The following is a 112905-nucleotide window of genomic DNA, read 5'->3' as shown; positions in this document are numbered from 1 at the left end:
CTCTTCAACGACACGCTGCGCGAGAACCTCCTCATCGCCCGCCCCGACGCCAGCGACGACGAACTTTGGCAAACCCTCGAATCCGCCAACGCCGCCGCTTTCGTCAAGGAACTCCCGGACGGCCTCGACACCCTCGCCGGCGAGCGAGGCATCCGTTTTTCCGGCGGGGAAAAACAACGCCTCTCCATTGCCCGCGCGCTGCTGCGGAATCCTCCCATCCTGCTCCTCGACGAAGCCACCTCCGCCCTCGACAACCGCACCGAGCGCCTGGTGCAGGAGGCTCTCGAAAACCTCCGCGCCGACCGCACCTGCTTCGTCATCGCCCACCGCCTCAGCACCATCGAGTCCGCCGACCGCATCGTGGTGCTGGTCGATGGCCGCATCGCGGAAACCGGCACCCATCCCGAGCTGCTCGCCAGCGAGGGGCCCTACGCCCGGCTCCATCGCGGCGGCAGCTTCCAAGCCCCCTCAGCCGATGAAATCTGAGCAGCCGTGGATCGACGCTGTCCTCGAGACCTTTCCCGCGAACGATCCCCAAAACGAGCAACGCCGTGAGCTGCTGCTTGAGGCCGCCCACGCCGTGCCCTTCGAGGCACCATCCGACGAGCCGCCGGCACCGCCCCGCTTCAAGAATAGCCGTCGCGCCCGGATGCTAAGGTCCGGTCTTTTCCTGCTCGGCCTGTGGCTGCTGTGGGTGCTGCTGCTCTGTCCCACCGCTCGCCGCCGCCTGCAGGGCATCAGCCTGTGCGATCGATACTCCGACAGAGTTTCGCCCGTGACGCTCTCGTTTCCACTCCCCTACTACTACCGCGCCCGGGAGGGCCAGCAGTGGCAGCCGTGGGTGGAGGACTTCCAGCAGAAACGCCATCCTGCCGACAAGCTCCTCCTGCGGTTCGGAAAATCCCATGAACCCGACGAGGCGATCCGCTGGCGGGAACTGTGGAGCAGCCATCCGGAGGATCCGGTCTGCTTCGCCGAACGCTTCAGAGCCACCGCCTTCGTCGACAGCGACCCGGACCCGTCGCTTCTGACCGAAGCGGCCGAGGCCGACCCCGGAAACGGCTACTACGACCTGCTCACCGCCATCCATCTGGCCGGAAGCTGCGTGGACGAAAGCTACTCCCGTAGTAAATCCGGCCATCGCTCCCGGGAATGGAAAATCACCGACCCCGAGCGGGCAGAGCTGGCCTGGCAGCATTTGGAGAGAGCCCTCGATGCCAGCCGCATCGAATCCCATGCCTTCGAAATGATCGAGCTGCGACTCGAGGGCTGGCCCAAGCCCCGGGAATACCCGGACTTCGCGGCGGATGAGGTGACCGCCACGGCATACCTGCGATTCGACCGGCCCTTCCCTCTCGGGACCAGAGAACTGGCCGGCCTCTTCGTCACCCGCGCCAAAAAACTCGCAGCGGCAGGTGACACCACCGAGCTCCGAAAACTCTGCCGCCTTGTCCGCAAGACCGTGCAGCTCATCCACCGGGCCCCGGTTAGCAGTTGGTCCATGAACACCGCCAGCATCTTGCTGGGCAATGCCCAGCCAGGCATGCTGGAAGCCTGTCAAATCGCAGGGCTGACCGAGGAAGCGGCATTCTGGGCGGACTTCGCGACGTACCGATCCAAGCAGGGAACGGCGTTTACGTCCCGCTTCCGGCCAGATCATGCCTCGTCCCTGTGGTGGCATGCCACCGCGGATCTCGACTCCGGCCGGCACGCCGAACAACGGATGTTCGAGGGCCTCTACCTCGGTCACGCCGCACTCGTTTTCCTGGTTTTCTCAGGCATGGCCAGTTTCCTCCACCGCCACTCATTCGGTCGGCTGCTGCAGCTTCCGGGCAGGATTTCCCCGCTTCTGAGGTTCAGCGACTATGCCCGCATCATCCTCATCGGCGTGGGGCTACCTGCCCTGATCGTAGTCGCGACACTCGAGCTGCCCATCCTGAACCCACGGGATCAGCCCATGGACGGCTTTCAGGCCTGCGCGGTGCTGCAGAAACTCCTCAGCCTGATCGTGGCGGCCCTGTTCCTCACCACACGCGAGACCGGTCTGGCACTCACGCGCCGCGCCACCCCGCTTGGTTTCCGGCCCATGGCCAGGACACCGCTGTTGTTGCTCGGCCTGCTGGCACTCGCCGGTGCGCCCTCAGCCAGCGCCCTCAGCCGGATCGAGGACTTCGGGCCCCTGCCGCGCGAGTGGGTCTGGGCCGGTTTTTTCATGCTGCCCGGCTTGCTGCTCGTTGCTTTCCTCGTCGGTATCGGGGTGCTGGTCTTCACCGGACATCGGCGGCTCCAGGCCACCACCCTGCTGCGCTGCCTGACGCCTCCTCTGCTCACCGCAGCCTGGCTGATGGTGGCATGGTCCGGCGTCAACCGCTGCATCGAGCGGCACCACGTCCGCCACGCCACGGCCGAGCGCATCGACTCCCCGCAAGCCATCCTTTTCTATCAGGGAAACGAGCCCGGAACCTACCGCCAGATCATGGAAGACTACCTCGCCACCGCCCCGGAATGATCCGCCTTCTGCTCACCCTCCTCGCCGCCGGGCTCGGCGTGCTCAGCTTTCCGCCGGTTCACTGGCATCCGCTCGCACTCGTCGCGCCGCTGCCCTTCCTTTTCGCCATCCGCGATGCGAAATCCGGAGCCGCCCTCGGTCTGGGCCTCGTCTACGGCCTCGCCCTCTACATCGGCACCTTGAATTGGCTGCTGGCAGTGTTCGGATCCTTCGCACTGCTGCTTCATTTCATCCTGGCCCTGTTTCCCGCCCTCTTTGCCGGCATTTGGTCGGGCCTACGCCCTCATCTTCCCGACCGTTGGTGGGCACCTCTGGCGGCGGCGGTGCTGTGGACCGGCATCGAGCACTTCCGCAGCGAGTGGTTTGCCCTGCGCTTCGCCTGGATCACTCCGGGAACCGGCCTACCGCCGGGATTTTTGACCCCATGGATCGGCGTTTACGGCATCACCCTGCTGATCATCGCGGGCTGCGCGTGCATCGCTTTCGGTCCAAGGTTCCGGCTGGCTGGAACCCTCATTCTGCTCCACACCTGCCTCGCCGCCTACCTGCCCAAGCCGCCGACCCCGCCGGGCACTTTGACCGTGGCGGCGGTGCAGTCGGAGGAAATGTGGGCTCCCAGCCTGCTCTCGCAGTCCGAAGACCTGCCGCACGTCGATGCGATCGTCTGGCCGGAGTACGGGACCGATGCGGATCTACGGCTCGACACGAAATTGAGCGAACGCCTGCAGCAACTGATGACCGCAAAATCCTCGGAGATCATGGTGATCGGAGGCCGCGCCGAACTGGATGGCCAGCGCTGGCAGAACACCGCTTTCACGCTCGGGCGCGAAGGCGTGCTGGGCACGCACGTGAAAAACCGGCCGGTCCATTTTTTCGACGACGGCGAGCCCGGGACCGAAGCTCCCGCGATCCCGACGCCACTTGGCCGGATCGGCACGCCGATTTGCTTCGATAACGACTATGCCGCGGTGGCGCGGCGCGCCGTGGCCAACGGAGCCGAATTCCTCCTGATTCCCAGCATGGACGCCGAGCACTGGACCGCCCGCCAGCACCTCCAGCACGCCGAACTTTTCCGCCACCGCGCGGCGGAAAACGGCCGCTGGCTGGTGGTCGCCGCCTCATCCGGGCTGACCCAAGCCGTTGACCCGCGCGGACGTCGCACCGCGTCGCTGCCCTTGTTCAAGCCCGGCACCCTTGTCACCCGGATCTCGCCCATATCCACGCTGACCCCCTACCAACGCGGCGGCTGGCTGATCGGCCCCATCTGCACGGTGGCAGCGATGGGCATGATGATCGCGGCGGTCGGGTTGCCGCGGCTCCGGGGAAAAACGGGACCGTAGCTGCGGCCCGCTCAGACCTTCATCACCTCCGCCTCCTTGGCGGCGACGATTTCCTCGATCTTCTTGACGTGATCGTCGGTGAGCTTCTGGACTTCGGTTTCGTGGTCCTTCTGGCTGTCCTCGGTCAGCACGTTGTCGGCCTTCATCTTTTTGGCGGCGTCCATGCCTTCCTTGCGGATGGCGCGGATGCGCACCTTGGCTTCCTCACCGAGCTGCTTGACCAGCTTGACCATTTCCTTGCGCCGTTCCTCGGAAAGCTCGGGAATCGGAACCCGGATCGAGCGCTCGGCCGCGGCGGGGTTGAGCCCCAGTTTCGACTCACGGATGGCGCGCTCGATTTCCGGCGTGGTCGCCGGGTCGAAGGGCGAAACGTTGAGCATCCGGGGCTCCGGCGAGCTGATCACGGCCAGCTGCTTAAGCTTCATCTGGCTGCCGTAGCTGTGGACGTAGACATCGAGGTTCTCGATCAGCGCCGGCGAGGCCTTGCCGGTGCGCACCGTGGCGAACTCGTGCGCCAGGTGCTCAAGCGCCTTGTCCATCGCGTCTTCCGTTTCGAGCAAAGATTCCTCCGGGTCCATGGCGTTGAAGATGAGAGCGGGCTCCGGGACGGTCAACCCGCATCCACGACCGTGCCGACATCCTCACCCAGCAGGGCGCGGACGACGTTGCCCTCGGGCGCGAGGTCGAAAATCACAATCGGAATGTGGTTGTCCATGCACAAGCTGAAGGCGGTGGCATCCATCACCTTGAGCTGGCGGCTGAGGCATTCCTTGTAGGTGACCCGGTCGTAGCGCTTGGCGTCCGGGTTCTTCTTCGGATCGGAGTCGTAAACCCCGTCGACCATGGTCGCTTTGAGCACCACGTTCGCCCCCATTTCGCTGGCCCGCAGCGCAGCGGTGGTGTCGGTGGAAAAGAAAGGGCTGCCGGTGCCCGCGGCGAAGATCACCACGCGGCCGTCGGACAGGTGACGGTCGGCCTTCCGGCGGATGAAGGTTTCGGCGACGTTCTTCATTTCGATCGCCGACTGCACCACGCAGGGCACGCCCTTGTCCTCGAGAGCTCCCTGCAGGGCGAGCGCGTTCATGACCGTGGCGAGCATGCCGACGTAATCGGCCGTGGCGCGGTCCATCCCGCGGGCGCTGGCGGCGGCTCCGCGCCAGAAGTTTCCTCCTCCGACGACGATGCCCAACTCGACCTTGCCGGTGGCCACCGACTCCTTCACCTCGGTCGCCATCCGATCGACGATTTCGGGGGAGATATTGTCGGTGCTGCCCCGTTCGCGAAGGGCTTCACCACTAAGTTTCAGAATGACACGGCGGCGGGATTCGGAAGTCTTGGAACTCATGCTGCGCTGCGGCCGATCCAATCAGCCGGCCGCCCCGCATGGGAAGGCAAATCCCCCGCCAATCTTCAGGAGCCTTTCAGGACATACTCGGTGGCCAGGTCCTTGAGGGATTCCGTTTCCAGCGAGGTCCCGGCGACAAGCAGCCTGACCTTGAGGCTTTCCGTCTGGGGCCGCTGGTAGTCCTCCAGCGTCCGCCGCACGGCAAGCATGGCGAGGCGCACCAGCTGGCGGGAGGTCAGGTCGACGTCTTCGGGAATCTCGAGGCCGCCGACGTCCAAGGTCACGTAAAGCCCGTCGTCCTTCATTTCCGCGGCCACCTTGACGTGGCAGAGGATCAGGAGATTCACTTCCTCGACCACGTAATGTGGATCATTGGTGGGAAGCTGGTGGGGGGTGGCGATGGCCTCGACCAGGGTTTCGGGAAAGGCCCCGCTCAGAGCCATCGGTCGCGGCATCACCGTGGCTTGGAGCGCTTCCTCGGATTCGTCGAGCAGGTCATCGACATCGGTGGCGCGCATGCTGATCGGCTCGTGGATCGGCACCACCGAAAGCGTCGTGGCCTGGGCGATGACCGCAGCGGCCAGCCAAGGAAGCAGGATTCTCATCGGGCGGAGCATGGCATGCTGGAATCGGGGGATCAACCGAGACGTTCCGGTGGCTGGCCCCGAAAGCCCCGCCACCAGTCGGCGGCCGCCATTTTCCGCGAACCTTCCGGCTGAACCTCGCCGAGGAGCAGCGTGCCGATCCCGCATTCCACCATCGGGCCCTCGGGGGTTTCGATCAATCTCCCGGCCGATGCACCGCCTTCCTCCCGCGGGCTGGCGCCAAGGATCTTCAAGCGCCTGCCATCCGGCGTTTCCGACCAGCAGCCGGGCCACGGATCATAGGCCCGCAGGCGCCGCTCGATGCGGGCGGCGGGCCATGTCCAGTCGATGCGACCGTCGTCCCGTTCCAGCTTGGGTACTTTGGTGGCCTCGCCGAGGGCCGCCTGGGGGGTGCGCGGTGCCGTGCCGGAAAGCAGCATGGGGAGGCCTTCCTCCATCACCCCGCGGGCGACGCCAGCCAGGCGATCGTGCAGCGAGCCGCCGGTGTCTTGTCCGGTGATGGGAATGGCGTGGCGGAGGATCACATCGCCGGCGTCGAGCTCCCTGACCACATGCATGAGGGTGATGCCGGTCTCGGGATCGCCGGCATCGATGGCAGCCTGGATGCAGGCCGCGCCCCGATACTTCGGCAGCAGGGAGGCATGGAGATTCACGCACCCGAGCGGCGGCAGCTCGATCAGCCGGACGGGCAGGATTTGGCCGTAGGCCATGACGATGATCAGATCCGGCCTCAGGCTCGCGAGGTCGTCGAGAAAGGCGGGATCGCGGGCTTTTTCAGGCTGAAGGACCGGCATTCCGGCGTCCACGGCCATCGTTTTCAAAACCGATGGCTTCAGCTCGCGCCGCCGCCCGGCAGGCCGGTCGGGCTGCGTGACCAGGGCCACCGGCGGCGTTTCCGAAGCGGCCAGCCATCGGAAGGTCGGCAGGGCGATCTCGCCGGTGCCCATGAAGACGATCCGCGCTCCGCTCATCAGATGCCGGACCGGATATGGGATTGGTAGAAAGGCAGTTGGACGATCTTCGAAATGATCGCGGCCACCACCTCGACCGGCTGGCGGGTGGCATCGATCTCGGTGATGCGGGCGGTCCCATAGTGGTCGAGGATGGGCTTGGTTTCCGCCTCATAAGTGGCGATCCGATTCTGGATGATGGATTCCGAGGCATCATCGAGCCGGTTCTCCTTCAGCGCCCGCTTGCGCATCCGCCGGGCCAGCTCGCTCCGGTCGGGGCAGGAAAGATGGAAGACTTGGTGGACCTGAAGGAACTCGTCGATCATGCGGGCCTGCTCGACGTTGCGCGGGATGCCATCGAGCACCAGGAAGTCGATGTCCGGCTTGTAAAGGTGGCTCTCCGCCCAGTGATCGACCTGGGTTTTCCAAAGCCTCACCGTCAGCTCGTCCGGCACCAGCTCGCCGCGGCTGGAGTAGGAAACGAACTGCTGGCCGAGCTCGGTCCGCGTATCGAGGGAGCGGAAGATGTCGCCGCACGCACAGTGGAAGAACCGCGGGATGGAACCGAGGATTTTCCCCTGGGTCCCCTTGCCAGAACCCGGGGCACCGAGGATCAGGAAGGCCGGCCAACGATCGTGGGAGGAGACGCTCATGAAAGGCGCGACGCTAGGAAGCCCGGTGGGCTCCTGCAAGTGCTGATCAACCCCTTGAAAGGACGAGGAACAAGGGCAGCGGAACGATCATCGCCAGGTCCGCCAAGGTCCGCAGGGCATCGAGCGAAAAGCGGCGGCGCTGCTTGTTCAGCACGAGCAGGAGCGCGGCCGAAATGAGGATCGCGTAAAAAAACGGCCGCGTCCGGTAGGCGCTGTCGTCCAGGCCCGAGGAGAACATCGTCGGGTTGTCGAGATAGGCGTAAACCAGGGCGCTGGCTCCGACGACGGTCAACAACACGGTCAGCACCCCCTCCAGCGCCGCCTTTTCGTCGGGATCATCCGAAATCCGCGACCGCTCCCACAGGTGGATGGCGGTGATGTTCACGGCGCACAACACGCTGAAGCCGATCATTTCCCGCGAAACCAGCAGGGAAAACACCTCCTGCGAGGGTGAGTAGATGTGGGCCATCATCGCCGTGCCGTAGCCGAAGGCCGCGCCCGCGATGAAGTTCCGGAAGAACGGGATCTCGGTCGAATGGCGGGACTGCCGCACCAGGAAAAAGAACACCCCGACCAACAGCAGGCCGGGCGTGAGATAGTTCACGCCAAACAGCCCGTTGGAGCTGAAAAGGATGCCCGTGACCTCGTGGGAGACGAGCCACAGCAGGGCAGCGGACGCCACCAGCAACCCGCTGGCGAACCAGCCGCGGTGCCGCTGGTGAAAACGATGCTGGGGACCCAGCAAGGGGTCGTCCGGCGGCCGGAAGCGGGCATCGAGCAAGCGATCCACCACGTAGATGATCCACACCGCGAGGGCGAGCGAGGCGTAGGCCGCCCAAGGCAGATAATAGACCTGCCAGGCGCTGGCGAACATATACAACCATGCGAGCGCCACCATCGGCGCCTCCAGGCTCAACAAGCTCGGCCAAAGCCACCATGGGGTCCTCTCTTGCGCCATCCTTCGCCGCCACCTTCGCGTCTCCGCCCCGGATGGCAAGTCCAGGCTCACATGCGCGGATTCCGGAATTGCACGCCCGCCGGTGCGCCGCTTGCCTACCGGCGTGATCCCCACCACGCCGATCCGCGAGCTGGCCTTTGCCGCGATCGACTTCGAGTCCGCCGGCAGCGCCCGCGGCCGGACCGATACTCCCGTACAGATTGGAATGGCCCGATGGTCGCCGGGCCACGGGCATGGCGGCGCGTTTCACTCCTACCTGCGGTCCAGCCAGCCCATCACCTGGTCCGCGAGGAAGGTCCACGGAATCCGCGATGAGGATCTCATCGGGGCACCCTCGCTGCCGGAACTATGGGGCACCGTGCGGTCCGCGCTTGAGGGTGCGGTGGTGGTGGCCCACGGCATGGGCACGGAAAAGCGGTTCCTGCGGGCCTTTCCCGGGCACCGCTTCGGACCGTGGCTCGACACGCTTCAAGTGGCTCGGGCGGCGTGGCCGGAGTTGCCCTCCCATGCCTTGTCCGACCTCTGCGACGCCCTCGGCCTCAGCGACCGCGTCCGCGAAATGCAGCCCGAACGCCGGTGGCACGACGCGCTTTTCGACGCCACCGCATCGCTGGTGCTGCTGGAGCACCTGGTCCTCCAACAGGAGCTTGCCGACCGTGAGGCCGTCCTCCTTTTGCAACCCGACATTTCCCGCTGGGCGGCGCGCCGGCGAGACTGATTTCCCTCGCCTGCCCCGCTGCTGCGCTGCTGACTTCCGCCATGCCAACCACCCACGTCGATCTTCCCGGCCGCGAATACGACATCGTGGTCGAACCAGGCATCCTGGACGCCGCCGGCGAGCGGATCCACGAACTCGGCCTGCGAGGGGCCTGCGCATTGATTACTGACGACAACGTGGCCCGGCACCACGCCGACAAGGTCGTTTCCTCCTTGGAAATGGCCGGCTTCCACGTCTCGACGCATGTCGTCCCCGCCGGCGAGGCATCCAAATCAGCCGCCCGGTTCGAAGTCCTTTGCGAGGAAATGGCGGCCCGCGGGCATGACCGGTCCTCGTTCGTCGTCGCCCTCGGCGGCGGGGTGGTCGGCGATCTCGCCGGCTATGTGGCGGCCTCCTACTACCGCGGCATTCCGTTCGTCCAGATCCCCACCACCATCGTGGCCCAGGTCGACTCCTCGGTAGGCGGGAAGACCGGCATCAATCTCAAGCAAGGCAAGAACCTGGTGGGAGCCTTCCACCAGCCCGCGCTGGTGCTGATCGATCCCCTCACGCTCCGCACCCTTCCCGGCCGCGAGTTCCGCGAGGGCTTCGCGGAGGTCATCAAGCATGCGGCCATCCGCGATGCCGCCATGCTCGACGAACTGGCAGCGGTCGATCCCGCGTCTCCCGACGTCGCCACCGATCTGATCGCCCGCAACGTGGCGATCAAGGCCGCCATCGTGATCGAGGACGAACGCGAGACCTCGGGCACCCGTGCGCTGCTCAACTTCGGCCACACGATCGGCCACGGCATCGAGGCCTCGGTGCCCTATGGCGAAATGCTGCACGGAGAGGCGATCTCGCTCGGCATCCGGGCGGCGCTCTTCCTCAGTGAGCGTCGCGCCGGCCTGGCCGCTGAGACTTCCTCCCGCGTCCTGGCTTTGCTGGAGCACTTCCAACTGCCGCTCCAGCTGCCGGAAACGGTGACCACGGAGACGGTCATGTCCCGCCTTTCCAAGGACAAGAAATTCGAGGCCGGGCGGATTCGCTTCGTGCTCCTCCGCGCCGCCGGCGAAGCCTTCGTTTCCAGCGAGGTCAACGAGGACGACCTCAGGCAGGCGATCGCCCACCTTCGATCTTGAGCGGGGCCGTCACATGGATGGCACCGTCACCACCCGCGAGTAGTGATAGACGTTGCGGGCGTAGTCGTCGGGATTGAGCCCCTGGCTGCGGCCTGATTTCAGCCGGACCATCGCCGCATCGGACATCACGGAGATGCTGATCTCCACCCCGGTGAGTCGCCCGGAAAGGATCTCGTCCTGCGAGTAACCGCTCGATTGCAGCGTTGTCTGGATGCCCGTGCCGTTCAGCCGGAACTCACCGCTCGGCTGGTCGGAGGAAAGGGTCAGGCGCACGGTGTCATACCCCGCCAGCGCTCCACCGGTCTGGGACTTCGGCACCTCGACCAGGAAGGTCACCGTGAATTGGTGAATGTTTTCGCACACGAAATTCCGCTGCTCGTCCACTTGGGAGTCAAATTGCGAGAAAGCGGTTTTAAGGTCCGGTTGACCCAGCAGATCTTCGAATGTCTGGTCCGGATTCACCAACATGCGGTAGAGCACGTAGGTGGAGGCCTTCGGATCGTTCTCCCCGTTGATCGGATCGTCATATCGAAGACGGTAAGACACGCAGGACACGTCGCCCCCTTTGTCGAAGTTCTCATTGCCGATCTGGCCCGCATAGCGATCGGTGGCGGCGGTCATGAAGGTTAATTCGGCCGCACTGCCCGAGCCGGATGAGCCCTGGGTCACCTTGGGCAGTCCGGAACCGGAGTCGATTCCGGCAAACAGCCACTCCGCGTTGGTGCCGCGGCGCGAAACCATCGATTCGAAGTCCTTGGCCATCGTGTCGAGCATGACCTTGGCCTGACGGGCCGCGCGAACCTCGGAACGGCTGCGGGTCCAGGTGTCGGTGGCCACGCCGGTAATGGTCACCAGCACCGTCACGATCACGGCGGTGATGCCCATGGCCACCATGAGTTCGATCAGGGTAAACCCCCTCGACCGGCGGGATGCAAAGCTTGTTTTCATTGGGTTTTGAAACACGGAATCAGCGGCGCACCGCAAGGTTTCGGACGAAGACCGGGTTGGTCAGGTTGTCGACGTTCAGCTTCGACTGGATGTATTGAAAGGAAGCGTTGGGCACCGAGAAAAACTCGGCCGAAAAGGCGATCACCGCCTCGGGATAGGAATCCACGTTATCGCCCGCCATCGTATCGCCATCGTCCGGAGTCGGGTCCGTGATCTGACCGGCCTCCCCCTTGACCCAGGATTCGCCATTGAAAACCAGCTGCGTCAGCTTGGCGGTAAACACCCGCCCTTGGAGCGCCTTCAACTCCTGTTCGAGTTCGGGGGAGCCCCGGCGGCGAACCACCGGCTGGACGATGAAGTCCTCGCCCGCGGTCCCGACCGACTCGGTATACGGCTCCATGGTGCCATCCTCGCGGATCGACTTGGGGTCGCCCTTGTACTGATAGATCAACAACGGCTCGTCGGCACTCTCCTTGATCCAGTTGTAGGCTTTCTCAAACCCCGTGGTGTAGCTTCCCGTGGAGCCGGAGCGCAGGGTGACCAGCTCTTTTTCCAAGGCGTAGGCCAGGCGGTCGGCGTCCTGCACGCTCACGGCACGGCGGATGCCTTGGGCCGCAGGGCCGAAGACCGCGAGGAACGCCGTCAGCAGGACCGCCAGAACGCCAATGGCGATCACGGTCTCCATCAAGGTGAAACCGTCCCGCCCGGTGGTGGATCGATTGAATCTCATGTCGGTGTGTTAGAACTTGTTGGGATCGCGGTCGCCGAGGATCTGCGAGGAGTCGCGAAACACGGAGGTAGCCCCGTTTCGCCAGACCACGAACCCGCCGAAATCACGCCGTCCCTCGGAGGTGGTGCGCGGGTCGGGCTCGCCCTTCGGCCGCGCACCGTGCCCCACCACGAAGCTCGGGCTGCGATATTCGCCGGAGGTGCTGAGCCCGGTGGTGCAGATCCCCTCCGAATTGAACTCGTAATAGAGATAGCGGCCATTGAAGAGGCCGGACACCCCGCTCAGGGACATCTCGTCCAGCTGACCGCCGCCGGTCTGGAAATCCTTGCGACTGAACTCCTTGCTGAAAAAGACCCCGTCGGGAAACGAGTAGCCGCGGCTGGAAAGTTCCCAGTCACCTTCCATCGGTTCGCCATTTTCATCGAGCTTCAGGTAGGCGACCACGATGCGGCGAAGGTAGGTGTCCGACTTGACGCTGTTCACGTCCACGAGCACCCGCGAGGTCGTGCCTTTGCCAATGGCCACGGAACGGGCTTCTTCGAAAATGGCTTCCGAGGTCGCCACAGCGGTCGTGACACCCTTGCCTCCGGCGCCTTTCAAAGCACCGGCACCCAAGGTGAGCAGGATGCTGATGATCAGGACGACCACCAGCAACTCCACGAGCGTGAACCCGTGGTGAGGTTTGTTTTTTGGTAAAATCATGGGGTTTTTGCTTGAGGAACGATGAAGCTCCAAGAGGTCGAAAGCAAGCTGGAATGTGAATACATCGAGAATACAGACTAGGAACGCGGATATCGTCCCTGATAGGGCCCGCCCATCCACGCCCAAGCCGATTTGACCATGTCCTGGACGTTTTTGTGGCCAGCCTCCCAGCCGAGCTTTTCCCGTGCCAGAGTGGGATCGGCGAGCAATTGAGGAGGGTCACCCTCACGCCGCGGACCGTATTCCACGGGAACTTTTTTCCCGGTCACGCGCTCCGCCGCATCAATGATTTCGCGAACGGAGACACCGACCCCGGTTCCGAGGTTGCAGCGGATCGACTCCCCCCCCTCAGCCAGATAGTCGAGCGCCTTCGCGTGGGCATCGGCCAGGTCGTTGACGTGAATGTAGTCGCGGATGCAGGTGCCGTCGGGAGTGGGGTAATCGGTGCCGAACACATCGACGTGGGAGATCTCCCCGGTGATGGCCATCAGGACACGCGGAATGAGGTGGGTTTCCGGCTCGTGGTCCTCCCCGATGGCCCCGTCCTCGGCGGCACCGCTGGCATTGAAATAACGCAGGCAGGCGCTTTTCAGCCCCCAGGCCTTGTCGCAGTCCCGCAGCACCCATTCGAGCATCAGCTTGCTCCGGCCATAGGGATTGATCGGATCCTGGGGGTTGCTCTCGACGATCGGAATCGAAGCCGGGACGCCGTAGGTCGCACAGGTTGAGGAAAACACGAAACACTTGCAGCCATGCTCCTGCATCACCTCGAGCAGGGTCAGCGGTTCGGCCGTATTGTTGCGGTAATACTTCAGGGGATCGGTGACCGACTCCCCGACGTAGGCAAAAGCTGCGAAGTGGACGACCGCGGAAAACTGGTGTTGCTTGAACAGGCCGCGCAGGAGTTCCCGATCCCCCACGGCCCCTTCGACAAATTCCACCCCTTCGCTCACAATCGCCTCGCGGTGCCCGAAAACCAGATTGTCCAGCACCACCACCCGACGTCCCTGCTCCGCCAGCAACCTCACGGTATGAGATCCGATGTAGCCGGCCCCGCCGGTTACCAAAATCGCTTCGTTTGACTTCATTTCGTACGCCCAGAAAACGAGACCACCGCCGGGGTGTCAACGGCAGGTCGTCGCATGAATAAAATCCCACCGACTCCGTCAGAAACGCCATGATGTCCGCCATCGCCAAACTCGCCCTCGTCGCGCTCGCCGCCGCGGGGTTCTCCTCGTGTGTCTACGATCCCTACGGGATGGACTACTCGTCCTCCTACGGCTACTCGGGAGGCACCACCTTCGTCCAGACCAGCAGCAGCCGCTGGCTCTACGATCCCTCGGTGCGCTGTTACTACGATGTCCAGCGCAGCCTGTATTACGACCCGTTCCTTTACGGTTACTATCCGTCCGGCTACTGCCCCCGTCCCATCTACCATGCCCCCCACCCCTACGGCTGGAACGGCCACGGTGCTTGCCCGACTCCCCGCGACGTCCGCTATCACCAGCTTTCGAACTACCGGCAGCGGGTCGATCTGCTCCGCCAGCGGAACTACGACTGGGCCCAGAAAGTCCGCATCCGCCAGGATGCAGCCGTCGCCAACTGGCAGCGCCAGCAGGCGCAGCGCGCCTCGGCCTATCGCCAGCAGACGAATGCCCGTCGTCCGGGTGTGTGGACGCCCGACACGGTGAATGCCCGTCAGCAATCATGGCAGCAGCCTTCCCGCAACAACCGGTCGACTCCGAATGCGTGGTCCCAGCGCCTCGCGCAGCAGCAGCAGGCCAACCGCGAAGCCGCCGCCCGGCAGCGTTCCCATTGGCAGCAGCAACAGGCGCAGCGGGCACAGCAGATGAACCAGCGCCAAGCTGCCCAGCAGGCCCGCCGCCAGCCGGCTCCCCGACTCCAGCAACAGCCCAGGGTTCAACAGCAACCGCAGCCGCAACAGCGGAAGCAGACCCCATACTACAATAACAGCGGCGACCCCCGCACCCGGCGGGGCTCCGGTCCCTGGTGAGCCGGGGTGATCCAGCCGACGCCACCGCCTTTCACGGGCCGCCTTCGCGACGAGCGCGGGCGGCCCGCAGCTTTTTCAGGTCTGCCCGGGGCCGCAGGATCCACCGGGCCAGCATCCAGCCGAAAACCCCGCCGCCCAGATGGCAGGCGTGCGCGATCTGGAAAACGGACGATCCGCCCCGTTCATCCATCCAACGACCGACCCTCTCAAGCCCCGGAATTCCGGTCTGCGGAGAAATCATCATCAACGCGGCCGAGGCGATCAGGAATCCCCTGCCCAGATTTCCCGCGGAAATCCGCAACCCCCGAACCCGCGCTTCGGGCGCCAGCGTGGTCAAAAGCAGCATCAACGAGGACAGCCCTCCCGAGATCCCGACCAGAACTTCATGGCGGGAAACCATGACATGAGCCACGCCCCCTGCCAGCACGCCGCCCATCAGGCCCGCCGCCACCAGTCTCGAGCCGAGGATCCGCTGGACCTGCGGGACGAGGAAAACGAGGCCCAGGATATTGGTCAGAGTGTGGACCCAGCCGCCGTGCAGCAGCGCATAGCTTTCCAGCTGCCAGATCTTTCCCTCTTCCAATCCGTCGCGACTCAGCCCGAAGCGGCGGTAGATGTCCGGCAGCGCGGTCGCCCCGCCGGACAACCACAAGCCCGCCTGGATCGTCACCACCACCGCCGCCAGGCCGGCAGCGGCAAGCCGGCCGGGATCCCCAACGGTCACCAAAGAGCGGGCACGATTCATCAGTGCTCCTTTCTCCCTGGCTTCAAATTCTCCCGAAGATCAATCGATTTCGCGGGAGCGCGGCTCACGGCGCACCGGGCCCTTGGCTCCGGCACTCGTCACGAACGGCCCGCCCTCCAGCGGAGCCTTGTCGCTGAACGCCACATCGGGCATCTCGCTCGGCCGCCCTGCCAATGGGAAATCTTTCCGCAAGGGATAAAATGGATAGCCCTCCCACATCAGGATCCGGCGCAGGTCCGGGTGGTCCTTGAAGCGGATCCCCATCATGTCGTAGACCTCGCGCTCGTGCCATTCGGCACCCGCCCACAGGGAGACCACGGAGGGAACCTCCTCGTCCTCCGCCACCTTCGCGCGGATCCGCAGGTGCTTGGAGTCGTTGATCGTCGCCAGCTCGTAGACCATTTCGAAACGCGGATGCTCCCCGAAGTGATCGAGGCTCGCCATGTCCAATAGCAGGTCGAACCCGGCCTCCTTACGACAGAACGCCATGATCGCGGCGAGTGAATCCAGCTTCACCTCCACGGTGTGCTCGCCACGGAAATCCACCGTTTCCACCACGCCCTCGGCCCACTTTTCGCGGATCGCTCCGATGTCTTGAATCGCCGTGCTCATGTCCGATCAGGAGGCCATGTCCTCCAGCATTTCCTTCTTTTGCTCCGCCAGCGAGTGCGTCTGGTCGATCTTTTCCTGCACCTTCATCAGGCCGTTGATCAGCGCCTCGGGCCGCGGCGGACAGCCGGAAATGTAGACGTCCACCGGGATCAACCGGTCGATCCCCTGCAGCGTCGCGTAGCTGCGATACATGCCGCCGCTCGAGGCGCAGGCACCCATCGCGATGCACCATTTCGGCTCCGGCATCTGGTCCCAGATCCGCTTCACGGCCAGGGCCATCTTGTAGGTCACCGTGCCGGAAACGATCATCACGTCCGCCTGCCGCGGGGAAAAACGCATCACCTCCATGCCGAAGCGCGACAGGTCGAAGCGCGAGCAGGCCGAGGCCATCATCTCGATCGCGCAGCACGCCAGCCCCATCGGCATGGGCCATAGCGAGTTCTTGCGCATCCAGTTCATCGCGGCGTCAACGCGGGTAACGATGACGTTGCCTTCGATCTTCGAATCGTAGGCCGCGTGGGCGATTTGCGAGTTGTCGGAAACCATGGCGAGCGGCCGGACCATGCCGCGCCCGCCCCCGCCCCTCAAGCGGTTTGTGAAAGTTTTCACAAGCTCCGGTCCGAACACTCCGCACTTTCCATTCCCCGCCACCACGCCTATTTCCCCGTGCCCATGAACCGCATCGACGCCACCTTCGCCCGGCTCCGTTCCGAAAATCGCAAGGCCTTCGTCGCCTACGTCTGCGCCGGCGATCCGTCGTTCGAGACCTCGCTGGAAGTCGTCCGCGCCCTCGCCGATGGCGGGGCCGATGTCATCGAGCTGGGCGTTCCGTTTTCCGACCCGCTGGCCGACGGCATCGTCAACCAGATGGCCGCCGACCGTGCTCTCAAGGCGGGCATGACCACCCCTCGCGTCCTCGACCTGATCCGCGCGTTCCGCGAAACGCACGACACCCCCATTATCCTTTTCACCTACCTCAATCCGGTCTTTACCTACGGCTACGAAAAGTTCCATGCCGATGCCGCCGCGGCTGGCGCCGATGGCATCCTGCTGCTCGACCTCCCGCCCGACGAAGCCCGGCTCAACACCGACCTCGCCCGCGGCGAGGGCCTGCGCCACATCCGCCTCATCGCCCCGACCACGCCCGATTCCCGCGTACCGCTCCTCGCCGAGGGTGCCGAGGGTTTCATCTACGCCCTCTCCCGCACCGGCGTCACCGGCGGCCACGTGGCCCCCTCCGAACAGATCGCCGACCAGGTCGCCCGCATCACCCGGCACACCGAAACGCCTGTCTGCGTCGGCTTCGGCATCACCACCGCCGAGCAGGCCGCCATGGTTGCCAAAGCCGGTTCCGGCGTGATCGTCGGCTCGGCCATCGTGAAGCAGATCGAACTTCACCCCGACCACGCCGCCCAAGCCGTCCGCGACTTCGTCACCCCCCTCATCGAGGCCACCCACGCCGCCTGATTTTTTTCCAAATCGGCAATCTTCCATCTTCAATCGGCAATCCCATGCTCCTCCACTTCTACAAGATGAACGGCGCCGGCAACGACTTCGTCGTCGTCGACAACCGCGACCTTTCCCTCAACCTGACCAAGGACCAGATCGAGCTCCTCTGCGACCGCCACCGCGGCGTCGGAGCCGATGGCTTGCTGGCCGTCGAGCCCGCGGAAAACGGAGCCGACTTCAAGTTCCGCTACTACAATGCCGACGGCGGCGAGGCCGAAATGTGCGGCAACGGCGCGCGCTGCTTCGGGCGCTTCACCTCCGCGCTCATGGAGGAGCTGCCGGAAAAGGTCAGCTTCGAGACCATCGCCGGCACGCTCGCCGCGGAGATTGTCGATGACAACATCCGCATCGCCATGTCCGAGCCGAAGGACCTCGCCATGGACAGCGGTGCCTCCGTGCCCGGCCTCGACACCACCCTGCACTTCATCAACACCGGCGTCCCCCACGTCGTCGCCTTCGTCGACAACGTCGCGGCCATCGACGTCCTCACCCACGGCCGCGCCATCCGCCACCACGAGCGCTTCTCCCCGAAGGGCACCAACGCCAACTTCGTTCAGATCCTCGAGCCCGGCCACATCGGCATCCGCACCTACGAGCGCGGTGTCGAGGACGAGACCCTCGCCTGCGGCACCGGCATGGTCGCCAGCGCCCTGCTCCACCACCTCATTACCGGTGCCCCCTCGCCCATCAAGGTCGATGTCAAAGGCGGCGACACCCTCGAAATCGGCTTCGAGCGCAGCGGCGACGCCGATTTCACCAACGTCACCCTCACCGGCCCCGCCGACTTCGTTTTCGAGGGTGATATCGAGATTTGACGCGCCTCGATATCATCTCTTGACATCACAACGTTATCATTTCATGCTATCACCATGAAACGCACGATTGTCGATCTCGAGCAGGACTCGATCAAGGCCTTGGACGACATCGCCAGTGACAGCGATACCTCGCGGGCTTCGGTCATGCGTGAAGCCGTGGCCGAATACATCGTCCGTCACAAGGACAGCACCCACCGGGCCCCGGTTCCGCTCGAAGGTTTTGGCTCACTCCACGGCCGCCTCGGCGACGGCCTCGCCTACCAGCAGGACCTCCGCTCCGAATGGGACTGAGGCCCTCAAGTCTTGTGTCTTGTGTCTGAATGTCTTGCGTCTCCCCACCATGACCGGCTGCTTCGACACCTGCATCCTCATCGATTTCCTCAACGGCATCCCGCAGGCGCAGGTCGCGATGTCACCCTACCACCGCCGCTGCATCAGCCGGATCACGTGGATGGAAATCATGGTCGGGGTCCGGGATTCAGCCGCCGAAGACGTCGCCCGCAGCTTCCTCTCGCAGTTTGACGTCATCGAGATCACCCCGGAAATCTCCGAGGCCGCCGTGACCTTGCGCCGTCACCACGTCCCCAAGCTCCGCCTGCCGGATGCCATCATCCTCGCCACCGCGCGATTGCTCGGCAGCCGACTGAGCACCCGCAACACGCGGGATTTCCCCGAGGAAAACAGCGACATCCACCTGCCTTACAAGCTCTGAGCGATGCCCGAGCTTCTCCTCATCGGCGGATCCAACGGCGCGGGAAAAACCACCTTCGCCCGCGAACTCCTGACCCACGAGCTGAAGGGCCTGCGTTTCCTCAACAACGACGAGATCGCCCGCGGACTATCGCCCTTCGACCCGTCGAGCGTCACTCGAAAAGCCGGCAGGATCCTTCTTGGCGAATACGCCGAGCTTGTCGGGAAAAGTCGCGACTTCGCGCTGGAGTCCACCCTTTCCGGTCGGGCCCACGCAGGGCTTCTGCGGGAAGCGCGTGAGGCAGGCTACCGCGTGACGCTTCATTTCCTCCATTTGCCGAGCGCCCGGATCTCGCTCGCCCGCGTCCGCCAGCGGGTGAAGATGGGCGGCCACGATGTGCCTGAGGCCGACGTCCTCCGCCGCTACGATCGGATCCTCGCCAATCTCACGGAACTCTACCTGCCGCTTGCTGACCGATGGCGGATCTGGAAGTCCCAGAACCTCCGCTTTGAGGCCTTGGCAACATCGGAAACCCTCATGGCAAGCGCCTTGACACCCGGACTCGCGCCCCGGCAGCCAGTTCCACTGAAACCCATGAAGTCTTCCGACCTTCCGGAAGACGCTCGGGTCGCCTTGAAAGCCCAACACCGCGCCGCCCGAAAACTCCGCGCCGAACACAAGCGCCTCGGCCTGCCGCTGATCGTTTGGAAAAACGGCAAGGTCGTCCGCGAGCCAACCTGAACTGCCAAGACCGCCCGGAGCGCCAAAGCAGGATTGGACAAACCGTCGCGGGGGTACATTCTCCCGCCCCATGAGCTTCCGAGGTACCTACACCGCTCTCATCACCCCCTTCCGTGACGGCCGAATTGACGAGCCCGCTTTCAAGGCGCTGATCGACCGCCAGGTCGAGGCCGGGATCGATGGCATCGTTCCCGTCGGCACCACGGGCGAGTCGCCCACGCTCGACATGGACGAGCACATCGAGGTCGTCCGCCTCGCCGTCGAATACGCCGCCGGCCGCTGCGAGGTCGTCGCCGGCACCGGCGCCAACGCCACCGATGAAGCCATCGAATTGACCGTCGCCGCGGAAAAGGCCGGCGCCACCGGCACGCTCCAGGTTTGCCCCTACTACAACAAGCCGTCCGCCGAGGGCCTCTACCAGCACTACAAGGCGATCGCCTCCGCCACCGCCCTGCCGGTGATGCTTTACAGCGTCCCCGGCCGCTCCGGGATCGAAATCCCGGTCGAGGTCGCCGCGAGGCTCGCCGCCGATTGCCCGACGGTCGTCTCGATCAAGGAAGCCGGTGGCTCGGTCGAGCGCATCAACCAGCTCGTCCAAGCCCTGCCCGACGGCTTTTCGATCCTCTCCGGCGATGACCCGCTCACGCTGCCCTTCATTTCCTGCGGTGCGATCGGCCTCGTCTCGGTCGCCTCGAACCTCGTCCCTGACGTCATGGTCCGGCTGGTCCGTGCCTGCCTGAACGGCGACTTCACCGAGGCCCTCGCCATGCAAAAGCAGTGGTATCCCCTGTTTCGCGGCCTGATGTCGCTCGACACCAACCCGGTCCCGATCAAGGAAGCTGTCGCGATGCAAGGCCACTGTGGCCGGGATTTCCGCCTGCCGCTGGTAGGCTTGGAGGAGGCCAAGCTCACAAAGCTGCGCCAACTTCTTGCATCATTCGACCTCATCGATTGAGGAAAATTGATGCAAACTATTTGACAAATCGCATCACGCCTCCAACCCTCTCGGCATGAGGATTACGGTCAGTTTGGATGACTCCGAGATTTCCGAAGTGCAGGAAATTACCGGAGAAACCCAAAAATCGAAAGCGGTAGCGAAGGCAGTGGGCGCGTTCATCCGCCAGTCACGAGCAGTCCGTTTCACGGAACGCGCAGCCGCGGGTGAGTTCGATGGTTGGTTCGACTGGCAGACATTCGAAGATGCGGAACGGGTGTCTCTGGAGGATGCCAAGCAAATGCAAGAACGCTTCGACGATCGTGGTGATCGTTGATACCAACGCTTGGATCGAGCTGTTCCGACGCTCCGGAGATCCAAGCGTCAAACTCGCCATGGGCCATTTGGTGAAGGCCGGGGAGGCTTATATGAGCGGTCCGGTGCTGATGGAGCTCATCTCGGGGGCTCGGCCTGACGACCTGCCGCGCCTGAAAAACTCGCTTCGCGCCTATCCAATGGCCCAAGATCCCCAACGATTGTGGATCGATGCCGGCTCGAATTACAGTCACCTTCGCGCACACGGAATCACCGTCCCGCGCGAAGACGTCCTGATCGCTACCGTGGCGCTCTTCCACCGTTGCCGTGTCTATTCGAGCGACAGCCACTTCCCCGCCATCGCCCCCATCCTCGGACTCAGGCTTTACACGCCCGGGCCAGGCGGCACGTTCGTCCCAGACAACTCATGAACCGCATCCTCGTCACCGGAAAATCCGGCCGCATGGGCCAGGCCATCATCGCCGCCACCGAAGCGAATCCTGAAACCGAAGTCGCCGTCACCCATGATGCCGGCGAGGACCTCGCCGCGTCCATCGCAGGCGTCGATACGGTCATCGATTTCACCATCCACTCCTTCACCAAGGACGTGCTGGAGGCCGCTGTGAAAAACGGCACCCGCCTCGTCATCGGCACCACCGGCCACTCGGACGAGGAACGCGCCGCGATCGCCGAGGCCGCCAAGACGCTGCCCATCGTCTTCGCCCCGAACTACTCGATCGGCGTCAACACCCTCTTCTGGCTCACCCGCAAGGCCGCGCAGATCCTCACCCAGGACCGCTTCGACATCGAGGTGACCGAAATGCACCACCGCCACAAGATCGACGCCCCCTCCGGCACCGCGCGCCGACTCCTCGAAATCCTCAACGAGGAAACCGGCACGACCTACGAGGACGACATCAAACACGGCCGCTTCGGCATCACCGGTGCCCGCACCCAGCGCGAGATCGGCATGCACACGCTGCGCGGCGGCGACGTCGTCGGCGACCATACCGTGATGTTCGCGGCCGATGGCGAACGCGTCGAGCTCACCCACAAGGCCTCCTCCCGCATGACCTTCGCCGCCGGTGCCGTCCGCGCCGCCGTCTGGCTCGCCGACAAGCCGGCAGGGCTCTACGACATGCAGGATGTGCTTGGGTTGAAGTGAGACGCGAGACGACAAGACCCAAGACGCAAGAGGCCGTCATTTAACTCCAACTCTTGTGTCTTGCGTCTCGAAATCTTGCATCTTCCGCAGGGCGGGGATCGCCCTCGGCTCGAATCTCGGCGACCGGCTCGCCCATCTCCGCGCCGCCCGTGATTTTTTCCGGGAAATGGCGGGCGGCGTTTTGATCCAGGCCTCGATCTATCAGACCACACCGGTCGCGTGTCCCGAGGGCTCGCCGGATTTCCTGAACACGGTCATCGAGTTCGACTTCGCCGGCAGTCCCCAGGACCTGCTGGCCGCGGCGATGGAAATCGAGCGCCGGCTTGGCCGCATTCGCTCGGAGAAGCACGGTCCGCGCACCCTTGATGCCGACCTGCTTTACTTGGGCGACCTCGTCGTTTCCGAGCCCGAGCTCGAGCTTCCCCACCCTCGGCTCACGCAGCGCCGCTTCGTGCTCGAGCCGCTTGCCGAGATCCGTCCGGATCTCCGTCTGCCGGGCGATCCGCTTTCCATCGCAGGGCACCTCCAGCATCTCGACACCACCGCGCCTCCGCTAAAAAAGGTCCACACCGATTGGTAGCGCCTCTTGCCACCCGTCACCCGAACCTCGAAACTCCCCCTGTGACCGGCCCCGAAAAAGCCCAAGCCCTGCGTGAACGGAAAGGCGGACGCCGCGTTTCCATGCTCACCGCCTACGACTACCCGACCGCCCGCCTGTTGGACGAATCGGGCATCGACGTCCTCCTCGTCGGCGACTCGCTCGGCATGGTCGTGCTCGGTTTTCCCGATACCACTCACGTCACGCTCGACCACATGCTGCACCACGTGGCCGCCGTCGCTCGCGCGAAACCGGAAGCCCTCATCATTGGCGATCTTCCCATCGACACCTATCCCGACCCAGACACCACGGTCGCCAATGCGCGCCGCCTCATCGACGCCGGCGCCGAGGCCGTGAAACTCGAAGGCGGCATCCGCCAGGCGGAAAAGGTCGCCGCGCTCACCGCCGCAGGCATCCCCGTCTGCGGCCACCTCGGCATGCTGCCGCAGCGGGTGCTCGAAGAAGGCGGCTACAAGAAGAAAGGCCGCACGCCGGAACAGGTCGAGTGGCTGCGCGACGGCTGCCAGGCCCTCGTCGAGGCCGGCGTGTTCGCCATCGTGCTGGAGAGCGTCATCCCCGAGGTCGCCGCCCAGCTCACCGCCGAGCTGCCGGTTCCGACCATCGGCATCGGCTGCGGGGAAACCACCTGCGATGGCGAAGTCGCGGTCGTCACCGATCTGGTCGGCTCCTACCCATGGTTCGTCCCGCCCTTTGCCAAGCCGGAGGCCGACGTTTCCTCCTCCATCCGCGCGGCGGCCGAGGCCTACCGGCGGCGCGTGCAGGGCCCATGATTTCCCCGGAAAAACAAGCCGCGCTGGAAGAGCGCATGGCCAAGCTCGGCGTCATCGAGGCCGATCTGACAGAAAAATTCATCCTCGGCTCCGGCTCCGGCGGCCAAAAGATCAACAAGACCCACTCCTGCGTTTACCTCAAGCACGAGCCCAGCGGTCTGGAGGTGAAATGCCAGTCCTCCCGCTCGCGCGAGCTCAACCGCTTCCACGCCCGCAAGGAACTCTGCGACACGCTCGACGACATCCGCCTCGGCAAGGCGTCCAAGCGCAAGCAGGAGCAGGAAAAGATCCGCCGCCAGAAGCGTCGTCGCTCGCGCCGGTCCAAGCAGCGCTCGGTCGAGGACAAGCGCATCCTCTCGCGGAAAAAGAACCTCCGTAGATCCCCCGGGCGCGACGATTGAGCCTAACCATCTGGCCCGCCGGACGTTTCCTACCCGACTTCGATGATCTTCCGGTTCTCGCTGTATGGCTTCCTGAAAAACCTCCGCTTTTTCGAGGCCTTCCTGATCCTCGCCCTGCGCGAGCGCGGTTTTGATTTCCTCGCCATCGGCACGCTGATCTCGGTCCGGGAAATCACCACCCACATCCTGGAGATCCCCTCGGGAGCCGCGGCCGACGCCTGGGGCCGAAAGCTCTGCATGGTGGGAAGCATGAGCGCCTACGTCGCCTGTTTCCTGTTGCTCGGCGCGGCGCAGAGCTTTGCTCCGCTGGCGGCGGCCATGGTGCTGTATGGCCTCGGCGACGCCTTCCGCTCCGGCACCCACAAGGCGATGATCTACGCCTGGCTGCGCGAGCAGGGTCGCCAGTCGGAAAAGACCGCCGTCTATGGCTACACCCGTTCGTGGTCGAAGAAAGGCTCCGCCATTTCCGCACTGATCGCCGCGGCGCTGGTGTCGTGGTCGGGCAGTTATGCCTCGGTGTTTTACTGGAGCGCGCTGCCCTCGTTGCTGAATGTCATCAATCTCGCCACCTATCCGAAGTCGCTCGACATCGGCTGCGCCGGCTTTCGAAAAGGCGTGCTCAAGGCCGCCTTCGCGACCCTGGCCGATTCGTTCCGCGAGTTCCGCCAGCACAGGCCGCTGCGGCGATTGGTAGGCGACTCGCTGGCCATGGAAGGCGGCTATGAGGTGGTGAAGGACTACCTTCAGCCCGTGCTGCAGACCGCCGCGCTCACCTTGCCGATCATGGGGGGCGGCGACCCGCTCAGCCGCACCGCATGGATCACCGGCATCACCTACGCGCTGGTCTTCTTCCTCGGCAGCGCGGCCTCGCGCCGGGCGCACCGATGGGAGGAGTGGGCCGGCGGCAGCGAGGCAGCCACCCGCCGCCTGCTGGGAATCAGCGGCCTGATTCTCGGGCTGCTGCCGCTCGCCCTGCTCGCCGGGCTGCCGTGGGTCGCGGCCCTGGCATTCGTCGGGCTCGGCGTGCTCCAGAATCTCTGGCGACCGATCCAGGTCGGTCGTTTCGACGATCATTCGTCGGAAGGCATCGGCGCCACCGTGCTGAGCGTGGAGGCCCAGGCGAAATCGGTGGCGGCCGCGCTTTGGGCTCCGCTTCTGGGTGCTTGCATCGACGTGCATGCGCGCGGCGACGAAGCCGTCGCGATCTCCTCCCTATGGCCGATCTGTCTCCCGGCGCTCCCGCTCGTGCTGGCTTGGGCTTGTCGTTTCCGACGGACCACGGTTGCGTAGATTCACCATCCAAGACAACTCCGTCGTCGCTCGTTGCGGGATCTAACCAATGGACATTGGACCCGTTGGCTGAATCTCCCGCAACCGATGCACCGACCCGCTCTTTCCACCCGCTTCGCTCTTCAGCGCCTCAGTTTTCTCGGGCTCACTGCCTGCAGTTTCCTTCCGCACGCCAGCGCCCGGGAAAAACCGGACAACCGCCTCGACCCGCTGACCGTCGAGGCCGATCGGGTGGAGAAGAAAGTCGACTACGCCGCCACGACCGCGAAGACCGCCACCCGCACCGATGTCCCGCTTCAGGAAACGCCGCTTTCGATCCAGGTGGTGCCCCATGAAATCATCGAGGACCAGAACGCCACGCGGCTGAAGGACGTGTATCGCAACGTCAGCAGCGTGGCCCCGGTGAAGACCGAAGGCCGGGGCATTCAGTTCGAGGACGCCTACGTGCGCGGCTTTTCCCAGCGCCTCGCGCTCGATGGCGTCCAGCTCTACACCATGCCCACGCTGAACCTCGCCGGGATCGACCGCGTCGAGGTCCTCAAGGGCCCGTCTTCCGCCCTCTACGGTGCGATGGAGCCCGGCGGCATGGTCAATGCGCTGGCCAAGACGGCGGGCTTCAACCCCTCCTCCTCGATCTACGGCGAATATGGTAGCTACGATTCCTACCGTGCCGGTGCCGACCTCGGCTGGGCCTTCGGCGATGACGTTGCGATCCGCTTCATCGGCGACTACCACGACAGCGAGACCTTCCGGGATTTCCTCGACTATCGCTCGATCCTCATCGCGCCCAGCGTGACCTGGAACCTCTCGGACGACACCCGCCTGACCTCGTGGATGTGGTATCAGAACCTCGAGCGCCCGGTCGACAACGGCATCGCCTTCTCCCCGACCGGCCAGCCGGTAGGGCCCGTGAACCAGAATCTCATCGGCCCCGGCCACAACACCCAGTTCATCGACGACTACGTTTACAGCCTGCAGCTGGAGCACGATTTCAGCGAAGACTTCACTCTCCGCGCTCGGGCGCTGGTTCATCATTTCGATGGAAAAAACGATGCCTTCCGCTGGTCGCCCGGCACCGGAAATACGGTCAGTGCCTACCTTGACACGTCGAGTTTCGGGAACTGGGAGTATGATCTCGTCACCGACGCCCTGTGGAAATTCGAGTTCGGTCCGACCAAGCACCAGCTCCTCGCCGGGTTCGAGTTCGATCGCACGGACTACACTTATGATCGCCTGGTCGGCTCGCGTTTCGCCGTGCCGATCTTCGGGGTCACCAACCCGACCGGTCCCTTTCCGCTCACTCCGGGTGCCTATCGGCAAAACACGGTCACGGAGGCTTGGTCCGGCTTCCTCCAGGACCAGATCGACGCCCTCGACGACAAGCTCCACGTGCTGCTCGGCGGTCGTTTCGACTACTACGACCAGTACACCCGCTCGTTTTCGACCGGGGCCGAATCCTGGCAGGACGACACCGGCCTGACCGGCCGCGCCGGCGTGGTCTACGACCTCAATCCCTGCGTCTCTCTCTACGGCAACGTTAGTAGTTCCTTCAACCCGAACACCGCCGGGCGCAGCCTCAATGCCACGGGGGAGCCGATCGATCCCACGACCGGCATCCAGTACGAGGCCGGCACGAAGTTCTCCTACTTCGAAGACCGCCTTTCCCTCACCGCCGCGGTCTATCAGGTCACGCAGGAGAACGTCCCCGTCACCGATCCCAACAACCCCGGCTTCGTTCTCAACGGCGGCGAACTGCGCAGCACCGGCTTCGAGTTCGACGTGCTCGGCGAGATCACGCCGAACCTCCATGTCATCGGCAACTACGCCTACACCGACACCGAGGTGCTCAACTCCTCCTCGCTGCCCCTCGGCGCCCGCTTCGCCAACATCCCGCTGCACTCCGGCAGCCTGTGGCTGAAATACGACTTCACCTCCGGTCCGCTCGATGGCTTCGGGCTCGGTGCCGGCGTCTTCGCGGCCAGTTCGAAGTCCGGCGACAACAACGGCAGCTTCGACCTGCCCGGCTACGCCCGCATTGATGCCGCCGCGTGGTATCGCATGAACCTGCCCCACGGCGAGGAGCTGAAGTTCCAGCTCAACGTCATGAACGTGCTCGACCGCACCTACTATGAGTCCTCGACCAGTACCGCCAACGTCCAGCCCGGCACTCCGCTTGCCGCCACCGCCCGATGCACCTTGACGTTCTGAACGGCGTCACCGCCGACTTCGAATCCGCCCGCCGGCTCAAGGTCGTCTTCCAGCAAGGCTGGAACCACCCGGACCGCGTGAAGGGCTGGGTCGGCGGCGCGCTGCACGCCGAGTTCCACGATCCCGGCTGCCGCCAGGCGTGGAAAGATGCGCTGAGCGAGGCCGCCGGCACCACGCCGAGCGACCGCGCTCTCGACCTCGGCACCGGCCCCGGCACGATCTCGTCGATGTGGGCGGAGCTGGGTTTCCGCACCACGGCCATCGATTTCGCGCCGAACATGCTCGAGGCCGGCCAGCGCCTCGCGGCCGAGCGTGGGCTGACGCTGGAGTTCATCGAGGGCGATGCCGAAGACCCCCCGGTCGGCGAGCGGCGTTTCGGCGTCATCTCGACGCGCTTCGTCCTCTACACCCTGCCCCACCCGGGCTACGCGATCCGCCGCTGGGTGCAGCTCCTGGAGCCGGGCGGAAAACTGGTGCTCATCGGGCACGATCGGGATCAAGGGCAGGCGTCCGGCTCGACCGAAGTCCGCGCGCCGAGGAAGCACGGCTGGCAAGTCGGCGAGGACTATCGCGCCGCACTCGACCGGCTTCCCTTCATGGACCACAAGGCGAGCGACCTGCAGGTCGTGATGGAGGCCGCCGGCATGAGCGAGATCCGCAAGCTGGCGGTGACCGGCCTCGACGAAGCGCGCGAAAGGCTGCGCGAGGATCAGCCCGAGGTCCCGGTCGGCAGCACCACGCCCTACATCGTGGTGGGTCGGAAATGATTGCCCCCGCATGAAACGACTCTCCCGTCCCGTGATGCTCGCCGCTGTCGTGGCGGCGTTGGTCGTCGTTGGCATCCTGGTGCTCATCCGCGGCGGAAACGACGCCACCATCATCGGGAACGACTCGGAAACCCCGGTCCAGGCTGGGGGCGGCTACACGGTGAACCTTTCGCCGGCCGGCGACGTGTACTTCGACAGAATTCCGAAGCGCGTGGTGACCATGGACGCCAACTACAACGACATGCTGGTCGCCGTGCATCAGGGTGAAAAGATGGTCGCCACCGGCTACCGCGACAATTTCCACGACGAATACTACGAACGGATCGACGGCCTTCAAACCGGCTACGATCCCGGCTCCGTCGCCTTCCTTTCCGCCCCCGGCGGCGGCATGTTCGACAAGGAGTTGCTCTACGCGCTCGATGCCGACGTCCACCACATCGACCCCCTCCAGTTGGCCCACACGCGCGGCTGGAGCCAGGCCGACGTCGATGAAATCACCCGCAACGTCGCCCCTTTCATCGCCAACCGCTACAGCCGTGAGAACAGCCATCCAGGCAACGCACCCTACACTTACTATTCGCTCTGGCAGCTCTCGGAAAAGATCGCCGAGGTCTATCAGAGGCCCGAGGCCATCCGCCGGCTCCAACAGATCGGCGAGCGCATGGTTTCCGAAATCCAGGCCAAGCTCCCTGCCGAGGACCAACGCCCGCGGGTCGGGCTGGTGTTTTACTCGCGCGGGAAATTCGTGCCCTACAGCCTGACTCACGGCGGCTTCGGCCAAGCTCATTATCGCGATGTCGGCGCACGCGATGCCTTCACCGGCATCGAGGACCGGACCTACGGTGCCTCTAGTGGTGGACCCACCGGCTCGCCGCTCGATGCGGAAGGATTGGTGTCGCTCGATCCCGACGTGCTGATCATGCCCTTCGCCATCTATCCGGGTAATGCGCACGAAAGCTACCTCCAGCTGCTGGCGCTCAAGGAGGATCCGCTGGTCGGCCGGGTGAAGGCTTTTGAAAATGGCCGCGTCTATCCCGGCGGCACTCCGCTTCAGGGGCCGGTGTTCTACCTGTTCCAGCTCGAAATGGCGGCCAAGCAAATCTACCCGGAGATCTTCGGCGAGTTCCGGCAGGACCTGGCTTATCCTCGCGAGGAGTGGCTGTTCGATCGCGACGAGGTCGCCGGCCTCCTACGGGAGGACGACAAGTGACGACCGCGACGCCAACCCGCCTGCCACTCGCCCGGGTGGCGATCATTTCCCTGGTGCTCATCGCGCTCGCGGGCATGGCGCAACTCGTCTTTGGATCCTACTCGATCGACGTGGCAGGCGTGCTGAAGTCTTTGGCCGATGGCGACCTCTGGGGGCACCCGTCGACCCTCGCCCACCTCGTGCTCGGTGACTCGCTCGCCGGTTCGCTCGGTTTCGGCTCGGCCGGAACGATCTCCACGGAAACGCTCATCGTGTGGAACGTGCGCCTGCCCCGCGTGTTGGCGGCGATCCTGGTCGGCATCAATCTCAGCCTCGCCGGCACGATCCTTCAGGCCGTCACCCGCAACGAAATGGCCAGCCCTTATCTTCTCGGCATGAGCTCCGGGGCCGGGCTCGCCATCATGGTGGTGTTGGTACTTTTCCCGGCCCTCACCCCCGCCCTGCCGGCGATCGCCATGATCGGCGGCGGCGTGGCTTTCTTGACCGTCTACGCCATCGCCTGGAATCGCGGCACGAGTCCGGTGCGGCTGGTGTTGGCGGGCGTGGTCGTCGGGGCGATCGCCGGCTCGCTTCAGACCGGGCTGTTCTTTCTCGCGAAGGATCTCAGCGTCATCCAGAACGCGCTCGCCTGGACCACCGGCTCGCTGACCGGAGCCGGCTGGGTGCAGGTCCGGCAGATCGCGCCGTGGACGCTGATCAGCGTTCTGTTAGGGTTTGCCTCGTCACGACAGCTCGATGTGCTCCACCTCGGCGATGCCGCCGCACTGTCGCTCGGCATGCGGGTGGAAAGAACGCGCTTCCTGCTGGCGGCCATCGCCATCGTCGCCACCGGCTCGGCGGTCGCGGTGGCGGGACTGGTCGGCTTCGTCGGACTGATCGTGCCGCACGTCGTCCGCAGCCTGGTCGGCAGCTCGTCGCGACGACTCCTCACCGGCTGCGTCTTCGCCGGCCCCGCTCTGTTGATTTCCGCGGACGCGGTCGCCCGTCTCGCCGCGCGGCCGGTGCAACTCCCGGTTGGCATCGTCACCGGCTGCCTTGGCGGTGTCTTTTTCCTCTACCTGATGCGGCAGCGCCGTCGATTCGGAAAGCCATGACCGATCCACCGTCCACGCCGCCGGCCTTGGCCGGAAACGACCTCCGGCTCCGCTACGACGCGAAGCTGCCGCAAGTGCTGCACGGCGTTTCCCTCGACATCCCGGCGGGAAAAATCACCTCGCTGATCGGTCCCAACGGCTCCGGAAAAAGCACCCTGCTCAAGGCCCTCGCCCGACAGCTCGCGCCGGAGTCGGGCACGGTCCTACTCGATGGCCGCTCGATCCACGACCTGCCCGCGCGCGAGTTCGCGAGAACCCTCGGCATCCTTTTCCAAGAGCATCGCGCGCCGGGCGAGACCACCGTGGAGGAGCTGGCCATGCACGGCCGCTATCCCCACGGACGATTCCTGCACGGCCCCAGCGAGCGGGATTTTGAAGCCGTCGAGGAGGCCCTGCGCCTCACCGACCTCACCGGCCTGCGCGACCGACCCGTCAACGAACTCAGCGGCGGCCAGCGGCAGCTCGCCTGGATCGCGATGGCGCTCGCCCAGGAAACCCGGTTCCTGTTTCTCGACGAACCGACCACCTTCCTCGATCTCGCCCACCAGTTCGACTTGATGGACCTCGTCGTGCGGCTCAACCGCGAGATGAGAAAAACCCTCGTTCTGGTGCTGCACGATCTCAATCTGGCAGCCCGCTACTCGCATCAATTGGTCGCACTCCACGAGGGCAGGATCGCCTGCCAAGGCGCTCCCGATGAAGTCCTCACGCCGGCGATGCTTCGTGAGGTTTTTGAGATCGAAGCCACCATTCTCCGCGACGACTACGACCGTCTCCACTGCGTGCCGGAGGGCCGGTCCCGTCAGTCCTGATCCTGCGGAGCGAGCCGGGGCCCGAGGCGGGAAAGATCGGCGATGCAAGCGTCGACCAAGCCCTCGTCGAGATGATGAACGTCCTGCCCGCGGCCGAGTTCGCGCAGCAGCAGCACGGTCAGCTCGCCGCCGAGGTGCTCGCGGAATTCCTGGAGGCCTTCGTGGACGCGACGCCGGCCGGCCTCGTCGCGGATGTCCAAGGTTTCGTGCCACACCGGCAGCTTCAGCGTTTCCAACACGCCCAACACCCGTTCGGCATCGCATTCGCGGAGCAGCCCGCAGCGGGCGGAGTAAAGCGTATCAAGTGCCAGACCGACACCTACCGCGTGCGCATGGCTGAGCGTGAAACCGCTGAGCTGCTCGAGCTTGTGAGCGGCCCAGTGACCGAAGTCCAACGGCCTGCTGCTGCCCGTTTCAAAAGGATCGCCGCCTTCCGCGATGTGCCGGGCGTGAGCCAGGGCCGAGCGTTCGACGCACTCCTCGAACACCGCCTCTTCCATCGCAGCCAGCGCATCGGCATGTTCGAGGATCCAGCGGAAAAAATCGCCATCCTTGACCAGCGCGACCTTCACCGCCTCGACCAGCCCTGCGCGCTTGGTTTCCTCATCCTGAGTATGGAGAAACGCAAAGTCGTTCACCACTGCGAAGGGCACCGCGAACGAACCGATCCAGTTCTTTTTGCCGAAGCCGTTGATCGCGCATTTCACTCCCACGCCGCTGTCGTCCTGGGAAAGCGTGGTGGTGGGAAAACGGACCAGTCGCACCCCGCGGTGGGCGGTCGCGGCCGCGTAGCCGACCGCATCGAGAAACGCCCCGCCGCCGATGACCAGCAGGTAGGAGTGGCGGTCGATGTGTTGCTCCTCGATCCGCTGCCAGACTTGGCGAACCAAGGCGTCGTCGTTTTTCACCGGCTCCCCGCCAGGCAGCACGAGCGCGCCGCGCCAGTCGAAGCCGAGATCCGCGAAGTAGGCCTCCATTTGGCCGATCAGGCCGGGCCAGGCCGAGGCGACCGAGTCCTCGACCGCAACCAGCACCCTTCGTCCCCCGCCCTCGTCAAGAAGCTCGCGGACCAAGGCGTTGTCGGGCGAGAAGGCATCGCGCGTGAAGCACACCCGGTGCTTGAAGGTCACAGGAATATGGAAATCGTGTCGGGACATCAGCGGCGGCGGAAGCTGCCTCCGATACGCCCGGGATCCAACCGATATTGCCCGCATGATCGAAACGCTTTTTGAAACCCGCTGGCTCGGCGTTTACCGCGACGGTCACTGGGACTTCGTCCGCCGCCCGAATGCTGACGCCGCCGTGGGCATCCTGGCGGTAACGCCCGATGACAAGCTACTGCTGGTCGAGCAATTCCGGATCCCGATGCAAAAACGTGTCATCGAGATCCCCGCGGGACTGGTTGGGGACGAGGAGGAGTTTCAGGGTGAGGACCTGGCCGAGACCGCACGCCGCGAGCTGCTGGAGGAAACAGGCTACCGGGCGGGATCCATCGAGCTGCTGCTGAGTTCCCCGACCTCGGCCGGGATGACCAGCGAGACGACGCACATCTATCTCGCCCGCGACCTCGAAAAAGCCGGGCCCGGCGGCGGCACGGGCGCCGAGGACATCCTCGTGCACGAAGTTCCCCTCGGAGAAGTCCGGGGTTTCCTGCGGGAAAAGGAAGCGTCCGGGTGCCTGGTGGACTTCAAGATCCAGGCGGCGCTGTGGCAGGCGGGCCTGGCTTGACCGCTCAGATTTCCTCCCACTCGCCGAATTTACGGAACTTCTCGTACCTCGCTTCGAGCAGCTTGGCGGTGGAGAGCTTCGACAGCTCGTCTATGGCCGTGCCGACCGCCTCGGCCAGGGCCTCGGCGGCGGCCTTGTGGTGGTGGTGGGCACCGCCTTCGGGCTCCTTGATCACGCCGTCGATCAGGCCCAGCTGAAGCAGGTCGGGCGCGGCGAGCTTCATGGCTTCGGCCGCCTCCGGGGCGTGCTTGCGGTGTTTCCAGAGAATCGCGGCGCAGCCCTCGGGGCTGATCACCGAGTAGTAGGCGTTCTCCATCATCAGCACGCGATCGGCCACACCGATGCCGAGGGCTCCGCCGGAGCCGCCCTCGCCGAGGACCACGGCGATGACCGGCACCTTGAGCAGCATCATCTCGCGCAGGTTGTAGGCGATGGCTTCGGCGATGTTCCGCTCTTCCGCGCCGATGCCGGGATAGGCTCCGGGCGTGTCGATCATCGCGACCACGGGCAGGTTGAACTTTTCCGCCAGCTTCATGAGGCGCATGGCCTTGCGGTAGCCCTCGGGGTGGGCGCTGCCGAAGTTGCGGCGGAGGTTTTCCTTGGTGTCGCGGCCCTTCTGGTGGCCGATCACCACCACCTTGCGTCCGCCAAGAGTGGCGAAACCGCCGGGCATCGCCTCGTCATCGCCGATCCGCCGGTCTCCGTGAAGTTCGCAGAAGTCGGTGAAAACCTGGGCGAGGTAGTCGAGCATGAACGGGCGCTGGGTGTGGCGGGCGATCTGGACCCGCTGCCATGGGGTGAGATTCTGATAGATGCTGCGGCGGGTTTCCACCAGCTTCGCTTCCATGGTGGTGATTTCCGCGGACATGTCGATGTCCTGCGAATCGGCCTTGGCCCGGAGCTTTTCGAGCTCGCGCTCGAGTTCGACGATCGGCTTTTCGAATTCCAACAACTGCATGGGTGATCAGGGAAATGGGCCGCGGAACGTGCCCGTGGCGGGAGGCTACTGCCCGGAACGGCGGATTTCCACCTCATTCCCCGGCCGCAGCAGCAGGGCGAGTTCCTCCATCTGTTCGGGCCTCAGGTAGACACCGGGTGCCAGATCCTCAACGGCGGTGGCGGAGGCCCCGGCGATCTCGAGCGCGGGCTTCGCCAGCATCAGAATCTTGGCCGCGCCGCGGTAAGCGGGGTTGCTGGGCGGCACGCGCTTGCCGTCCACCTCGCCTTGCTTCGAGTCGATCTTGGTCTTGCCGTCGGCCTTGAGGCCGACCATGGCCACCGCCGGATACTCGGCGACGAAGCTTTCACCATCCCAGACGGAGATCGTCTTGCGGTCCGGCTCGATCAGCAGGCGGAAATTCAGCGGCATCAGCAGCAGCTCGTCGCCGGGCTGGAGGTTGCCGAGGTCGAAGAGCCCGTTGAGGTGGACGATCATGTCCAGCGAGGTGTCGTGGCGGGCGGCGATCGCGAGGTAGGAATCGCCGCGCTGGACCTTGTAGAGCGTCTTGCCCTCGGGATGGGCAGGCGAAAGGACCTCGTCGAGATTCATTTCGCTGAGGATGCGACGGCTTTCCGGGGCCGCGGAAGAACGCGGGTAGAGGGTGGCGATCTGCTTGAGGCGGTCGCGGGCGACGCTCAGATCGCCGACGGCGAGCGACTGGCGGGCCTTTTCGAAGGTCTTCACGCCCGGGTCGATCTCCGGGGTGCCCGCGCTTGGCTTGGGCAGGGTGACCATGGGGGCGGCGACGGTTTCCACCGGGATCCATTTGGAAAACTCGCCGGCGATGGGTTTTTCCCGCACGTGCCGGACCATCAGCAGGGTGAAAACCACCACGCCGGCGACCACCAGACCTGCCAGGATCCGGATCAAGGTCCAGAGACTCATCGGCGCGGATGATTCAGAGAAGACCCCGACGCTGGAAGTCGAATCCGTTGATCGGCATCGAATGCTCGATCATTTCCAGCACGAACTTGAACAGCGAGACCTCCCAGGCGTCGTCAACGCCCTCGATGATGGCCTGGGCGGGGTTTCCGCGCTGCCGGGCATCCTCCAGCACCCGGCCGCGGAGATCATCCATCGAGGAGGTGACCAGCTCCTCGCTGACCTGGCCGCGGGCGAAACGGAAGCCATACTGGAGAAACGCGAGTTTGTGGCCGGCCTCGCGCATTTTGGCGACGAGGCGCTCGAAGCGCTCCTTCGCGCTGTCGTCGAAGCCCTCCATTTCGATGTCGCTGAGTCCATCGGGGCGGACGATCCGCGGGCGGACGGCCTCGATTTTGCCGGTGCGCACGCGGATGCTGCCCACGCTGTCCATCAGCTCGCTGAGCATCAGGAAATCGAAGCGGGTGTCGCCGAAGGTGTCGATCCGGCGGTCGGGCGTCAGGAGCACCGTGGTGGTCTCCATGGCATACTGGACGTCGTCGCGTGAGTGCATGGGCGAACTTTCCCCGGATTCCGGGATGCGCAAAGAGCGAAGGGCGGACCCGTCTCCGGGCCCGCCCCGCGGGAAAAACGATCGATCCGGCAGCGGCGATCAGCCTTGGGCGCCCTTGACGTAGGTGATCACGTCACCCACGGACTGGAGCTTCTCGGCCTCTTCGTCGGGCACTTCGATTTCGAACTCTTCTTCGAAAGCCATGACCAGTTCGACGGTGTCGAGCGAGTCCGCGCCGAGGTCCTCGATGAACTTGGCTTCCGGGGTGACCTGATCGGCGTTCACGCCAAGTTGGTCGACGATGATATCTTTGACGCGGTCTTCGATGCTCTTGTCAGACATGGATGTAGCTAGTGATGGTTGCGTGAGGAGGGATTACGCGATGCCGAGCGGCCTTTGCAACCCCGAAAAAGCTGCTGTCACTCCCTGCCGGCTTTCGCCTGCTCCGGGGCTTCCGGTTCGCTTTCGGCCGGCTTTTCGTAATCGATCACCTCGCCGGAAAAGCCTGCCAGCACGGCTTGCATCAGCTTTTCCGCCGGTTGGTCGTCCTCGGTTTTGAAGCCCCCGTAGGTCAGGCCGTCGATGCGGATCTTCCGCTCGCCGCCGCCCGGGGCGTCCGCCCATGCGAAGGCCAGGCCCTTGTTTTGCCAGCGGCGGAGGTCGATGCGCTTCAGGTCGGACAACGCCACCGGCTTGCCGCCGGGCGGGAAAAGCGTGCCGTTTTCCAGCTTGAGCGAGCGCCCGAGGGTGCGGATCAGCACGAACAGCGCACCGAGCGCGAGCACCAGGCAAATCCAGAACACCACCCACTGCTCGAAGATCTTCTGGGCGATGAAATCGTGCTCCGGCACCTTGGCCTTCATGCCGACCTTTTCCCGGTAGGGATCGAAAAGCATCGTCCGTGGGTTTTCCGCGCCGGCCTTCATCGCCTCGTAGTCGCCGAGGATTTCCGGCCACTCCAGGCGCTCCGGGGTGCCCACCGGCAGGATCGAGCGGTCCTCGGGCAGCGTGATTTCCCGGCCGGCGGCGTATTCGCGCCACTCGGCGGGGCTCACGTCGCCCTGCTTGGCGGAAAATTCCTGCGAGGCCTCCTCGAAGCCCTTCCAAGTGTACCAGGCAAGGTTCTGGTCCCGGTAGCCCCACTTGCCGTCCTTGAAAAACATCGCCGCGAAGATGCCGAACATCAGCAGCATGGCCACCGCACGCAGCAGGAACCAGGGGGTGGGTTTGCAAACAATCGCGTCGCTCATGGGTTCGCAGGCACACAATCGGGAGCGGCGGGGATTGGCAATCCCAAAGCCCTTTGACGAGGCGGGCCGGCGCCTCCACACTGCCGCCGCCCGATGGCCTTTTCCTCGACACTCCAAGACGCGCTCGACCGTCCGAGCCCGCTGCTGCGCCGCTTCCAGTCGCTGATCGAGCCCTGCGACGACGCCCGCCTGCGCGCCCTCACCCACGAGGCCCGCGCCCTCACCCGCCGCCATTTCGGCCGCACCATGCGCCTGTTCGCCCCGCTCTACGTCTCGAACGAGTGCGTCAACAACTGCACCTACTGCGGATTCTCCCGCGACAATCCGATCCTCCGCACGACTCTCAGCGTCGACCAGGTCGTGCGCGAGGCGCGGCACCTCCACGGCCTCGGTTTCCGCAACATCCTGCTGGTCGCCGGCGAGCACCCGAAATTCGTCTCCGACGGCTACCTGCAGGAATGCCTCGACGCGCTCCGCCCCTTCATCCCGACCCTCGCGCTGGAGGTCGGACCGATGGAGGACCCGCAATACGCCGAGATCGTCTCCCACGGTGCCGAGGGGCTGGTCGTTTATCAGGAAACCTATGACCAGGCCACCTACGAGCAGCTGCACACGGCGGGCCCGAAGAAGCGATTCGACTGGCGCCTCGACTGCCCCGAGCGCGCCTACAAGGGCGGCTTCCGCCGCATCGGCATCGGCGCCCTGTTCGGGCTGGCGGGCTGGAAAAAGGAAGCGCTCAGCCTCGCGGCGCACCTCGAATACCTTTTCAAGCACTGCTGGAAGGCGCAGCTCACCGTCGCCTTCCCGCGCATGCGCCCCTACGCGGGAAACTACCAATACACGCCGGACCCCGACCTGTTCCTTTCCGACCGCGTCCTGATCCAGCTGGTGGCCGCCTTCCGACTGGTATTTCCGCAGGTGGGCATCGTCCTCTCCACCCGCGAACCCGGTCCGCTACGCGACGCGCTGGCACCGATCGGGATCACCCAGATGTCCGCCGGCGCGCGCACCGAGCCGGGTGGCTACACCGGTGCGGGGCACGATGACCTCCACCTCACCGTCCGTGGCCGCCGGGTGGAAATGGAGAGCCAGAGCGGCTGCGAGCGCGCCACCGAGCAGTTCAAGATCAGCGACGCCCGCGGGCCCGCGGAAATCGCCTCCATGCTCCGCGGCCAAGGCCTCGAACCGGTCTGGAAGGACTGGGACGAGGCGATCCTCAACTCCGTTTCCGCCTGACGATGACCATCACCCTCAACGGCGAATCCACCGAGCTTCCCGGCGACGAGATGCCGGTCCCGAAGCTTCTCGAAACGCTCGGCCTCGGCGGCAAGCCGGTCGTCATCGAGCTGGACCGCGAGGCCCTGCCCCCCGGCGACCACGCCAAGCGCAGCGTCACCGACGGCTCGGTGATCGAGATCGTCACCATCGCCGCGGGCGGCTGAGAAAAAGGGCGGGCATCGCTGCCCGCCCTTCGGAAAAAACTCAGACCGCTTCCGGTTTCCAGCCCTCGTGGTATTCGCGGCGGAGGAGCTTGTCGGCTTCCGGATGCCCGCGGACCTTCATGCCCTTGGAATCCCAGTCGACCTTCTTGCCGAGGCGCACGGCCAGGTTTCCGGCCAGCACCATCTCGGTGAGCGGGCCGGCGTGATCTTCGAAGTTGGAGACCGGCTTCGGGCCCTCGCCACGGATCGCGCGGGCGAGTTCCTGGGTCGGGCCACCCTTCACGCGCTCGTAGACCGGCTTGATGGTGCGGGCCTTCTTCTTGAGTTTCTCGTCGAAAAGCTCCGGCGGGCGCGAGCAGTAGGCATCGGAGCAGTACATGACGCCCTCGGTGCCGACGAAGACCTGGCCGAACTCGTGGTTGAGTTCGAGGTCGTCCGGGATGCCCGGCGGACGGATGAAGTCCTTGTCGGTATTCGGGTCGCCCACGCCGTCCTGCCACAGCACCTTGACCGGGCCACGGCGGCCTTTTTTCGGAAACAGATACTCGATGGTCGCGCGGCTCGGCGCAGTGACCTCGTCGAACTCGCTGACCCGGCTGGCCTCGACGATGAAGTCGCCCTTCAGATCAAGGCCCCAGAAGGCCGAGTTGAAGCTGTGGCAGCCGATGTCGCCGAGCGCGCCGCAGCCGTAGTCCCAGAAACCGCGCCAGGCGAAGGGGTGGATGCGCGGGCTGTAGTCGCGGCGCTGGGCCACGGAGCCCTGCCAGACCTCCCAGTTGAGGGTGTCCGGCACCGGTTCGGTGGGGAAATCGAGGCCCTTGCCCTGCGGCCAGATCGGGCGGTTGGTCCAGTAGTGGACTTCGGTGACTTCGCCGATCAGGCCGGCCTCGATCCATTCGCGCAGGATGCGGGTGCCGGCGGTGGTCGCGCCCTGGTTGCCCATGACGGTCATCAGGCCCTGCTTTTTCGCCACATGGGCGAGCGCGCGGGCTTCCCAGATGCGATTGCACAGCGGCTTCTGCACGAAGACCGGCTTGCCATGGCGCATGGCTTCCAGCGCGATCGGAAAGTGCATGTGATCGGCCGTGGAAACGGTCACCACGTCGATCTTGTCCGCGATGTCCGCCAGCATCTCGCGGAAGTCGAAGTAGCGCTTGGCATCGGGAAAAGCATTGAAGGCATCCTGGGCGCGGACGTGGTCCACGTCGCACAGGGCGATGATCTGGTTGCCGTTGGCGATTTCAGAGATGTCGCCGCGTCCCTTGCCGCCGCAGCCGACCGCCGCGACCTGCAGCGCCTTCGAGGCGTTCTTCGATTTTCCGAGCAACAGGTTCGGAAAAGCCGCGACGCCGGCGGCAATCGAGGAAGACTTGAGGAAATGACGGCGGGAGAAGTTCAGGCTGTTCATCGCGATGGCGTTCCTACGTCCCCTCGCGCGCGATTCTTTTCAGGCCGTTTCAAAGTATTTTCCGGGGATTCCTGCCATGGAGGATGATTGTCCGGACAGCCGAACATTTCGCTGGAAAGATCGTCCTCGAATTCCTAAAAACTTCGACGCTGTTCCGCCTCCTTTCCCACAGGCATGCCCGCAACCAAAGAGCACACCCACCACATCCGCATCCGCGATACCCAACTCGAAATGGACGGCCCGTCCACCAAGGGCGGCGACGACGTCGAAGGCCGCCTGCGGGTCGCCCAGACCCAGCTCGAAGAGCTGCAGGCGCAGAGGGAGGAGCTGGAGCGCCTCAAACAGGAAACCGAGCGGCTCAATTTCCGCCGCCGTGAACTGATCGGCTCGCAGGTCGAGATGACCGAGCGCCTGTCGTCCTCGCTGACGCTGATCGACCGCCAGGTCTATGAGATGCGCCAGGAAATGGACGACCTGGAGCAGTGCCGCAAGTGCTTCGCTGGCCACCTCGGGAAGATCGAAAAGCTCAACCCCGAAGGCTGGTCGCGCGACCAGCTTTCCGGCCAGCTGGACCGCGCCCTGGCGATCGTGGAGCATGCCGAGGACGAGTATTCGCAGGCGGCCGAGCATTTCGCCCGCACCCGCAGCGCCTCGATTTTCCAAGGCGTGCGCCGCTCGCGGGGCGGGTCCGGCGAGTTCAAGCAGCAGCTGCTCCGCGGCCTCGCCTTCAACCTGCCGGTCATCGCACTCGGCACTCTCGCCCTTGTGATCTGGCTCACCCGCTGATACGCGGCACCCCATGGCCCGGAAGAAGTCCAGCGACGAACTCGACCAGCTCGCCGATGCCAGCCGCGAGCTGGAGGAAAAGATCGCCGAGCTCGAGGCCCTGCCGAGCCAGCTGGAGCTGGAGCTGCTCGAGCGGGAATCGACGATTCCGCCGCCCGACGACCTGATCGACCGCGACCGCCACCGCCGCTTCGAGGAGCAGGCGGCGCGCGGCGAGATTCGCAACGAACGCCGGGCGCAGGGGCGCAGCCTGATGCTGATGTTCCTGATGCTCGGTGCCCTGGCGGCCGTGATTTCCTGGGTGATCGAGCTGGCCGGGCGCTAGGCGCCGAAATGGTGGCCCGAGCGGGTGAGATCGACCCGCCCGTCCGGAAGGAACTCCACCCCTTCCCCGCGCAGCAGCGATTCCTTGCGCGCGAGGGACTCGCCACGGGTCCGGCCCTGATAGCCGCCGAGGTCGCCATCGGTGCGGACCACGCGGTGGCAGGGCACCTGCGGCGCATCCGGATTCCGGCGCAGCGCCTGCCCGACGGCCCGCGGCGACCCGCAGCCGATGGAGCGCGCCAGTTCCTTGTAAGTGGTCACTTTCCCGGCCGGGATTCCGCCCAGCGCGTCGTAGACCGATTGTGCGAATAAAGATGGCTTGTTTCCCGACACCTTGCGTCCAGCTTAAGCGGAACTTGTCATACGTCACTCCATGATTTGCTCCCTGATCGCCGGAACCGCATTCGCCGCCCTGCCGCCCGCCCCGATGGAACCGGAGGAGCTGGATATTTCCGCCTACGTGAACGTCGCCAGCCTGCGGGCGACGCACACCTTCGGCATGGATTTCGACCAAGGCATCGGCAGCATGGATTTCACCAACGTCGGTGCCTTTTCGCTGCTCGGCCAATTCCATGCGCCCGGCGGCTTCACCTACATCCCGGCGCTGACCTACGACTTCTCCCATTTCAATCTGGAAAACGCGCCGCCCGGCCTGTCGCTCGCCGCGCCCGATCTCGAGGATCCGCTGCACCGGGTGGACCTCTACAATTTCCTGATCAAGCAGACCGACAGCGGATGGATCTACGGCGCGATGCTCACGCCCGGCATTCACTCGTCGTTCGAGGACCTCAACAGCCGCGACCTCTTCCTCTCCGCCGCGGTGGCGGTGGGCTATCGATTCTCCGACTCGCTGCTGGGCGGGCTGATGGTTTACGGCTCGGACCTCACCAATGACCCGACGGTGCTGGTCAGCCCCGCCTTTCTTTGGGAAATCAACGACGACTGGACCACCTTCTTCTACGGCACGCGCTTCGTGCTGCGCCGGAGTTTCGGCGAGGACCGCTCGATCGGCGTGGAGGCGGCCTACAACGGCGGGCACTGGAGCACCAAGTTCGCCGGCCAGGATGCGCAGCTCGACTTCGCCTCGACCCGTGCCGGCCTGGTCTACCGCCAGCGGCTCGGCGCGGACGTGTGGTTCGATCTTTCCGCCGGTTACACCTTCGGAAACGAACTGCGCTTCCGCTCGGCCGGCGGCCGGGACATCATCACGCCGGGTCTCGGCGATGCCTCCGGTGCCCCCTACGTGCGGCTAGGCCTGACGGTCGGCTCATGGTGATCAGCCGGCCTTCTTCGACTCCAGGCGGGTCTTCAGCTCGCCCCACTGCTCGCGGCTGACGATGTAACCCACGCATCCCGGTCGCCCGCAGCGGCAGGGGTGGTCCTCGTAGCAGTCGATGTCGAAGCCGTAGTCAAAGGTCAGCTCGTCACCCGCCTTGATGTCGGTCAGCGAGTAAATGACGATTTTTTTCCCGACGATCCACGCTTCGCAGTTCGGCTCGCAGGAGTGATTGATCAGGCGGGCGGTGTTCCACGGGACGTTGCCGTCGATGTCCCACTTCTCGTCGAGGGTGAAGATGTAAACGGCGGCGTCGCCGGTTTTTTCCGCATGCTCGGCCTGGGCCCAGGCGCGGCGCTCGCTTTCCTCCTTGGAGATGACCTCGCCGATGTACTCGATGATCTCCGTTTCCGGTGCGATGTCGCGCGTGGCGTAAACCCCGCGGCCGTGGATCACCGAGCCGCGCACCTCGCACAGCTCGCTTTGTCCGCGTTCCCACAGCTTGCGCAGCTTTTTGTGGAGCTTCGCCTCCTGCTCGAGCTTGCTGGTCTTCTTCTTGCCGCCCATGTCGGTGTGCTTGCGGGTTACTTCACTTCCTCGCGCTTCACCTCGGGCAGCTCGATGTTGGCCGGCAGCGAGGTGAACATCAGCCGCAGGTCCGCGACTCCGACATCGGAGCCGTTGATGAATTTCCAGTTGTTGCTTCCCTTGTCGGAGATCGCCACCTGGTAGCCGTAGCTATCGATCAGGATCGGCTTCGGGTGGCCTTCCTGCAGCACGCGCATGCGGGTCACGGTGGGCACCAGCACCAGCCACTTGGTGTAAACGGTGGCCCCATCCTGGCCCGCGCCCGGCCAGACCTCGTGCGAGCGCGGCACGCCGTAGGTTTTCACCGAAATCACACTGATCCCGCTGCGGGCGAGCAGGTCGCCGATGCCGCGCAGGCTTTCCTCCAGCTTCTCCATGCCGCCGCTGCGCTTGGCCATCCGCGCCTTCCACTGCGGATACATGCTATCGACCGCGGCCTGATGGTGGCCGTTGACGATTTCCGAACCCAGATCCTGCACGGCTTTCTCGGCGGACTTCACCACCTCCACCGGGGCCGCGTTTTGCGAAAAGCTCACGCCGACCGAAGCGATCCAGACCCAGACGAAGCACATCCAAACTTTCATGCCAGACGCATGAACCCGCCCCTCTCCGAGGTCAAGCACGCCGGAATTCCACGGAATCGCCGCCACGCCACAAATCCGCTTGGCTTACCGGTCCCGGCTTTGACAGCTTGGCCGCCGCATGTCGAAGCAGGCACTAGGCAAAGGGCTCGGCGCCCTCATCCGGAAGCAGGACAACGCCCCGACGCCGGCGGCGGAAGGCGATGGCGCCGGCCACGCCCGCGAGGTCGAGATCGACCGCGTCGTCCCCAGTCCGCTCCAGCCCCGGACGCACTTTGTGGAAACGCCGCTCGACGAGCTGGTCGAATCGATCCGCCAGCACGGCATCATCCAGCCTCTGATCGTCCGCAAGGTCGATGGCAAGTACGAGCTGATCGCCGGCGAACGCCGCTGGCGGGCCTCGAAAAAGCTCGGCCTCAAGACCGTGCCGGTCATCGAGCGCGAGGCTTCCGATCGCGACGTGCTGGAAATGGCGCTCATCGAGAACCTCCAGCGCGAGGACCTCAACCCGATCGAGGAGGCCGCCGGCTACGTCCGCCTGGCCAAGGAATTCTCGATGAAGCAGGAGGAAATCGGCGCCCGCGTCGGCAAGTCGCGCGCCAGCGTGGCCAATGCCATGCGGCTCCTCGAGCTGCACCCGGACATCCAGGTGATGGTCGCCCAGAGCCGCCTCAGCGTCGGCCACGCCAAGGCCATCCTGGCGGTGAAGGACAAGGACGTGCAGCTGCTGGCCAGCGACCAGATCCTCAAGAAATCCCTCACCGTCCGCGCTGCGGAGAAACTGGCCCAGGAACTCACCAACGGGGGGGGCGACACCAGGAAATCCGCCAAGTCGGGTGCCGCGGGCCACAGCGAGGCGGATGCCCACCTGCGGGCGATCCAGAACCGGCTGCGCGACCATTTCGCCACCCATGTGGTCGTCCAGCACGGCGCCAAGAAGGGCAAGATCGAGCTTGAATACTATGGCAACGACGACCTCCAGCGGATTCTCGAACTGCTCGGCATCGGGGAAATCTGACCCGCTCCGATTCCTCGCCGTTTTCTCCTTCATCGCGCTGCTGCTCGTTTCCTGCAAGGACGGCCAAGCCGCGCCCTCGGCGGCCGAATCCGCCGCTCCGTGGAAACCGCTGCCCGCCGGGCTGTCCGATCGTTTTTCCGACGAAAAGGCCTACCAGCACGTGTCCCGCATCGTCTCGATCGGTCCGCGGCCACCCGAGAGCGAGGGCTTCGAAAAGACCCTCCGCTACCTCGAGGAGCAGCTCACCGCCTGCGGGTGGACGCCGCAACGCCAGCCCTTCCGCGCGGCCACGCCGGTAGGTCCCGTTTCCTTCACCAACCTGATCGCCCGCCACCAGGGCGACCGAGCACCGTCCACTGTGGTCCTCGGCGGCCACATCGACTCGAAGAAGATGGACGTCCCCTTCGTCGGCGCCAACGACGGCGGATCCTCCACCGGCATTCTGCTGGAACTCGCCCGCGTGCTCGATTCCGAGCCGGGCGCCGCGGACGGCATCGAGCTCGCATTCTTCGATGGCGAGGAGGCGATGCGCCCGAACATCACGCCGCGCGACGGGCTTTACGGTTCGAAGTACTACGCTCATAGCATTTCCGCCCGCCCCGCCCGGCCGCGCTTCGGCGTGGTGCTCGACATCGTGGGTGACGGCAAGTTCCCGCTCTTTTTCAATGCCGACACCCCCGCCCCGTTCCGCGAGGCGGTGGTTGCGGCGGCCGACGAGATCGATTTCCCGCAAGGCTTCGGTCCCTCGCCCGGCCTCATCATCGACGACCATGTGCCGCTCCAGCAGGCCGGCATTCCCTGCCTTCACCTGATCGGCGATTTCACCGTCATCGACTACTGGCACACCGAGCGCGACACCTTGGAAAACATCAGCCCGGAGATGCTCGGAAAGGTCGGCCGGTTGACGCTGGATTTCCTTTCCACCCAAGGGCTCGCGGACTCGCCGGGCAGCCCGGCGGGGAAAGCGGAAGAAGAGTGATTTTTCGGTTGTCAAAGACCGGAGCACAGCCCTAAATCCGCGCCCACGTCACCGGAGGGCACCAAGGCTCGGTAGCTCAGTTGGTAGAGCAGCGGATTGAAAATCCGCGTGTCGGCGGTTCGATCCCGTCCCGAGCCACCATCCTCATCTCCCGGCGTTTCCCGCGTCGAATGGGCGGCACTCTTGAAGGCGCACCTCGTTTTTCTGCCTCGTGGGCGTACACGATCCGGCCTCCCGTGCCGGAGGAGCCGACAGGGAGGCCGTGTGATGGGAACGAAGGGGCTCTTCCGAGCCCTTAGCCGCGCCTCCGGCGGGCCAGCAGGCCGAGCGAGCCGAGGACACCGAGCATGAGGACGCGCGGCTCAGGCACCACGGAGATCACGCCGCTGCTGGCGAACTGGCTCGTGTCCCAGCTCTGGCCCGGATTCAGCGGGGCCTGGGTGAAATCGAAGTCCGGAGTGCCCGAGAAGCTGCCGAAGTCCGCAATGTCGAAGCTGTCGCCGCTCGAGGGGCTGTAATTCAGATAAATCTGGATCATGCCGTCGATGGTCAGGCTGTTCGTGATGTTGAGCCGGTCATTGATGCCATTGGCGTCGATTTCGACGAGATACATGCCGCCCGAGTCGATCGTCATGGCCGTGGCGCCGAAAACACCCACGGAGTTTCCGGGAGAAACGGTGCCGCTGACGCTGATGATGCCGGCGAGGATGCCGTTGCCGCCGATGACGGCGTCGCCCATCACGTTGGTCGAGGTGGTGCCACCGAGCGCGCCGTTGACATAGAGGCTGCCGGCGGAAACCAGCACCGTTCCGGCAAAGTTGGAGTCACCGTTGAGCGACAGGCTGCCGGCTCCGCTCTTCACCAGATCGCCGGTGCCGGTGAAGACCTGGTCGGAGCTCAGGTCGAAGCCGTTGCTATCGACCTTGAGACCGCCGGCCTGGATCTCGGCGGTATCGAGCGCAGTGATGAAGCCGCTGTCATTTCCCGAGGCGACGATCTGGGTGCCGTTGAAATACACGTTGCTGGAGCCCGCGCCGGCGGTCCCCTCCCGGTTCAAGCCGGAGATCTGGTGGGTACGCAGCGTGCCGCCATTCAGGCGGGTGGTACCCGTCGCGCCCGCATTCAAACCCACCCGGACGACCCCGGCCCGAAGCTCCGCGGTATTCGAGAGCGTCAACGCTCCGGTTCCGTTTTCGGCCACCTCGAGGGCGGCGGTGGCGACGTTGATCAGTCCACCCGATTGGTTGACGGTTCCGGTGCCCGTGGCGCCGATCACGAGGTGCTGGGTGGCGGCATTGTGGTTCCACGTGCCGCCGGTCATGTTCACGATTCCGGTGCCGTTCTGGCGTCCGACCGAAACCCAGCTGTTGGTGGTGAGCGTGCCGGCCCCGAAGGTCTGCGTGGCGTTTCCTCCGCCCTGCCCGACCATCAGCTCGCCGTTCACGACCAGACTGCCGCCGGTCTGGCCGAGCGATCCGCTGCCGCCATCACCGATGATCAGGGCGGCCCCGTTCTGGGTGAAGGTGCCGCCGGAGACGTTGAGGTTTCCGCTCGCGCCGCTACCGCCGAAGGTGGTCCAGCCATTGGTCGAGATGGAGCCCGCACTGAGATTCACCGTGCCGGTGCTGCTGCCGTAGCCGACCCGCAGCTCGGTGCCGCTGAGGCTGCCCCCGCCGACGTTGATGACGCCGGTGCCGCCGCTGACTTTGGCGAGCTGGATGTTGCCGGTCACGTTGACTGCTCCGGCGTCGATGTTCAGGGTCCCCCGGCTGTTGTCACCGGAGTCGGTGATCCGCAGGTCGGAGGAAATGTTCAGCGACCCGTTGGTGTTGACGTTGACCACGCCCGTGCCGCCCCCCCGCCCGATCATCAGGTTGCTGTTCACGTTCATCGTGCCGTCGCCGGTTCCGAAGGTGGTCAGGGTGCCGCCGCTGGCCGCGGTGTCGGCCAGGTTGTAGGTGCCGATGCCACCGGCGTTGAAGCCGACCGTCATCCAGTTTCCCGCTCCGGTCTGGGCGGTGCCGGCGGTGTGGTCGAGGCGTCCGGCGACGTCCATCCCGACCTGGATGTCGGACGGCGTAAATACGCTGTCCGCCGAGATCGTCGGGATGTTCGGCCCGGTGGAGTTGAGAATGGCCCAGCCGCCGGGAAAGGTGTCGTGGGTCCAGTTGGTGGGGTTGTTCCAGTCGGAGTCGGCCTCGCCGTCCCACGACTCGTCGGCCTGGGCCGGGAGGGAAAGCAGGGCGGTGAGCGCTCCGGCCACGCCGAGACCGCACGAAGCGGCGGTTCTCAGCAAGTTATGTCGGGAGGTGAGGGAGTTTTCAGGGAAGGCGGGGGTTTTCATCGGTCGTTTGGGTTGGGGCGGTGAAAACCCGGGACAACGCCGGTTTTCACCCTCATGAAGAGATATGCGGAAGACGGCCGAAGAATCCGCCAGGGAAAGACATGCATTCCCCGGCGGCGAGTCTTCGGTGGCGTGGTTCAGGGATTGATGGTCGCCCGCAGGAAGCCACGGCTTGGCAGGCCGTCGGATCCATCCAGACGGAAGCTGCGGTATTCGTAGCCCGAGGGTGCGGTGGGCAGGCCCGTGGTGACCGGAGCGATCGGCGTCACGCCGATATCGAACGCGCTGAGCGCCGCGCTCCCTTCAACCGAGTAGGTGAAGCCCTCGACGGATGCCGTCGCCGGATTGCCGGCCGTGAAGGCGGGCGTGCCGGAGCGGACCGCGACGGTCATCACCAGTTCCGGCTCGGTCCCCGCGTCGTCGCTGTCGGCCTGGAGGGCGAAGATCAGCGCATTGCTGCCACCATCGGTCGGATCACCGCCGAAGCCGAACTCGATGTTGTTGGGCTGCCCGTCGCCATCCGGATCGGCACCGATGGCGCCATCGGTGGCCGGATTCAGGCCGAAGGAAGCCGCCCAAGTGTCGTAGGGAGTGGCACCGCCGCCGACCAGAGCGATCTGGTTCGCGCCTTGGTAATGGTAGTCCACCGAGTAACCGGCCGGAACATCGACTTCACTGAAGGTGCCGACGAGGCTGGTATAACTGGCGATCACGTAGACGGGTCCGGTCGGCGCGGAGAGTTCGTCGAAATCGAGGGTGGCGCCGGTGACCGTCAGCGTGCCGGTGACATTGAGGCGGTCGGCCGCGCTGCCATCGATTTCGCAGCGATAGGTGCCCGCGATCACGGTGTTGCCCGCGGCCAGCGTTCCCGCCGAGCTTCCCGGGTTCACGCTCGCGCCGGCATCGACCTGCAGGCCGCCGGACAGGCTGCCGTTTCCGCCGAGCACGCCTTGGCTGACCACGGTGGTGCCGGCCATGGCGCTGGCTCCATCGAGCGTCAGGGTTCCGACGCCGGTTTTGGTCAAACCGCCCTCACCACTGAAGACCTGGGCGACGGTGACATCGAAGCCATTGGTATCGATGGTGCCGCCGTTGGCGCTGACGGTGGCGGTGTCCACCGTGAGGAAATCACCATTCGCGGCCCCAGCCACCAGCGTGCCTCCATCGAAGTGGAAGGCGCTCGCTCCCTCGCCCCCGAAGAGACGGTGGGTGGTCATCGTTCCGCCGGCCATGAGGTTGATGGTCCCGTCGGCGTCGGCGAATTGGCCGAGGTTGGTCTGGTCGCCCACGTCGGACACGCTGCCGCCGGCGATGTTCAGCACACCGATGCCCGACTCCCCGACGATGATATGACGCGCGGGATTGATGTTCTCCAGCACGCCGCCATTGACGTTGATCGTGCCGATCGCGGCCACGTCGTAGCGGCCGAGAGACAACCAACCGGAGGAGCGGAAGGACGCCGAGTCGTTGATATTGAGGGTGCCGCTGCCGACCAAGCCAAACTGCACGTCGTTGGTGCCGGAAACGAGGAAGGCGGAACTGTCGTTGAGCGTCATCACCGAGGTCGATCCCGCGCTTTCGCCGAGGCGGAAGAGATCAGTGGTCTCCCATGTGGTGGTCCCGTTCAGGGTGACGATCTGGCTGCACTCATTGACCGTGTTGGCACCTTGGTAGCCGGTCACAAAGTTGGTGGTGGTGATGTCCGAGTCGGTGGCGGTGACTGTGGCCACGGCCCCGGTGCCATTGCCTCGGCCGACCGAGAACCAATCGCTGGTCGTGAGCGTCGCGTCATCCAGCACCAGGTCCACCGACACGTCGGGAACCGTACCGATCTGGAACTGGCCCATCATTGCGTGGCTGCCGCTGCCGGTGAGCGTGAGGGTTCCTTCCTGAACCTCGAACCCTCCAAGCTCGCCCAATCCGGTGCTGCCGTAGGTGTTGGCACCGGTGGGCGCGAGGATGAGGTTGCCGGCGCCGGTCTTGGCCAGGGTGGAGCCGGTCGAGCTGAGGAAGGTGCCGGAAAGCGTGAGCTGATCGACGACGCCGATAGCGCTGCCGGGTTCATCGACCTGGACACCCCGGTCGGACGAGGCGGCAGCTCCGCTGTAAACGAGGGCACCACCGGCGAGGCGCAGGTTTTCCGGCGCGGCAGCAGACTGCCCGAGCGGGCTCGGCTGGCCGCCATTGGCGATGCTCAGAATTTCCAGGACCCCCTCCTCGATGGAGGTGGTGCCGGTGAAGGTGTTGGGTGTTCCGAGGATCACGCTCCCGCCTCCCTGCTTGACCAAGCGTGCATCACCGCCGATCGAACCGGTGCCGGTGATGGAGTAGTCGAGCAGGTCGTTTTCAAAAAGAACGCCCGCCGGGCTGACCGCGACATCGAGTGTGATGTCGGTGGTTCCCGTGGCCCCATCGTCGAAGTTCACCCAGCGGCCATCGGCATAGGGGGCATTGTCGGAAGACGTTTCCTCATCATACCAGTTGGTCGCGGAAAAGTTCCACACGGCGGTATCGCCGTCCCACGCAAGCGCCGAGGTCGAGGTGATATTGAGCGAAATGAGGGATCCGCTGTCCTGCAGACTGGCGGTCACATTCACCGGCAGCGATCCCAGCACCGCGTCGCCGGCACCGGTCTTCGACGCGTACGAAACCAAGGGCAACATGCCGGTCTTGGGATCGGGGTCGGAGATGTTGATCGTCAGGTCCCCACCCAGCGAAAGCGTTCCCGTCACGTCGATCATCGGAGAGGTGGAAATCGAAGCTCCGGCGTCGTTGTAGTTGAAATCGAGTGACGAAGCGGCGTCGAAGGTGACATCCGTCGGGCTGAAGGAGAAGTCGCGGAGAACCTCGGCGATCCCCAAGGACCCACCGTCGTTCACCTGGATGTCACCGGTGCCCGAGGAATCGTTCGGCAGCACCAGTTTCCCGGCCTCGATCAGGTTGTCGCCCGTGTATTCAAGGACGCCGAGCAGGCTGGCCGAGCCTTCGCCGGACTTCACGACGCCGCCGGCACCGGTCAGGTCCTGGTCACCGGACACGACATAGCCGTCGGTGTCGATCAGCAGCCCGCCCGCCTCGATTTCCGCGGTGTCGATGCTGGTGAGGAAACCGGGATCATCGGCGGTGGCGATGAGCTGGGTGCCGTTGAAGTGCACCTCGCTGGTGCCTTCGCCGGGGCTGCCGCCGCGGTTTTGACCGGAGAGACGATGCGTGCGGATCGTGCCGCCATCGAGCGAAAGAACGCCCGAGGCCCCGTTGTTGAGCCCGACCCGGATGGCGCCGGCCGAGATTTCGGCGCTGCCGGAAACGTTCACTTCGGCGGTGTTGTTTTCGCCTACTTCCAGACCGGCCGTGGCGAGGTTCAACTGACCGCCCGTCAGGTTGAGGGTGCCGGGACCGGTGGCACCCACCACGATGTGCTGGCCGCCGGCGGTATGATTCCAGGTGCCGCCGCTCATGGTGAAGGCTCCGGTGCCGCCCTGGCGACCGATCGAGACCCAGTTGTTGGTCTTCATCGTGCCGGCGCTGAAGTTTTCGGTGCCGTTGCCGGAGCCCTGGCCGACCATCAATTCACCGTTCACCACCAGATCGCCGCCGGTTTGCTCGAAGGTGCTGGTGCCGTTGTCGCCGATGATCAGGGCGTCGTTGTTCGAAGTGAAGGTACCGCCGGAGATGTTGAGGTTCCCGGTGGATCCGCCGCCGCCAAAGGTCGTCCAGTTGTTGGTGGTGATGCTGCCGCCGGTCAGGTTGACCGTGCCGGTGGCGCCGTTGTAGCCGACGCGCAGCTCGCGGCAGCTCAGGGCGCCGCCTCCGATATTCAACTCGCCGGTGCCGCCGGAAACCTTGGAGAGCTGGACGCTGCCGCCCACGCTGACCGTGCCCGCGTCGAGGTTGAAGACGCCGGAGCTGTTGTTTCCGTCATCGACGATCCGCAGGTCGGCGGAGATGTTCAGCGCGCCGGTCGTGTTGACGTTGACGGTGCCCATGCCGCCCGTGCGCCCGATCATGAAATTGCTCTGGGCGGTCATGCTGCCCGAGCCGGTGCCGAAGCCGGTCAAGGTGCCGCCGGTCGCGGCCGTGTCGGCGAGGTTGTAGGTCCCCACGCCGCCGGAGCCGGCGCCGTTGAAGCCGACCGAGAACCAGTTTCCGGGGCCGGTCGAGGCGGTGCCGGCGCGGTGGTCGAGCCGGCCCGCGGCGCCATTGCCGATGATGATGTCGCTCGGCGTGAAAACGCTGTCCGCGAGGATGGTGGCGACGTTCGGCCCGGGGATGTTGATCACCGCCCACTGAGCCGCGGGAAGGGTGTCATTGGTCCAGTTGGCGGGCGTGTTCCAGTCGATGCCGGCATCCCCGTCCCAAAACTGGTCGGCGTTCACCGGGGAAATGATCGCGGAGCCGGCAAGGAGGAGGGTGGTGGTGGCGGCGGTGGTGAGGAGGGACCGGCGTGAGGTCGCCGTGGAAACGGAGAGTCCGTGGGTTTTCATGAAGTACAGTGGGTTGGGTCGGAGCCAGAGGGTTTGACTTGGGAAGGGCTCCATCCAAGTCGTGCGGAAAGTTCCGCCGTCACCCGCCAAAAAAAGTGGTTCTTTCCGCCCGGAATGAGACAACCGGAGCCCGCCAGGGCCCCGGTTGTCCGGCCGGGCCCCACGACCACCGCAAAACCCGGATCAGTGGTCGGCGGGCCCTGCAATCCAACCCGATGGCCGGCAGGCCACGTCCCTCGGTTTCCGAGGGGTCGAAAGTCTCCGGCTTCATAAAGACAAGGCGGAGTTGGTGCGCGAAACCCGCCATCTTTTCTCACCCGAGGGAGACTTGACTCCGCCTGCCGCGCTGCCTGGATGAGGCCGATGTGGTGGCTGGGCGATGATCCTGAAAGGCTGCGCCGGGTGTTCGATCTCGACCCGCCCTCCCCCGCGGCCGAGCCGCCGCCGATTCCCGTGGTGGCTGCCTGGCAGGCCCTGGAGCTCGGTGAAATCCCGGCCTTTCTGGCGCGGACCGGCTCGGCGGATGATCCGCGGGTCCTCATCCACCTCGGGCATGCCGGCCGCTCGCCCTATGAGTCGATCCGCAGGGCCCTCGCCGCCGGGGCCCGGTTGCCCTCACAGCTGGTCGTGGTCAGCGGCAGCGGCGAGGGCCTGCGCGGCCACCGCGATCGATCCTGGGCGGCGATTTCCGGAAACCTGCACATGAGCGTGCTGCTCCGCCGGCCGCTGCCGATCTCCCAGGTGGGAGCCGGGCTGTCGATGCTGCCCTCGGTCGTGGTCGCCGACTGGCTGTCCGGCCGCCTCCCGGTTCGGCCGGAAATCAAGTGGGTCAACGATCTGGTGGTGGATGGCCGGAAAATCGGCGGCGTGCTGGCCTCCAGCGCCATCCGCGGGTCACGGTTCGAGGACTGCCTTTTCGGCATCGGACTCAACCTCGCGGTGGCACCGGAGATCGAGCCCGATGTCTTCGTCCCCGGCACCACCTGCGTGGCCGAGTGGATCGAGCCACCGGCCGTCGGCATCGTCGCCCGCGAGCTGCTGGACGGCCTCGACCGCGCCTTCGAGCGCCTGGAGCACGATGGTTGCGAGCCGATCCATGAGCGCTACCGCCAGCACTGCCACGGCATCGGGCGGCCGGTCCGGGTCTGGGCCGATGAGCCCGGCGATCCCCTGCGCCGCCCGCCCCTGGCCGCGGGGACGCTGGAGGACGTGCTGCCCGACCTCCACCTGCGCGTTTCGGGCACGGCGGAGGCGATCGGGCGGGGAAGGCTGGCTTTTGAGACCGACATCCGGCAGCACATGACGCGGCGCAGGAGCTGAAAATCCGGCCCGAACCACGAGGCGGACGGGGCCTGCAAAATTCCCTCGACGCTTGTCGGATTTCCGATTGACACCCTGTGGGCCGCTCCATAGCTTGCCCGCCCTTCCGCACCCGGGGCCCGCACCGCCCGGCAGAATCCGTGGAAGCCGACGCCAACGACATGAAGACCTTTTCCGCCAAACCGACCGACGTCGATCGCAAGTGGTATGTGATCGATGCCGAAAACAAAGTGCTCGGCCAAGTCGCCGTTGAGGCCGCCCGCCTCCTGCGTGGCAAGCACAAGGCCATTTTCACGCCGCACATCGACACCGGCGACTTCGTCGTGGTGATCAACGCCGACAAGGTCCGCCTGACCGGCAACAAGGAGCGCGAGAAGATCTACACCCGCTTCACCGGCTACGTCGGTGGCCAGAAAGTGGAAACCCCGCGCATGGTGCGCAAGCGCCGCCCGGTGCTCCTTGTCGAGCGCGCCGTGTGGGGCATGATCCCCAAGAACCGCCTCGGCCGCGCCCAGTTCGGCAAGCTCAAGGTCTACGCCGGTGCCAGCCACCCGCACGAAGCCCAGCAGCCGGAAGCCTACGAGGTCGCCTGAGCCTGAAACTCCCATCCTAATTTTCCCATGAGCGCAGCAGCAGCAGCCACTCCCGTTCTCTCCGCCACCGGCCGTCGCAAGACCGCCGTCGCACGCGTCACCCTCACCGAAGGCTCCGGCACCATCACCATCAATGGCCGCCCCTTCGAAGACTACCTGGCGACCCTCCAGCTTCAGAACACGGTGCTGGCCCCGCTCCAGACCGTCAACGCCACCAACCGCTACGACGTCAACGTCTCGGTCAAGGGCAGCGGCCTCCAGGCCCAGGCCGGTGCCATCCGCCTCGGCATCGCCCGCGCGCTGACGATCTCCGACGCCGAGCTGCGCAAGGAGCTCAAGCCCCACGGCTTCCTCCGCCGCGATCCCCGCATGAAGGAGCGCAAGAAGGCCGGCCGTCCCGGTGCCCGCAAGCGCTTCCAGTTCTCCAAGCGTTGATCCTTCCGGATAAACCTTTTACAAAGACCGCGCGCCTCACCGGCCGCGGTCTTTTTTTGTGCCGTCCCACCATCTCCCATCTCCCATGAAACTCGTCTCCTGGAACGTCAACGGCATCCGCTCCTGCCTCGGCAAGACGCTGCCCGACTTCATCTCGTCCCACCAGCCCGACCTCCTGTGCCTCCAGGAAACCAAGGCCCGGCCCGAGCAGGTCGAGCTGCCGCTGGAATTCGCCGGCTACCACGCCCACTGGAACGCGGCGGTGAAACCCGGCTACTCCGGCGTGGCCGTCTTTTCCCGCCGGGAGCCGATCCGCGTGACCCAGGGCATGGGCCTCGACGAGCACGATCGGGAAGGCCGGGTGCTGACGCTGGAGTTCGATGACTTCCAGCTGGTCAACGTCTACACTCCCAACGCCCAGAACGAACTACGGCGGCTGCCGTACCGGATGGAGTGGGACATCGCCTTCCGCGGCTACCTCAAGTCGCTCGAAGCCCAGGGCAAGCCGGTCATCTTCTGCGGCGATCTCAACGTGGCACACCAGGAGATCGACCTCGCCCGCCCCAAGGCGAACCGCTTCAGCGCGGGCTTTTCCGATGAGGAACGCGCGGGCTTCTCCGCGCTGCTTGAGGCCGGCTTCACCGACACCTTCCGGCATTTTCACCCGGACCGCACCGAAGCCTACTCGTGGTGGAGCTTCCGCGGTGGGGCACGGGGCCGCAACGTGGGCTGGCGCATCGACTACTTCGGCGTTTCCGAGGCGCTCAAGCCGCGGCTCAAGAATGCGGCCATCCTTCCGGAAATCACCGGCTCGGACCATTGCCCGGTGACCTTGGAGCTGGGCTGAGGCCGCCGGAAGGCTGACGGACTTCCGTGACAACCGGGGCGGCCGGCTTCGTATGGAAAGGGTCTGCAAAAACCCAAAATCATGCGACCTACCCTGCTCCTTGCCGCCCTGCTAGCGGGACCCGCCCTGGCGGTGGATCCTGCCGTCGACCTTCGCGTCAGCGAAGGCTTTGTGAATCCGATCGGCTTCTATGACAGCTCGCCGACCTTTTCGTGGAAACTCCCGCCCACCGGCGGCGCCGCCTTTCAAAAAGCCTACCGCATCGTGGTCGCCAGCTCGGAGGAGAAGCTCTCCGGCACGCCCGACCTGTGGGACAGCGGCAAGGTCGGCTCGGGCGACTCGGTCTGGCTCCCCTACCACGGCAAGGCGCTCGACTCCCGCCGGTCCGTCTTCTGGCGCGTCAAGTTCTGGGACCAGGACGGCCAACCTTCGCCTTGGAGCGAGACGGCCCGCTTCGAACTCGGCCTGCTGGAGGCGTCCGACTGGCAGGGCTCGTGGATTCACATGACGCCTCCCCCGCCGCCGCCCGGCCCCGAAGTGACCGTGGAAAAGGCCATCTACGTGCCCGAAGGCCACCCGGACAAAGCGGTCGATCTCACCTCCGAGTTCCGTCAGCGCCTCGAAGAAGGCAAACCTCTCATCGCCGCCAACAACGACCTCGCCGGCGGTGACCCGATGTTCGGCGTGGTGAAAAAGCTGCATCTCACGCTCACGCGCGACGGCGAGCGGAAGGAACTCGTTCTCGCGGAAAATGAAAGCTACAACCTGCAGACCGGAGAGGCCGGCGGCGACCAGCCTCGCTTTGTCCCGGAGCGGCTGCGCAAGGAGTTCGAGGTCACGAGCAAGGTCGCCAAGGCCCGCCTCCACGTCACCGCGCGCGGCGTTTACGAGGTCCGCCTGAACGGCGGCAAGGTCGGCGAGGACTTCATGGCACCGGGATGGACGCCTTACGAAAAGAAGATCGAAACGCTGGCCTACGACGTGACCGGCCAGCTCCGGCAGGGCGACAACGCGCTGGCCGTGGAGCTGGGCGAGGGTTGGTTCGGCGGCCGCCTCGGCTGGGGCACGCACAATGCCGGCCGGGTATCGCCGCAGCTGCTGCTGCAGCTGGAAATCGAGTACGAGGATGGCAGTACTTCCGTGGTGGCCAGCGACGGCTCGTGGAAGGCGACGAACGAGGGGCCGATCCGCTTTTCCGGCATCTACGATGGCGAAATCTACGACGCCCGCCGGGAGATGCCGGGCTGGGACAAGGCGGGCTTCGATGACTCCTCGTGGCAACCGGTCACGGCCACGAAGCCCGATGGCAAGGTCCGCATCGCGCCGAAGCGGCATTTCCCCACCCGCATCGAGCGCGAGCTGCCCGCCGTGGCGGTCACCGAGCCGGCCTCCGGTCGGTTCGTGTTCGACCTCGGCCAGAACATGGTCGGCTGGCCGAAGCTCCGGATCCCGGTGAAGAAGGACGCCGAGATCACGATCCGCTTCGCCGAGATGCTGGAAAAGGACGGCACGCTCTACACCGCGAACTACCGCAACGCGAAGTCGACCGATACCTACACCGCCGCGGCCGGCGGCACCGTGGAGTGGCACCCGGTCTTCACCTTCCACGGCTTCCGCTACGTGGAGCTCAGCGGTTTCCCGGAAGGCACCAAGCCCGACCTCGGCTGGGTCACCGGCGTGGTGCTCCATTCGGACTTCCCGTGGACCGGCTCGTTCGACTCCTCCCACGAACTCCTCAACCAGCTCCAGAGCAACATCCAGTGGGGCCTGCGCGGGAATTTCCTCGACGTTCCCACCGACTGCCCGCAGCGCGACGAGCGCCTCGGCTGGACCGGCGATGCGCAGGTGTTCGCGCCGGCCGCGGTCTACAATGCCGGCGTCCACGCCTTTTTCGCCAGCTGGCTGGAGAGCATGCGCCTCGATCAGCATAACGATGGCTCGATTCCCAACGTGATCCCTAACGTCCTCAACGACGCCTGCGGAGGGCCCGGCTGGTCGGACGCCGCCACGGTCATTCCCTGGGAAATCTACGTCCGCACCGGCGACCTCAACCTCCTCGCCGAGAACTTCGACATGATGCGGCGCTGGGTCGGCTACTACGAGAGCAAGGAAAAGGACGGCATCGTCGACATCACCGCGTACGGTGACTGGCTCCAGCCCTACCCGCAGAACCAGGACTCCCGCGCCGACACGCCGAATGATCTACTGGGCACGGCGTACTTCGCCCGCTCGACCCACCTCACGGCCCTCGCCGCCGAGCGCCTCGGGAAAAAAGACGAAGCCTCCCGGCTCGTACGGCAGGAGCAGAGGATCGCGAAAGCATTCACCGCCCGGTATTTCGATGACGATGGCAAGCTGACCACCCCGGTCGAGACCCAGACCGGCTACCTGGTCGCGCTCGGCTTCGACCTGCTGCCGGAAAAACTCCGCCCGCTGGCCCTCGGCCACCTCGAGCGGATGCTCGAGGAGTCGGAGGGCCACCTGCGCACCGGCTTCCTCGGCACTCCGCTGCTGGCACCGGTGCTGGACCGCTTCGGTCGCACGGACCTTGCCTACACCGCCCTGTTCAAGGAGAGCTATCCCTCGTGGTTCTACTCGATCCGCCAAGGTGCCACCACCATGTGGGAGCGCTGGAACAGCTACAGCCACGAGGACGGCTTCGGCAATCCGGGCATGAATTCCTTCAACCACTACGCCTACGGCGCCATCGGCCAGTGGATGTACGAACGCATCGCCGGCCTCGCGCCCGATCCCGCACAGCCGGGCTACCGGCACCTTTTCATCCAGCCGCAGCCGGGCAAGCCGCTCGACCGAGCCCGCACCGAGCTCAAGACACCCTACGGACTGGCCTCCAGCGGGTGGAAAAAGACGGGCGACGGGATGGAACTCGAGGCGGTGATCCCCCCGAACACCACCGCCACCCTCCGCCTGGCACCGGCCGATGGGAAAACCCTCAAGGTCAGCCGTGAGGGCAAGTCCGCCACGCTGCGCATGGTGGACGGACTGGCCGAATTGGATCTGCCCCCCGGGAGCTACCGGATGCACGTCGAGGGCCTGAAGATCGTGGACTAAGCCCGTCCTGCGTGCTGACAGCATTTCCTGCTCCGCCGGATTGCGCCCGGCCGATGCCGCACCCATACTGACGATCGTGAAAATCAATGGATGGGTGGTCGTTGCGCTGCTGGTCGCCGTCGTGGCCGTGGAGGAAGTGCGGATGCAGGGCTTGAGGAAAGACCTCGCATCCACGCCGCCGCCGGTCGCCAGCCGCTCGGAGGAAACCGCCGGCTCCTCGATGGGTGCCGCGGAAGAAGGAGCTGAAGCCATGCCTCCGAAACTCGCCCGGCGGGTGGAAACCCCGGACGAGCCCGAAACCGAAGTTTCCGACATGGGGAAGACCCTCCGCAAGATGACGGAAAACCCGGTCACCCGCTCGATGATGGCCCAGAGCGTCAAGGCCATGGCGGCGATGTGGTATGCCGACCTCGTCGAATCCTTCGGCCTGAACAAGGAGGAGGCCGACTATTTCCTCGACCTCAAGTCGAACCTGCTCGCCGACCAACAGCAGATCGGCATGAAGCTGATGGGGGCCAAGGACGACGAAGAGCGCCATGCCCTGCTCGCCGAAATGGAGGAGTCCAAAAAGCAGACCGAGGAGGCCGTGAAGTCCTTCCTCAACAACGACGAGGACTTCGCCGCCTATCAGGACTTTGAAAAGAAGCTCCCGGAGCAGCAGCAGCTCGGCGGCCTGCGCACGGCCATGACGGATGCCGGCGCGCCGCTCGATCCCGGCCAGGAAACGGCGCTCATCGACGCCATGTATGAGGCGCGCACCAGCTACAAGGGGACCGACTGGAACGGCGCCGAGGGCATGGAGGCGCTGGCCGATGCGAACGTGAAGGACCGCTTCGAGCAGGACTGGAACGCCCAGTCGGAGATCATCAACCGCAAGGTGGGCGACGTTCTCAACGAGGAGCAGATGGCGGCCTTCCAGAGCTACCGCGACCAGGTGAAGGAAATGCAGCTGATGGGCCTGGAGATGGCTTCGAAGATGTTCCAGAAGCCCGAAAAGTAGGCCGGGCGGGCACAGGCGCCCCTTGAGCGGCGGTGGATCCGGGGCATGTTGAGCTTGATGACCGGAGACCTTGATGGCCTGTCCGCCCTGTGGCATCTCGCCGTGGCATTCGCGTTTTCCCTGCCCACCGCCTGGAACCGCGAGCGCGCGAACCGCACCGCCGGGCTGCGGACTTTTCCTTTGGTTTCGATGACTTCCTGCGGCTTCATGCTGGTCGCCATCCCGGTCCTGGGCGAGCACGGCGACCACGCCCGCACGATCGGCGGCATCATGTCCGGCCTCGGTTTCCTCGGGGGCGGTGCGATCCTCAAGAACGAGGAATACGCCATGGGCCTTGCCACCGCCGCCGCGATCTGGCTGACCGGTGCCCTCGGCCTGGCGGTGGCCTACAACCGCTTCGACGTCGCCTCCATCCTGTCGGTGGCCTCGTTCCTGACGCTCTATTTCGGCGATCGGGCCAAGGGCCATTTCGGCCTGCCCGAGCGGACGGATGAATGAGCGCGTGAGATGCTGGATGGTCTCGCCGAAGATTTTTTCCTAGCCTTCCAGCGCAGCCCGCTTTTGGAAGCTCTCCGGAGCCACGGCTTTCCCTATCCGTCCATGAAGTTTCTGAAACATCCCGTCGCCAGCCGAACCGTCCTGCCCCTTGCCGTCTGCGCCCTGGTCGTCACCGCCTCCGCTGCGGGGAAAACCCACCCGTGGTTCCGGTTCACCCCCATGCGGCAGCGCGACAATCCGCCGACGACGCTCATCCAGCTCTCCGAGTTCCGCTTTCTCCACCAGGGCGACCGGCTCGACCTCGCCGGCGTGTCGGTCACCAACCCCGGGGGCAGTTCGCCCGCCGGCGAAGATCCCGCGAAGGCCATCGACGGCAGCACCGACAGCAAGTGGCTCGACCTCACCATGCATCCGCTGGTGTTTCACTTTCCTCAGGCGGTCACCATCGATGCCTACGGCTTCACCACCGCCAACGATGCCGCCGAGCGCGACCCCGGAAACTGGCGTTTCGAGGGCAGCGACGACGGCAGCCACTGGGTTCTGCTCGACGAGCGCATCAACCCTTCCGTGCCCACCGCCCGTTTCACGGAAACGGAGGACTTCGCCCTGCCCGCCACCGTGCCCCCGTATGCCTCGTTCTGGTATCCGGAGTCCCTGCTGCGCTGGACGCCCGAAGCGGACACCGCCACGGAGTTCAACCGCTCCTTTGTCCCCAGGGCCGCCCGCACCAGCAACCTCGCCTTCCAGGCCAACTCCCACGCCCGCGCCAACGAGGGCGGCGCCACCATCCTCTCGGCCTTCGCCCCCACCAGCTACAGCCCGTCCCAAGGCTCCCGCGTCCGTCACTACAACGCCTACACCGGGTGGCAATACACCGACAAGATGGTGTTCTGGGGCGGCTCCGCCGGCGAGGGCCTGATCCTCGCGCCGAACGCCCCGGTCATTGATGCCGGCCACCGCAACGGCGTCCCCGTGCTGGGCACGATTTTCTTCCCGCCCACCGCCTACGGCGGGCAGTTCGGCTTCGTCCGGGCGATGCTGCAGAAGGACGGAGAAAGCTTTCCCGTGGCCGACAAGCTCATCGAAATGACCCGCCACTACGGCTTCGACGGCTGGTTCATCAATCAGGAAACCGCCGGCGGCAACTCCGGCGATGCCGCCGACATGCGCGACTTCATCTCCTACTTCCGCGCCCAGGCTCCGGAGCTGGAGATCATGTGGTATGACGCCATGACCGAGAACGGCTCGATCAGCTGGCAGAACGCGCTGACTTCCAGCAATGACATGTTTCTCAGCCACAACGGAAGTCGGGTGGCGGACTCGATGTTCCTGAACTTCTGGTGGAGTACCAACGGCCTCGCCAACTCCCGCTCGCTCGCCCAGAGCCTCGGGGTCGATCCCTACGAGGTCTACGCCGGCGTCGATTTCGAGTCCGGCGGCTACGATGCCTCGATCGACTGGAGCGCGATTTTCCCCGAAAACCAACCTCACCGCCTGTCCCTGGCCTTCTACGGCCAGCAGGCGGTCTTCAACCACTCCTCCGATCCAGTCCAGTTCTACGATCGGGAAATCCTCTTCTTCTCCGGTCAAAACGGCGACCCCTCGAACACCGCGACCTCCTCCAACTGGAAGGGCATGGCCCACTACTTTCCCGCCACCACGCCGCTCCAGAGCCTGCCTTTCGTCACCCACTTCAACCGCGGCCAGGGCCAGTCCTACTTCGTCAACGGCGTCCAGGCCGGCGACTTCGACTGGAACAACCTCAGCACCCAGGACGTCCTGCCGACCTGGCGCTGGATCGTCCACAGCACCGGCAGCCAGCTCCATCCGACCCTGCAGCTCGGCGAGGCTTACACCGGCGGCACCTCGCTGCTGGTCGAGGGCACACTCGATGCCACCAACGACATCCCCCTCTACGCCGCGAACCTGCCGGTCACCTCGCGGACCCGGGCGAGGATCATTTTCAAAACCGGCCAGTCCGGTGCGCCCAGCCGGATGAAGCTGGCCATCGCCTTCCAGGACGCTCCGGGCACGCTCGAGCTGTGGGATGCGGGCAGCACCACCAGCAGTGGCTGGACCACCACCACCTTCAACCTCGCCGCCCACGCCGGCCGCACCATCGGCTCGATCGGGCTGCGCTTTGCGAGCACTTCCACGGTCAGCAACTACTCGATCCGCATCGGCCAGCTCGCGCTCTACAACGGTGCCATTTCCACCCCCTCGCCGGTCACCGACCTCCGCGTCACGCAGACCGATGCCCTCACCGCCGACCAGTTCGCCGTGCGCCTGGCGTGGGACCCCTCGCCGACCAGCGGGCTCTACTACTACAACGTGTTCCGCCGTTTCCCCAATGGCGATCGGCGGTGGCTCGGCACCACCTCGGCCCGCGCCAGCTATGTGCCCGACCTGACACGGGTGGCCGGGGAAACGACCGCCCAGCTCGAAGTCGAAGCTGTTGGCGGCGACTTCGGCACCTCCGTGCCGGCCACCATCGCGGTGCCCATGCCCGAGCCGGCCGGCTTCGAGCATTCGCTCACCGGTGAGTCCATCGGCACCGCCGGCTCCTGGAACGATCTCGGCGACACCCGTGACAAGGCCTTCGACGGCAACCCCGCGACCTTCTTCGACGCACCCGTTTCCGACGGCTGCTGGACCGGGCTCGACTTCTCCTCGCAGCGCGCGAGCCGGATCACCGGCATCAGCTTCCTGCCCCGCGCCGGCTGGGCCTTCCGCATGCCCGGCGGCGTCTTTCAGGCGGCGAACGAACCGGACTTCAGCGATGCCGTCACGCTTCACACCATCACCGACACCCCGCCGGAAGGCATCTACACCCGCATCGCCATCGACCAACCCGGCCTCTACCGCTATTTCCGCTATGCGGACGATCCCCACTGCAACGTGGCCGAAATCGAGGTCTACGGATGGCAGGTGCCGGGCCCGCCGCAGGATCTTGCCGCTCGTCGGTTCTCCGACCACGTCGAACTCACCTGGTCCGCTCCGGCCTGGGCCGAAAGCTACCGCGTCGAGGGTTCCGACACGCCCTCGGGGCCCTTCGTCGAGCTCGCTTCCGGCCTGACGACTCCCGCGCTCACCGAGGCGGCCGACCTTTCCGCGGACCGCTACTACCGGGTCACCACCCTCAACCCGGCGGGTGAAAGTACGGCCGCCACCGTAGCATCCCCCGCTCCCGAGGCCTTCGATGCCTGGACGATCCTCGCCTTCGATGGCTCGATCGATCCCGCGCTCGTCGCCGGCTCCGCGGATCCGGATCACGACGGACTCGCCAACCTCCTCGAATTCGTGCTCCAGCTCGATCCCCTCGCTCCCTCGACGCCGGATTGGACGCTCCAGACCGACGCCGCCGGCGTTTCCCTGACCTTCCGCCGGCCGGGCGACATCTCCGGCGTCCAGCTCGCCGTCGAGTGGTCCAGCGACCTGGCCCACTGGTCGACCGATGGCATCCAGCTCCAGGAAACCGTCATCGATCCCGCCACCACCGAGGTCCGGGCGCGCCTCGACGATCCCGGGCTCGACTGCTGCTACCTGCGGATCTCCGCGCTGGAGAATTGACCCTCAGGGCAGCTCGAGCGCCACGTAGTCATACATCACGTGGTTCGCAGGTCCGCTGTCGCGCCCCTGCACCAGGGTGATGCGGTTGGTGCCGCGGCGCAGTTCCCTGGCCGGGAAGTCGATGACATCGTAGCCGTACTTCGCGTGGATCCCCTCGCGCAGCAACGCATTGCCGCCCCCGACCTTCGGGTAGAAGCGCGCCACGTGCCCGCCGTTCACGCTGACCTCCATCCGGGCGCCGTCGGTGGACGCCCACGCCAGCACCAGGTGGGCGGTGCCCTGGCGGTCGTAGTCCTGATCCACGTGGAAACGGATCTCCCACGGCCACGATTCGCACTTGCCACCCTTCATGTAGGCGCCTTGGGCGAAATTCCAGTCCGTCGCCGGGTCGGACTTGCCGATGGTATAGACCAGCGGGTTCTCCATTTCCTCCGAGAACCGCGTCCACACATAGCCATGGAAGAAGTCCTTCCCGAGGCGGAATTCGTCGGCCCGGCGGTTCGGCACGCCGATCTCCCAGGCGATGGATTTTCCGGGATGCTCCACGTTCCACTCGATCGTGCCCGCGGGGTTGTCGCCTGCCTTCACCTTGGCCCCGGAAAGCTCGAACTCCCCCACCACCCCGTCATTGAAGGCGGAAAAGGTGTACTCTCCCGGCCGGACATTCGGGATGATGAACGCGCCGTCCTCCCCGGCCTTGGTCCAGTATTGGTAGTGGTTCGACTCGAACTGCCAGTTCCCTCCAGGCGGCGGCTGCGAAAGCCCGACCCAGGCCCCCGCCGCCGAGACCGCGGGCTTCAGCGGATCCTTGATGACGAGGCGCCCGCTCACGCTGCCGCGCTTTTCGGCGGGCGGATACAGTTCGTCGTCCCCGACCCACGGGTACGGCCACTTGGCGCGCTCTTCGGCGGCCTTTTCCCGCGCATCGTCCCATAGCTGGTCGGCATCGCCCCCCTCATTGCAGTAGAGAAGATAGGGACCGTAGATCTTCCGCCACGCCTCGCCGGCCACCAGCCTGGTGCCCGAGCCGTTGTAGTGATTGCGGCCGAAGTGGATGTGGATGATCCCGGAAGCCGACGACAGGTCCTGCTTCATCGGCCCGTCGTTGAAGAACTCGTAGCTCGGCAGCACGATCCACGCCCCCACGTGGTTCTTGTCGCTGGCATGCCCCCAGCAACCGACCGAGTAATATTCGAGGTTGAAGTCATACTTGCAGTCGAAGCGGCCCTTCCGCGGCCCGCGGGTGATCTCGATGATTTCCTTGATGCCGGTCGGCCTGGCCTTCGCCAAATCGTCGGGCGAGGGCATCTCCCAGTCCCGCAGCCCGTCCACGCGGATCTTTTCCATCAGCCACTCGCGCTCGTTCTTCGCCGGCATGCCCCAGACCATCCGCCACTCCCCCACGCCGCCGTCGGGATAGCTCCCGGGGTGATTCAGGATGCCGTAGGTATAGACGCCGGACGTGTCCGGCGTGAGAACGTAGTGGACCTCGATATCGACCTCCTGCGGGATCCCCGTCCGCCATTTTTGGAGGAAAGCCACATGGGCGATCTCCCCCGAGTCCTCGACGACCCGGAACTCCGCGCCGCCCGGCTGCCGGTAGCCCTTGCCGCCGCCCATGCTGTAATAGATCGGCTTGCCCCCCACCATCTCGTGGCGCCCCATGCGGATCGAGGTGACCGTCGAATGGCGCTTGTCGATCGTCACTTCGACCTTGCTGTTCTTCATCACCACCTCATCGCCCTTCCCGCGCAGCTCCACCCCCGCCAGCACCGACGGCGCGAGGAGGAGGAAAAGCCATCCCTGTAAGCACTTCATGCCGCATTCAAACGGCCCGGCCCGCAACCGGCGATCGACAATGCCCTCACCCATTAGGGGGACCCCCCGAAGTGAACCCCGGATCCTTTCCTGGCCCGCTTGCGGTTGAGGGGACGGGAAAGCGCTTCCACGCGGGTGCGGTGTTTCAGTGTTTCGGTGTTTCAGTGTTTCGGTGTTTCGGTGCTTCGGACCACGGACCCAGCACCCGCCCGCAGGGTCCTTCCCGCCACGCGGAATGCCCTCCTCCAGACCTGTAAAACCCCTCCGGCCACGCCGGATGCCCCCTTACAGTCCTGTAAGACCCCTCCGGCCGCGCCAAATGCCCCCTTACAGTCCTGTAAGACCCCTCCGGCCACGCCAAATGCCCCCTTACAGTCCTGTACGACCCATCCCGCCGGAGCCGAAGCCCCTCGTACAGCCGGGAAATCGTCAAAACCGCGCCATTTTATCCCAATCCGCTGCTCGTTAGCCCCATCCCGCCGCACACCGAAACACCGAAACACCGAAACACCGAAACACCGAAACACCGAAACACCGGGATCCATCACGAGTCCGCGAAGCTCTTCATCCTGCGAGGGTTCCTCGGCAGCCCGGCATTTCCCCTGCTCCGCAAATTCTTTGACCGCTGCCACCGCTTTCCCTAAATCCACGCCCGTCATGTCCGACTCCCCGACCATCCACTATACCAAGACCGACGAAGCCCCGGCCCTCGCGACGTACTCGCTGCTGCCGGTCATCCGTCGATTCACCGCCTCGTCGGGGATCAAGGTCGAGCTGCCGAACATCTCTCTGGCGGGCCGCGTGATCGCCACCTTCCCGGAAGTGCTCACGGAAAACCAGCGCCAGGACGACGCGCTCGCCTTCCTCGGCGGCCTCGCGCTCGAACCGACCGCGAACATCATCAAGCTGCCGAACATTTCCGCCTCGGTCCCCCAACTCAAGGCCTGCATCGCCGAGCTTCAGGGCAAGGGCTACGCGCTGCCGAACTACCCCGAGGAGCCGAAGAACGACGCCGAAAAGGCGATCAAGGAGCGCTACGACAAGGTCAAGGGCAGCGCCGTGAACCCGGTCCTGCGCGAGGGCAACTCCGACCGCCGCGCGCCGAAGGCGGTGAAGGACTATGCCAAGGCCAACCCGCACCGCATGGGTGCCTGGTCGACCGACTCGAAGACCCGCGTGGCCACCATGGACGCCGGGGATTTCGCCTCGAACGAGAAATCCGTGACCCTCTCCGCGCCGACCACCGTGCGCATCGAGCACGTGGGCACCGATGGCTCGACGACGGTGCTCAAGGACGGCCTCAAGCTGCTCGAGGGCGAGGTTTTCGACGGCACCTGCCTGAGCAAGGACGCGCTGGTGTCCTTCCTGCAGGACCAGATCGAGGCCGCCAAGGCCGAGGGCATCCTGTTCTCCCTGCACATGAAGGCGACCATGATGAAGGTCTCCGACCCGATCATCTTCGGCCACTGCGTGAAGGTGTTCTTCAAGGATCTGCTCGCCAAGCACGCCGACACCTTCAAGCCGCTCGGCATCGACCTGAACAACGGCTTCGGCGATCTGGTGGCGAAGATTTCCGAACTCCCCGAGGCCCAGCAGGCGGAAATCCGGGCCGACATCGAGGCCACCCTCGCCGCCGGGCCGGACCTCGCGATGGTCAACTCCGACAAGGGCATCACCAACCTGCACGTGCCCTCGGACGTCATCATCGATGCCTCGATGCCTGCGATGATCCGCGATTCCGGCAAGATGTGGAACCGGGCCGGCGAGCGCCAGGATGCGCTGGCGGTCATTCCCGACCACTCGTACGCCGGCGTCTATCAGGCCACCATCGACTTCTGCCGCGAGAACGGCGCCTTCGACCCGCGCACCATGGGCTCGGTTCCGAACGTCGGCCTGATGGCCAAGAAGGCCGAAGAGTATGGCTCGCACGACAAGACTTTCGAAATCAAGTCGGCCGGCCTCGTCCGCGTGGTCGATGCCGACGGGAAGGAGCTTTTTTCCCACGAAGTGGCGGAGGGCGACATCTGGCGCGCCTGCCAGACCAAGGACGAGCCGATCCGCGACTGGGTGAAGCTCGCCGTCAACCGCGCCCGCGCGACCGGTACGCCGGCGGTGTTCTGGCTCGATGAAGCCCGCGCCCACGACGCCGAGCTGATCAAGAAGGTCAACGCCTACCTCGCGGATCACGACACCGACGGCCTCGACCTGCGCATCCTCTCGCCCGAGGAGGCGACCCGCTTCACCCTCGCCCGCGCGAAAAACGGCGAGGACACCATTTCCGTAACCGGGAACGTCCTGCGCGACTACCTCACCGACCTGTTTCCGATCCTCGAACTCGGCACCTCGGCGAAGATGCTGTCGATCGTCCCGCTGATGAACGGCGGCGGCCTGTTCGAGACCGGTGCCGGCGGCTCCGCGCCGAAGCACGTCCAGCAGTTCGTCGAGGAAAACTACCTCCGCTGGGATTCGCTCGGCGAGTTCCTGGCGCTCGCGGTGTCGCTCGAACACCTCGCCGAGGTCCATGATTTGCCGAAGGCCAAGGTGCTCGCCACCACGCTCGACGCCGCCACCGGCCAGTTCCTCCAGAACGACAAGTCGCCGACCCGCAAGCTCGGCGGCATCGACAACCGCGGTTCGCACTTCTACCTGACCCTCTACTGGGCCCAGGCGCTCGCGGCGCAAACCGACGACGCCGAGCTGAAGGCCGAGTTCGAGCCGATCGCCCGGGCGCTGGCCGACAGCGAGGCGAAGATCGTCGAGGAACTCCTTGCCGTGCAGGGCAAGCCGGTCGACATCGGCGGCTACTACCAGCCGGACGAGTCGTGGGTTTCCGCCGCCATGCGCCCGAGCGGGACGCTGAACGGCATCCTCGACTGACCGCCACCCGGGTTCGGAGTGCGGCCTTCAGGGCGTATCGGAGCCCCAGCCTGAAAACGACCTCAGCCATGAAGCTCGCGACTCTCCTCGTTTCCCCCTTCCTCCTTGTTGCTTGCTCGGTCCCGGCAAACGGACCGGTGGTGGAAAAAGTCAGCACCTCCGTCGCCCAGCAGCAGGTCAACGAAGGTGCCCAGCTCCTCGACGTCCGCACCAAGGCGGAGTGGGACGAGGGGCATCTGGAGGACGCCGTCCGCCTCGACGTCAAAGAGCCCGGCTTCGCCGAAAAGACCGCCGCCGCGCTGGATGAATCCAAGCCGGTGGTCGTTTACTGCCGTAGCGGCCATCGCAGCGCCCAAGCTGCCTCGATTCTGGCAGAAGAAGGCTTCACCACCGTCTACGACATGCGGGGGGGCATCACCTCTTGGACCGCCGATGGCAAGCCGGTGACCAAGGACTAGGACCGGCGAGGGTGGCATCGGCACCGCCCCGCGCGGGCATCGTCGGCGCTCCGCTTGCGCATTTCTTCCATCTTGATCGCTTAAGGAATCCGAAGTATCTCCTCGCCCACGCATGGCGGGCCGGAGGAAAGAGCTGAACCTGGGCAAGCGCGGTGGCAACAACCGCCGCCGGCACCGACCGACTTTCACCGAGGCGCTTCGGCTGGCCGACGCCCGCGCCCGCGTGCGGGTCACGAAGAACAAGCCCGCGGGCCGGCGTCGGTTCAAGCACATCCAGGCGGCCGTCGCCGCTCCGCTGCCGCTCGACGACACGCCGGGCGTGTTGCTGCGGATGATCCGCTGGCTGCTCGGGCTGTCCCTGCTGCCGCTGTGCCTCGTCACCACCTGGACCTACTTCGACCTGTTCCGCGGCTTCGCCATGGACCGCTCGTTCTGGACCACCAGCGCGTTCTGGTATTTCGCCACCGGCGCGCTGCTCATGACCGGGTGGTTCGTTTCCGGGCTGTTCTGGAATGCCTTCCTCTACGTCTACGTCCTCGGTCACGAACTCACGCACATCCTGGCCATCTGGCTTTTCCGCGGAAAAATCAGCGACTGGGGGGTCAGCGCCGACGGCGGCTACGTCACCACGGACAAGTCGAACATCGTCATCTCGCTGGCGCCCTACTTCGTGCCGCTGTGGGCCGCCACGCTGATGGCCTCCTACGCCATCGCCGCCCAGTTTTTCAATCCCACGCCGACGGTCACCAAGACCATTTATGCGTTGCTCGGGTTCTTCTGGACGTTCCACCTGTTGTGGACGCTGTGGATGATCCCCCGCGACCAGCCCGACCTGAAGGAGAACGGCACCTTCCTCTCGCTGGCCATCATTTACCTGGCGAACCTGCTGCTGGTCATCGTGCTCACCTGTTTCGCCTCCCACCAGTTCACGGTCCGCGACTTCGCCCACGACTGGGTTTCCCACGGAAAAGATCTCGCCCGCTGGGCCATGAGAGCCACCGGAGACCTGCGCTACCTGCGGTAAACCTCCAGCACCTTCCGGGTCATCGCCTCCAGCGTGACCTCGCCGGCCACCAGCTGATAGGCTCCCGCCATTCGCTCACGAAGTTCATCCGGCTTCTCCAGCGCGAACCTCAGGCCCCGCACCAGCTCGTCCACCGAGTGGGTCTCCATCAGCGCCTCTTCCGGCAGGAACTCCGGCGCGAAGCCGACCTTCGTGGAAAGGCACGGCACCTTCATGTGGAGCGCCTCCGCCAAAGTGTAGGGGCCGCCTTCATTTCGCGAAGCGACCACGAACAGATCCGCGCAGCCCATGAGGCCCACCGCGTCATCCCGGTGCCCCGCCATCCACACCCGCTCGGTCAGCCCGTGCTTCGCGATGATCTCTTCGAGCTCCGGCCGCTGCAGGCCGTCGCCGACCAGCCACAACTTGAAGCCCGGCACTTGCGCCATGGCTTCCAACAGCAGGTCCATCCCTTTCGCCGGAACCAGCCGGCCAACCGTGCAAAACACCGGCTCGCCGCCTCCCAGCCACGGCGGATTAGTCGCCAGCGCGGCTTCCTTGGTGCCCTCGGGCGGCGGCTCGATCGAGTTCCAGATCACCGTCGCCGGGATCCCGCCCAGAGAGTCCCGCACCTGAGCCGAGGCCGTGATCACCGCGTCGTAGTCACGGAAGGGCTTCGCGCTGCGCTTGATGTTCTGCACCGTCGCCACCCGCTTCATGTTTCCCAGACCGCGGCGGATCCACCGCACCATCTGGCCCGCCTTATTGGCATGGGCGTGGACGATCTCCGCCTTCGTCGAAACGATCCGCCGCTGGAGCGCCCGCAGGTTGAAGAGATTCAGACGCCCGCCCGACATCGGATGGGGGACGAAGTTCACCTTGTCGGAAAAGTAGGCGCGCATCGTCTCATCGGCCACCGCGCTCACCTCATGCCCCAGCTCGGCCTGCCGGTTTGCCAGCTCGATGACGTTTTTCTCCAGCCCGCCCTTTTCCCCGACGCTGGCCAGCACATGACAGATCCGCAACACGCCCGGAGTCTCGCTCAGGCTTCCCTCCCGTTTCAAGTTCCGGAGGCGACGTGCAGGAAGGTGGTCGCAGGATCAACAGGATTTTCATGATCCTGATCCGGTTTCTGAACATCCCATTCATCCTCACGAGGCCGTCCATCCTGCAATCGCCCCCCGGAAAGCCCTTTCCACCCCAAAACCTTGCAGCCTAGCCTCCGGCCATGCGCATCGTCCACGCCTGCAACCTCCAGTTCGACAAGGACGGCGAGCATTTGTGGAACCAGGATCAAAAAATCCACCACGGCCTGATCCGGCTCGGGCACTTCGTTTACACTTTTTCCCTCAACGACCGCGCGCGGATGCTCTCGCCTACCGGCAGCAAGTCCTTCGGGAAAAAGAAGGCCAACAAGGCGCTGGTCGAGACCTGCCGCAACGTCCATCCAGACCTCCTCATCCTCGGCCATGCCCAGTGGATCACCGCCGATACGCTGCGCGAAATCCGGAGCATCCTGCCGGAAATCCGGATCGGGCTCTGGTATGTCGATCCTCTCTGGGACGAGGAGGCCACGCGGCACTTGCGCGACCGCACCCCGGTGCTCGACGCGCTTTTCTGCTCGACCGGCGGGCCGCTGCTCGAGTCCTTCGCCACGCCGGACTGCCCGGCGTTTTTCATCCCGAGTGCGGTGGATGCCGGCATCGAGTGCCACCGGGCTTTCGAGACGCCGGAGGACGAGTTCGTTCACGACCTTCTCTTTTTCGGCCGCGACAAGGGCCAGCCCGAGCGCCGCGCTTTCCTCGCCGAGTTGCGCGACAAGCTGCCGGGGCTGCGGGTCGGCTACTACGGCTGCCTCGACCAGCCGCTGATCATGGGTTGGGAAAAGGAGCAGGTCATCCGGCGCTCGAAGATGGCGCTGAATTTGAGCAGGCGGAGTGATGTGGAGCTTTATTCGTCGTCAAGGATCGCCGAGCTGATGGGAAACGGCATCCTCACCCTCACTCCACGCGGGGCGGGCTTGGAGAAGCTCTATGCGGAGGATGAAATCGTCTACTTCGAAGGCATCGACGACCTTGCGGAAAAGATCCGGCATTTCGCCGGCGACCCGGACGCGCGGAACGCCATCGCGGAAAAGGGCTGGGAGCGGAACCACCGCGATTACTCGGGCACGGAGGTGGCGCGCATCATCGTGGAGGAGTTGGAGCGCCGATCATGAGATCGGCATCGCCTCACCAAGCGAGCGGAGTTCCATGGTGATAGGGTGCCCGGAAGCTCTCTACATCGCGGAGGGGCGCGCACCATCGTGGAGGAGTTGGAGCGCCGATCATGAGATCGGCATCGCCTCACCAAGCGAGCGGAGTTCTATGGTGATAGGGTGCCCGAAAGCTCTCTACATCGCGGAGGGGCGCGCACCATCGTGGAGGAGTTGGAGCGCCGATCATGAGATCGGCATCGCCTCACCAAGCGAGCGGAGTTCCATGGTGATAGGGTGCCCGAAAGCTCTCTACATCGAACTCGCCGTCTCCCCGAACAGGCGATGCCGATCTCATGATCGGCGCTCCATGGCGCTCCACGGCTCCTATAAAAACTCGCTCGCCAGGTCCACACGCTCGTAGCCGATTCCGCGCTCCTCGCACAGCAGGTTGGCCGAAATACGGCCGCTCTCGTAGATCGTCGGCAGGCCGCTGCCGGGGTGGGTGCCGCCGCCGACGAGATACACGTTCTCCAGGCCGTCCATCCGGTTGTGCGGGCGGAGGTAGAGCATCTGGTCGAGCGTGTGCGCCAGGTTGAAGGTGGCGCCCATGAAGACATCCAGGTCGTCGCGCCAGCCCTCCGGCGTGATGATCCGTTCCTCGACGACGTGCGACCGCAGGTCCTTCATCCCGGTCCGCGCCTCGATCCTCGCCAGCACCTCATCGCGGTAGGCCTGCTTGGTTTCCTCCCACGAATGCCCGTGGCGGCAGTTGATGGTCGGCACCAGCACGTAAATCCCGGATTTCCCCTCCGGGGCCACGGTCGGGTCGGTCACCGAGGAGTTCCGGATGTAGATCGACATGTCTTTCGAGACATCCTTCTCGCCTTGGATCTGCTTGACGTTGAGGTGATAGTCGTCGGCGAACAGGATGTGGTGATGCGGCTCGTCGCGATAGATCGTATCAAGCCCGAGATAGAGCATGAAGGTCGAGCACGAGAACTTCTTCTTCTCCATCTTCTCGCGCGGGACGCTGTGGCCGTTGAGCATCTTCGTCGCGGCCTGCGCGTAGTCGGCGTTCAGGATGACGTCGTCCGCCTCGATCACCTCGCCGTCCGCGAGTTCCACGCCGGTCGTTTTCCCGCCCGCAAATCGCAGCTCCTTCACCGGCGCATTGAGCCGCAACGTGCCGCCGTGCTCCTGGAAGACCGTCGCCATCGCCTCGGAGATCCGGCACAGCCCTCCCTGGGTATGATAGATGCCGTAGCGGTACTCGAGATACGACAGGATGCTGAACAGCGCCGGGCATTTCCATGGCGACATGCCGAGGTATTTCGACTGGAAGGTGAAGGCGAGCTTCAGCCGGTCGTCCTGGAAGTAATCGTCGAGCACGTCGCACACCGAGTTCAGCGTGGCCACGTAGGGCAGAGCCTTGAGGAGGTTGACGTGGAGGTAGGAGCCGATCCGGTGGTAGGGTCGCTGGAGGCAGGGAAAAATCGTCCGCAGCTTGGCGGTGTGGTCGTCCATGAAGCGACGGTAGCCTTCCGAGTCGCCGGGAAATGCCGCCTCGATGTTCGACGCCATGCGGTCGATGTCGGTCGTGGTTTCCAGCGAGACATCACCCCAGGTCAGGCGGGTCATCGGGTCGAGCTTGACGAAATCGAGGTAGTCATCGGCCTTGCGACCCGCCTCGGCGAAGACCTCGTCGAGGGTGAACTTCTGGTGCAGAAAGGTCGGGCCGGTGTCGAAGGAGAACTCGCCCGCCCGTAGCTCGGCATTCCGTCCGCCCACGCGGTCCTGCTTTTCCACGATCGTCACGTCCAGCCCGCGACGGGCGAGGATCATCCCCGCCGTCAATCCTCCGGGCCCGGCGCCCACGATCAACACGCGTTTGTCAGCCATCTGTTCGCCCTTTCGATAGCCCATGTCGCTTGCGACGCTAACGGAAATCTGCAACTTGCCACCCCGTGTTCACCCGCTTCGCTCCCAGTCCCACCGGCCTGCTCCACCTCGGGCACGCCTACGCGGCCGAGGTGGCCTTCCAGCTCGCCGTCCGCCGCGGCGGAACATGCCTGCTGCGCTTCGAGGACATCGATCACACCCGCATCCGGCCGGAATACTACGAGGCCGCCATCAAGGACCTCGACTGGCTGGGCATCCGATTCGAGGAAACGCCCTGGCGTCAGCTCGACCGGCTCGATGCCTACGGGCTCACGCTGGAAACCCTGAAATCGCTCGGCGTCGTCTATCCCTGCTTCTGCACCCGCCGCGAAATCGAGGCCGAACTCGACGCCATGACTTCCGCCCCGCAAGGACCCGAGGGCCCGCTTTACCCCGGCACCTGCCGCGGGCTGGGGGCTGGGAAAATCGCAGCCCTCCGCGCCGAAGGCCGCGAGCCGGCGTGGCGGATCGATGCCGCGGCCGCCGCCGAACGTTGCGGCCCGCTGACCTTCGAAGACCTGCGTTTCGGCCGCGTCGAGGTCGATCCCTTCCTGCTCGGCGACGCCGTGCTTGCCCGCCGCGACATCGGCACCTCCTACCACCTCGCGGTGGTCACCGACGACGCCGCGCAGCAGATCAGCCACGTCACCCGCGGTGAGGACCTGCTTGCCTCCACCCACCTTCACCGCGTGCTTCAGGCGCTGCTCGGATTTCCCGAACCCCGCTACCTCCACCACCCGCTGGTCACCGACTCGTCCGGTCGCCGGCTGGCCAAGCGCGACGACGCCCGCGCCCTGCGCACCTACCGCGAATCCGGCCTGTCGCCGGCCGAAATCCACGCTATGCTGCCGCCGTTGCCGGTAGCCTGCAGCGAGTAGCGGGTCGCCAGGGACCGAGGCTTCGGCTCCATCATTTTCCCTCACCCATCGCATGAAAAAGAAGCTCCTCCTCATCGATCTCGCCACCCTGCCCGACGAGGGCCAGCCGCTCTCCGGCGAACTCCCGGCCGAGATCTTCGACCTGCCCGAGGACGACGACGCCAAGGCCGTCGGCCCGCTCGAATTCGACCTCCACGTCCAGCGCTTCGGCTCCGAGCTGCTGCTCACCGGGCGGATTTCCGCGCCGTTCGAATTCACCTGCGTGCGCACGATCCACCCCTTCATCCAGACCATCGAGGTGGACCCGGCCGCCATTTCCATGGAAATCACCGAGGGCGAGGAAATCGACGCGACCGAGGCCGTGCGCGAGGAGATCCTGATCAACCTCCCGGCCGATCCCCGCTGCGAGAACGCCGACGAGCCGCAGGAGTGCGAAATCGATCCTCGATATTTGGCAGTGGACAAACCCGCGGGCGATACTGTAGAGACGCGCCCCCGCGCCGAAGGGGACGACCGATGGGCCGCCCTCGACGCGCTGAAGAACACCGATTCAGACCGCTAACCTTTTCTCGTCATGGCAGTACCCAAGCGTCGTCAATCCAAGAGCCGTCAGAAAATGCGCCGTGGCGCAAACCGCTGGAAGGCCCCGATCTTCAAGACCTGCCCGGAATGCGACAGCCGCATCCCGTCGCACATCGCCTGCCCGTCCTGCGGTTACTACGCCGGTCGCAAGGTGCTTGAGGTCGACGCGTTCTAAAGCGCGCCGCGCCCCCATGGACTTTCCTGAAGTCGCCGCTCCGCACCGCCGGAGCGGTGATTTTCTGTATCCACATCCCACGCTCCGATGAAAGTAGCCCTCGACGTCATGGGCGGCGACCGCGCGCCCGAAGTCAACCTCGCCGGTGCCGCCGCAGCGCTGGCCGACTTCCCCACACTGAAAAAGCTCCACCTCGTCGGCGACGAAGCGGCGATCCGCGCCGGTGCCGCCGCTCACGGGCTGAAGCTTGACGACCCACGGATCGCGATCGTCCCGTCCACCGAGGTCATCGCCATGTGCGAGGCCGGCGCCACCGCCATCCGGAGGAAAAAGCAGTCGTCCATCTCGATCGCCATGGAGCTGGTGAAATCCGGCGACGCCGATGCCTTCGTCTCTGCCGGCAACACCGGCGCCTGCGTGGCGGCGGCCCAGATCAAGCTCCGCCTCATCCCCGGCATCGAGCGCGCGGGCATCGCCTCCGGCCTGCCCAACGAGCACGGCGTCTGCCACCTCCTGGATGCCGGCGCCAACCCCGAGGCCAAGCCGTCCCACCTGCTCGGCTACGCCATCATGGGCAGTGCCTTTTCGCGCGGTGTCTACGGCGTCAAGAAGCCCAAGGTCGGCATCATGTCGAACGGCGAAGAGGACGAGAAGGGCACGGCTTTCACCAAGGAAACCTTCCAGCTCGTCAAGGACTTCGCCGCCACCGGCAAGGCGCCTTTCGAGTTCATCGGCAACGTCGAGGGCCACGACCTGTTCGACGAGGAACTCCACGTCTGCCTGTGCGACGGTTTCACCGGAAACATCGTGCTGAAAACCGCGGAAGCGACCGCCAAGGCGATGTCGAAGTGGCTCAAGCAGGCGATCATGGCCGGCCCCGTCCGCAAGGCCGGCGCGCTGCTCGCCAAGGGCGCCTTCGCCGAGCTGAAGCAGCGGGCCAGCGCCGAAAGCTACGGCGGCAGCCCGCTGCTCGGCGTCAACGGCGTGGTCATCATCGCCCACGGCGGCTCGACCGATGTCGCCATCCGCAACGCCATCCGCGTCGGAGTGGAAAGCGTCGACCACAAGGTCAACGCCCACATCCGCGAAGCCCTGGCGGCCTTGTCGGCCGAGGCGTGAAGGAGCGCCGATGATGAAATCGGCACGCCTGTTCGAAGATGCGGCACGTTCGGGGTAGAGAGCTGCGGAGCTCCCTATCGAAGAAAACTCCAGCCCTTGGGCCGAGGCAATGCCGATTTCATAATCGGCGCTCCACCTGCCGAATTCATCATCGGCGCTCCATGCTTGCCGAATCCCTCATCGGCGCTTCAGTGAGGGCGATGCCCGAACCGCTCATCCCACCCCGGCTCTTCGAGGAATTCGAGGCCGGCGCGATCACCCGCGAGCAACTCCACGCCGCCATGGCGTGGCATGCGCAGGAGTTGATCGTGGAAGTCGAGGAGGCGGTCGAGGACCCGGTGGCCACCTGGTGGGAAACCATGCTCGCCAAGCGCGCCGCCGGCCGTCTCGCCAACCGCCACGGCGAGCGCCGTGTTCGCCATGTGCTGCTCGCGCTTTCCCGGATCCCGGGCTACAGCCACGCCCGCTTCCTCTGGAATGCCAGTCACCCGGATGTCCCTCTGCACTGCTTTTTCCGCATGCGCCGCGAGCCGCTGTTCCGGCTTATCTCCATCCAGCACGCCCATCCGATGCTCCGCGCCACCGTCGAGCGCGGCCATGGCAAAGGCGGTCTCGCCCGCGAGGTCTATCTCCTCGAGCACGGCCCGCACGGGCTGATCGCCCATCCGGATCCGGTCAACAACTGACGCTTCGGCGCCGGCCCCACGAGAACGATGGCACCCTCTCCGGCGGGCCCGGCCGTGCTCGCCGCGACCGATCCTTCCCTTGTGCCCTCGGGTGCCTTGGCTAAGCTGCCCGGATGGAGTGGATGCAGACCCTTGGCATCGGCCTGCTGATCATGCTCGCGCGGATGAGTGATGTGACGATCGGCACCCTGCGCGTGATCTCGGTGATCGACGGACGGATGAAGACCTCGTTTCTCCTCGGCTTCGTCGAGGTGGTGATCTGGCTGTCGGTGATTTCGCTGACCCTGACCCGCATCGAGGAAAACCCGTGGCTGGGCCTGTTCTTCGCGCTGGGATTCTCGATGGGAAACGTCCTCGGCATCCTGGTGGAACGGCGGATCCCGCTGGGCAACCTCACGCTGAGGGCGGTCGGCGGCGACGAAGTCCGCGATCTGGCCGGCGCGCTGCACGAGGAGGGGCTCCGAACCACCCTTCTGCGGGGAGAGGGACGGACGGGCGAGAAGAACATGCTGTTCTGCTTCATGCCGAAGCGGGCGCTGTCACGGGTGATGCCCCACCTCAAGCCGCTGCGGGAGCGGATCTTCTACACGCTCGACTACGGCGGCACCTCCAACCAGGTGCTGATGCCCCGCACGCAGAGCCCTCCCAGCCGCCGCCGGTCACCGATGAGGAAATAAGCGCCGCTTCCATAGCCGGGACTAACGAGGCCGCCCGCTGCGGTCCCGCGCCGGAACAAATCGCCTGCACGGCAAGGAAATGGGCAACCGGCCGTAAAAGTGCGGGATCCGGCCCGGCGTGCCCACCGATCCCCGGCCCGCGGCGGTTTGAGGCCCGGTTCCCGGCGCCCGCCGGTAAAAAGCTCTCGGAATTCGAGAGGGTCCGTGTCATGGCTTCCTGAGGCCTGCCGCTGGCAGGGATTGGTCGTTTGCTTGGCGGGTGGATTGTTCGTCGGTTCGAGTTGAAGCGCAGTGCCTTGGTTGCCGGCGGCGGGTGAACACACTGAAAACAACATGATGAAAGTCTTTGTAGGCAACCTCAGCTACGAAACCACCAACCAGGATTTGCGCGACGCCCTCGCCGATCACGAACCCATCCTCGACATCCATCGCCCTTCCGATCGCGAGACCGGCAAGCCGCGCGGCTTCGCCTTCGTGACCTTTCCCGGCCCCGAAGAGGGCATGAAGGCGATGGAGGCCATCAACGACATGAAGCTCGACGGCCGTGAGCTGCGCGCCGACGAAGCCGTCGATCGTGGCCGCGACGACCATCCGGCCGCCCGCCCGCGCCGCGTTTCCATGAAGGTTGAAACCAACCAGGTGGACGACCGCCCGATCGGTCCCGACGGCAAGCGGATCCGCTACAAGTCGATCTGACGACCACGAACCGGCCCGCCTTGCGGCGGGCCGCTTTGTTTTCCCTTACCAGCCGGTCCGGTTGTCCCGCTTCACGAACTGCGCGGCCTGCGGGCAGTTCGGCGACTTCATGTTCGGGCCGTCCCATTCCATCCGCACGCCCTCGCCCACGCGCAGGGCGATGCAGCCGAGCAGGATGATCTCGGTGAGGTAGGCGGCGATGTCGAAGTTCGAATAGGCGGGCGTGCCGTCCTTCATCATCTGGAACCACTCCTCGTTATGCCCCGGGGAGCGGGGAATGCTTTCCGGCACCGCGATCGCCGCCTCGTGCTCGGCGGTTTTCACGAAACGCTCGTCGTTCTTCAGCTTGATGAAGGAGTGGGCCCCGTAGTCGTCCGGCGAGAACATGGCGCCTTTTTCCCCGATGATCAGGCAGCCGCTCTCCGGCATGCGGCGGGTCAGCAACATGACCTCCCGCACGATTTCCGGGTAGGGACGCAGCGGTTTGAAATCATTGCCCGGTGAGCCGTCGTACCACCAGAACTTGACCGGCGGCAAGCCCTCGCGCTCGGGGAATTCGAAGCGGATGCGCGAGGTCAGCGGATAGGTTTCCGGGAAGATCCGCGAGGCCATCTCGCACTCGACCAGGGTCGGATAGCCGAGCTTCAGCGCCCGGAACGGCATGTTGACCGTGTGGCAGGCCATGTCACCCAGCGCCCCGGTGCCGAAGTCGTTCCAGCCGCGCCACTTGAAGTCGTGATAGACGCCGTCCTTGAACGGCCGCTTGGCGGCGACGCCAAGCCACAGGTTCCAATCAAGGTAGTCCGGCACGGGGTCCGAGCCTTCCGGCCGCGGGATGCCTTGCGGCCAGATCGGCCGGTTGCTCCAGACGTGCAGCTCGAGCGGGTTGCCGATCACGCCGGCCTGCACCACCTCGACCGCGCGCCGAAGGCCGTCGCCCGCGCTGCCCTGGTTGCCCATCTGCGTGGCGAGCTTCTTTTCCCCGGCCATGCGACGCAGCTCGCGGGCCTCGAACACCGTCTGGGTCAGCGGCTTCTGACAGTAGATGTGCTTGCCGGCCTTCAACGCCATCTCGGCCGCCGGACCGTGCATGTGGTCGGGGCCGGAAATGACGACCGCGTCGATCGAGCCATCGAGCTCCGTGAGCATTTTCCGGTAATCGACGAACTTCTTCGCGTCCGGAAAGGCCTCGGCCTTGCTGTTGAGAAAGCGGGAGTCGACGTCGCACAGGGCGACGATCTCGCCGCCGCAGCGGGCGGTGTCGTCCACGTCGCTGGAGCCCTTGCCGCCGACGCCGATGCAGGCGACCTGGATGCGGCTGTTAAGGTCCTTCCCGCGGACCACGGCCGGGAATCCGAGGGCGATTCCGCTAGCTCCGAGTCCGGTCTTTTGGAGGAAATGGCGACGATTGATCGAGGTCATGATGCTATGAGATATGGGAGTGCAGGGCCTCCATACGGAGACGGAAGGAAGGTCTTTCGCTCGGTGACAGAAACCGCCGCCGCCGCTCTCCGGCCCGGTTAGTCCCCCGCGCGGACGCGGAGAAAGACGCGATCGCCATCGTTAGGCACACCGAATGAGATGGCGGAGCCATTCCCCTCGATCGTGGCGGAGTGGTCCCAGCTCACAAGGTCGTCGCACCATTCGATGGTGTAGACCACCCCCTCCGCACCGGGGAACCGGAGCTGCAACACGCCCTCCATCACGAGTTCCGTTTCGAAAATCGAAGCCGCATCGGCGGGATCGGTGCCGAAGGCCAGCTCATCCTCGTCGCTCATGCCGTCGTTGTCGTCGTCCGGATCCTCATCGTCGGCGAGGCCATCGAGATCGGTATCGACCTGCCACACCACCGACACCCGGTCGATGGCCAAGCCCTGCGAGGGAAGCCCGGGAGCCACGATCGACTGCCCGGCATTCATCGTTCCGATGCTGTGAGGCACCGCATTGTCCTGCGCCCAGGTGAAATCTCCGCCCGAGCTGCCCGTACCGACCCGGCGGATCGATCCGTATTCCTCGGCCCCGCTCCCGTTTTGTGAAACACCGACGTCGACCGATGTCATCCCGCTCGCCGCTCCGGTCGTGGCCGTGAAGGTACCCTCGTAGGAAATGAACTCGGACACTCCTCCGCCGACCACCACCGCAAGGCCGTCCGGAGAACCGTTCTGAATGTCCGGGATCCGCTTGGAGTAGATCTTGAACCCATCCGAGGTGGTTTCCCCGAGGGTGAAGGAATCCAAGGTGGCGGAATCATACGCCGCGCCGCCATTGCCATTGTAGAGCAGGAGCTGGACCCCGGTGAGGGCGCCGGCATAGCCGGGGCCGACCACGATTTCCACGAACTCGCCGGCGTCCGTACCCGAGTTGTCGTAGTGAAACTCGTTGATCCACACTGCGTCGGAGGGTGGCGCGGAGTTTTCCCCGGGCACGAAATGGAACCGCAGCACGGCGTCCTCGCCCGGGCCCACCGCAAGCCCGGTCACGCGGGTGGCCAACGGCAAGACGGTCCCGGCCGCGGCGTTCGTCGCCGGCGCGAAACCGAGCGCCGGAAGCGGCGTGACGATTCCTCCCGCCTCGAGTTCCACCTCGATCGAGTCCGCGGCGCCGGATGCCAGCCATTTCCAGATCTCCGCATCGTAGGAAACATCGAGCATCGTCATCGTCTCCGCCGAGACATTGACGATCGGCGTTTCGAGAACCATCGGCCCCTGCCCGGAATAGCCCACGGCCTGCTCATCCCCCGAGCCGTAGGACCGCGCTCCCGCGGCGGTGCCGCTGCCGTCGTCAAGCCCCGCCCACATGACGGCGTCGGAAAGCCACGGTGCCGGATCGTGATCGCCGGAGAAGCCGTCGAAGTCTTCGAAGACCTCGTCTCCCGGACCTGTGAGCTGGTAACCGGTATCGGGGTCGAGAATTTGCACCGTCACCGTGTCCGCGTCATAGCCGCTCGCTTCGGCGGTGATCTCGACCGTCCGCACCCCCGTTGCCAGGTAGTCGCGGGGAGCGGAAAGCGTGGTGGTGGCCGCGACAGAACCCGCCGGGATCGTAAGCGACGCAGCGGCTGGCACGACCGAGGAGTCATCGCTGGAAAGCGATACCGAAACCTCCACGCCGAGCGGCTCGGGCAGCGTGACGGTGAGGGTGGCCGAGCCGTTTCCCTCGGCAAACGACGGCACCGAGCTGGCCAGCCCGAGCGCACCGAGGTCGGGATCCAGCTCGAAATCGGCGAACACCATGTAGTGGTCGGAAGCCGTCGAACTGGTCGCGGCCGGCAGCGGCGAGCCGAACTTGAGCAGCCCGGCACTGTTGGAAACGTCGATCTCGGAGTTGTAGACCTCCGTCGCATACGGTCGCGAGGCCAGGCCCGGGGAAACCATCAGCAGGTCGAGAGTCTGCCCGAACTCATAGGTCCCGTCATCGCCATCAAGCTGGCGGGGATCGAGCAGCACCGGCTGCGGGCTGCCGAAGTAGGTGATCATGGCCGGTGTGTAGGTGACCGGCAGCGATAGGTCCTCGCCGAGATCGAAGGTGGAGGGAAGCCCGGACGGCGGCGTGGTGAAGGTGGTGGTTGTGGACGATGGGTTGAAGTCGCCCATCACGATGAAGTTGTCGCTTTCGGCGAAGCCGGAGCTGGAAAGGTAGTCGGTGAGCCGGCGCATCTCGATCGCGCGGCGGAACTTGTCCGCGGCCGCGGTGCCGGACTTGAGGTGGGCGGAAATGATCAGCGGGTCGGCCGGGGTGCCGGGAATATCAACGACCACCGCCGGGCAGTGGCGACTGATCTCCTTGGCGCCGGGCGGCGAGGTGATCGACTCGGCGGACAGGAAGGGATAGCGGGAAAGGATCACCACCCGCAGGCTGGTGTCGAAGTTGCCGGAATTGACCCCGGCATAGAGGTAGGGCAGGCCGAGCGTGGCGGCCAGCTGGTCGACCTCGCTGGGCGAACCGCTGAGGTCGGAGGTGTGGACCTCCTGCAGGGCCACCACATCGGCGTCCACGCGGCCCAGGATGGCGGCGACGCTGTCGTGGTCAGGTGTGCCCGGATCTCCCAGAGCGTAGTCCGGCCAGCCTTCGGTATTGCGGTGGGTCTCGATGTTGAAGGTGGCGACGCGAAGACCGACCGCGTGGACGGCCGTCAACAAGGCAAACCAAGCGAGCAGCCCTTTCAGCATGGCGCACCCCTACACACGGATGCCCGGCGGGTCCATCTCCCGATTCCCGCGTCAATCCGGCCGGATCTTCAAGAAATCTCCGGCAGCGGGAAACCCTCGCGGTAGGTCGTGTCTGCGAGCGACATGAGCTTCGCCCCGCCTTGCGGCTGGCCGTTCTTCATCGCCGCCGGCGCGCCCAGGACGTAGGGCGTTTTCTCGGTATCGATCGACCACGCCTTGAGCTGGCGTTCCTGCCGCTCGATGACGTCGGCGATGGTCTCCGGCAAATCTCCGACGAGCTTGGTCCGCGGGACCGGCTCGCCAGCGCGGTAGGCGAGGTTGGCGAGGTGGACCACCTCCGCCGAATGCACCGCATGGGCGAGCTTGCCGCGCAGCGACGAGGCATCGCGCGACTTCACCGCATCGAGGAAATTGCGCGCATGCCCTCCCCCGGCGTCTCCCGGAAACTTGGCGATCTTGGTTTTCCCGTCCTCCCCGACCACGAAACCACCGCCGCGACCGCCGCGGAACTCGCCGCCCTCGCAGGTGGCCACGATGCCCACGCGCACGCCCTTGAAGGCGGGCGACGCGTTGACGTCCGGTTTGAGGGTCATGTCGTTCACCTCGAACACCACCGGCACGCCGGCCATCTCATACCACGCGGTCTGGAGGTTGGGCGTGTTCCCCGCATCGTCCCAGCCGAAGCGGTTGCCGAGGCAATGCATGTCGCCGGAAAACCGCGGGTCGCCGAGCAGCCAGCTGATCAGGTCGAACTCGTGCGGCGCCTGGTTTCCGATGTCGCCATTGCCGGTGTTGTAGTCCCAGTGCCAATCGTAGTGCAGGTGCGGCCGCCGGATCGGCTCGTCCGGACGCGGACCGAGCCACAGGTTGTAGTCGACCGAGGCGGGAATTTCCAGCGGGTGATCGAGCTTCCCGATGCCGGTGCGGTTGCGGTAGCAGAGGCCCCGCAGCTGGAGAATCTTGCCGAACTTGCCCTCCTGGATCGCCTGAAAGGCGTCGATCAGGCCGGTGTCCGACCGGTTCTGGGTGCCGGCCTGGATGATGCGATCGTATTTTTTCTCCGCGGCGAGCATGGCCTGGCCCTGCTCGAGGGAAAAGGTGACCGGCTTTTCGACATACACGTCCTTGCCGGCCTGGCAGGCGTGGATGGTGTGGATGGCGTGCCAGTAATTCGGGGAGGCGATGACGACCGCGTCGATGTCCTTTCGCTCGAGGAGTTTGCGGTAGTCGGTGAACTTTTCCGCCTTCGGTGCCTTCTCGCCGATCTTGTCGAGGTGCTGCTGGTCGGGATCGGCGAAGGCGACGAACTCGACATCCTTCTCGCCGGAAAACTGGTCGAAGAGCGAATTCCCCCGCCCTCCGCAACCGATCAGCGCGAGGCGGATGCGATCGTTCGCCCCCACGGCCCCGAAAGACGGCGCGGCGAAGGTGGCGAAGGCGAGGGCTCCGGCTCCCTGGATGAAATGACGGCGGCTGGTGAGGTAGGGTTTCGCTGACATGGGCGTGGCTTACTACGGTCTGGCGACGATTCTTTTCTCAACCCGACAGCGGGCATGTGTCATGGAAAGATCGGCACTCCATTCGGGGGAGGCATTTTTTATGAAAAAATCGACCCTCGCGCGGAGACGACTGCCGCGAAAATGCCGCGCCCGCCGGGGGTATCCGGTGAATCAGGAAAAGGGCGGCCGCTCCCCTGTAAGCCGGATTCTGTCCGTCCTGCCTTTGCGGGACTGGGCGATCATTTCTCTCACCGCGCGAGGCGGCGGCCCCGAGGACTCGGGGCGGCGACTAATACCCGGGGATTCGGCGGGCGGGCAGCCCTTCCCCTGTTCTGTCTTGCACCACGCGGGGTTTGCCGTGCCACCGTCGTTACCTCCGGCGCGGTGGGCTCTTACCCCACCTTTTCACCCTTACTCCGACGAGTCGGAGCGGTTTGTTTTCTGCTGCACTTTCCGTCCGGTCGCCTTGACGCGACCGTCCCCCTTTTTCAAGGGGCACGCTGCCCTGTGGTGTCCGGACTTTCCTCTGCCGGTTTCCGAAAAAACCAACAGCGATCGCCCGGGGAGCGGCGGGCAGATCCTCGACCACCACCGGCCAAGTTCCAAGTTCCAAGTTCGTCCGTGGTCCGTGGTCCGTGGTCCGTGGTCCGTGGTCCGTGGTCCTTGGTCCTTGGTCCTTGGTCCTTGGTCCGGGGTCCGGGGTCCGGGGTCCGGGGTTACCCAATCCATCGACGAAGCCGCTCCCCAGCGCCCTTCCGTGTTTTCCGGATATTTCGTGGTTCGATTTCGATCTTTTCGCCCGGTTCATTGTTCCAATCACCCCGCAACCTTCCTCGCCCGGAAAACCCTCTTCCGCGGGGTGACCTTTTCGCCCGATTCATAGTTCCAATCACCCCGCAAGCCGGATCGCAGCTCCAATGCCTTCCAAGAGCCAGGAGCCCGCATCATCGTGGCGAACGCTCCCGTGATGCCGACCCTACCCCTCCCCCTAACCCTAACCCCCCCACTTCCTGCACACACGTCGCGGCTCCACGCTTGGTATCGCACATCTGAGATATGCGATTTTCTCTGGTAGCGGAAGCAAGGCGGGCGGAAACCCGAGCCGGGAGGCGTGGAGCCAGCAGCGAAGGGCCAGCAGCGAAGGGCCAGCAGCGAAGGGCCAGCGACGAAGAGCCAGCAACGAAAGGGCCAGCAACGAAAGCGCCGGCACCGAGGTCAGCTGCGGAGAAGAGAGCTGTGGAGGGCTTGGCCGCGCCGTTGCACGACGAGGTGGATCGTTGCCGGCCTCAGCCGATGAAAGCCAAGTCGAGCGCGAACCAGAGGATCATGGCCACGCCGACGGCGAGCTTCACCACCAGGGAGGCGAGGGTGCCGACGGCCGAGCCGACGCCGGAGTTGAGGGCCTCGCGATGGCCTTGTTTGGCAAACAGCGCTTCGAAGCCGTAGGCACCGATCAAGGGGCCGAGCACCAGCCCGAAGGGCATGAAGAACATCCCCACCAACGCCCCGATCATGGCGCCGGCCGCGCCCCATTTGGTGCCGCCGAACCACTTCGAGCCGGCGGCGCCGCTCACCCATTCGAAAATCTGCGATCCCGCCAGCAAGGCTCCGAGCACCACGAAGGTCCACCATTCCACCCCCGAATCCCCGCGAAAAACGAACCAGTGCCAGACCGCGGCGCCGAGGATGAAAAGATGGCCGGGAAGCACCGGCACCACGCAGCCGGCCAGGCCGACGACGATCAGCACGATGGTCACGATCCAGCCGCCGGTCACGCCCATGCCGTGCCAGAAAGGTAGCCCGGACAACCATTCCCACATGCCCGCCGGATACTCTCGCCCGGCCCGACTGGCAACCGAAACGGCCATCAAGCGGCGTTGACAGACCGCCCGACCACGCTCGACTTATGCGCATGGAACATCGCTCCGAAGGCTGGAAGACGCTGCGATTGCTGGTCGTGATCGCTGGCTTCCTGCTGCTCGCATGGCTGGGCGTGAGGCTGGTGGAAAGTTTCGCCCGCGGCACCACCGCGGGTTTCGACCGCAGCCTCGACAAGGTGCTCGCCGCGCTGACCCACTCCAACACCCGCGTGGTCGAGGGCCGGGCCGAGGTGGTTTCCCAGAACGACATCCGCGAGCTGGGGCTCGTCGAGCTCCGCATGTCGGCGACGCGCCGCTTCGAGAACGAGACCTACGTTTTGAAATACCTGCCCGCCGGCACCAAGCAGCTCGTGGTGCGCGGAAACTACCGCGTCACCGCCGGCTACCGGCTGGCCGACGGCGTCTCGCTGCGGATGGAGAACGGCGAACCCGTCGCGACCTTCCCGGAGGCGGACGTCCTGGCCGTGGAGCTGATCGACTTCGAGGTGCTCAGCGAAAAGGACGGCTGGGCCAACAGCATCAACGCCGGAGATCGTTCCCAACTGCTGCGCGAGTTGCGCCAGCAGATGCGGGTGGAGGCGAAAAAATCCGGCGTGCTCGACCTCGTTGACTCCACCCTGGAAACGCGGATCAAGGACCTGTTGGGCGTCGATGAGGTGAAGATCGAACGGGCGTCAAAGCAGGCGGAGAAGTGACGCGGGAGTGGCGGCTGGGGGGCAAACTCCAAGCTCCCCACGGCACGGGAACCGCTTCAGAATCCTCGGAATGAGCCTCGATCCGGAACGAACCGTCGCCGAACTGAAGGAACTGCGGGCCCTGACGGGAGATGCGGATGGCGCCCACCGCGTCGCGTTCACACCGGTCTGGGTCAAGGCGCGGGAGTGGTATCGCACGCTCTTCGAAGGCATGCCGGTCGAGCTGGAAACCGACGAGGCCGGCAACGTCTGGGCCACTCTCCGAGGCGAGTCGGCCCAGGAGCTGCTGATCGGCGGCCACATCGACTCGGTGCCCAACGGCGGCTGGCTCGACGGCTGCCTGAACATCCTCGCGGGAGTCGCCGTGCTGCGTCGCCTCAACGAGCAATACGACGGCCGCCCGCCGGTGACGGTGCGGGTGGTGGATTGGGCGGACGAGGAAGGCGCGCGCTTCGGCAAGAGCCTGTTCGGCTCGGCCGCCTGTTCGGGAAATCTCGACCTGGAGGAGGCGCGCGTCCTCGTGGACCGGGACGGCATTTCCCTGCCCGACGCGATCGCCGAGCACGGGATCGATCTCGACCATGTGAAAGAAAGCGGCGAGCAGCTCAAGAACGCCGCGGCCTACCTGGAGCTGCACATCGAGCAGGGTCCGGTGCTGCTCGACCTGGATCTGTCGCTCGGCGCGGTGCTCGGCACCTTCGGCGTCGAGCGCCATGCGATCACCTTCCGCGGCCAGGCCGCGCACTCGGGCAGCACGCCGATGAACCGTCGGCGCGATGCCCTGCTGGCCGCGGGGAAACTCAGCGCCGAGATCTACGAGATCGCCGCCAGGAGCGGAGAGGGCGTTTGCACCATGGGCTCGTGCACCACCGAGCCGGGCATCGTGACCAGCGTGGTGGAAACCTGCCGCGTGACTCTCGACCAACGTCACCTTGATGCCGACAAGCTCGCCACCATGCTCGCCGAGGCGAAGGCCGCCAGCGAGCGCTTCGCCGAGGAGGGCGGCGTGACCGTGGACTGGGAGCGCCTGTGGCAGATCGCGCCCCGGCCCTTCGATCCGGAGCTGATCGATCTCTGCGATGAAGCCATCAAGGAGACTTGCGGCGTTTCCCACCGGCTGCCATCCGGTCCGCTGCACGACGCCGCCGAGGTCGCGGCCGCCGGCATCCCGACGGTGATGATGTTTGTCCAAAGCCTGCACGGCATCAGCCACAACAAGATCGAGGACACCAAGGAGGAGCACCTCGTCCAGTCGGTCATCGCCCTGGACAAGCTGGCCGACAAGGCGATCGAGTGGATCCTGCGAGGATAGCGGACCGGAGCGCCGATGATGAAATCCGCGCTTCATCCCATCTCGCGGAGATGGACTTGCGGGGCCCGGCGGGGCTCCCTACGGTCGCGCCCACCATGATCGTCGAGCCCAAGATCCGAGGTTTCATCTGCACCACCGCGCACCCCGACGGCTGCGCCAAACACGTCACCGACCAGATCGCGCTCGTCCGCTCCCGGGGCCCGATCGAAGGCGGCCCGAAGAAGGTCCTCGTGGTCGGCTCGTCCACCGGATACGGCCTGTCCTCGCGCATCGCCGCCGCCTTCGGATGCGGTGCCGCCACCATGGGCGTGTTTTTCGAAAAGCCCGGCGACGAGAAGCGCACCGGCACCGCCGGCTGGTACAACTCGGCCGCTTTCGAAAAGGAAGCGCAGGCCGCCGGTCTCTATGCCCGCTCGTTCAATGGCGACGCGTTTTCCGACGAGATGAAGCAGACGGTGATCGACGCCATCAAGGCCGACCTCGGCCAGGTCGATGGCGTGATCTACTCGCTCGCCTCCCCCCGCCGCACGCACCCGAAGACCGGCGAGGTCTTCAAGTCCTGCCTCAAGCCGATCGGCCGGAGCTACACCAACAAGAACCTCAACACCTCCAACCACGTCGTCGACGAGGTGACCATCGAGCCCGCCTCGGAGGACGACATCGCGCAGACCGTGGCGGTGATGGGCGGCGAGGACTGGGAAATGTGGATCGATGCCCTCAAGGAAGCCGGGGTGCTGGCCGAAGGCGTGACCACCGTCGCCTACTCCTACATCGGCCCGGAAGTGACCTGGCCGATCTACAAGGACGGCACCATCGGCACCGCCAAGATCGACCTCGAACGCGCCCAGCGCGCGCTCGACGACAAGCTCTCCGAACTCGGCGGCAAGGCCTGGGTCTCGGTCAACAAGGCGCTCGTCACCCAGGCGTCGTCCGCCATTCCCGTGGTGCCGCTCTACATTTCCCTACTCTACAAGGTGATGAAGGCCAAGGGCACCCACGAGGACACCATCGAGCAGATGGACCGCCTGTTCCGCGACCGCCTCTATGGAAAAGCCGACCCGCAGCCCGATGACGAAGGCCGCATCCGCGTCGACGACTGGGAAATGGAGGCCGACGTCCAGCAGGCGGTCGATGAGGCGTGGCGGCAGGTCGATAGCGCCAACCTCAAGCAACTTGCCGACGTCGAAGGCTACGAATCCTCCTTCCTGCGCTTGTTCGGCTTCGGGCTGGAAAACGTCGATTACTCGGCGGAGACGGACCCCGCCATTGGCGTCCCGTCCCTTTCCTGAGGCCCCCGCGATCACCTGCCCCTCATCCCGTGATACCCGGGCGGAGGAGCCCGGGGCAGGATGCGGGCGATGAAAGTCCTGCTGCTCCTCGTGCTCTTCATCGCCGCTCCTTCGGGGGTGCCGGTGCACGGGCCGGTGCCTGGAACTCCCGAGGCGGTCGGGCCTTTCGTCAAGATTTCGGACGCCACCCGCCTGCGGTGGGACAACCTGGTGTTCCGCCAGCTTGAGTTCGGCTCGGCCATCACGCACGAGCTGAAGGGCTGCGTGGGCAAGGGCCTGCGGCACGCGGAGTGGTGCCGGTCCGGGACGGATTGGAAGGCTGCGCCTGAAACGACGGCCCTCCACGGGAAGGGAGAAGTTCTTCGGATGATCTGAGCCCGGGAAGACTTCTCCTCATGCCGGCCGGCCTTTCCCCGGGCAACCGGGGAAGCCGCCGGCCTCCCATCTCACGGCAGGTCCGCTCCCTCCATCTGCCACTGCGGATCCCAGATCTGGGCAAAGCCGTTGCGCTTCGAGGTCGCCTGCCGGACCACGCCGTCGGCCGAGAGCCCGGTCCAGCGGTGGAACCTGAAGCCGGCCGCGTTGAGCGCCTCGACCGTCCACACGTTGCAGATACGGGGGAAATAGTACGAGTGCGGCGAGCGAACCATTTGCCCCCCACCCCAGCTCGAGGGACCGAGCGTGTCCGGCACGCCCGCGGCATCCCGGACGGTGCTGAAATTCAGATAGGCCGCCAGCTCATCCCCGGCCGACTCGGTGGTAAAGCCCTGATAGAGCCTCTGGTGGTGGCAGACGTTGGGAATGTTGTAGTCGAAGGCGATGACCTCCATCACCGAATTCGACGGCAGCGCCAGGGCGTGGATCACCTGCCCGGGCGTCAGCCACTCCTTCTGCACGTAGGCAGTCTCATCGCCCCAGGAAAAGGCGGCCCACCGCAGGTCGCCGATCTCTTTCGGCGGCACGTAGCCGTGCTGGCGGAGCCACTTGAGGTCGAGGATCAGCCCGGTGTGCAGGCTGTCCGCGAACACCACCACCGGCACCGTGCGCGGCTCCTCGACGGAGCGGGAAACCTCGGCCCGGTGGCGCGTCACGCGTTCCCGGTCGCTCGGGAACGCGATCATGCAGCCTGGCAACAGGAGCGACGACAACAGGATGACCGCCAGCCGCCACATGGCTCGTTGGAGTCAGCGCGCCGGGATCACTTGACGATCTCGTGCAGCTCGATGTCGAACACCAGCATGCCGCCCGGACGGCCACCGCCCGGGTTTTCGCCGTAGGCGAGCTCGGCCGGGATCCAGAAACGGCGCTTCTCGCCCACGCCCATGAGTTGCACGCCCTCGGTCCAGCCCTTGATCACGCCGTTGAGCGGGAACTGGGCGGCCTGGCCGCGGGTCACCGAGCTGTCGAACATTTGGCCATCGGTCGTCCAGCCGGTGTAATCGACCTTCACGGTATCGGTCGCCTTCGGTTTTTCGGCGCCTTCGGGAGCCGGGGTGAGGACCTTCGAAGCAAGGCCGCTGTCGGTTTTTTCCGCATCGTCCGGCACGGCGCCGACGTCCTCAGGCACGGCCGGAGCCGGCGGGGCGGGCTTGAAGGAGATCAGCTCCAGCTCGGCCACGATGTAGCCGCCGGGAAGCTGCTGCTCGGGCAGCCAAGCCTTGCGTTTCTCACCCGGGCTCATGTCGGCGAAGATTTCCTTCATCGCCGGCGGCAGCTTGGAAAGCGGCACGGAGGGTGGCGTCGGTTGCTTGGAGGTGTCGGTGACGGGATTGCCGTCCATGGTGGAGCCCTTGAATTGGAAGGTCACCACGTCGTTCTCGCCGGGCTTGCCCTCGCCGGTCGCCGGCGTGACTTCCTGATAGGCCACGCCGCTGGCGGTCTTCTGCACGTCTTCCGGGACCTTCGGGAGTTCCTTGATGTCGAGGAGTTCGACGTCGAACACCAGCATGCCGCCCGGACGGCCACCGCCCGGATTTTCGCCGTAGGCAAGATCGGCCGGGATCCAGAAGCGGCGCTTCTCGCCCACGGTCATGAGTTGCAGTCCCTCGGTCCAGCCCTTGATCACCTGGTTGAGGGGAAAGCTGGTCGGCTCGCCGCGCTTCACCGAGCTGTCGAAGAGTTTGCCGTCCGTCGTCCAGCCGGAGTAGTGGACGGTCACCACGTCGGTTGCGCTCGGTTTCTTGTCGCCCTTGCCCTCTTGGAGGACCTTGTAGGCGAGACCGGAGTCGGTCTTCTTGGCATCTTCGGGAACGGCGGCGACGTCAGGAGGCGTTTCAGGCATGGTTTCGGCAGGTTTCCCGTCCTCGATCTTGATCGGCGGGGTGGTGGCGGATTCCTCCGCATGCAGGGGTGCGAACGCGGCAGCCAGGGCCGCTGCGGCGGTGAATCTCATCCGTTTGTTCATGGCGGCCGAAGCATCCACGGCCTGCCGCCCCTGTCAATTCACCTCGGATTCCCTTTTCTCCAGCCGACGGTCGATCACGAACGGCCCGAACGGCAGCACCGAGGCCACCATCACCATGGCCGCCGAGCGAAACGGCAGCTTCTTTTCCAGCCACGCGATCCCCACCAGCAGAAGCAGCCCCAGGAACAGCCCGCCATGGACCATCCCCGCCACCCGCACCCATTCGGGTTGGTGGGCGTAGTATTTCATCGGCATCGCCACTCCCAGCAGGAACAGGAAGGAAACGGCCTCGATCCGGCCCACGAGGCGGATTCTTCCGATGGGATCGTGAAGGGATGCATGCGGCATGCCCGCCCCCTCGCCCACAACCACCTCACTGTCAAACGCAGCTGACAAACCGAGCGGTTTTTCATTCTTGTCCCCTATTCCATGGAGCCCGAAGATCTGCGGTTGTCGTATAGACCATCATGAACCTGCACCGCCTCCTCGTTCTCAGCCCCTTGCTGGCCACCTTTGCCCACGGGGCCGGCTTCCAGCTCCAAGAGCGCTCCGCCCGCGGTCTCGGCCGCGCCTACTCGGGGGAGTCCGCGATCGCCGACGATGCCTCGGTGCTCGCCTCGAATCCCGCCGGGATGATCTATCTGCCGGGTGAAACGTCGGTCTCGGTCGGCCTCACGGGCATCTATCCGAATGTCGACGTCGGAGGCTTCTACACCGGCGGCGGCACGGTGGGAACGGTGGCCGAAAACGTGGCCGACGATGCCTACGTTCCCTTCCTCTACCTCAGCCACGACCTCACCGACGACCTGACCATCGGCTTCGGGTCCTACACGTTCTACGGGCTGGCGACCAACTACCCGCTGTCCTTCGCCGCCCGGCCGATGGCCGACCAGAGCAAGCTGAAGACGATCAACTTCAACCCCGCCATCGCCTGGCGGCTCCATCCGAAGGTCTCGATCGGTGCCGGCTTCGACGCCGTCTACGCCGACGGCGCGCTCAATGCCACACTGCCGAACTCCCTGCCGCTGCTCGACCTCGCCGGGGACGACTGGGGCTACGGCTACAACGTCGGCCTGATGTATGAAATCACCGACCGCACGCGGGTGGGCCTCCATTATCGGTCGGAGGTCGATCTGACCCTCGAGGGACGCATCGTTTCCGCCGTGGTGCCCATCTTCAACGGCCCCGGCATCGTCGACCTGACACTGCCCGACACCTTCGAGTTCAGTCTTTACCACGAGTTCAACGACCGCTGGGCGATCCACGGCGACGTGACCTGGACCGGCTGGAGCGACTTCCAGCAACTCCAGCCCATCGTCTTCGGCGCCCCCGCCCAACCGGCCGCCACCCCGGAGAACTGGAACGACGTGTGGCGTTTCTCGCTCGGCACCACCTGGAAGGCGACCGAGCGCCTCACCCTGCGCGCCGGCGTGGCCTACGACGAGTCCCCGGTCGAACCCCAGTTCCGCACCCTGCGCATCCCGGATACCGACCGCCTCTGGCTGAGCGTCGGTGCCAGCTGGTCCTTCAACCCCTGCTGGTCGCTCGATGTTGGCTACACCCACCTTTTCACCCAAACCTCCTACATCAACGAAACCAACGCCGCCGGGAACTTCTTCGGCATGGCCCGCGGCGATACCGACCTGGTCTCCATCGGCGTCAGCGGGAACTTCTGAACCGGTTTCCGGAAACCCAGGCCCTTTCCCGGGCGGAGGCGTGATTTCCATCGCCTCCGCCCGCTTGTTTTCTACAGTCCCCCATGCCTCCGCGGATCAAAAAGGTCTTCAGCGTGCCCATCGGTGAGTTCTTCGAGCGCCATGGCTCCGAGCTTTCCCTGACCCTCGTCAGCGACCGCCACGGCTTCGAGCGCCCGATCGGCGAGCCGGCCCCGAACCGCCCGGGCCTGGCGCTGGCCGGCTTCTTCTCCTATTTCGCCAAAAAGCGCGTCCAGGTCCTCGGCAACTCCGAGATGTCCTACCTCAAAAAGCTCACGCCCCAGATGCGGGCCGAGCGCTTCGGCCGCATGTGCGAGCGCGACATCCCCGCCATCGTCGTCTCCCGCGGCGTGCCGGTGCCCGAAGACCTCCTGGAAATCGCCTCCCGCCACACCATCCCGGTGTTTTCCACCACCCTGGTGACCATGAACTTCATGAACGCCGCCACCCTGAAGTTGGAAGCGGAGTTCGCGCCCACCACCACGCTGCACGGCTGCATGGTCGACATCCGCGGCATCGGCGTCCTCATCATGGGCCGCAGCGGCAGTGGGAAAAGCGAGACCGCCATCGGCCTGCTGGAGCGCGGCGCCGCCCTCGTGGCCGATGACATGGTGCGCGTCCGCTGGGCCAACAGCGAACTCACCGCCAGTGCTCCCGAGCTTTCCCGCGGCTACATCGAAATCCGCGGCATCGGCATCGTCAACGTCGCCAACCTCTTCGGCCTCACCTCGATCCGACCGGAAAAACGGCTCGACCTGGTCATCAACCTCACCCTCCACAGCGACCTCAACGAAGTCGATCGCGTCGGCATCCAGCAGAAAACCTTCGACGTGCTCGGCCAGCCCGTCGCCATGGTGGAAATCCCGGTGGCTCCGGGGCGCGATACCGCCCGCATGGTCGCCATCGCCGCGCTGCACCAGCAGCTCCGCAAGCTGGGCTACAACATGGCCGACGAATTCAACGAGCGCCTCGTCCAGCACATGGCGCGTAATAATCCGCCAACCGGCCTTTGAAAAATCCCTTGGCCAATCTGTTCCGTCGTTCCTAGACTCCCGCCGCCGCAAGGCAACGCACCTGATGGTCCAACGAGCATTCACCATCCAAAACAAGCTGGGCATCCACGCCCGGCCCGCCGCGCAGTTTGTCAAAACCGCGTCCCGCTTCACGTCCGACATCCGCGTGGAAAAGGACGGCGAGGAGGTGGATGGCAAGAGCATCATGGGTCTCATGATGCTCGCCGCCGGCCACGGCTCGGTCATCCAGGTCTTTGCGGAGGGCGATGACGCCGAGTCCGCCATCGAGGCTCTTGCCGACCTCGTCGACCGCAAGTTCGAGGAGGATTAATTCTTCTTTTCCGCCCTCCTTCCCTCCACCAGCATCGCCTTGGTGAAGGACAGGACGAGGCAGGCCCAGGAAACAGAGCGCGTGCTCCAAGGCACCGCCGTCTCCCGCGGCATCGGCATCGCCCCCGTCCACGTCGTCGCCCGCGGATTCTCCGCGCCCGAGGTCTATCCGATCACCGATGTCGAGGCCGAGCAGGCCCGTTTTGAAAACGCCCTCGCCGTCACCCGCGGCCAGCTGTCCGAGCTGCAGAAGCGCATCGAGGCCATCTCCGGCGAGCACGAAAGCCGCATCTTCGAGGCCCACCTCATGATGATCGAGGACAAGGCGATCGTCGACCGGGTCAACGAAGCCATCGCCGAGCGCAAGCAGAACGCCGAGTTCGCGCTCTACGCCGTGGCCCAGAATTTCCTCGAGGCCATGCGCCGCGTGCCGGATCCCTACCTCCGCGAGCGCACCACCGACATCGAGGACGTCTGCCAGCGGGTGCTGCGGAACTTTTCCCATGAGGACCAGCGCGACGGGCATCCCTCTGACAACCACATCCTCGTCGCCTACGACCTGTCGCCCTCGGACACCGCCTCGATGGACCGCCGCCACCTCCACGGCTTCGCCACGGAAATGGGCAGCGTCAATTCCCACACCGCCATCCTCGCCCGTTCGCTCGGCATCCCCGCCATCGTCGGGCTCCAGGGCGCGGTGCTCGAAGTCCGCGCGCTCACCCCGGCGATCATCGACGGCTACACCGGCAAGCTGATCCTCAACCCGACGCCCGAGACCTTCGCCCGCTACGAGCGGGTCCGGACGGAAAAAGAGCGCGTCCGCCACAAGCTCGAGGCCCAGCGCAACGACGAGGCGGTCACCACCGACGGCCGCCGGATCACGCTTTCCGCCAACATCGAGCTGGTCAAGGAACTGCCCTTCGTGAAGCACAGCGGCGCCCGCGGCGTCGGCCTCTACCGCACCGAGTTCCTGCTGCTGGAAGGCGAACAAATCCCCGGCGAGGACTTCCAGGCCCGCACCTACACCCAGCTCGCCCGGGCGCTGGCACCGGATCCGGTGATCATCCGCACCCTCGACTCCGGGGGCGACAAGCTGCCCGTCGAGCCCCTGCTCGAGCCCGAGCCGAACCCCTTCCTCGGCTGGCGCGGCATCCGCGTCTCGCTCGACCGCCCCGCCATGTTCAAGGAGCAGCTGCGCGCCATCCTCCGCGCCAGCGCCCACGGCAAGGTCGCCGTCATGTTCCCGCTCGTCTCCGGCATCATGGAAGTCCGCCGCGCCAAGGACCTGGTGAAGGAGGCCATGGACGAGCTCGCGGCCAAAAACATCCCCTTCGATGAAAACATCGACATCGGCGTGATGATCGAGCTGCCCTCGGCCGCCATCATCGCCGACCTGCTCGCGCCGGAGGTCGACTTCTTTTCCATCGGCACCAACGACCTGATCCAATACACCGTCGCCGCCGACCGCGTGAACTACCGCGTGGCCGACCTCTACCGGCCCACCCACCCGGCGGTGATCCGGCTGATCAAGCGCACCATCGATGCCGCCATCCAGAACGGCATCTGGACCGGCGTCTGCGGGGAAATGGCCGGCGACGTCCGCCTCACCCCCCTGCTCCTCGGCCTCGGCGTCGAGGAACTCTCGGTCGGCCCCCATCAGGTCCCTCGCGTCCGCCACGCCATCCGCGCGCTGTCCCACGCCGAATGCGCCGCCATGGCCGACGAGGCCCTGCGCACACCTTTGAGCAAGGACACGCTCGAACTCACCACCGAACTCGCCACGAAATACTACCGCGACCTGATCGACTGATCGTCAGCCGATCATCTTCGGCGGGATGGAAAAGAGCAGCCTTGCCCTCCGTCCCTGGGGGACCACCTCCAAGCCCACCAGCGAGCCCTTTTTCACCTCCACGCTGCCGGCCGGCGCCCCGAGCAGCCATTCCGCCAGGCCGGAGAAATCCGGCTCGTGGCCGACGATCATCACCCGCCCGAACTCCGAGAAGCCCCGTAGTTCGCGGAGCGCCGTTTCCGGATCCATCCCACAGTCGAGCCAGGGTTGAAACATCGGCTCCGGCAACCCGGCCTCGTCGCAGAAATGCTCCGCCGTCTCCTTCGCGCGGATCCGCGGGCTGGAAAGCACCACCTCCGGCAGCCGGTCGACTCCCGCCAGCAGCTTCGCCGCCCGCCGCGCCTGGCGGATGCCCTTTTCCTCCAGCCGTCGGTCGAAATCCCCGCCCGGCCGGTGGTCCTCCGCCTTGCCATGTCGCAGCAGAATCAGCTCCATGCCCGCAGCTTAGTGCATGGTCATGCCGCCATCCACCGCGATCACCTGGCCGGTGATGTAACGCGCGCCCGGACCAGCGAGGAACACGACGAGGTTCGTCACGTCCTCGACCGAGCCGAAACTGCCGAGAGGGATCTTCGCCTGGATCTCGGACTTCACGTTTTCCGGCAGCGCGTCGGTCATGTCGGTGGCGATGAAGCCCGGCGCGATCGCGTTGCAGGTCACCGCGCGGCCGGCCAGCTCGCGGGCCACCGACTTGCTGAAGCCGATCAGGCCCGCCTTGCTCGCCGCGTAGTTCGCCTGGCCGGCGTTACCCATCAGGCCGATGACCGACGCGATGTTGATGATCCGCCCGCCGTCCGATTTCATGATCGGCCGCATGAAGGCCTTCACCGTGTTGAAGGCGCCCTTCAGGTTGGTGTCGAGGACCGTCATCCAGTCCTCCTCCTTCATCCGCATCAGCAGCCCGTCACGGGTCACGCCGGCGTTGTTGACCAGGATATCGACGGTGCCGAAGTCGGAAACGATCTGCTTGCCGAGCGCGGCCACCGCCTCGTGGTCGGCCACGTCCACCGCGTAGGCCTTCGCCATTTCGGGAAACTCGGCGTTGATCGCTTCGGCGGTCGCCCCGCAGCTGCTCGCGCTGCGGCTCACCACCGCCACCTTCGCGCCGCGCGCGGCGAGCGCCTTGGCGATCGATCCGCCGATGCCCCGACCGCCACCGGTCACCACTGCGACTTTGCCTTCAAAGGATTGCATGCCCCGGAGGCTGCGCATCCGCGATGGGGATGCAACGGGAAACTGCAACCCCGACCTTCGGAGACCAAAATCCGGCCGGATGAAACATTTCCGCCACATACGGCCCGAAATCCGCCATAAGAACCGGTTCGTCGAATATTTTTGCAAAGGCGCTCCGGAATAGGCATGGGAAATCCCTCCGCGGCGGAATAGTTCACGCTTTGATGCTCGAAAAGCCCTGCATGAACGTCCGCTTCACCGCTCTTCTCGCGGCGGCGGCGCTTGCCCTCCTCCCCGGCCTTCACGCCCAGCAGCATGGCTTGACCGCCCGCCCCACCGCCGGCCCCTTCCTTGATGGAACGTTCCCTGAGGCACCGCCCGCCATTCCGACCGACTATTCGGCGGTCCCCGCTTTTCCAAACCTGACCTTCCTGAACCCCGTCGGGCTCACCGCCATCCCCGGGACCAACCAACTGCTTGTCTGGGAACGCGAGGGACGCATCTGGTCGTTCGAGAACGATCCAGAGACGACCACCAAGACCCTGGTGGTTGATCTTTCCGCCCACACCCAGGGCTGGGACGATTCCGGCATGCTGGCCGTGGCTCCCCACCCGGACTTCCAGAACAACCGGCAGATCTTCGTCTACTACAACTGGCGTGGCGGCATCGCCGGCGGCGCGGGCGACCTCGGCCCGGTGATCGGCGATGCCAACACCCGCCCGCCCACCGCCACGCCCACCCGTGACCGGCTCTCGCGCTTCACGCTCGACGCCGCCTACCAGGCCGATGCCGCGGGTGAATACGTGGTCATCGACCAACAGGACGGCACCGTCTGGCACAACGGCGGCGGCATGTTTTTTCATCCGGACAACGGCTTCCTCTATCTTACCAACGGCGACGACGCCAATCCGGGCCGCAACGGCCAGGTGATCGATACCGGCCTGTTCTCCGGCGTGCTGCGAATCGATGTCGACAGGCGCGGCGGGGACATCAGCCACGCGCCGACCAAGCGGGCGATCGGGGAAATCAGTCCGGAATGGCCACGCTACTACATCCCGAATGACAATCCTTTCGTCGGCCAGCCGGACGCCCTCGGCGAGTTCTTCGCCATCGGCTTGCGCAGCCCGCACCGCATGACCGTGGACGCGATCACCGGCCGGATTTTCATCGGCGATGTCGGTGCCGAATCGCGCGAGGAGATCAGCGTCATCGAGCCGAGCGACCCGCCCGGGCTGAACTTCCAATGGCCGCGGATCGAGGGCGACACCGGCAATCTCACGCCACCCTATCCCGGCGTGAACAAGCGGCCGATCATCGACTACCCCCACGGCACCGGCGACGGAAGCTGCGTGATCGGCGGCTACGTTTACCGCGGCAGCCGTTTTCCGGAGCTGTTCGGAAAATACATCTTCGGAGATAACATGAGCGGCTACGTCTGGTATCTCGACGAGAGCGTTTCCCCGGCGCAGAAGGTCCGGCTGGCGATCCTTCCCGACGGCCCCGGACCGAACTCCGGCAACGATTACCGCGGTCTCGGCTCGTTCGGCACCGATGCCGACGGCGAACTCTACCTCTGCCAGCTGAGCAGCACGGAAGGTCGCATCTACAAGCTCGAACGAGGTGCCACCGAGCCCGGCGAACCGCTGCCGGCCACGCTCGGAGCCACCGGCATCTTCGACGACCTCGTCACGCTGGAGCCGGGCGATCCGTTCATCCCTTACGAAATCAACGCGCCCTTCTGGTCGGACGGAGCCGAGAAAAGACGCTTCGCGATGATCCCGGCGGGCACCACCGTCGGCTTTCATGCGGACGGCAAGTGGGACTTCCCGGTCGGCAGTGTGTTCGTGAAGCACTTCGAGCTGCCGGTCGATGAAACGGACCCGTCCGTCACCCGTCGGCTCGAAACCCGCGTGCTGGTCGTGAAGCCCGATGGCGACGTCTATGGCGCCACCTACAAATGGCGGGCCGACCAGACCGATGCCGACCTGCTCGACGGCTCGCTTTCCGAAAGCGTGACCATCGCCACCGGGGAGTGGGGCCCGTTGGTCGCCGGGGACATCGGAACTCCGGCGCTCACCGGCTCGACCAGCCGCTCCGGGAACCTCGTCACGGTCCACGCCGGGGGCACCGACATCTGGAATGCCAGCGACCAGTTCCACTTCGCCCACCAGACCCGCACCGGCGATTTCGACGAGGCGGTGAGGGTGGAGAGCGTCGTGCAGGCTGATCTTTACACCAAAACCGGGCTGATGGTCCGCGACTCGCTGTCCCCCAACGCGCGCCATGTCATGGCCCTCGTCTTCCCCAGCAATGCGGAGCGGAACAACAACGTGGGCGGCTACGAATTCCAATACCGCGCCACGACCGGCGGCAACGCGGCCGCGATCTATCCCCCGCAGCCGCAGCCGACCGTTTCCTATCCGAACACCTGGCTGCGGATGAAGCGTGAGGGGGACACCTTCATCGCCTACTCGGGGAGCGATGGCTTCACGTGGACGGAATACGCGCGGGTCACGCTCGACCTCCCGGACTCGGTTGAGTTCGGACTTGCCGTCACCGCCCACACGGCTGCCGCGGAAACGATCGCCCGCTTCGAGATCGGGACCAGGAGGCAGCCTTGGTACTATCCCAGCCGTAGCGATTGCCTCACCTGCCACAACCCACAGGCAGGCGGATCACTGGGGCTCAGCACACGCCAGTTCAACCGCGAAATGACCTACCCGAACGGCGTGACCGATCATCAGCTCCTCGCCTGGGGGCACGTCGGGCTTTTCGACGCCGCCCCCGGCGAAGGCGACCTCCCCACGCTGGCCAAGCTCCACGATCACGACGACTCCGCGGCTTCGCTGCAGGAGCGGGCGCGTTCCTACTTCGATGCGAACTGCTCCTACTGCCACCGCCCGGACGGCGTCCAGGCGTTCTGGGATGCCCGCTACGATGCGGCATTCGCCGAGCAGGGCATTTACTACGGGGTATTGGTGAATGAACTCGGCGATACCGACAACCGGGTGGTCGTTCCGGCCGACCTGGATCACTCCGTGCTTTTCCGGCGGGTCAATACCAACGGTGAACTGCGCATGCCCCCGCTGGCGCGGAACCAGATCGACGAAGAAGGCGTGGCCATGCTTGCCGAGTGGATCAGCGGGTTGCCGGAGGAAACGGTGGCCGCACCGGTGGGGCTCGCCGCCACCCCGACCTCCAACAGCTCGGTCACCCTCGGCTGGAGTGACCAGTCCGACAACGAGGTCGGCTTCGTGGTCGAGCGTTCGGTCGAGGGCGGAGCCTTCGGCATCGTGGGCTACGCCGGTGAGGGCGAGGAGAGCTTCATCGACAGCGCCGCAGCTCCTTTTCAAAACAACACCTATCGCGTGAAAGCCTACGGGACCTACGTGCAGTCGGCGCCCTCGGATGAGGTCACCGTGGTGCCCAACGTCGGCACCCCCGCGCCCGAGATCCAGCTGGTGGGCGATGGCACCGAGATCTTCCATGCCGACCTGACGCCCGACCTCGCGGACGGCACGGATTTCGGCGTGGTCACCGTGGAAAGCGGGCCCGCCACCCACACCTTCACCATCCACAATCTCGGCAACCTGCCCCTTCAGCTGCCCGCGCTGGTCACCATCACCGGCCCCGGCGCGGCCTCGTTTTCCGTCGCCACGCCGCCGGCGGGCTCGATCGCCGGCAGCTCGCAGTCGGTGTTCGCGATCCGCTTCGATCCCCGGGAGCAGGCGCGCCAGGATGCGATGGTGGTCATCGAAACCAACGACCCGGACGAGCCGCTCTTCACTTTCTCCATCACCGGAACCGCCCTCGACGTGGGCCTGATCGCCTGGTGGCGCATGGATGAGGGTTCCGGGGAGGAAGTGGGCGACGTCACCGGTGCCGGCCATGCCGGCTCTTTCACCGCTCCCGAGCCGGTGTGGAATCCGGTCGGCTACCTCGGTGGCGCCCTGACTTTTTCCGGCGAGCAGGGCCAGAGCGTGCGTGTCGAGCCGGGTGCCGCCCTGAACCCGTCTTCCGCCCTCTCGATCACCGCCTGGGGCATGCCGGTCGATTGGTACGGCAACCGCCGTATTTTGCAGAAAAGCAACAACGACACCCAATACCGCCTGCTCGCGGAGGGCGGAAACCTCGTTTTCGACATCGCCGATGTCGGCCGCCTCGAGGCCCCGCTGCCGACTCCCGGCATGTGGCACCATTTCGCCGCCACCTACGATGGCGCGGCGATGATGCTCTATGTGGATGGACTGCCGGTGGCCAGCGCCGAAGCCAGCGGCAGCATCCCGGCGGGCAATGATCCGCTCTACATCGGCACCAAGACCCCGGACTCGGTGGCCGGCGACCACTGGTCGGGCGACCTCGACGACGTCCGCCTCTACGGCGTGGCGCTCGGCGGCGCGAAGATCGCGGAAATGGCGGGCGCCGACCTGGGCACCGGCCTCGTCGGACACTGGCGGCTCGACCAGACGTCCGGAACGAACGTTCCCGACTCGTCGGGGCTCGCCAACCACGGCACCCTGACCAGCCCCCATCCGCAATGGATCGCCGACGGTCGCCTCGGCGGGGCGCTGGCCTTCGACCATTCGATCGGGCAATCGGTAACCGTGCCGTCCGCCGACCCGCTCAATCCTGTCTCCGCGGTCACCGTGGCAGCGTGGGTTCGGGCGAACCACTGGATCGACAACGGCCGCATCCTTCAAAAAGGCAGCTCCGACAATCAATACCGCTTCCACGCCGAAGACGGAGTGTTCGTCTGGCAGCTCGCCGGCATCGGCCGCCTTGAGACCCCGCTGCCGCCCGCCAACCAGTGGGTCCACGCCGCCGCCACCTACGATGGATCCCGTATGTCGATCTGGTTCGATGGCGTGGAGGTCGCCACCGCCGCCGCCAGCGGCCCGCTGGCAACCAGCACCGACCCGCTCTATCTCGGCACGAAAATCCCGAACAACTCCGGCAAGAACACGCTCGATGGCGCGCTCGACGACGTCCGCCTGTACGCTCGGGCCCTGACTTCCACGGAGATCGGAACGCTTGCCACCCAGGGCAGCTCATTGTCCGTCACCGCCACCGACGCCCCTGCCCGGCGGGGGACCGGTGACACCGGTCGGTTCACCATCACCCGCACCGGTCCCACCACCCAGGCGCTGTCGATCCCCCTCGCCTTCGGCGAAACGGGAGACGCCGCGCTTCAGGGAATCGACTTCATCTCCTCGCCGCATCCCTCGAGTTTCATCCTCCCCGCGGGCTCGGCCAGCGGCACGGTGCTGATCACGCCGGTGGATTCCGAAACGCCGACCGGGACCCGCATGGTCACGCTGATCCTCGACGAGGTGGACGGCTACGTGGCCGAACCCGCCTCCGCCACCATCGCGCTCGAAGACTCACCCGTGAACCAGTGGAAGATCGATGCCTTCGGCAGCCTCGCCGCCGCTCAGACTGCCGGGGCCGGCGACAGCGCCGATGTGGATGGCGACGGCATCGAGACCCTCATGGAGGCGGCCCTCGGAACCGATCCGCTCACGCCGGATGCCGGCGCCCTGCCGGTTCCGCGGATCGAGGAAATCGACGGCAAGACCTATCTCACCTCGGCCTACCGTCGCCCGCGGCCGGCCCTGGCGGGCCTCAGCTACTGGCACCAGACGGGCTCCGCGCTCGGCACCGACTGGCAGCCGGCCATGATGCTGCCCGGCTATCCGCTGGACCATGGCGACGGCACCGAGACGGTCATTTTCGCCTCGCCGATACCGGTCTCAGACGCGCCGCGGCAGTTCCTGCGGCTGCGTGTCACCCGGCCCTGATTCCGCTTGGCGTCCGTCGGACCCCCGCTAGGGTTCGCCGCATGTCGTCCCCGAAACTGTTCGCACCCGGCCCCATCGACGTCTCGCCTGAAACTTACGCGGCGATGACCCGCACGATGATCGGCCACCGTGGCAAGGACTTCGAAGAGCTCTATGCCTCCCTGCAGCCCGGTCTGAAGGAAATCTTCGGCACCACCCGCCCGGTCTTCCTTTCCACCTCCTCCGCCTGGGGCGTGATGGAGGGCGCGCTGCGCAACCTGGTCCGCGAAAAGGTCCTCTGCCTCTGCTGCGGCGCCTTTTCCGACAAGTGGTTCAGCGTCGCCAAGAGCATGGGCTACGCCGCCGACAAGGTGCAGGTCGAGTGGGGCGAGGCGATCGATCCCGAAGCCGTCCGCGCCAAGCTTGAGGAAGGCGGCTTCGACACCGTGACCTTCATCCACTCCGAGACCTCGACCGGCGTGCTCAACGACCTGCCCGCCATCGCCAAGGTGGTGAAGTCGTTTCCCGACGTGATGTTCATCGTCGATACCGTCTCGTCGCTCTCGACCGTGCCGGTCGACTTCGATGCCAACCAGGTCGATGTCATGATCGCCGGCGTCCAGAAGGCGCTCGCGCTGCCGCCCGGTCTGGCGGTTTTCGCCGTGTCCGAGGACGCGATGAAGCGCGCCGAGACGATCCCGAACCGCGGCTACTACTTCGACTTCGTCGAGTTCGCGAAGAACGCGGAAAAGAACAACACGCCCTCCACGCCGGCCATCGCCACGCTGTTCGGGCTGCAATACATCCTCAGCAAGATCGCCGACGAGGGCTTCGAGAACCGCATCGCCCGCCATGCGAAGACCAACGCCATGGTTCACGAATGGGGTGCCAAGCACGGCTTCGAGATCTTCGCGCAGGAAGGCTACCGGTCGCAGGCGCTGACCTGCTTCAAGACGCCGGAAAACTTCGACCAGTCCGCCTTCATCAAGACGCTCAAGGACAAGCACGGCTTCCTGATCAACGGCGGCTACGGCAAGATCAAGGGCCTCACTTTCCGCATCTCCAACATGGGCAACGAGACCGTGGCCACCATGCAGGAACTCATCGATGCCATGGACGATGTCCTCGGCTGAGCCGGTGTTTCCCAACGATCTCCGCAGCGCCGTCCGGCTCCACGCCCGGGCGGCGCTTTCTTTTTTCCGGGAAATCACCGGTGCGCGCACCTTTTTGCAGGAATCCCGGCGGTCGCTTCGTAGGGTGCTCGATCATGAAACCGCTTCCGTTCGTCACCGTCCTGGCCGCCCTGGCCACCACCGCTTTCGCCGCCGATCCGAACACGCTCACTCCCGAGGAAAAGAAAGAGGGCTTCAAGCTGCTCTTCGACGGCAAGTCGCTCGACGGCTGGCACACCTACAAGGAGGACAAGCCCCGTTCGCAGTGGAAGGTGGAGGATGGCGCCATCACCCTGACCGAAGGCGGCGGCGGCGACCTGACCTCCGACAAGATGTTCGGCGACTTCGATTTCCGCTGCGAGTGGAAGATCGTCCACGGCGGCAACTCCGGCATCATCTGGCACGCCACCGAGGAGCACGCCTACCCGTGGGTCAGCGGCCCGGAGTACCAGATCCTCGATTCCTTCCCCAGCGACGACCACAAGTATCCGCACGAAATCGAGGCCAAGAACCTCGCCGGCGGCCTCTACGCGCTGAAGACGGCGAAGCCGGAATGGTCCAAGCCCGCCGGCGAATGGAACGAGGCCCGCATCGTCATCAAGGGCACGCAGATCACTCTTTACCTGAACGGCACCGTGACCGCCGACGTCGATTCGACCAGCGACGAGTTCAAGGAGATGCTGTCAAAGTCGAAGTTCAACGGCTGGGAGTTCTTCAACAAGGCCAAGAAGGGCCACATCGCCCTGCAGGACCACGGCGACAGGGTCTCCTTCCGCACCCTCCGGCTGAAGAAGCTCTGAGCTCCGTGTGAAACTCCGGTTCCCCCACCGCTGCCTGGCGGCGGCCGTCGGTCTGGCGGCCGCGCGCGGCGCCACCGAGGTCTACCTGCGCTCGCCGGCGATCCGCGGGGAAACGGCGGTCTTCACCGCGGAGGGCGACTTGTGGAAGGTCCCGGTCGCGGGCGGCACGGCGCGGCGCCTGACCACTCATCCCGCCGATGAAACCTCGGCCGCGATCTCGCCGGACGGGAAATGGATCGCTTTTTCCGCCGCCTACGAGGGCCCGACCGAGGTCTACGCCATGCCCGCGGATGGCGGCCTGCCCCAGCGCCTGACCTGGGATGGCGAAGGCTCGCGTCCGGTCGGGTGGACACCCGATGGCCGCGTGCTCTGCGCCACCCATGCCCACTCCACGCTGCCGAACGTGCAGCTGGTGGCGATCGATCCCGCCAGCGGCGCGTCCTCGCTGGTGCCTCTGGCACAAGCCGCCGAGGGCACCTACGACCCGACCGGAAAGGTGCTGTATTTCACCCGCCTCTCGCCGCAGAGCAGCAGCACCAAGCGCTACCAAGGGGGCACCGCCCAGAACCTGTGGCGCTACGAAGACGGGGCCGAAGAAGCCGAACCGCTGACCGGCGACTACCGCGGCACCTCGAAGAACCCGATGTTCGGCGACGGGCGCGTCTTTTTCCTCTCGGACCGCGGGGGCTCGATGAACCTGTGGTCGATGCCCACCGGCGGCGGCGAGCCGGTGGCGATCACGAACCACCACGACTTCGACATCCGCACCGCCAGCCTCGATGCCGGCCGCATCGTCTATCAATGGGCCGGCCAACTGCGGCTTCACGACCTCGCGCGTGGGAGCGATGAGGTCATCCCGATCACCATCGAGTCCGACTTCGACCAGACCCGCGAGCGCTGGATCGACAAGCCCTTCGACTACCTCACCCGCTCCAGCCTGTCGCCCGACGGCACCCGGCTGGCGCTCACCGCCCGTGGCAGCGTGTTCGTCGCTCCGGTGAAACCCGGCGGGCGGCTGGTGGAGATCGCTCCGCCCGCCGGCGCCCGCTATCGGCAGGCGACCTTCCTGCCGGGCAGCGATTCGCTCGTCGCGCAGACCGATGAAACCGGCGAGATCGAGATGGTCAGACTGCCCGCCAACGGCGTCGGCACGCCCGAGCTGCTGACCGATGACGGCACCATTTTCCGTCACGCGCCGATTCCCTCGCCGGACGGAAAACAGATCGCGTGGGAGGACAAGAACCTCGACCTCTGGGTGCGCGAGCTGGACGGCGGGCGGCAGGTCAAGGTCAGCACCGCTCCGATGTGGGGCTTCCAGGAAATCTCGTGGTCGCCCGACGGCCGCTGGTTGGCCTTCGTCGAGCCGGCGGAGAACACCTTCCACCGCATCCGCCTCTTCGACACCCGCGATGGCACGGTGACCGATGCCACCAGCGACCGCGTCCGCAGCTTTTCCCCGGCCTGGTCGGCGGATGGGAAATGGCTGTATTTCCTCAGCGATCGCACCCTGCAGACGCTCGTCGGCTCGCCGTGGGGCCCGCGCCAGCCCGAGCCGTTTTTCACCGAGAGCACCCGCATCTACGCCCTCGCGCTCCAGCCGGGCTTGAGGTTTCCTTTCACGCCGCCCGACGAGCTGCATCCCGAGGAGCCGGGAAAAGACGAGCCCGCCGAGGAGGGCGAGGCTCATCCCGATGAGCCGGTGGTGGAGATCGAGAAGGACGGGCTGCAAGGCCGGCTCTACGAGGTCCCGGACGTGTCCGGAAACCTGTCGCAGCTCGCGGCCACCCGGGAGTTCCTGTTTTACCGCTCCGAAGTCCCCGGCAAGGGCCCGAAGCCCGAGCTGATCCGGCTCAAGATCGGCTCGACGAAACCCGAGCCCGAAGTCTTCGCCACCGACCCGAAGGACTGGGAGCTGTCGCTCGACGGAAAATCCGTCGCCCTGCGGATGGGCGATCGTTTCCACGTCGTGCCCGCCGATGGCAAGGCCCCGGCCGAGCTGGAGGACGCGGTGCCTCTGGACCGCTGGAAGTTCGCCATCGATCCGCGCACCGAGTGGCGGCAGATCTACCTCGAGTCGTGGCGGATGCTGCGCGATTACTTCTACGATCCCGCCATGCACGGCACCGACTGGACCGCGGTGCGGGATCGCTACCTGCCCCTGATCGACCGTGTGGCCGACCGCGCCGACCTGGGCGAGATCATGCAGGAAATGGCCGGCGAGCTGAGCGCGCTGCACACCGTGATCCGCTTCGGCGACCTCCGCCACGGACCCGATGACATCCAGCCCTCGTCGCTCGGCGCGCGCTTTTCCCGCGATGCGGCCACCGGCGGCTGGCGGATCGAGCACGTCTATGCCAGCGACCCCGACTATCCGGGCGAAACCGCCCCCCTCGCCCGCCCCGGCATCGACGCGCATGAAGGCGAGGTCATCGTTGCCATCAACGGCCGCGAACTGAAGGGCATCGACCACCCCGAGCACCTGCTCGCGACCAAGGCCGGCCAGAAGGTTCTGTTGGAAATCGTTTCCCCTACGGGCACCAGCCGTCAGGTGCTGGTCGAGCCGCTCGCCCCGCACGAAGCCGAGAATCTGCGCTACTCCGAGTGGGAACTCACCCGCCGCGAGCAGGTCGAGGAGTCCGCCGACCAGCGCATCGGCTACGTCCACCTGCGGAACATGGGGCCGGGCAGCATCCTCGAATGGGCGCGCGCCTTCTATCCGGTGTTCCAGCGCCAGGGCCTGATCATCGACATGCGGCACAACCGCGGCGGCAACACCGATTCGTGGATCCTCAGCCGCCTGCTGCGGAAACCGTGGTTCTACTGGTCGCCGCGCGCCGGCCAGCCGTACTCGAACATGCAGTTCGCCTTCAACGGCCACCTCGCCGTGCTGTGCAACGAGTGGACCGCCAGCGATGGCGAGGCCTTCAGCGAGGGCGTCCGCCGGCTGGGACTCGGGAAAATCATCGGCACCCGCACCTGGGGCGGCCAAATTTGGCTCAGCGCCCGGCCGTGGCTGGTCGACAACGGCATGTGCACCGCCGCCGAGTTCGGCGTCTACAGCCCCGAAGGCGAGTGGCTGATCGAGGGCACCGGCGTCGAGCCGGACATCACCGTCGACAACCTCCCGCACCAGACCTTCCTCGGCCGCGACGCGCAGCTCGAGGCCGCGGTGAAACACCTGCTCGGCCGCATCGCCGAGGACCCCCGGCCGGTCCCGCCGCCGCCCCCGCGGCCCGACAAGTCGCGGAGGTGAAACTTCCGGCTCAGCCGGCGTTCATCAGCTCCTCGATCTCCTCGGCCTCGATCGGGATGTCGGCCATCAGGTCGCGGTTGCCCTCGACCCCGATCAGCACGTCGTTTTCCAAACGGATGCCCAGGCCCTCCTCGCGGATGTAAATGCCGGGCTCGATCGTGAACACCATGCCCTCGGCGAAGGGCTCGTGCGGCGGGGACACGTCGTGGACGTCCAGCCCGAGGTGGTGCGAAGTACCATGCATGAAGTACTTCCGCACCAGCGGCTTGTCCGCCGGCTGCTCGCGGGCCTCCTTGGCGCCGATCAGGCCCAGGTTCACCAGCTCGGCCTCCATCAGTTCCATCACCTGCTTCTGGTACTCGATCGGCGTGTTGCCCGGCCGCAGGATCTCATTGGCCCCGCGGAACACGCGCAGCACGGCATCGTAGACTTCCCGCTGGCGCGGGGAAAAGCGGCCGTTGACCGGCACCGAGCGGGTCAGGTCGGAGTTCCAGCCGCCATACTCGGCCGCCACGTCCATCAGCACCACGTCGCCGTCCTGGCAGACCTTGTCGTTGGATAGGTAGTGCAGCACGCAGGCGTTCTTGCCGGTGCCGACGATCGGGGTGTAGGCGAAGCCCCGCGATCCGCGCCGCACGAACTCGTGCAGCAGCTCGGCCTCGATCTCCCACTCGCCGACGCCCGGCTTGATGAAGCCCAGCAGCCGCCGGAACCCGGCCCCGGTGATGTCGCAGGCCTTCTGGATGAACTTGATTTCCTCCGCGTCCTTGGTGATGCGCAGGCGGTGCATCAGCGGGGCCAGCCGCTCGTAGCGGTGCAGCGGGTAGCGCGCTTGGCAGCGCTTGATGAAGCGGTCGTTGGCCGTTTCCACCACCACGTCGGCCCGCAGGTGCTCATTGGTCGTCAGGTAGATGTGGTCCACCTGCGGCACCAGCCGGTGCAGCCAGCCATCGAAGGAGGACGTCCACTCGACCCGCTCGATCCCGGTCGCGGCCTTGGCCTCGTCCTTGGTCAACTTTTCCCCGTCCCAGATGGCGATGTGCTCGCTGGTCTCCTTGACGAAAAGAATCTCCCGCTCCCGCGGCTCCACGGCGTCGGGCATCAGGACGAGCACCGATTCCTCCTGGTCTACGCCGGTCAGGTAAAAGAGGTCGGCATTTTGGCGCAGCGGCAGCGTGCCGTCCGCATTGGTCGGCAGGATGTCGTTGGCCAGCACGATGACGATGCTGTTCGGCTTGAGGAGGGCCCGGAGTTTCTCTCGATTTCGAACGAAGAGCTGGGGATCGATGGGGTCGTAACGCATGGTGGTTTTTGGAAGGCTTCAGCCGCCGCGCCAGTTCAGCTTCTGGCGCAGCGCACCGTAGAAGGACCGGCCCTCGAGACGGACGAGGTTCAGCGAGCGCGCGTCCTTGCGGATCTTCACCCGGTCGAGCGCACCGATCTCGTCGCAGTCCCGCCCGTCCACAGTGAAGAGCAGCGCGCCCTCCTCCAGGCCGTCGGGGGCCAGCTCGATCTCGGTCGTGTCGTCGATCACCAGCGAGCGTTGGCTGAGCGTGTGCGGGCAGATCGGCGTGATCACGAACACGTCCGCCGCCGGGCTGATCAGCGGGCCGCCGGCGGAAAGCGAGTAGGCCGTGGACCCCGTCGGCGTGGCCACGATCAGGCCGTCGGCCCGGTAGCGGTTGAGCAGGTCGCCATCGACCGTGGCCTTCATCGAGACCAGTCGGCCGGTCTGGCCGCGGGCGAGCACCGCCTCGTTGAGCGCCAGGTATTCCTTCGTGCGGCCGTCGCTCCGGACCACCGTGGCCGCCAGCATGGTTCGCTTGCTGACGTGGAAACTGCCGTTCTTCAGAGCTTCGGCGAACTCCTCCAGCTCGTCATCGGTGCAGCTGGTCAGAAAACCCAGCGTGCCGATGTTCACCCCCGCCATCGGCGTTTCGGTGCCACCGAGCGTGGCCACCGCGTGAAGCATCGTGCCATCGCCGCCCAGCACGACCACCAGGTCGGAGGCCTGCGCCAGCTCGGGCCCGGGCAGCCCCTCCCCTCCGACCAGTGCCGCGGTTTCCCGGTCCACCTGGGATTCGATCCCCCGCTGGCCCAGCGCGCCGACGAGCCGTCCATAGGCCCGGACCGCTCCGGGTTTGTTGGGATTGGCGATGATGCCGACCTTCATCCCCTCCGGTCTAACCGCCATTCCCCCCCTCCGCAACGCGCTTTCCGCGGCATGGAGGGGCAAAAGCGGTGATTACTCGACGAAAGGGTCTTCACCCTCCTCAACCACCGCGGGCGGCTGGGCGAACTGCCGGAGCTTCGATCGAATGCCCTCCTCAAGCTCCGAGACCTCGATCCCCCTCCTGCCGAGCTCGTCGAGCATCTGGCGCAGGCCTTCGCCGGATGCCATCGGATCGGAAGACGACCACCCCCAGAAAACCACGGCCATCTCATGGAGGTCCGGATCTCGAAAGGGGTCGTTCGCATCGAATGCACCTCCATTTTTCTCGATCTGATCCTCAACTCGACGGGTGATGGCATCGACCGCGTCCTGCCCATCGAGCTTTCCCCATCGCTCGTAGATCAGGGACCCCACGAGATCGAAGCCCATCAGCGGAAGTTTCCATGAATCGGGGCGACGATAGAATCGAATCAAGGCCTTCAGCTCATTGACGCTCAGGTCGTCCACGATTTCCCTTGCCTCCTCCATGGCCGCCATCTGCTCGTCGCTCTTGAACCCCAGGGGTGAATCCATGAACGCGGCCCGAGTTTCCAGCTCCTGCACGGTCTTCCGCAATTTCGGGCTCAGGTCACGGATGGGCCTCCATTCGCCTTCTTGATCGCCCTCGCCCCGAAGATGATTCATGTCGAATGATGATGCTCCCCGGCCCCGATCCCTGCCGGCATCGATGGCTTCGGAGCGGTCCTTGGCGCTGCGGACGCCGGTGTAGCTCTTGACCGCGAGGAAACACGCCAACGCGGCTAAGAAGACCCCGGCAAGGAATGCCCGATGGTGCTTTGAGATGGATTCCGGACTCACGGTTCAATCGCTTTTATACTGCCATTCCACGTCGATCACCCGCTCCGTCGAGTCATAGAAATACCAGCACCAGCAGAGTGAAACGAAGCCGTCCGGCCCCCAATACCGCTCCACGAGCGCGACCCTTTTTCCCGTCCGCACCTCCACCCCGGCCAGCTTCCGGGCGATGAAATCGTTCGGATACGCCCTCCAGCCCTGGCCGGGGCGCGCGGCGGAAAAATCGGGCTCAACCGGCTTCCATTTCCGCTGGACCTCCTGCCGAGAGGTGCCGGGCGGATACATTTCACGAAGTCCCGCGGTCCGGCGCGCCGCATGCGTTTCATAGGAGGCGCAACCTGCCGCCAGCCAGCAGATCAACAGAAGCACGGATGCGAGGTTCATTTTTGTGAGACGTCAGAATGGGCGGAAGAAGGGTAATGAGGCACATGGGTCCCGAATGCCATATGACAGGAACTTCCGACGGGACTCGCGAAAAACGTCAAAGGACCCCTGACCGGACCGGGGCTTTGACTGTGGATTGAGGCTGAAGCGTTCATGACGCCTGGAACTCGCGGCGAGTCAGGGGTTCGGCGCTACGGCTTGTTCTGCAATTCTTTTTCTTGTCTCTGGCGGGTCTCGATCAAGGAAGCGCTGAATCGAAGAGAGAGCTTCATCGTAGGTCTTTCGTCGAATCAGGTGCTTCTCCAGCTTCAGATTCAGGGCTTCGCGCATGTCGTGCTCATCCAAATGGCACCAATCCCAGACCATCATATCGTAGTTCAGCCACCCCGCAGTGCTCCAAGCAAGCCGTCGCATCTCATCGATCTCGTCGCCGGTGAAACCCCGTCGAGCCAATTCCGCATATACGGCGTCGTAACCCTCCGGATTGTGGTCGGTATCAATTACTTCTTCGCAGACCACGCTCCAGCATGATGCGCCATCGAGCTTCCATGGGCTCGGCTTGGCCGTCCCGGTCTCGAATCGCTTCCTGGCCTCTGTCAGGCGACCATCGCGAATGACGCCCCGAATAAACCAGCGTGTGACAGTGGGAAGCATCTTATTTCAGCAGATTGAGGTAGGGACGCCGGTCATCCGGCGCCCCCCTCGCAGATCCCGGCGTGCGGAATTGCCGCACCTGGCTCCTCGGATGGACGCGCTTCGATTCCGCGACGCCGTTGGCTTCTGTTTCTGA

At 65.4% G+C, this 112905-nt stretch carries 105 protein-coding genes, 1 tRNA gene and 1 other RNA gene (1 of these 107 only partly in view); 64 read left to right on the top strand and 43 right to left on the bottom strand.

Translation table 11 applies throughout. The annotated features are described in order from the left end of the window. The 3 genes in view from ABXH26_RS07605 to ABXH26_RS07595 are tightly spaced (each overlapping or abutting the next) and all read left to right on the top strand, a layout consistent with a single transcriptional unit that may run on beyond the window. Positions 1-486, top strand: partial view of an ABC transporter ATP-binding protein gene (locus tag ABXH26_RS07605; RefSeq protein WP_353566449.1) — the final stretch only. 1239 nt of this gene lie to the left of the window's left edge; the window shows 486 of its 1725 coding nt (coding positions 1240-1725); the start codon falls outside the window, past its left edge; the stop codon is at positions 484-486. Continuing rightward, a complete protein-coding gene (locus tag ABXH26_RS07600; protein WP_353566448.1) occupies positions 476-2509 on the top strand; it encodes a hypothetical protein in 2034 nt (677 codons plus the stop codon). Before ABXH26_RS07605 ends, ABXH26_RS07600 begins: the two co-directional genes overlap by 11 nt. After that, positions 2506-3849, top strand: coding sequence for an apolipoprotein N-acyltransferase (locus ABXH26_RS07595; RefSeq protein WP_353566447.1), 1344 nt, complete (start codon positions 2506-2508; stop codon positions 3847-3849). The genes ABXH26_RS07600 and ABXH26_RS07595 overlap by 4 nt, the downstream gene beginning before the upstream one ends. An 11-nt stretch (positions 3850-3860) precedes the next feature. On the opposite strand, the gene frr is transcribed toward ABXH26_RS07595, so the two are convergent. From frr to ABXH26_RS07565, 6 genes are all read right to left on the bottom strand, one after another. Continuing rightward, positions 3861-4427, bottom strand: a complete 567-nt coding sequence (gene frr / locus ABXH26_RS07590) for a ribosome recycling factor (RefSeq protein WP_353566446.1) — start codon at positions 4425-4427, stop codon at positions 3861-3863. A gap of 32 nt (positions 4428-4459) precedes the next feature. Further along, complete coding sequence (gene pyrH, locus ABXH26_RS07585) at positions 4460-5194, bottom strand: UMP kinase (protein WP_353566445.1); 735 nt, start codon at positions 5192-5194, stop codon at positions 4460-4462. Positions 5195-5259: 65 nt separating this feature from the next. Beyond that, positions 5260-5799, bottom strand: coding sequence for a hypothetical protein (locus ABXH26_RS07580; protein WP_353566444.1), 540 nt, complete (start codon positions 5797-5799; stop codon positions 5260-5262). Positions 5800-5831: 32 nt separating this feature from the next. Further along, the gene (fmt, locus tag ABXH26_RS07575; protein WP_353566443.1) at positions 5832-6770 is read right to left on the bottom strand and encodes a methionyl-tRNA formyltransferase; all 939 of its coding nucleotides are present in this window, start codon (positions 6768-6770) and stop codon (positions 5832-5834) included. Next, positions 6770-7402, bottom strand: a complete 633-nt coding sequence (locus ABXH26_RS07570; protein WP_353566442.1) for an adenylate kinase family protein — start codon at positions 7400-7402, stop codon at positions 6770-6772. Before ABXH26_RS07570 ends, fmt begins: the two co-directional genes overlap by 1 nt. 46 nt (positions 7403-7448) lie before the next feature. Continuing rightward, the gene (locus tag ABXH26_RS07565; RefSeq protein ID WP_353566441.1) at positions 7449-8318 is read right to left on the bottom strand and encodes a hypothetical protein; all 870 of its coding nucleotides are present in this window, start codon (positions 8316-8318) and stop codon (positions 7449-7451) included. Between the two features lie 124 nt (positions 8319-8442). Between ABXH26_RS07565 and ABXH26_RS07560 the strand changes: the two genes are divergently transcribed. Then, a complete protein-coding gene (locus ABXH26_RS07560; RefSeq protein ID WP_353566440.1) occupies positions 8443-9078 on the top strand; it encodes a 3'-5' exonuclease in 636 nt (211 codons plus the stop codon). A 41-nt stretch (positions 9079-9119) separates the two neighbouring features. Continuing rightward, on the top strand, positions 9120-10199 hold the full coding sequence (aroB, locus tag ABXH26_RS07555; protein WP_353566439.1) for a 3-dehydroquinate synthase: 1080 nt from the start codon (positions 9120-9122) through the stop codon (positions 10197-10199). A gap of 9 nt (positions 10200-10208) precedes the next feature. Here aroB and ABXH26_RS07550 read toward each other — a convergent pair whose 3' ends face one another. The 4 genes from ABXH26_RS07550 to galE all read right to left on the bottom strand — a co-directional run bounded on the left by ABXH26_RS07550 (position 10209) and on the right by galE (position 13667). Then, positions 10209-11147 carry a PulJ/GspJ family protein gene (locus tag ABXH26_RS07550; RefSeq protein WP_353566438.1) on the bottom strand — a complete coding sequence of 313 codons (939 nt, stop codon included), beginning with the start codon at positions 11145-11147 and terminating at the stop codon, positions 10209-10211. Positions 11148-11166: 19 nt separating this feature from the next. After that, positions 11167-11877, bottom strand: a complete 711-nt coding sequence (locus ABXH26_RS07545; RefSeq protein WP_353566437.1) for a type IV pilus modification PilV family protein — start codon at positions 11875-11877, stop codon at positions 11167-11169. Positions 11878-11886: 9 nt separating this feature from the next. Next, a complete protein-coding gene (locus tag ABXH26_RS07540; protein WP_353566436.1) occupies positions 11887-12579 on the bottom strand; it encodes a prepilin-type N-terminal cleavage/methylation domain-containing protein in 693 nt (230 codons plus the stop codon). 77 nt (positions 12580-12656) lie between these two features. Then, positions 12657-13667, bottom strand: a complete 1011-nt coding sequence (gene galE, locus ABXH26_RS07535; RefSeq protein ID WP_353566435.1) for a UDP-glucose 4-epimerase GalE — start codon at positions 13665-13667, stop codon at positions 12657-12659. A gap of 89 nt (positions 13668-13756) precedes the next feature. On the opposite strand from galE, the gene ABXH26_RS07530 reads away from it, so the two are divergent. Beyond that, positions 13757-14593: a hypothetical protein gene (locus tag ABXH26_RS07530; RefSeq protein ID WP_353566434.1), complete on the top strand. Its 837-nt coding sequence runs from the start codon at positions 13757-13759 to the stop codon at positions 14591-14593. A 31-nt stretch (positions 14594-14624) separates the two neighbouring features. Here the strand turns inward: ABXH26_RS07530 and ABXH26_RS07525 are convergent, their stop codons facing one another. Genes ABXH26_RS07525 through nuoB form a run of 3 tightly spaced genes read right to left on the bottom strand, consistent with a single transcriptional unit; the run spans position 14625 to position 16496 of the window. Beyond that, positions 14625-15338, bottom strand: a complete 714-nt coding sequence (locus ABXH26_RS07525) for a rhomboid family intramembrane serine protease (protein ID WP_353566433.1) — start codon at positions 15336-15338, stop codon at positions 14625-14627. Positions 15339-15377: 39 nt separating this feature from the next. Next, positions 15378-15950 carry an NADH-quinone oxidoreductase subunit C gene (locus ABXH26_RS07520; protein WP_353566432.1) on the bottom strand — a complete coding sequence of 191 codons (573 nt, stop codon included), beginning with the start codon at positions 15948-15950 and terminating at the stop codon, positions 15378-15380. 6 nt (positions 15951-15956) lie between these two features. Next, complete coding sequence (nuoB, locus tag ABXH26_RS07515) at positions 15957-16496, bottom strand: NADH-quinone oxidoreductase subunit NuoB (RefSeq protein WP_353566540.1); 540 nt, start codon at positions 16494-16496, stop codon at positions 15957-15959. A gap of 126 nt (positions 16497-16622) precedes the next feature. Between nuoB and trpA the strand changes: the two genes are divergently transcribed. The 18 genes from trpA (at position 16623) to ABXH26_RS07425 (ending at position 31291) form a co-directional block, all read left to right on the top strand. Beyond that, entirely contained in the window at positions 16623-17417 is a 795-nt protein-coding gene (trpA, locus tag ABXH26_RS07510) for a tryptophan synthase subunit alpha (protein WP_353566431.1), read from the top strand. A 44-nt stretch (positions 17418-17461) separates the two neighbouring features. Then, positions 17462-18274: a diaminopimelate epimerase gene (dapF, locus tag ABXH26_RS07505; RefSeq protein ID WP_353566430.1), complete on the top strand. Its 813-nt coding sequence runs from the start codon at positions 17462-17464 to the stop codon at positions 18272-18274. A 54-nt stretch (positions 18275-18328) separates the two neighbouring features. Beyond that, a complete protein-coding gene (locus ABXH26_RS07500; protein WP_353566429.1) occupies positions 18329-18565 on the top strand; it encodes a ribbon-helix-helix domain-containing protein in 237 nt (78 codons plus the stop codon). Between the two features lie 34 nt (positions 18566-18599). Further along, positions 18600-18986 (top strand): type II toxin-antitoxin system VapC family toxin, encoded by a 387-nt coding sequence (locus tag ABXH26_RS07495; protein ID WP_353566428.1) that lies wholly within the window; start codon positions 18600-18602, stop codon positions 18984-18986. A gap of 3 nt (positions 18987-18989) precedes the next feature. Further along, positions 18990-19706 carry an ATPase gene (locus ABXH26_RS07490; RefSeq protein WP_353566427.1) on the top strand — a complete coding sequence of 239 codons (717 nt, stop codon included), beginning with the start codon at positions 18990-18992 and terminating at the stop codon, positions 19704-19706. A gap of 70 nt (positions 19707-19776) precedes the next feature. After that, a complete protein-coding gene (dapA, locus tag ABXH26_RS07485; protein ID WP_353566426.1) occupies positions 19777-20661 on the top strand; it encodes a 4-hydroxy-tetrahydrodipicolinate synthase in 885 nt (294 codons plus the stop codon). Positions 20662-20716: 55 nt separating this feature from the next. After that, the gene (locus tag ABXH26_RS07480) at positions 20717-20977 is read left to right on the top strand and encodes a type II toxin-antitoxin system VapB family antitoxin (protein ID WP_353566425.1); all 261 of its coding nucleotides are present in this window, start codon (positions 20717-20719) and stop codon (positions 20975-20977) included. Next, positions 20964-21386, top strand: coding sequence for a PIN domain-containing protein (locus ABXH26_RS07475; RefSeq protein WP_353566424.1), 423 nt, complete (start codon positions 20964-20966; stop codon positions 21384-21386). Before ABXH26_RS07480 ends, ABXH26_RS07475 begins: the two co-directional genes overlap by 14 nt. Then, positions 21383-22120 (top strand): 4-hydroxy-tetrahydrodipicolinate reductase, encoded by a 738-nt coding sequence (dapB, locus tag ABXH26_RS07470; RefSeq protein ID WP_353566423.1) that lies wholly within the window; start codon positions 21383-21385, stop codon positions 22118-22120. Before ABXH26_RS07475 ends, dapB begins: the two co-directional genes overlap by 4 nt. A 55-nt stretch (positions 22121-22175) precedes the next feature. Continuing rightward, on the top strand, positions 22176-22700 hold the full coding sequence (gene folK / locus ABXH26_RS07465; RefSeq protein WP_353566422.1) for a 2-amino-4-hydroxy-6-hydroxymethyldihydropteridine diphosphokinase: 525 nt from the start codon (positions 22176-22178) through the stop codon (positions 22698-22700). 41 nt (positions 22701-22741) lie between these two features. After that, the gene (gene panB / locus ABXH26_RS07460) at positions 22742-23509 is read left to right on the top strand and encodes a 3-methyl-2-oxobutanoate hydroxymethyltransferase (RefSeq protein ID WP_353566421.1); all 768 of its coding nucleotides are present in this window, start codon (positions 22742-22744) and stop codon (positions 23507-23509) included. Further along, positions 23506-23910: a peptide chain release factor family protein gene (locus ABXH26_RS07455; RefSeq protein ID WP_353566420.1), complete on the top strand. Its 405-nt coding sequence runs from the start codon at positions 23506-23508 to the stop codon at positions 23908-23910. The genes panB and ABXH26_RS07455 overlap by 4 nt, the downstream gene beginning before the upstream one ends. A 42-nt stretch (positions 23911-23952) precedes the next feature. After that, positions 23953-25200 (top strand): MFS transporter, encoded by a 1248-nt coding sequence (locus tag ABXH26_RS07450; RefSeq protein WP_353566419.1) that lies wholly within the window; start codon positions 23953-23955, stop codon positions 25198-25200. Positions 25201-25287: 87 nt separating this feature from the next. Next, the gene (locus tag ABXH26_RS07445; RefSeq protein WP_353566418.1) at positions 25288-27408 is read left to right on the top strand and encodes a TonB-dependent receptor; all 2121 of its coding nucleotides are present in this window, start codon (positions 25288-25290) and stop codon (positions 27406-27408) included. Further along, a complete protein-coding gene (locus ABXH26_RS07440) occupies positions 27390-28175 on the top strand; it encodes a class I SAM-dependent methyltransferase (RefSeq protein ID WP_353566417.1) in 786 nt (261 codons plus the stop codon). Before ABXH26_RS07445 ends, ABXH26_RS07440 begins: the two co-directional genes overlap by 19 nt. Before the next feature lie 10 nt (positions 28176-28185). Then, positions 28186-29385 carry an ABC transporter substrate-binding protein gene (locus tag ABXH26_RS07435; RefSeq protein ID WP_353566416.1) on the top strand — a complete coding sequence of 400 codons (1200 nt, stop codon included), beginning with the start codon at positions 28186-28188 and terminating at the stop codon, positions 29383-29385. After that, positions 29382-30479 (top strand): FecCD family ABC transporter permease, encoded by a 1098-nt coding sequence (locus tag ABXH26_RS07430; RefSeq protein ID WP_353566415.1) that lies wholly within the window; start codon positions 29382-29384, stop codon positions 30477-30479. The genes ABXH26_RS07435 and ABXH26_RS07430 overlap by 4 nt, the downstream gene beginning before the upstream one ends. Beyond that, the gene (locus ABXH26_RS07425) at positions 30476-31291 is read left to right on the top strand and encodes an ABC transporter ATP-binding protein (RefSeq protein WP_353566414.1); all 816 of its coding nucleotides are present in this window, start codon (positions 30476-30478) and stop codon (positions 31289-31291) included. Before ABXH26_RS07430 ends, ABXH26_RS07425 begins: the two co-directional genes overlap by 4 nt. Here ABXH26_RS07425 and ABXH26_RS07420 read toward each other — a convergent pair. Then, the gene (locus ABXH26_RS07420) at positions 31282-32448 is read right to left on the bottom strand and encodes a 3-dehydroquinate synthase (RefSeq protein WP_353566413.1); all 1167 of its coding nucleotides are present in this window, start codon (positions 32446-32448) and stop codon (positions 31282-31284) included. The genes ABXH26_RS07425 and ABXH26_RS07420 overlap by 10 nt on opposite strands. Positions 32449-32503: 55 nt before the next feature. Here ABXH26_RS07420 and ABXH26_RS07415 point away from each other — a divergent pair, with 55 nt between their 5' ends. Beyond that, on the top strand, positions 32504-33019 hold the full coding sequence (locus ABXH26_RS07415; protein WP_353566412.1) for an NUDIX hydrolase: 516 nt from the start codon (positions 32504-32506) through the stop codon (positions 33017-33019). A gap of 4 nt (positions 33020-33023) precedes the next feature. Here the strand turns inward: ABXH26_RS07415 and ABXH26_RS07410 are convergent, their stop codons facing one another. The 5 genes from ABXH26_RS07410 to ABXH26_RS07390 all read right to left on the bottom strand — a co-directional run bounded on the left by ABXH26_RS07410 (position 33024) and on the right by ABXH26_RS07390 (position 36704). After that, positions 33024-33977 (bottom strand): acetyl-CoA carboxylase carboxyltransferase subunit alpha, encoded by a 954-nt coding sequence (locus tag ABXH26_RS07410; RefSeq protein ID WP_353566411.1) that lies wholly within the window; start codon positions 33975-33977, stop codon positions 33024-33026. A 45-nt stretch (positions 33978-34022) separates the two neighbouring features. After that, the gene (locus tag ABXH26_RS07405) at positions 34023-34904 is read right to left on the bottom strand and encodes a LysM peptidoglycan-binding domain-containing protein (protein ID WP_353566410.1); all 882 of its coding nucleotides are present in this window, start codon (positions 34902-34904) and stop codon (positions 34023-34025) included. Between the two features lie 13 nt (positions 34905-34917). Next, positions 34918-35454, bottom strand: a complete 537-nt coding sequence (locus ABXH26_RS07400; protein WP_353566409.1) for a hypothetical protein — start codon at positions 35452-35454, stop codon at positions 34918-34920. 99 nt (positions 35455-35553) lie between these two features. After that, complete coding sequence (locus tag ABXH26_RS07395) at positions 35554-35796, bottom strand: acyl carrier protein (protein WP_338685674.1); 243 nt, start codon at positions 35794-35796, stop codon at positions 35554-35556. Positions 35797-35873: 77 nt separating this feature from the next. Continuing rightward, positions 35874-36704 carry a hypothetical protein gene (locus ABXH26_RS07390; protein WP_353566408.1) on the bottom strand — a complete coding sequence of 277 codons (831 nt, stop codon included), beginning with the start codon at positions 36702-36704 and terminating at the stop codon, positions 35874-35876. Between the two features lie 93 nt (positions 36705-36797). Between ABXH26_RS07390 and thiH the strand changes: the two genes are divergently transcribed. After that, complete coding sequence (gene thiH, locus ABXH26_RS07385) at positions 36798-37940, top strand: 2-iminoacetate synthase ThiH (protein ID WP_353566407.1); 1143 nt, start codon at positions 36798-36800, stop codon at positions 37938-37940. A gap of 2 nt (positions 37941-37942) precedes the next feature. Beyond that, positions 37943-38146, top strand: a complete 204-nt coding sequence (gene thiS / locus ABXH26_RS07380) for a sulfur carrier protein ThiS (protein WP_353566406.1) — start codon at positions 37943-37945, stop codon at positions 38144-38146. A gap of 40 nt (positions 38147-38186) precedes the next feature. On the opposite strand, the gene ABXH26_RS07375 is transcribed toward thiS, so the two are convergent. After that, positions 38187-39554, bottom strand: a complete 1368-nt coding sequence (locus tag ABXH26_RS07375; RefSeq protein ID WP_353566405.1) for a Gfo/Idh/MocA family protein — start codon at positions 39552-39554, stop codon at positions 38187-38189. Positions 39555-39728: 174 nt separating this feature from the next. Here ABXH26_RS07375 and ABXH26_RS07370 point away from each other — a divergent pair, with 174 nt between their 5' ends. Beyond that, positions 39729-40340: a hypothetical protein gene (locus tag ABXH26_RS07370; protein WP_353566404.1), complete on the top strand. Its 612-nt coding sequence runs from the start codon at positions 39729-39731 to the stop codon at positions 40338-40340. A 13-nt stretch (positions 40341-40353) separates the two neighbouring features. Then, complete coding sequence (locus tag ABXH26_RS07365) at positions 40354-40665, top strand: hypothetical protein (RefSeq protein WP_353566403.1); 312 nt, start codon at positions 40354-40356, stop codon at positions 40663-40665. Here the strand turns inward: ABXH26_RS07365 and ABXH26_RS07360 are convergent. After that, positions 40662-40997 carry an MGMT family protein gene (locus ABXH26_RS07360; RefSeq protein ID WP_353566402.1) on the bottom strand — a complete coding sequence of 112 codons (336 nt, stop codon included), beginning with the start codon at positions 40995-40997 and terminating at the stop codon, positions 40662-40664. The genes ABXH26_RS07365 and ABXH26_RS07360 overlap by 4 nt on opposite strands. Positions 40998-41037: 40 nt before the next feature. On the opposite strand from ABXH26_RS07360, the gene ABXH26_RS07355 reads away from it, so the two are divergent. Further along, a complete protein-coding gene (locus ABXH26_RS07355) occupies positions 41038-41940 on the top strand; it encodes a DUF6268 family outer membrane beta-barrel protein (RefSeq protein WP_353566401.1) in 903 nt (300 codons plus the stop codon). Here ABXH26_RS07355 and ABXH26_RS07350 read toward each other — a convergent pair whose 3' ends face one another. Both ABXH26_RS07350 and ABXH26_RS07345 read right to left on the bottom strand, forming a co-directional pair. Beyond that, the gene (locus ABXH26_RS07350; RefSeq protein ID WP_353566400.1) at positions 41941-42507 is read right to left on the bottom strand and encodes an SET domain-containing protein; all 567 of its coding nucleotides are present in this window, start codon (positions 42505-42507) and stop codon (positions 41941-41943) included. 17 nt (positions 42508-42524) lie between these two features. Continuing rightward, the gene (locus ABXH26_RS07345; protein ID WP_353566399.1) at positions 42525-43112 is read right to left on the bottom strand and encodes a hypothetical protein; all 588 of its coding nucleotides are present in this window, start codon (positions 43110-43112) and stop codon (positions 42525-42527) included. A gap of 118 nt (positions 43113-43230) precedes the next feature. Between ABXH26_RS07345 and ABXH26_RS07340 the strand changes: the two genes are divergently transcribed. The 3 genes from ABXH26_RS07340 to ABXH26_RS07330 all read left to right on the top strand — a co-directional run bounded on the left by ABXH26_RS07340 (position 43231) and on the right by ABXH26_RS07330 (position 45247). Then, the gene (locus ABXH26_RS07340) at positions 43231-44127 is read left to right on the top strand and encodes a ParB/RepB/Spo0J family partition protein (RefSeq protein ID WP_353566398.1); all 897 of its coding nucleotides are present in this window, start codon (positions 43231-43233) and stop codon (positions 44125-44127) included. Further along, complete coding sequence (locus ABXH26_RS07335) at positions 44072-45106, top strand: M28 family metallopeptidase (RefSeq protein WP_353566397.1); 1035 nt, start codon at positions 44072-44074, stop codon at positions 45104-45106. The genes ABXH26_RS07340 and ABXH26_RS07335 overlap by 56 nt, the downstream gene beginning before the upstream one ends. 65 nt (positions 45107-45171) lie before the next feature. Next, positions 45172-45247, top strand: a tRNA-Phe gene (locus ABXH26_RS07330). 154 nt (positions 45248-45401) lie between these two features. Here the strand turns inward: ABXH26_RS07330 and ABXH26_RS07325 are convergent. After that, positions 45402-47450, bottom strand: a complete 2049-nt coding sequence (locus ABXH26_RS07325) for an autotransporter outer membrane beta-barrel domain-containing protein (RefSeq protein ID WP_353566396.1) — start codon at positions 47448-47450, stop codon at positions 45402-45404. A 137-nt stretch (positions 47451-47587) separates the two neighbouring features. Further along, entirely contained in the window at positions 47588-51934 is a 4347-nt protein-coding gene (locus ABXH26_RS07320; RefSeq protein WP_353566395.1) for a beta strand repeat-containing protein, read from the bottom strand. 354 nt (positions 51935-52288) lie between these two features. Here ABXH26_RS07320 and ABXH26_RS07315 point away from each other — a divergent pair, with 354 nt between their 5' ends. From ABXH26_RS07315 to ABXH26_RS07280, 8 genes are all read left to right on the top strand, one after another. Continuing rightward, positions 52289-53254: a biotin--[acetyl-CoA-carboxylase] ligase gene (locus tag ABXH26_RS07315; RefSeq protein ID WP_353566394.1), complete on the top strand. Its 966-nt coding sequence runs from the start codon at positions 52289-52291 to the stop codon at positions 53252-53254. Positions 53255-53415: 161 nt separating this feature from the next. Next, a complete protein-coding gene (rplM, locus tag ABXH26_RS07310) occupies positions 53416-53847 on the top strand; it encodes a 50S ribosomal protein L13 (protein WP_353566539.1) in 432 nt (143 codons plus the stop codon). A 27-nt stretch (positions 53848-53874) separates the two neighbouring features. Continuing rightward, positions 53875-54282, top strand: coding sequence for a 30S ribosomal protein S9 (gene rpsI, locus ABXH26_RS07305; protein ID WP_353566393.1), 408 nt, complete (start codon positions 53875-53877; stop codon positions 54280-54282). Positions 54283-54367: 85 nt separating this feature from the next. Then, complete coding sequence (locus ABXH26_RS07300) at positions 54368-55129, top strand: exodeoxyribonuclease III (protein ID WP_353566392.1); 762 nt, start codon at positions 54368-54370, stop codon at positions 55127-55129. An 81-nt stretch (positions 55130-55210) separates the two neighbouring features. After that, positions 55211-58201 (top strand): family 78 glycoside hydrolase catalytic domain, encoded by a 2991-nt coding sequence (locus ABXH26_RS07295; RefSeq protein WP_353566391.1) that lies wholly within the window; start codon positions 55211-55213, stop codon positions 58199-58201. A gap of 76 nt (positions 58202-58277) precedes the next feature. Further along, the gene (locus ABXH26_RS07290; RefSeq protein WP_353566390.1) at positions 58278-59201 is read left to right on the top strand and encodes a hypothetical protein; all 924 of its coding nucleotides are present in this window, start codon (positions 58278-58280) and stop codon (positions 59199-59201) included. A gap of 57 nt (positions 59202-59258) precedes the next feature. Then, a complete protein-coding gene (locus ABXH26_RS07285; RefSeq protein WP_353566389.1) occupies positions 59259-59699 on the top strand; it encodes an MgtC/SapB family protein in 441 nt (146 codons plus the stop codon). A 102-nt stretch (positions 59700-59801) separates the two neighbouring features. Next, entirely contained in the window at positions 59802-63269 is a 3468-nt protein-coding gene (locus ABXH26_RS07280) for an endo-beta-N-acetylglucosaminidase (RefSeq protein WP_353566388.1), read from the top strand. Between the two features lie 3 nt (positions 63270-63272). Here ABXH26_RS07280 and ABXH26_RS07275 read toward each other — a convergent pair whose 3' ends face one another. After that, positions 63273-65087, bottom strand: a complete 1815-nt coding sequence (locus ABXH26_RS07275; RefSeq protein WP_353566387.1) for a polysaccharide lyase family 4 protein — start codon at positions 65085-65087, stop codon at positions 63273-63275. A gap of 657 nt (positions 65088-65744) precedes the next feature. Between ABXH26_RS07275 and ABXH26_RS07270 the strand changes: the two genes are divergently transcribed. From ABXH26_RS07270 to ABXH26_RS07260, 3 genes are all read left to right on the top strand, one after another. Continuing rightward, on the top strand, positions 65745-67964 hold the full coding sequence (locus ABXH26_RS07270; RefSeq protein WP_353566386.1) for an NADP-dependent isocitrate dehydrogenase: 2220 nt from the start codon (positions 65745-65747) through the stop codon (positions 67962-67964). Positions 67965-68032: 68 nt separating this feature from the next. Next, positions 68033-68422: a rhodanese-like domain-containing protein gene (locus ABXH26_RS07265; RefSeq protein ID WP_353566385.1), complete on the top strand. Its 390-nt coding sequence runs from the start codon at positions 68033-68035 to the stop codon at positions 68420-68422. A gap of 112 nt (positions 68423-68534) precedes the next feature. Beyond that, the gene (locus tag ABXH26_RS07260; protein WP_353566384.1) at positions 68535-69446 is read left to right on the top strand and encodes a hypothetical protein; all 912 of its coding nucleotides are present in this window, start codon (positions 68535-68537) and stop codon (positions 69444-69446) included. Here ABXH26_RS07260 and ABXH26_RS07255 read toward each other — a convergent pair. Then, positions 69434-70489 carry a glycosyltransferase gene (locus ABXH26_RS07255; RefSeq protein ID WP_353566383.1) on the bottom strand — a complete coding sequence of 352 codons (1056 nt, stop codon included), beginning with the start codon at positions 70487-70489 and terminating at the stop codon, positions 69434-69436. The genes ABXH26_RS07260 and ABXH26_RS07255 overlap by 13 nt on opposite strands. Before the next feature lie 164 nt (positions 70490-70653). Between ABXH26_RS07255 and ABXH26_RS07250 the strand changes: the two genes are divergently transcribed. Further along, entirely contained in the window at positions 70654-71643 is a 990-nt protein-coding gene (locus tag ABXH26_RS07250) for a glycosyltransferase family protein (protein WP_353566382.1), read from the top strand. A gap of 363 nt (positions 71644-72006) precedes the next feature. Here ABXH26_RS07250 and ABXH26_RS07245 read toward each other — a convergent pair whose 3' ends face one another. Further along, a complete protein-coding gene (locus ABXH26_RS07245; protein WP_353566381.1) occupies positions 72007-73521 on the bottom strand; it encodes a phytoene desaturase family protein in 1515 nt (504 codons plus the stop codon). Positions 73522-73586: 65 nt separating this feature from the next. On the opposite strand from ABXH26_RS07245, the gene gluQRS reads away from it, so the two are divergent. The 7 genes from gluQRS (at position 73587) to ABXH26_RS07210 (ending at position 78373) form a co-directional block, all read left to right on the top strand. Continuing rightward, on the top strand, positions 73587-74438 hold the full coding sequence (gluQRS, locus tag ABXH26_RS07240) for a tRNA glutamyl-Q(34) synthetase GluQRS (RefSeq protein WP_353566380.1): 852 nt from the start codon (positions 73587-73589) through the stop codon (positions 74436-74438). A 52-nt stretch (positions 74439-74490) separates the two neighbouring features. Beyond that, positions 74491-75000: a YceD family protein gene (locus tag ABXH26_RS07235; RefSeq protein WP_353566379.1), complete on the top strand. Its 510-nt coding sequence runs from the start codon at positions 74491-74493 to the stop codon at positions 74998-75000. A gap of 12 nt (positions 75001-75012) precedes the next feature. Then, entirely contained in the window at positions 75013-75195 is a 183-nt protein-coding gene (gene rpmF, locus ABXH26_RS07230) for a 50S ribosomal protein L32 (RefSeq protein ID WP_353566378.1), read from the top strand. 87 nt (positions 75196-75282) lie between these two features. Beyond that, positions 75283-76314 carry a phosphate acyltransferase PlsX gene (gene plsX / locus ABXH26_RS07225; protein ID WP_353566377.1) on the top strand — a complete coding sequence of 344 codons (1032 nt, stop codon included), beginning with the start codon at positions 75283-75285 and terminating at the stop codon, positions 76312-76314. 161 nt (positions 76315-76475) lie between these two features. Further along, positions 76476-77000 (top strand): hypothetical protein, encoded by a 525-nt coding sequence (locus ABXH26_RS07220; protein WP_353566376.1) that lies wholly within the window; start codon positions 76476-76478, stop codon positions 76998-77000. Between the two features lie 122 nt (positions 77001-77122). Next, positions 77123-77677 carry a DUF5698 domain-containing protein gene (locus tag ABXH26_RS07215; RefSeq protein ID WP_353566375.1) on the top strand — a complete coding sequence of 185 codons (555 nt, stop codon included), beginning with the start codon at positions 77123-77125 and terminating at the stop codon, positions 77675-77677. 333 nt (positions 77678-78010) lie between these two features. Continuing rightward, entirely contained in the window at positions 78011-78373 is a 363-nt protein-coding gene (locus tag ABXH26_RS07210; RefSeq protein WP_353566374.1) for an RNA recognition motif domain-containing protein, read from the top strand. Positions 78374-78418: 45 nt separating this feature from the next. On the opposite strand, the gene ABXH26_RS07205 is transcribed toward ABXH26_RS07210, so the two are convergent. The 5 genes from ABXH26_RS07205 to ABXH26_RS07185 form a co-directional block, all read right to left on the bottom strand. Continuing rightward, entirely contained in the window at positions 78419-79795 is a 1377-nt protein-coding gene (locus tag ABXH26_RS07205; protein ID WP_353566373.1) for a Gfo/Idh/MocA family protein, read from the bottom strand. A gap of 98 nt (positions 79796-79893) precedes the next feature. Further along, positions 79894-82542, bottom strand: coding sequence for an endonuclease/exonuclease/phosphatase family protein (locus tag ABXH26_RS07200; RefSeq protein ID WP_353566372.1), 2649 nt, complete (start codon positions 82540-82542; stop codon positions 79894-79896). Positions 82543-82610: 68 nt separating this feature from the next. Continuing rightward, positions 82611-84041 carry a Gfo/Idh/MocA family protein gene (locus ABXH26_RS07195; protein WP_353566371.1) on the bottom strand — a complete coding sequence of 477 codons (1431 nt, stop codon included), beginning with the start codon at positions 84039-84041 and terminating at the stop codon, positions 82611-82613. A 181-nt stretch (positions 84042-84222) separates the two neighbouring features. Further along, positions 84223-84612: RNase P RNA component class A (gene rnpB / locus ABXH26_RS07190), an RNA gene on the bottom strand. Positions 84613-85327: 715 nt separating this feature from the next. Further along, positions 85328-85861, bottom strand: a complete 534-nt coding sequence (locus ABXH26_RS07185; RefSeq protein ID WP_353566370.1) for a DUF456 domain-containing protein — start codon at positions 85859-85861, stop codon at positions 85328-85330. A gap of 92 nt (positions 85862-85953) precedes the next feature. Here ABXH26_RS07185 and ABXH26_RS07180 point away from each other — a divergent pair, with 92 nt between their 5' ends. The 4 genes from ABXH26_RS07180 (at position 85954) to ABXH26_RS07165 (ending at position 89592) form a co-directional block, all read left to right on the top strand. Further along, positions 85954-86616 carry a DUF4230 domain-containing protein gene (locus tag ABXH26_RS07180; RefSeq protein WP_353566369.1) on the top strand — a complete coding sequence of 221 codons (663 nt, stop codon included), beginning with the start codon at positions 85954-85956 and terminating at the stop codon, positions 86614-86616. A gap of 70 nt (positions 86617-86686) precedes the next feature. Continuing rightward, complete coding sequence (locus tag ABXH26_RS07175; protein ID WP_353566368.1) at positions 86687-87928, top strand: Zn-dependent hydrolase; 1242 nt, start codon at positions 86687-86689, stop codon at positions 87926-87928. Positions 87929-88023: 95 nt separating this feature from the next. Next, complete coding sequence (gene fabV / locus ABXH26_RS07170) at positions 88024-89217, top strand: enoyl-ACP reductase FabV (RefSeq protein WP_353566367.1); 1194 nt, start codon at positions 88024-88026, stop codon at positions 89215-89217. Between the two features lie 69 nt (positions 89218-89286). Continuing rightward, positions 89287-89592: a hypothetical protein gene (locus ABXH26_RS07165; protein WP_353566366.1), complete on the top strand. Its 306-nt coding sequence runs from the start codon at positions 89287-89289 to the stop codon at positions 89590-89592. A gap of 71 nt (positions 89593-89663) precedes the next feature. Here the strand turns inward: ABXH26_RS07165 and ABXH26_RS07160 are convergent, their stop codons facing one another. The 3 genes from ABXH26_RS07160 to ABXH26_RS07150 all read right to left on the bottom strand — a co-directional run bounded on the left by ABXH26_RS07160 (position 89664) and on the right by ABXH26_RS07150 (position 91969). Beyond that, positions 89664-90338 (bottom strand): DUF2459 domain-containing protein, encoded by a 675-nt coding sequence (locus tag ABXH26_RS07160; protein ID WP_353566365.1) that lies wholly within the window; start codon positions 90336-90338, stop codon positions 89664-89666. A 77-nt stretch (positions 90339-90415) separates the two neighbouring features. Beyond that, complete coding sequence (locus ABXH26_RS07155) at positions 90416-91621, bottom strand: FKBP-type peptidyl-prolyl cis-trans isomerase (RefSeq protein WP_353566364.1); 1206 nt, start codon at positions 91619-91621, stop codon at positions 90416-90418. Between the two features lie 33 nt (positions 91622-91654). Next, a complete protein-coding gene (locus ABXH26_RS07150) occupies positions 91655-91969 on the bottom strand; it encodes a DUF3817 domain-containing protein (RefSeq protein WP_353566363.1) in 315 nt (104 codons plus the stop codon). Between the two features lie 119 nt (positions 91970-92088). Here ABXH26_RS07150 and ABXH26_RS07145 point away from each other — a divergent pair, with 119 nt between their 5' ends. The 4 genes from ABXH26_RS07145 (at position 92089) to ptsP (ending at position 96489) form a co-directional block, all read left to right on the top strand. Further along, a complete protein-coding gene (locus ABXH26_RS07145) occupies positions 92089-93297 on the top strand; it encodes an OmpP1/FadL family transporter (protein ID WP_353566362.1) in 1209 nt (402 codons plus the stop codon). An 83-nt stretch (positions 93298-93380) separates the two neighbouring features. Next, the gene (gene hprK, locus ABXH26_RS07140; protein ID WP_353566361.1) at positions 93381-94349 is read left to right on the top strand and encodes an HPr(Ser) kinase/phosphatase; all 969 of its coding nucleotides are present in this window, start codon (positions 93381-93383) and stop codon (positions 94347-94349) included. Between the two features lie 64 nt (positions 94350-94413). Further along, positions 94414-94680, top strand: coding sequence for an HPr family phosphocarrier protein (locus ABXH26_RS07135; RefSeq protein WP_353566360.1), 267 nt, complete (start codon positions 94414-94416; stop codon positions 94678-94680). Between the two features lie 42 nt (positions 94681-94722). Beyond that, positions 94723-96489, top strand: a complete 1767-nt coding sequence (ptsP, locus tag ABXH26_RS07130; RefSeq protein ID WP_353566359.1) for a phosphoenolpyruvate--protein phosphotransferase — start codon at positions 94723-94725, stop codon at positions 96487-96489. 3 nt (positions 96490-96492) lie between these two features. Here the strand turns inward: ptsP and ABXH26_RS07125 are convergent, their stop codons facing one another. Together ABXH26_RS07125 and fabG are read right to left on the bottom strand one after the other, a co-directional pair. Further along, complete coding sequence (locus ABXH26_RS07125) at positions 96493-96963, bottom strand: SixA phosphatase family protein (RefSeq protein WP_353566358.1); 471 nt, start codon at positions 96961-96963, stop codon at positions 96493-96495. Between the two features lie 9 nt (positions 96964-96972). Then, positions 96973-97722 (bottom strand): 3-oxoacyl-[acyl-carrier-protein] reductase, encoded by a 750-nt coding sequence (fabG, locus tag ABXH26_RS07120; RefSeq protein WP_353566357.1) that lies wholly within the window; start codon positions 97720-97722, stop codon positions 96973-96975. Between the two features lie 203 nt (positions 97723-97925). On the opposite strand from fabG, the gene ABXH26_RS07115 reads away from it, so the two are divergent. The 4 genes from ABXH26_RS07115 to ABXH26_RS07100 all read left to right on the top strand — a co-directional run bounded on the left by ABXH26_RS07115 (position 97926) and on the right by ABXH26_RS07100 (position 108703). After that, positions 97926-103499 carry a LamG-like jellyroll fold domain-containing protein gene (locus ABXH26_RS07115; RefSeq protein ID WP_353566356.1) on the top strand — a complete coding sequence of 1858 codons (5574 nt, stop codon included), beginning with the start codon at positions 97926-97928 and terminating at the stop codon, positions 103497-103499. Positions 103500-103540: 41 nt separating this feature from the next. Then, entirely contained in the window at positions 103541-104611 is a 1071-nt protein-coding gene (locus tag ABXH26_RS07110) for a pyridoxal-phosphate-dependent aminotransferase family protein (RefSeq protein ID WP_353566355.1), read from the top strand. A 134-nt stretch (positions 104612-104745) separates the two neighbouring features. After that, on the top strand, positions 104746-105450 hold the full coding sequence (locus tag ABXH26_RS07105; RefSeq protein ID WP_353566354.1) for a 3-keto-disaccharide hydrolase: 705 nt from the start codon (positions 104746-104748) through the stop codon (positions 105448-105450). 7 nt (positions 105451-105457) lie between these two features. Then, positions 105458-108703: a S41 family peptidase gene (locus ABXH26_RS07100; RefSeq protein ID WP_353566353.1), complete on the top strand. Its 3246-nt coding sequence runs from the start codon at positions 105458-105460 to the stop codon at positions 108701-108703. 10 nt (positions 108704-108713) lie between these two features. Here the strand turns inward: ABXH26_RS07100 and ABXH26_RS07095 are convergent, their stop codons facing one another. From ABXH26_RS07095 to ABXH26_RS07075, 5 genes are all read right to left on the bottom strand, one after another. Further along, complete coding sequence (locus ABXH26_RS07095) at positions 108714-110006, bottom strand: aminopeptidase P N-terminal domain-containing protein (protein ID WP_353566352.1); 1293 nt, start codon at positions 110004-110006, stop codon at positions 108714-108716. 18 nt (positions 110007-110024) lie between these two features. Beyond that, the gene (locus tag ABXH26_RS07090) at positions 110025-110876 is read right to left on the bottom strand and encodes an NAD(+)/NADH kinase (RefSeq protein ID WP_353566351.1); all 852 of its coding nucleotides are present in this window, start codon (positions 110874-110876) and stop codon (positions 110025-110027) included. A 72-nt stretch (positions 110877-110948) separates the two neighbouring features. Beyond that, positions 110949-111449 carry a hypothetical protein gene (locus ABXH26_RS07085; protein WP_353566350.1) on the bottom strand — a complete coding sequence of 167 codons (501 nt, stop codon included), beginning with the start codon at positions 111447-111449 and terminating at the stop codon, positions 110949-110951. Between the two features lie 288 nt (positions 111450-111737). Next, positions 111738-112115 (bottom strand): hypothetical protein, encoded by a 378-nt coding sequence (locus ABXH26_RS07080; protein WP_353566349.1) that lies wholly within the window; start codon positions 112113-112115, stop codon positions 111738-111740. 177 nt (positions 112116-112292) lie between these two features. Next, on the bottom strand, positions 112293-112769 hold the full coding sequence (locus tag ABXH26_RS07075; protein WP_353566348.1) for a hypothetical protein: 477 nt from the start codon (positions 112767-112769) through the stop codon (positions 112293-112295). Positions 112770-112905 lie beyond the last annotated feature (136 nt).

The organism is Haloferula sargassicola (assembly GCF_040362925.1).
Classification (GTDB): Bacteria; Verrucomicrobiota; Verrucomicrobiia; order Verrucomicrobiales; family Akkermansiaceae; genus Haloferula; species Haloferula sargassicola.
Note: the sequence above shows the minus strand (reverse complement) of the source record. Positions and strands in the feature narration are given on the sequence as shown.

Bases quoted from the DNA above. Each gene is read 5' to 3' on its own strand.
- dapF (WP_353566430.1), top strand. From the start codon at position 17,462: ATGCTCCTCCACTTCTACAAGATGAACGGCGCCGGCAACGACTTCGTC.
- ABXH26_RS07420 (WP_353566413.1), bottom strand. From the start codon at position 32,448: ATGTCCCGACACGATTTCCATATTCCTGTGACCTTCAAGCACCGGGTG.
- ABXH26_RS07415 (WP_353566412.1), top strand. From the start codon at position 32,504: ATGATCGAAACGCTTTTTGAAACCCGCTGGCTCGGCGTTTACCGCGAC.
- rpsI (WP_353566393.1), top strand. From the start codon at position 53,875: ATGAGCGCAGCAGCAGCAGCCACTCCCGTTCTCTCCGCCACCGGCCGT.
- ABXH26_RS07295 (WP_353566391.1), top strand. From the start codon at position 55,211: ATGCGACCTACCCTGCTCCTTGCCGCCCTGCTAGCGGGACCCGCCCTG.
- rplM (WP_353566539.1), top strand. From the start codon at position 53,416: ATGAAGACCTTTTCCGCCAAACCGACCGACGTCGATCGCAAGTGGTAT.
- ABXH26_RS07185 (WP_353566370.1), bottom strand. From the start codon at position 85,861: ATGTGGGAATGGTTGTCCGGGCTACCTTTCTGGCACGGCATGGGCGTG.
- aroB (WP_353566439.1), top strand. From the start codon at position 9,120: ATGCCAACCACCCACGTCGATCTTCCCGGCCGCGAATACGACATCGTG.
- rpmF (WP_353566378.1), top strand. From the start codon at position 75,013: ATGGCAGTACCCAAGCGTCGTCAATCCAAGAGCCGTCAGAAAATGCGC.
- ABXH26_RS07180 (WP_353566369.1), top strand. From the start codon at position 85,954: ATGGAACATCGCTCCGAAGGCTGGAAGACGCTGCGATTGCTGGTCGTG.
- ABXH26_RS07160 (WP_353566365.1), bottom strand. From the start codon at position 90,338: ATGATCGCGTTCCCGAGCGACCGGGAACGCGTGACGCGCCACCGGGCC.
- ABXH26_RS07110 (WP_353566355.1), top strand. From the start codon at position 103,541: ATGTCGTCCCCGAAACTGTTCGCACCCGGCCCCATCGACGTCTCGCCT.
- ABXH26_RS07350 (WP_353566400.1), bottom strand. From the start codon at position 42,507: ATGGGCGGCAAGAAGAAGACCAGCAAGCTCGAGCAGGAGGCGAAGCTC.
- ABXH26_RS07390 (WP_353566408.1), bottom strand. From the start codon at position 36,704: ATGAGCGACGCGATTGTTTGCAAACCCACCCCCTGGTTCCTGCTGCGT.
- ABXH26_RS07320 (WP_353566395.1), bottom strand. From the start codon at position 51,934: ATGAAAACCCACGGACTCTCCGTTTCCACGGCGACCTCACGCCGGTCC.
- fmt (WP_353566443.1), bottom strand. From the start codon at position 6,770: ATGAGCGGAGCGCGGATCGTCTTCATGGGCACCGGCGAGATCGCCCTG.
- ABXH26_RS07325 (WP_353566396.1), bottom strand. From the start codon at position 47,450: ATGAAAACCCCCGCCTTCCCTGAAAACTCCCTCACCTCCCGACATAAC.
- ABXH26_RS07395 (WP_338685674.1), bottom strand. From the start codon at position 35,796: ATGTCTGACAAGAGCATCGAAGACCGCGTCAAAGATATCATCGTCGAC.
- ABXH26_RS07435 (WP_353566416.1), top strand. From the start codon at position 28,186: ATGAAACGACTCTCCCGTCCCGTGATGCTCGCCGCTGTCGTGGCGGCG.
- ABXH26_RS07365 (WP_353566403.1), top strand. From the start codon at position 40,354: ATGGCCCGGAAGAAGTCCAGCGACGAACTCGACCAGCTCGCCGATGCC.
- ABXH26_RS07375 (WP_353566405.1), bottom strand. From the start codon at position 39,554: ATGAACAGCCTGAACTTCTCCCGCCGTCATTTCCTCAAGTCTTCCTCG.
- ABXH26_RS07540 (WP_353566436.1), bottom strand. From the start codon at position 12,579: ATGATTTTACCAAAAAACAAACCTCACCACGGGTTCACGCTCGTGGAG.
- ABXH26_RS07095 (WP_353566352.1), bottom strand. From the start codon at position 110,006: ATGCGTTACGACCCCATCGATCCCCAGCTCTTCGTTCGAAATCGAGAG.
- ABXH26_RS07600 (WP_353566448.1), top strand. From the start codon at position 476: ATGAAATCTGAGCAGCCGTGGATCGACGCTGTCCTCGAGACCTTTCCC.
- ABXH26_RS07200 (WP_353566372.1), bottom strand. From the start codon at position 82,542: ATGCTGAAAGGGCTGCTCGCTTGGTTTGCCTTGTTGACGGCCGTCCAC.
- ABXH26_RS07405 (WP_353566410.1), bottom strand. From the start codon at position 34,904: ATGAGTCTCTGGACCTTGATCCGGATCCTGGCAGGTCTGGTGGTCGCC.
- ABXH26_RS07105 (WP_353566354.1), top strand. From the start codon at position 104,746: ATGAAACCGCTTCCGTTCGTCACCGTCCTGGCCGCCCTGGCCACCACC.
- ABXH26_RS07210 (WP_353566374.1), top strand. From the start codon at position 78,011: ATGATGAAAGTCTTTGTAGGCAACCTCAGCTACGAAACCACCAACCAG.
- ABXH26_RS07280 (WP_353566388.1), top strand. From the start codon at position 59,802: ATGAAGTTTCTGAAACATCCCGTCGCCAGCCGAACCGTCCTGCCCCTT.
- ABXH26_RS07345 (WP_353566399.1), bottom strand. From the start codon at position 43,112: ATGAAAGTTTGGATGTGCTTCGTCTGGGTCTGGATCGCTTCGGTCGGC.
- ABXH26_RS07530 (WP_353566434.1), top strand. From the start codon at position 13,757: ATGATGTCCGCCATCGCCAAACTCGCCCTCGTCGCGCTCGCCGCCGCG.
- ABXH26_RS07545 (WP_353566437.1), bottom strand. From the start codon at position 11,877: ATGAGATTCAATCGATCCACCACCGGGCGGGACGGTTTCACCTTGATG.
- ABXH26_RS07490 (WP_353566427.1), top strand. From the start codon at position 18,990: ATGCCCGAGCTTCTCCTCATCGGCGGATCCAACGGCGCGGGAAAAACC.
- ABXH26_RS07150 (WP_353566363.1), bottom strand. From the start codon at position 91,969: ATGCCGCATGCATCCCTTCACGATCCCATCGGAAGAATCCGCCTCGTG.
- thiS (WP_353566406.1), top strand. From the start codon at position 37,943: ATGACCATCACCCTCAACGGCGAATCCACCGAGCTTCCCGGCGACGAG.
- ABXH26_RS07125 (WP_353566358.1), bottom strand. From the start codon at position 96,963: ATGGAGCTGATTCTGCTGCGACATGGCAAGGCGGAGGACCACCGGCCG.
- ABXH26_RS07075 (WP_353566348.1), bottom strand. From the start codon at position 112,769: ATGCTTCCCACTGTCACACGCTGGTTTATTCGGGGCGTCATTCGCGAT.
- ABXH26_RS07480 (WP_353566425.1), top strand. From the start codon at position 20,717: ATGAGGATTACGGTCAGTTTGGATGACTCCGAGATTTCCGAAGTGCAG.
- ABXH26_RS07315 (WP_353566394.1), top strand. From the start codon at position 52,289: ATGAGGCCGATGTGGTGGCTGGGCGATGATCCTGAAAGGCTGCGCCGG.
- ABXH26_RS07440 (WP_353566417.1), top strand. From the start codon at position 27,390: ATGCACCTTGACGTTCTGAACGGCGTCACCGCCGACTTCGAATCCGCC.
- ABXH26_RS07500 (WP_353566429.1), top strand. From the start codon at position 18,329: ATGAAACGCACGATTGTCGATCTCGAGCAGGACTCGATCAAGGCCTTG.
- fabG (WP_353566357.1), bottom strand. From the start codon at position 97,722: ATGCAATCCTTTGAAGGCAAAGTCGCAGTGGTGACCGGTGGCGGTCGG.
- nuoB (WP_353566540.1), bottom strand. From the start codon at position 16,496: ATGGTTTCCGACAACTCGCAAATCGCCCACGCGGCCTACGATTCGAAG.
- ABXH26_RS07595 (WP_353566447.1), top strand. From the start codon at position 2,506: ATGATCCGCCTTCTGCTCACCCTCCTCGCCGCCGGGCTCGGCGTGCTC.
- ABXH26_RS07195 (WP_353566371.1), bottom strand. From the start codon at position 84,041: ATGTCAGCGAAACCCTACCTCACCAGCCGCCGTCATTTCATCCAGGGA.
- plsX (WP_353566377.1), top strand. From the start codon at position 75,283: ATGAAAGTAGCCCTCGACGTCATGGGCGGCGACCGCGCGCCCGAAGTC.
- ABXH26_RS07245 (WP_353566381.1), bottom strand. From the start codon at position 73,521: ATGGCTGACAAACGCGTGTTGATCGTGGGCGCCGGGCCCGGAGGATTG.
- frr (WP_353566446.1), bottom strand. From the start codon at position 4,427: ATGGACCCGGAGGAATCTTTGCTCGAAACGGAAGACGCGATGGACAAG.
- ABXH26_RS07260 (WP_353566384.1), top strand. From the start codon at position 68,535: ATGGCGGGCCGGAGGAAAGAGCTGAACCTGGGCAAGCGCGGTGGCAAC.
- ABXH26_RS07335 (WP_353566397.1), top strand. From the start codon at position 44,072: ATGGCAACGACGACCTCCAGCGGATTCTCGAACTGCTCGGCATCGGGG.
- pyrH (WP_353566445.1), bottom strand. From the start codon at position 5,194: ATGAGTTCCAAGACTTCCGAATCCCGCCGCCGTGTCATTCTGAAACTT.
- ABXH26_RS07175 (WP_353566368.1), top strand. From the start codon at position 86,687: ATGAGCCTCGATCCGGAACGAACCGTCGCCGAACTGAAGGAACTGCGG.
- thiH (WP_353566407.1), top strand. From the start codon at position 36,798: ATGGCCTTTTCCTCGACACTCCAAGACGCGCTCGACCGTCCGAGCCCG.
- ABXH26_RS07355 (WP_353566401.1), top strand. From the start codon at position 41,038: ATGATTTGCTCCCTGATCGCCGGAACCGCATTCGCCGCCCTGCCGCCC.
- ABXH26_RS07370 (WP_353566404.1), top strand. From the start codon at position 39,729: ATGCCCGCAACCAAAGAGCACACCCACCACATCCGCATCCGCGATACC.
- dapB (WP_353566423.1), top strand. From the start codon at position 21,383: ATGAACCGCATCCTCGTCACCGGAAAATCCGGCCGCATGGGCCAGGCC.
- ABXH26_RS07235 (WP_353566379.1), top strand. From the start codon at position 74,491: ATGAAAAAGAAGCTCCTCCTCATCGATCTCGCCACCCTGCCCGACGAG.
- ABXH26_RS07145 (WP_353566362.1), top strand. From the start codon at position 92,089: ATGAACCTGCACCGCCTCCTCGTTCTCAGCCCCTTGCTGGCCACCTTT.
- ABXH26_RS07285 (WP_353566389.1), top strand. From the start codon at position 59,259: ATGACCGGAGACCTTGATGGCCTGTCCGCCCTGTGGCATCTCGCCGTG.
- dapA (WP_353566426.1), top strand. From the start codon at position 19,777: ATGAGCTTCCGAGGTACCTACACCGCTCTCATCACCCCCTTCCGTGAC.
- galE (WP_353566435.1), bottom strand. From the start codon at position 13,667: ATGAAGTCAAACGAAGCGATTTTGGTAACCGGCGGGGCCGGCTACATC.
- ABXH26_RS07455 (WP_353566420.1), top strand. From the start codon at position 23,506: ATGATTTCCCCGGAAAAACAAGCCGCGCTGGAAGAGCGCATGGCCAAG.
- ABXH26_RS07220 (WP_353566376.1), top strand. From the start codon at position 76,476: ATGCTTGCCGAATCCCTCATCGGCGCTTCAGTGAGGGCGATGCCCGAA.
- ABXH26_RS07445 (WP_353566418.1), top strand. From the start codon at position 25,288: ATGCACCGACCCGCTCTTTCCACCCGCTTCGCTCTTCAGCGCCTCAGT.
- ABXH26_RS07525 (WP_353566433.1), bottom strand. From the start codon at position 15,338: ATGAATCGTGCCCGCTCTTTGGTGACCGTTGGGGATCCCGGCCGGCTT.
- ABXH26_RS07400 (WP_353566409.1), bottom strand. From the start codon at position 35,454: ATGCACTCACGCGACGACGTCCAGTATGCCATGGAGACCACCACGGTG.
- ABXH26_RS07165 (WP_353566366.1), top strand. From the start codon at position 89,287: ATGAAAGTCCTGCTGCTCCTCGTGCTCTTCATCGCCGCTCCTTCGGGG.
- ABXH26_RS07520 (WP_353566432.1), bottom strand. From the start codon at position 15,950: ATGAGCACGGCGATTCAAGACATCGGAGCGATCCGCGAAAAGTGGGCC.
- trpA (WP_353566431.1), top strand. From the start codon at position 16,623: ATGAACCGCATCGACGCCACCTTCGCCCGGCTCCGTTCCGAAAATCGC.
- ABXH26_RS07300 (WP_353566392.1), top strand. From the start codon at position 54,368: ATGAAACTCGTCTCCTGGAACGTCAACGGCATCCGCTCCTGCCTCGGC.
- ABXH26_RS07215 (WP_353566375.1), top strand. From the start codon at position 77,123: ATGCAGACCCTTGGCATCGGCCTGCTGATCATGCTCGCGCGGATGAGT.
- ABXH26_RS07205 (WP_353566373.1), bottom strand. From the start codon at position 79,795: ATGACCTCGATCAATCGTCGCCATTTCCTCCAAAAGACCGGACTCGGA.
- ABXH26_RS07580 (WP_353566444.1), bottom strand. From the start codon at position 5,799: ATGAGAATCCTGCTTCCTTGGCTGGCCGCTGCGGTCATCGCCCAGGCC.
- ABXH26_RS07135 (WP_353566360.1), top strand. From the start codon at position 94,414: ATGGTCCAACGAGCATTCACCATCCAAAACAAGCTGGGCATCCACGCC.
- ABXH26_RS07080 (WP_353566349.1), bottom strand. From the start codon at position 112,115: ATGAACCTCGCATCCGTGCTTCTGTTGATCTGCTGGCTGGCGGCAGGT.
- ABXH26_RS07425 (WP_353566414.1), top strand. From the start codon at position 30,476: ATGACCGATCCACCGTCCACGCCGCCGGCCTTGGCCGGAAACGACCTC.
- ABXH26_RS07250 (WP_353566382.1), top strand. From the start codon at position 70,654: ATGCGCATCGTCCACGCCTGCAACCTCCAGTTCGACAAGGACGGCGAG.
- ABXH26_RS07550 (WP_353566438.1), bottom strand. From the start codon at position 11,147: ATGAAAACAAGCTTTGCATCCCGCCGGTCGAGGGGGTTTACCCTGATC.
- ABXH26_RS07450 (WP_353566419.1), top strand. From the start codon at position 23,953: ATGATCTTCCGGTTCTCGCTGTATGGCTTCCTGAAAAACCTCCGCTTT.
- ABXH26_RS07570 (WP_353566442.1), bottom strand. From the start codon at position 7,402: ATGAGCGTCTCCTCCCACGATCGTTGGCCGGCCTTCCTGATCCTCGGT.
- ABXH26_RS07115 (WP_353566356.1), top strand. From the start codon at position 97,926: ATGCTCGAAAAGCCCTGCATGAACGTCCGCTTCACCGCTCTTCTCGCG.
- ABXH26_RS07270 (WP_353566386.1), top strand. From the start codon at position 65,745: ATGTCCGACTCCCCGACCATCCACTATACCAAGACCGACGAAGCCCCG.
- ABXH26_RS07265 (WP_353566385.1), top strand. From the start codon at position 68,033: ATGAAGCTCGCGACTCTCCTCGTTTCCCCCTTCCTCCTTGTTGCTTGC.
- ABXH26_RS07275 (WP_353566387.1), bottom strand. From the start codon at position 65,087: ATGAAGTGCTTACAGGGATGGCTTTTCCTCCTCCTCGCGCCGTCGGTG.
- ABXH26_RS07085 (WP_353566350.1), bottom strand. From the start codon at position 111,449: ATGGATTCACCCCTGGGGTTCAAGAGCGACGAGCAGATGGCGGCCATG.
- ABXH26_RS07340 (WP_353566398.1), top strand. From the start codon at position 43,231: ATGTCGAAGCAGGCACTAGGCAAAGGGCTCGGCGCCCTCATCCGGAAG.
- hprK (WP_353566361.1), top strand. From the start codon at position 93,381: ATGCCTCCGCGGATCAAAAAGGTCTTCAGCGTGCCCATCGGTGAGTTC.
- ABXH26_RS07155 (WP_353566364.1), bottom strand. From the start codon at position 91,621: ATGAACAAACGGATGAGATTCACCGCCGCAGCGGCCCTGGCTGCCGCG.
- fabV (WP_353566367.1), top strand. From the start codon at position 88,024: ATGATCGTCGAGCCCAAGATCCGAGGTTTCATCTGCACCACCGCGCAC.
- ABXH26_RS07090 (WP_353566351.1), bottom strand. From the start codon at position 110,876: ATGAAGGTCGGCATCATCGCCAATCCCAACAAACCCGGAGCGGTCCGG.
- ABXH26_RS07410 (WP_353566411.1), bottom strand. From the start codon at position 33,977: ATGCAGTTGTTGGAATTCGAAAAGCCGATCGTCGAACTCGAGCGCGAG.